General features: G+C 34.2%; 71 protein-coding genes, 1 tRNA gene and 38 pseudogenes (2 of these 110 running past the window's edge). 87 read left to right on the top strand and 23 right to left on the bottom strand.

Features of this window, described 5'->3' with window-relative positions; all coding sequences use genetic code 11:
* Window positions 1-1,389 (top strand): annotated as a pseudogene (gene ahpF / locus IGI96_RS17970) (alkyl hydroperoxide reductase subunit F); it begins 143 nt to the left of the window's first position.
* A gap of 268 nt (window positions 1,390-1,657) precedes the next feature.
* On the opposite strand, the pseudogene tnpA (IGI96_RS17965) reads toward ahpF, so the two are convergent.
* A pseudogene (gene tnpA, locus IGI96_RS17965) lies at window positions 1,658-2,098 on the bottom strand (IS200/IS605 family transposase); the annotation flags it as partial.
* 361 nt (window positions 2,099-2,459) lie between these two features.
* The gene (locus IGI96_RS17960) at window positions 2,460-3,368 is read right to left on the bottom strand and encodes a LysR substrate-binding domain-containing protein (RefSeq protein WP_438785447.1); all 909 of its coding nucleotides are present in this window, start codon (window positions 3,366-3,368) and stop codon (window positions 2,460-2,462) included.
* Window positions 3,369-3,568: 200 nt separating this feature from the next.
* On the opposite strand from IGI96_RS17960, the gene IGI96_RS17955 reads away from it, so the two are divergent.
* From IGI96_RS17955 to IGI96_RS17935, 5 genes are all read left to right on the top strand, one after another.
* Window positions 3,569-4,756: an acetyl-CoA C-acetyltransferase gene (locus tag IGI96_RS17955; RefSeq protein WP_438785446.1), complete on the top strand. Its 1,188-nt coding sequence runs from the start codon at window positions 3,569-3,571 to the stop codon at window positions 4,754-4,756.
* Between the two features lie 22 nt (window positions 4,757-4,778).
* Entirely contained in the window at window positions 4,779-5,438 is a 660-nt protein-coding gene (locus tag IGI96_RS17950) for a CoA transferase subunit A (RefSeq protein ID WP_438785445.1), read from the top strand.
* 2 nt (window positions 5,439-5,440) lie between these two features.
* Window positions 5,441-6,079 carry a 3-oxoacid CoA-transferase subunit B gene (locus IGI96_RS17945; protein ID WP_438785444.1) on the top strand — a complete coding sequence of 213 codons (639 nt, stop codon included), beginning with the start codon at window positions 5,441-5,443 and terminating at the stop codon, window positions 6,077-6,079.
* A 21-nt stretch (window positions 6,080-6,100) separates the two neighbouring features.
* The gene (locus IGI96_RS17940) at window positions 6,101-6,874 is read left to right on the top strand and encodes a 3-hydroxybutyrate dehydrogenase (RefSeq protein WP_438785443.1); all 774 of its coding nucleotides are present in this window, start codon (window positions 6,101-6,103) and stop codon (window positions 6,872-6,874) included.
* A 67-nt stretch (window positions 6,875-6,941) separates the two neighbouring features.
* Window positions 6,942-8,276: a GntP family permease gene (locus tag IGI96_RS17935; RefSeq protein ID WP_438785442.1), complete on the top strand. Its 1,335-nt coding sequence runs from the start codon at window positions 6,942-6,944 to the stop codon at window positions 8,274-8,276.
* 538 nt (window positions 8,277-8,814) lie between these two features.
* Here IGI96_RS17935 and IGI96_RS17930 read toward each other — a convergent pair.
* From IGI96_RS17930 to IGI96_RS17915, 4 genes and pseudogenes are all read right to left on the bottom strand, one after another.
* Window positions 8,815-9,362 (bottom strand): annotated as a pseudogene (locus IGI96_RS17930) (IS110 family transposase); the annotation flags it as partial.
* Between the two features lie 388 nt (window positions 9,363-9,750).
* A pseudogene (locus tag IGI96_RS17925) lies at window positions 9,751-10,538 on the bottom strand (transposase); the annotation flags it as partial.
* A gap of 622 nt (window positions 10,539-11,160) precedes the next feature.
* Entirely contained in the window at window positions 11,161-11,310 is a 150-nt protein-coding gene (locus IGI96_RS17920) for an AraC family transcriptional regulator (RefSeq protein ID WP_438785472.1), read from the bottom strand.
* A gap of 17 nt (window positions 11,311-11,327) precedes the next feature.
* A pseudogene (locus tag IGI96_RS17915) lies at window positions 11,328-12,191 on the bottom strand (YSIRK-targeted surface antigen transcriptional regulator); the annotation flags it as partial.
* A 617-nt stretch (window positions 12,192-12,808) separates the two neighbouring features.
* Here IGI96_RS17915 and lepB point away from each other — a divergent pair.
* The 4 genes from lepB to IGI96_RS17895 all read left to right on the top strand — a co-directional run bounded on the left by lepB (window position 12,809) and on the right by IGI96_RS17895 (window position 19,601).
* Window positions 12,809-13,411 (top strand): signal peptidase I, encoded by a 603-nt coding sequence (gene lepB, locus IGI96_RS17910; protein ID WP_438785441.1) that lies wholly within the window; start codon window positions 12,809-12,811, stop codon window positions 13,409-13,411.
* A gap of 22 nt (window positions 13,412-13,433) precedes the next feature.
* Window positions 13,434-16,916, top strand: a complete 3,483-nt coding sequence (locus IGI96_RS17905; protein ID WP_438785440.1) for an MSCRAMM family protein — start codon at window positions 13,434-13,436, stop codon at window positions 16,914-16,916.
* Between the two features lie 72 nt (window positions 16,917-16,988).
* Window positions 16,989-18,695 (top strand): SpaH/EbpB family LPXTG-anchored major pilin, encoded by a 1,707-nt coding sequence (locus tag IGI96_RS17900; protein WP_438785439.1) that lies wholly within the window; start codon window positions 16,989-16,991, stop codon window positions 18,693-18,695.
* 75 nt (window positions 18,696-18,770) lie between these two features.
* Window positions 18,771-19,601 carry a class C sortase gene (locus IGI96_RS17895; protein ID WP_438785438.1) on the top strand — a complete coding sequence of 277 codons (831 nt, stop codon included), beginning with the start codon at window positions 18,771-18,773 and terminating at the stop codon, window positions 19,599-19,601.
* A gap of 887 nt (window positions 19,602-20,488) precedes the next feature.
* On the opposite strand, the gene IGI96_RS17890 is transcribed toward IGI96_RS17895, so the two are convergent.
* Window positions 20,489-21,091: a helix-turn-helix domain-containing protein gene (locus IGI96_RS17890; RefSeq protein ID WP_438785437.1), complete on the bottom strand. Its 603-nt coding sequence runs from the start codon at window positions 21,089-21,091 to the stop codon at window positions 20,489-20,491.
* A gap of 184 nt (window positions 21,092-21,275) precedes the next feature.
* Window positions 21,276-21,479 (bottom strand): transposase, encoded by a 204-nt coding sequence (locus IGI96_RS17885; RefSeq protein ID WP_438785471.1) that lies wholly within the window; start codon window positions 21,477-21,479, stop codon window positions 21,276-21,278.
* 250 nt (window positions 21,480-21,729) lie between these two features.
* Here IGI96_RS17885 and IGI96_RS17880 point away from each other — a divergent pair, with 250 nt between their 5' ends.
* The 6 genes from IGI96_RS17880 (at window position 21,730) to IGI96_RS17855 (ending at window position 31,139) form a co-directional block, all read left to right on the top strand.
* Entirely contained in the window at window positions 21,730-22,014 is a 285-nt protein-coding gene (locus IGI96_RS17880) for a helix-turn-helix domain-containing protein (protein ID WP_438785436.1), read from the top strand.
* A 49-nt stretch (window positions 22,015-22,063) separates the two neighbouring features.
* A complete protein-coding gene (locus IGI96_RS17875) occupies window positions 22,064-26,662 on the top strand; it encodes a SpaA isopeptide-forming pilin-related protein (RefSeq protein ID WP_438785435.1) in 4,599 nt (1,532 codons plus the stop codon).
* 112 nt (window positions 26,663-26,774) lie between these two features.
* Window positions 26,775-28,361 (top strand): SpaH/EbpB family LPXTG-anchored major pilin, encoded by a 1,587-nt coding sequence (locus IGI96_RS17870; protein WP_438785434.1) that lies wholly within the window; start codon window positions 26,775-26,777, stop codon window positions 28,359-28,361.
* 88 nt (window positions 28,362-28,449) lie between these two features.
* Window positions 28,450-29,307 (top strand): class C sortase, encoded by an 858-nt coding sequence (locus IGI96_RS17865; RefSeq protein WP_438785433.1) that lies wholly within the window; start codon window positions 28,450-28,452, stop codon window positions 29,305-29,307.
* Window positions 29,308-29,443: 136 nt separating this feature from the next.
* Window positions 29,444-30,610 (top strand): YSIRK-targeted surface antigen transcriptional regulator, encoded by a 1,167-nt coding sequence (locus IGI96_RS17860; protein ID WP_438785432.1) that lies wholly within the window; start codon window positions 29,444-29,446, stop codon window positions 30,608-30,610.
* A gap of 157 nt (window positions 30,611-30,767) precedes the next feature.
* Window positions 30,768-31,139: a DUF7006 family protein gene (locus IGI96_RS17855; RefSeq protein WP_438785431.1), complete on the top strand. Its 372-nt coding sequence runs from the start codon at window positions 30,768-30,770 to the stop codon at window positions 31,137-31,139.
* Between the two features lie 1,774 nt (window positions 31,140-32,913).
* Here the strand turns inward: IGI96_RS17855 and istB (IGI96_RS17850) are convergent.
* The 4 pseudogenes from istB (IGI96_RS17850) to IGI96_RS17835 all read right to left on the bottom strand — a co-directional run.
* Window positions 32,914-33,644, bottom strand: a pseudogene (istB, locus tag IGI96_RS17850) (IS21-like element helper ATPase IstB).
* Window positions 33,641-35,049: pseudogene (gene istA, locus IGI96_RS17845) on the bottom strand (IS21 family transposase). The pseudogenes istB (IGI96_RS17850) and istA (IGI96_RS17845) overlap by 4 nt, the downstream one beginning before the upstream one ends.
* A gap of 607 nt (window positions 35,050-35,656) precedes the next feature.
* Window positions 35,657-36,781 (bottom strand): annotated as a pseudogene (locus IGI96_RS17840) (IS3 family transposase).
* Window positions 36,782-38,386: 1,605 nt separating this feature from the next.
* Window positions 38,387-38,927: pseudogene (locus tag IGI96_RS17835) on the bottom strand (transposase); the annotation flags it as partial.
* A gap of 635 nt (window positions 38,928-39,562) precedes the next feature.
* On the opposite strand from IGI96_RS17835, the gene IGI96_RS17830 reads away from it, so the two are divergent.
* From IGI96_RS17830 to tnpA (IGI96_RS17810), 5 genes and pseudogenes are all read left to right on the top strand, one after another.
* Window positions 39,563-39,811: an IS110 family transposase gene (locus tag IGI96_RS17830; RefSeq protein ID WP_438785430.1), complete on the top strand. Its 249-nt coding sequence runs from the start codon at window positions 39,563-39,565 to the stop codon at window positions 39,809-39,811.
* 77 nt (window positions 39,812-39,888) lie between these two features.
* Entirely contained in the window at window positions 39,889-40,020 is a 132-nt protein-coding gene (locus IGI96_RS17825; RefSeq protein WP_438785470.1) for a hypothetical protein, read from the top strand.
* On the top strand, window positions 40,017-40,502 hold the full coding sequence (locus IGI96_RS17820) for a hypothetical protein (RefSeq protein WP_438785429.1): 486 nt from the start codon (window positions 40,017-40,019) through the stop codon (window positions 40,500-40,502). The genes IGI96_RS17825 and IGI96_RS17820 overlap by 4 nt, the downstream gene beginning before the upstream one ends.
* Window positions 40,454-40,603, top strand: a complete 150-nt coding sequence (locus IGI96_RS17815; RefSeq protein ID WP_438785428.1) for a transposase — start codon at window positions 40,454-40,456, stop codon at window positions 40,601-40,603. The genes IGI96_RS17820 and IGI96_RS17815 overlap by 49 nt, the downstream gene beginning before the upstream one ends.
* A 284-nt stretch (window positions 40,604-40,887) precedes the next feature.
* Window positions 40,888-41,339, top strand: a pseudogene (tnpA, locus tag IGI96_RS17810) (IS200/IS605 family transposase).
* Window positions 41,340-41,360: 21 nt separating this feature from the next.
* Here tnpA (IGI96_RS17810) and IGI96_RS17805 read toward each other — a convergent pair.
* A pseudogene (locus tag IGI96_RS17805) lies at window positions 41,361-41,495 on the bottom strand (transposase); the annotation flags it as partial.
* Between the two features lie 394 nt (window positions 41,496-41,889).
* Window positions 41,890-43,082, bottom strand: a pseudogene (locus tag IGI96_RS17800) (IS110 family transposase).
* A 1,210-nt stretch (window positions 43,083-44,292) separates the two neighbouring features.
* On the opposite strand from IGI96_RS17800, the pseudogene IGI96_RS17795 reads away from it, so the two are divergent.
* From IGI96_RS17795 to IGI96_RS17750, 10 genes and pseudogenes are all read left to right on the top strand, one after another.
* Window positions 44,293-47,343: pseudogene (locus IGI96_RS17795) on the top strand (SrtB-anchored collagen-binding adhesin).
* A gap of 232 nt (window positions 47,344-47,575) precedes the next feature.
* Window positions 47,576-47,901: pseudogene (locus IGI96_RS17790) on the top strand (YdcP family protein).
* Window positions 47,902-47,917: 16 nt separating this feature from the next.
* Window positions 47,918-48,304: a YdcP family protein gene (locus IGI96_RS17785; RefSeq protein ID WP_438785427.1), complete on the top strand. Its 387-nt coding sequence runs from the start codon at window positions 47,918-47,920 to the stop codon at window positions 48,302-48,304.
* Between the two features lie 88 nt (window positions 48,305-48,392).
* A complete protein-coding gene (locus IGI96_RS17780) occupies window positions 48,393-48,704 on the top strand; it encodes a hypothetical protein (protein WP_438785426.1) in 312 nt (103 codons plus the stop codon).
* Window positions 48,705-48,737: 33 nt separating this feature from the next.
* Window positions 48,738-49,052 carry a GPP34 family phosphoprotein gene (locus tag IGI96_RS17775; RefSeq protein WP_438785469.1) on the top strand — a complete coding sequence of 105 codons (315 nt, stop codon included), beginning with the start codon at window positions 48,738-48,740 and terminating at the stop codon, window positions 49,050-49,052.
* A gap of 117 nt (window positions 49,053-49,169) precedes the next feature.
* Window positions 49,170-49,325 (top strand): MerR family transcriptional regulator, encoded by a 156-nt coding sequence (locus IGI96_RS17770; RefSeq protein ID WP_438785468.1) that lies wholly within the window; start codon window positions 49,170-49,172, stop codon window positions 49,323-49,325.
* 74 nt (window positions 49,326-49,399) lie between these two features.
* Window positions 49,400-50,771 (top strand): annotated as a pseudogene (locus IGI96_RS17765) (FtsK/SpoIIIE domain-containing protein).
* Window positions 50,698-51,186, top strand: coding sequence for a hypothetical protein (locus IGI96_RS17760; protein ID WP_438785479.1), 489 nt, complete (start codon window positions 50,698-50,700; stop codon window positions 51,184-51,186). Before IGI96_RS17765 ends, IGI96_RS17760 begins: the two are co-directional and overlap by 74 nt.
* 236 nt (window positions 51,187-51,422) lie before the next feature.
* A pseudogene (locus tag IGI96_RS17755) lies at window positions 51,423-51,801 on the top strand (helix-turn-helix domain-containing protein); the annotation flags it as partial.
* A pseudogene (locus IGI96_RS17750) lies at window positions 51,777-52,026 on the top strand (tyrosine-type recombinase/integrase); the annotation flags it as partial. The pseudogenes IGI96_RS17755 and IGI96_RS17750, both read left to right, overlap by 25 nt.
* 581 nt (window positions 52,027-52,607) lie before the next feature.
* Here IGI96_RS17750 and IGI96_RS17745 read toward each other — a convergent pair.
* Both IGI96_RS17745 and IGI96_RS17740 read right to left on the bottom strand, forming a co-directional pair.
* Complete coding sequence (locus IGI96_RS17745; protein ID WP_438785467.1) at window positions 52,608-52,883, bottom strand: helix-turn-helix domain-containing protein; 276 nt, start codon at window positions 52,881-52,883, stop codon at window positions 52,608-52,610.
* Between the two features lie 258 nt (window positions 52,884-53,141).
* Window positions 53,142-53,366, bottom strand: a complete 225-nt coding sequence (locus IGI96_RS17740; RefSeq protein WP_438785466.1) for an AraC family ligand binding domain-containing protein — start codon at window positions 53,364-53,366, stop codon at window positions 53,142-53,144.
* Between the two features lie 269 nt (window positions 53,367-53,635).
* Between IGI96_RS17740 and IGI96_RS17735 the strand changes: the two are divergent.
* The 7 genes and pseudogenes from IGI96_RS17735 to tnpA (IGI96_RS17705) all read left to right on the top strand — a co-directional run bounded on the left by IGI96_RS17735 (window position 53,636) and on the right by tnpA (IGI96_RS17705) (window position 59,400).
* A pseudogene (locus IGI96_RS17735) lies at window positions 53,636-54,958 on the top strand (PTS sugar transporter subunit IIC).
* 76 nt (window positions 54,959-55,034) lie between these two features.
* Window positions 55,035-56,813 (top strand): annotated as a pseudogene (locus IGI96_RS17730) (glycoside hydrolase family 35 protein).
* A 773-nt stretch (window positions 56,814-57,586) separates the two neighbouring features.
* Window positions 57,587-57,793 carry an IS110 family transposase gene (locus tag IGI96_RS17725; RefSeq protein WP_438785425.1) on the top strand — a complete coding sequence of 69 codons (207 nt, stop codon included), beginning with the start codon at window positions 57,587-57,589 and terminating at the stop codon, window positions 57,791-57,793.
* On the top strand, window positions 57,714-57,914 hold the full coding sequence (locus IGI96_RS17720) for an IS110 family transposase (protein WP_438785465.1): 201 nt from the start codon (window positions 57,714-57,716) through the stop codon (window positions 57,912-57,914). Before IGI96_RS17725 ends, IGI96_RS17720 begins: the two co-directional genes overlap by 80 nt.
* 63 nt (window positions 57,915-57,977) lie before the next feature.
* Complete coding sequence (locus tag IGI96_RS17715) at window positions 57,978-58,541, top strand: hypothetical protein (RefSeq protein WP_438785424.1); 564 nt, start codon at window positions 57,978-57,980, stop codon at window positions 58,539-58,541.
* The gene (locus IGI96_RS17710) at window positions 58,493-58,786 is read left to right on the top strand and encodes a transposase (RefSeq protein WP_438785423.1); all 294 of its coding nucleotides are present in this window, start codon (window positions 58,493-58,495) and stop codon (window positions 58,784-58,786) included. The genes IGI96_RS17715 and IGI96_RS17710 overlap by 49 nt, the downstream gene beginning before the upstream one ends.
* Before the next feature lie 161 nt (window positions 58,787-58,947).
* A complete protein-coding gene (tnpA, locus tag IGI96_RS17705; RefSeq protein ID WP_438785422.1) occupies window positions 58,948-59,400 on the top strand; it encodes an IS200/IS605 family transposase in 453 nt (150 codons plus the stop codon).
* 587 nt (window positions 59,401-59,987) lie between these two features.
* On the opposite strand, the pseudogene IGI96_RS17700 reads toward tnpA (IGI96_RS17705), so the two are convergent.
* A pseudogene (locus IGI96_RS17700) lies at window positions 59,988-60,817 on the bottom strand (ROK family protein).
* Window positions 60,818-61,403: 586 nt separating this feature from the next.
* On the opposite strand from IGI96_RS17700, the pseudogene IGI96_RS17695 reads away from it, so the two are divergent.
* From IGI96_RS17695 to IGI96_RS17640, 12 genes and pseudogenes are all read left to right on the top strand, one after another.
* Window positions 61,404-62,304 (top strand): annotated as a pseudogene (locus IGI96_RS17695) (DUF7916 family protein).
* 7 nt (window positions 62,305-62,311) lie between these two features.
* Window positions 62,312-62,629, top strand: coding sequence for a PTS sugar transporter subunit IIB (locus IGI96_RS17690; RefSeq protein WP_438785421.1), 318 nt, complete (start codon window positions 62,312-62,314; stop codon window positions 62,627-62,629).
* A gap of 9 nt (window positions 62,630-62,638) precedes the next feature.
* Window positions 62,639-62,958 (top strand): annotated as a pseudogene (locus IGI96_RS17685) (PTS lactose/cellobiose transporter subunit IIA).
* Window positions 62,959-63,023: 65 nt separating this feature from the next.
* Window positions 63,024-64,345, top strand: a pseudogene (locus IGI96_RS17680) (PTS sugar transporter subunit IIC).
* A gap of 219 nt (window positions 64,346-64,564) precedes the next feature.
* On the top strand, window positions 64,565-64,729 hold the full coding sequence (locus tag IGI96_RS17675) for a YSIRK-type signal peptide-containing protein (protein ID WP_438785420.1): 165 nt from the start codon (window positions 64,565-64,567) through the stop codon (window positions 64,727-64,729).
* 218 nt (window positions 64,730-64,947) lie between these two features.
* Window positions 64,948-65,160 (top strand): hypothetical protein, encoded by a 213-nt coding sequence (locus IGI96_RS17670; RefSeq protein WP_438785419.1) that lies wholly within the window; start codon window positions 64,948-64,950, stop codon window positions 65,158-65,160.
* Window positions 65,147-65,578: a hypothetical protein gene (locus IGI96_RS17665; protein ID WP_438785418.1), complete on the top strand. Its 432-nt coding sequence runs from the start codon at window positions 65,147-65,149 to the stop codon at window positions 65,576-65,578. Before IGI96_RS17670 ends, IGI96_RS17665 begins: the two co-directional genes overlap by 14 nt.
* Window positions 65,579-65,857: 279 nt before the next feature.
* The gene (locus tag IGI96_RS17660; protein WP_438785417.1) at window positions 65,858-66,286 is read left to right on the top strand and encodes a glycoside hydrolase family 16 protein; all 429 of its coding nucleotides are present in this window, start codon (window positions 65,858-65,860) and stop codon (window positions 66,284-66,286) included.
* A gap of 97 nt (window positions 66,287-66,383) precedes the next feature.
* Window positions 66,384-66,605, top strand: coding sequence for a hypothetical protein (locus IGI96_RS17655; RefSeq protein WP_438785416.1), 222 nt, complete (start codon window positions 66,384-66,386; stop codon window positions 66,603-66,605).
* Complete coding sequence (locus IGI96_RS17650; RefSeq protein ID WP_438785415.1) at window positions 66,550-67,029, top strand: hypothetical protein; 480 nt, start codon at window positions 66,550-66,552, stop codon at window positions 67,027-67,029. The genes IGI96_RS17655 and IGI96_RS17650 overlap by 56 nt, the downstream gene beginning before the upstream one ends.
* 22 nt (window positions 67,030-67,051) lie before the next feature.
* Complete coding sequence (locus IGI96_RS17645; RefSeq protein ID WP_438785414.1) at window positions 67,052-67,321, top strand: LPXTG cell wall anchor domain-containing protein; 270 nt, start codon at window positions 67,052-67,054, stop codon at window positions 67,319-67,321.
* A gap of 314 nt (window positions 67,322-67,635) precedes the next feature.
* Window positions 67,636-68,394 (top strand): sugar phosphate isomerase/epimerase family protein, encoded by a 759-nt coding sequence (locus IGI96_RS17640; protein WP_438785413.1) that lies wholly within the window; start codon window positions 67,636-67,638, stop codon window positions 68,392-68,394.
* Window positions 68,395-68,574: 180 nt separating this feature from the next.
* Here the strand turns inward: IGI96_RS17640 and IGI96_RS17635 are convergent, their stop codons facing one another.
* From IGI96_RS17635 to IGI96_RS17625, 3 genes are all read right to left on the bottom strand, one after another.
* Window positions 68,575-68,967: a transposase gene (locus IGI96_RS17635; RefSeq protein ID WP_438785412.1), complete on the bottom strand. Its 393-nt coding sequence runs from the start codon at window positions 68,965-68,967 to the stop codon at window positions 68,575-68,577.
* Between the two features lie 50 nt (window positions 68,968-69,017).
* Window positions 69,018-69,206 (bottom strand): transposase, encoded by a 189-nt coding sequence (locus IGI96_RS17630; RefSeq protein ID WP_438785411.1) that lies wholly within the window; start codon window positions 69,204-69,206, stop codon window positions 69,018-69,020.
* Between the two features lie 385 nt (window positions 69,207-69,591).
* The gene (locus IGI96_RS17625) at window positions 69,592-69,870 is read right to left on the bottom strand and encodes a hypothetical protein (RefSeq protein WP_438785410.1); all 279 of its coding nucleotides are present in this window, start codon (window positions 69,868-69,870) and stop codon (window positions 69,592-69,594) included.
* Between the two features lie 669 nt (window positions 69,871-70,539).
* On the opposite strand from IGI96_RS17625, the gene IGI96_RS17620 reads away from it, so the two are divergent.
* The 9 genes from IGI96_RS17620 to IGI96_RS17580 all read left to right on the top strand — a co-directional run bounded on the left by IGI96_RS17620 (window position 70,540) and on the right by IGI96_RS17580 (window position 82,367).
* The gene (locus IGI96_RS17620; RefSeq protein WP_438785409.1) at window positions 70,540-71,250 is read left to right on the top strand and encodes an N-acetylmannosamine-6-phosphate 2-epimerase; all 711 of its coding nucleotides are present in this window, start codon (window positions 70,540-70,542) and stop codon (window positions 71,248-71,250) included.
* Window positions 71,251-71,264: 14 nt separating this feature from the next.
* The gene (locus IGI96_RS17615) at window positions 71,265-72,122 is read left to right on the top strand and encodes a carbohydrate ABC transporter permease (RefSeq protein ID WP_438785408.1); all 858 of its coding nucleotides are present in this window, start codon (window positions 71,265-71,267) and stop codon (window positions 72,120-72,122) included.
* Window positions 72,123-72,132: 10 nt separating this feature from the next.
* The gene (locus IGI96_RS17610; RefSeq protein ID WP_438785407.1) at window positions 72,133-72,969 is read left to right on the top strand and encodes a carbohydrate ABC transporter permease; all 837 of its coding nucleotides are present in this window, start codon (window positions 72,133-72,135) and stop codon (window positions 72,967-72,969) included.
* A 41-nt stretch (window positions 72,970-73,010) separates the two neighbouring features.
* Entirely contained in the window at window positions 73,011-74,366 is a 1,356-nt protein-coding gene (locus IGI96_RS17605) for an ABC transporter substrate-binding protein (RefSeq protein ID WP_438785406.1), read from the top strand.
* A gap of 96 nt (window positions 74,367-74,462) precedes the next feature.
* Complete coding sequence (locus IGI96_RS17600; protein ID WP_438785405.1) at window positions 74,463-75,380, top strand: dihydrodipicolinate synthase family protein; 918 nt, start codon at window positions 74,463-74,465, stop codon at window positions 75,378-75,380.
* A 9-nt stretch (window positions 75,381-75,389) separates the two neighbouring features.
* Window positions 75,390-76,271: an ROK family protein gene (locus IGI96_RS17595; RefSeq protein ID WP_438785404.1), complete on the top strand. Its 882-nt coding sequence runs from the start codon at window positions 75,390-75,392 to the stop codon at window positions 76,269-76,271.
* Window positions 76,272-76,375: 104 nt separating this feature from the next.
* The gene (locus IGI96_RS17590; protein ID WP_438785403.1) at window positions 76,376-77,341 is read left to right on the top strand and encodes an acetylxylan esterase; all 966 of its coding nucleotides are present in this window, start codon (window positions 76,376-76,378) and stop codon (window positions 77,339-77,341) included.
* Window positions 77,342-78,181: 840 nt separating this feature from the next.
* Entirely contained in the window at window positions 78,182-79,024 is an 843-nt protein-coding gene (locus IGI96_RS17585) for a MurR/RpiR family transcriptional regulator (RefSeq protein WP_438785402.1), read from the top strand.
* Between the two features lie 2,731 nt (window positions 79,025-81,755).
* On the top strand, window positions 81,756-82,367 hold the full coding sequence (locus IGI96_RS17580; RefSeq protein ID WP_438785401.1) for a PepSY domain-containing protein: 612 nt from the start codon (window positions 81,756-81,758) through the stop codon (window positions 82,365-82,367).
* Window positions 82,368-83,109: 742 nt separating this feature from the next.
* Here the strand turns inward: IGI96_RS17580 and IGI96_RS17575 are convergent.
* Window positions 83,110-84,406 (bottom strand): annotated as a pseudogene (locus IGI96_RS17575) (ISL3 family transposase).
* A 187-nt stretch (window positions 84,407-84,593) separates the two neighbouring features.
* Here IGI96_RS17575 and IGI96_RS17570 point away from each other — a divergent pair.
* From IGI96_RS17570 to tnpA (IGI96_RS17510), 13 genes and pseudogenes are all read left to right on the top strand, one after another.
* Window positions 84,594-85,598: pseudogene (locus IGI96_RS17570) on the top strand (ISL3 family transposase); the annotation flags it as partial.
* A gap of 253 nt (window positions 85,599-85,851) precedes the next feature.
* A complete protein-coding gene (locus IGI96_RS17565; RefSeq protein ID WP_438785400.1) occupies window positions 85,852-87,048 on the top strand; it encodes an IS110 family transposase in 1,197 nt (398 codons plus the stop codon).
* Between the two features lie 105 nt (window positions 87,049-87,153).
* A pseudogene (locus tag IGI96_RS17560) lies at window positions 87,154-87,459 on the top strand (transposase); the annotation flags it as partial.
* Window positions 87,460-88,250: 791 nt separating this feature from the next.
* Window positions 88,251-88,452, top strand: a pseudogene (locus IGI96_RS17555) (transposase); the annotation flags it as partial.
* A 231-nt stretch (window positions 88,453-88,683) separates the two neighbouring features.
* Window positions 88,684-88,757: transfer RNA gene (locus tag IGI96_RS17550), tRNA-Ile, on the top strand.
* A gap of 762 nt (window positions 88,758-89,519) precedes the next feature.
* Window positions 89,520-90,715: pseudogene (locus IGI96_RS17545) on the top strand (IS110 family transposase).
* Window positions 90,716-91,019: 304 nt separating this feature from the next.
* Window positions 91,020-91,472 (top strand): annotated as a pseudogene (locus IGI96_RS17540) (ISL3 family transposase); the annotation flags it as partial.
* Window positions 91,473-91,590: 118 nt separating this feature from the next.
* Window positions 91,591-93,001: pseudogene (gene istA / locus IGI96_RS17535) on the top strand (IS21 family transposase).
* Window positions 92,998-93,725, top strand: a pseudogene (gene istB, locus IGI96_RS17530) (IS21-like element helper ATPase IstB). Before istA (IGI96_RS17535) ends, istB (IGI96_RS17530) begins: the two co-directional pseudogenes overlap by 4 nt.
* Window positions 93,726-93,793: 68 nt before the next feature.
* Window positions 93,794-94,666, top strand: a pseudogene (locus IGI96_RS17525) (ISL3 family transposase); the annotation flags it as partial.
* An 87-nt stretch (window positions 94,667-94,753) separates the two neighbouring features.
* A pseudogene (tnpA, locus tag IGI96_RS17520) lies at window positions 94,754-95,206 on the top strand (IS200/IS605 family transposase).
* Between the two features lie 1,191 nt (window positions 95,207-96,397).
* Window positions 96,398-96,586: pseudogene (locus IGI96_RS17515) on the top strand (CRISPR-associated endonuclease Cas1); the annotation flags it as partial.
* A 903-nt stretch (window positions 96,587-97,489) separates the two neighbouring features.
* Window positions 97,490-97,870, top strand: a pseudogene (tnpA, locus tag IGI96_RS17510) (IS200/IS605 family transposase).
* Between the two features lie 105 nt (window positions 97,871-97,975).
* Here the strand turns inward: tnpA (IGI96_RS17510) and IGI96_RS17505 are convergent.
* Window positions 97,976-98,496, bottom strand: a pseudogene (locus IGI96_RS17505) (transposase); the annotation flags it as partial.
* A gap of 881 nt (window positions 98,497-99,377) precedes the next feature.
* Here IGI96_RS17505 and IGI96_RS17500 point away from each other — a divergent pair.
* Both IGI96_RS17500 and IGI96_RS17495 read left to right on the top strand, forming a co-directional pair.
* Window positions 99,378-100,547, top strand: a complete 1,170-nt coding sequence (locus tag IGI96_RS17500; RefSeq protein WP_438785399.1) for a YSIRK-targeted surface antigen transcriptional regulator — start codon at window positions 99,378-99,380, stop codon at window positions 100,545-100,547.
* Between the two features lie 767 nt (window positions 100,548-101,314).
* A pseudogene (locus tag IGI96_RS17495) lies at window positions 101,315-101,452 on the top strand (transposase); the annotation flags it as partial.
* 329 nt (window positions 101,453-101,781) lie between these two features.
* Here the strand turns inward: IGI96_RS17495 and IGI96_RS17490 are convergent.
* A protein-coding gene (locus IGI96_RS17490) for an IS3 family transposase (RefSeq protein WP_438785398.1) occupies window positions 101,782-102,944 on the bottom strand; the annotation gives its coding sequence in 2 pieces (ribosomal slippage) (window positions 101,782-102,668 and window positions 102,668-102,944; 1,164 coding nt in all).
* Between the two features lie 193 nt (window positions 102,945-103,137).
* On the opposite strand from IGI96_RS17490, the pseudogene IGI96_RS17485 reads away from it, so the two are divergent.
* From IGI96_RS17485 to IGI96_RS17425, 13 genes and pseudogenes are all read left to right on the top strand, one after another.
* Window positions 103,138-103,230 (top strand): annotated as a pseudogene (locus IGI96_RS17485) (transposase); the annotation flags it as partial.
* An 88-nt stretch (window positions 103,231-103,318) separates the two neighbouring features.
* Window positions 103,319-103,732 carry an RNA polymerase sigma factor gene (locus IGI96_RS17480; protein WP_438785397.1) on the top strand — a complete coding sequence of 138 codons (414 nt, stop codon included), beginning with the start codon at window positions 103,319-103,321 and terminating at the stop codon, window positions 103,730-103,732.
* Window positions 103,729-103,962 (top strand): helix-turn-helix domain-containing protein, encoded by a 234-nt coding sequence (locus tag IGI96_RS17475; RefSeq protein WP_438785396.1) that lies wholly within the window; start codon window positions 103,729-103,731, stop codon window positions 103,960-103,962. Before IGI96_RS17480 ends, IGI96_RS17475 begins: the two co-directional genes overlap by 4 nt.
* A 304-nt stretch (window positions 103,963-104,266) precedes the next feature.
* On the top strand, window positions 104,267-104,413 hold the full coding sequence (locus IGI96_RS17470) for a hypothetical protein (RefSeq protein WP_438785395.1): 147 nt from the start codon (window positions 104,267-104,269) through the stop codon (window positions 104,411-104,413).
* A gap of 55 nt (window positions 104,414-104,468) precedes the next feature.
* Window positions 104,469-106,151: a recombinase family protein gene (locus IGI96_RS17465; protein WP_438785394.1), complete on the top strand. Its 1,683-nt coding sequence runs from the start codon at window positions 104,469-104,471 to the stop codon at window positions 106,149-106,151.
* 504 nt (window positions 106,152-106,655) lie between these two features.
* Window positions 106,656-108,317 carry a phosphoenolpyruvate carboxykinase (ATP) gene (locus IGI96_RS17460; RefSeq protein WP_270288030.1) on the top strand — a complete coding sequence of 554 codons (1,662 nt, stop codon included), beginning with the start codon at window positions 106,656-106,658 and terminating at the stop codon, window positions 108,315-108,317.
* A 74-nt stretch (window positions 108,318-108,391) separates the two neighbouring features.
* A complete protein-coding gene (locus tag IGI96_RS17455; RefSeq protein WP_008381416.1) occupies window positions 108,392-108,820 on the top strand; it encodes a VOC family protein in 429 nt (142 codons plus the stop codon).
* 331 nt (window positions 108,821-109,151) lie between these two features.
* Window positions 109,152-109,982, top strand: a complete 831-nt coding sequence (locus tag IGI96_RS17450; protein ID WP_270288029.1) for a prenyltransferase — start codon at window positions 109,152-109,154, stop codon at window positions 109,980-109,982.
* A gap of 109 nt (window positions 109,983-110,091) precedes the next feature.
* Window positions 110,092-110,784: a response regulator transcription factor gene (locus tag IGI96_RS17445; RefSeq protein ID WP_010749609.1), complete on the top strand. Its 693-nt coding sequence runs from the start codon at window positions 110,092-110,094 to the stop codon at window positions 110,782-110,784.
* On the top strand, window positions 110,777-111,760 hold the full coding sequence (locus tag IGI96_RS17440) for a sensor histidine kinase (RefSeq protein ID WP_142974086.1): 984 nt from the start codon (window positions 110,777-110,779) through the stop codon (window positions 111,758-111,760). Before IGI96_RS17445 ends, IGI96_RS17440 begins: the two co-directional genes overlap by 8 nt.
* Before the next feature lie 93 nt (window positions 111,761-111,853).
* Window positions 111,854-112,612, top strand: a complete 759-nt coding sequence (locus IGI96_RS17435) for an ABC transporter ATP-binding protein (RefSeq protein WP_010749611.1) — start codon at window positions 111,854-111,856, stop codon at window positions 112,610-112,612.
* Between the two features lie 3 nt (window positions 112,613-112,615).
* On the top strand, window positions 112,616-114,589 hold the full coding sequence (locus IGI96_RS17430) for an FtsX-like permease family protein (protein ID WP_438785393.1): 1,974 nt from the start codon (window positions 112,616-112,618) through the stop codon (window positions 114,587-114,589).
* Window positions 114,590-114,912: 323 nt separating this feature from the next.
* A protein-coding gene (locus IGI96_RS17425) for a M23 family metallopeptidase (RefSeq protein ID WP_034858573.1) crosses the window boundary here: on the top strand, window positions 114,913-115,343 show its 5' portion. 262 nt of this gene lie beyond the right edge of the window; 431 of the gene's 693 nt are visible here — the first part of the coding sequence; its start codon is at window positions 114,913-114,915; its stop codon lies off the right edge, out of view.

Below are 115,343 nucleotides of genomic sequence, written 5' to 3'. Positions count from 1 at the left end.
TCGCCAAAAATCACTATCCAAGCTGTAGCAAGTGAACGGACACCAAGCTTTTCGATCAATCGTCCCGGTGAAGAAAGCGGCATTGCTTTTGCTGGTTTACCGTTAGGACATGAGTTCACTTCATTTATTTTAGCGTTGCTTCAAGTAAGCGGTCGTCCGCCGAAAATTGATGAAGCACTACAAAAGCGCATCAAAGCGATCGATAAGCCATTACATTTTGAAACCTATGTCAGTTTGACCTGCCATAACTGTCCGGATGTTGTTCAAGCGTTAAACATTATGGCAGTGCTAAATCCTTCCATCAGTCACACCATGATCGAAGGTGGGATGTTCAAAGAAGAAATTGACAAGAAAAAAATTATGGCTGTGCCAACAGTCTTTCTAGATGGCGAAGAATTTGCAAGCGGCCGTCAAACGATCGAACAATTATTGGAAAAAGCAGCTGGTCCAACGAGTAAAGATGACTTTGCTGAAAAAGAGCTTTTCGATGTTTTGGTCGTCGGTGGCGGACCTGCAGGTGGAAGTGCAGCGATTTATGCGGCGCGTAAAGGTATCAATACCGGGATGGTCGTAGAAACGATGGGTGGCCAAGTGATGGAAACCCTTGGTATCGAAAACATGATCGGTACTCCTTATACCGAAGGACCAAAATTAATGCGTCAGGTAGAAGAGCACATCAACGAATACAAAGTCGATGTCATGAAAGGGCAGCGTGCCAAGGATATTCGTCGCAATGATGTCATCGAAGTTGAATTAGAAAATGGCGCAGTATTAAAAACCAAAACGGCTATTTTAGCAACCGGTGCTCGCTGGCGCAACATCAATGTTCCGGGAGAAAAAGAATTCAAAAATAAAGGTGTTGCCTATTGTCCACATTGTGACGGCCCGTTATTTGCTGGGAAAGAGGTTGCTGTCATTGGCGGCGGAAACTCTGGGATCGAAGCAGCGATCGATTTAGCTGGCATGGCAAAACACGTCTATGTTCTTGAATTTTTACCGGAACTAAAAGCGGACCTTGTGCTACAAAACCGCTTGAACACGTTAGAAAATGTGACTGTTATTACGAATGCGGCAACGAAGGAAATTGCTGGATCCGATCATGTCGAACAATTGACCTACGTTGATCGTGAAACGAATGGTGAATTCACATTAGCTGTTGAGGGTGTCTTCATCTTGATTGGCTTGATGCCGAATACCGAATGGTTAAAAGATCGCATCGTTTTAAACGAACGCAATGAGATCGTCGTAGACAAACACGGCGCAACCAATATTGAAGGGGTCTTTGCAGCAGGGGATTGTACCGATAGTGTATACAAACAGATCATCACTTCAATGGGTTCAGGTGCGACTGCGGCATTAGGTGCCTTTGATCACCTGATTCGCTCATAAGGAGTTAGTATTTAATTCTATATAGTTTAGGCTTGCCAATATTTAGTGTTGGTAGGGAAAGATACAACTGAAAATTTAGTCATAACCAGTTAGGCAGAGTGCTTAACTGGTTTTTGTAGCTCTTTGTTAATAAGGACTAAAGTCAGTAAATATCCACCCGTTTCACGGGTGGATATTTAACAGCCCTAGAAGGGCTCACCACTCGCTAGCCCCTTAAAAGGGGCTTTTTAAATGACCACCAACCGCTCACAGCCCTATCTCTCTTTAACTATTTAAATGGATCTACATACTCTTGTTTACTTATACTATCTCTTATTCGATCATCTGCTTTTTGTTCTCGAATATATTTTTCAATTGTTTTTTGATTTAACCCAACCGTACTCACGTAGTATCCTTTAGACCCAAAGCTTATATTCCCATACTTATATTTCAAATTCGCATGTTTTTCATGGATTAAAGTTGCACTTCGTCCTTTTAAGTAGCCCATAAAACTTGAAATACGAATCTTTGGTGGTATTCTTACTAACAGTTGAATATGGTCAGGCATTGCATAAGCTTCAATGATTTCAACATCTTTCATCTCACATAATTTCCTTAATATTTGACCAATACTTACTCTTAACTTTCCATAAATCACTTTTCGCCGATACTTCGGGGTGAAGACTATGTGAACCTTACAATTTCATCTTGTATGTGCTAAATTTTTATCGCTAAAGCTATTTCGTCCACGCGTAGAAACGTGAGGTTTTTTTGTTTCGTACGCTACGCGAACGAAACTGACTAAAGTCAATAATAAAAAAAGTGTTGGTGGAAAATCTACAGATTTTCTACCAACACTAAATATTGTAGAACCTTAATTTATCTGCCATACTGTTACAAAATTTTTAGCTTCAGAAAAATTCATATTCGCTTCTGATTGAATGTTGGTAAGATAATTTTTCGTAAATAATTTGTTTCATCATAAGAATCTTTTTAGTGTTTGTAGATTATTAATAAGCGCAATTTAGCAATGATATCAGATGACGGTATCTAGTAACAAAAGAGTCAAAATAAATGAATATGTAAAAAAGCTATTTAGATTCTGCACCGAACTCATTAAGTAATTGGTCAAATATGAATTCTTCAATAGTAGTGTAATTACTTTTTTTTATACGAGTCAACATAACTCGCCAGGGTATTGGTTGATGTATAGGTAAAGCAATCATATTTTTTAATGGGTATTGTTCAATAAGTGGGTAAGGAACAATTGTAATAAATTCATCATTGATTTTAGTAGAATTTAATAGAAAATCCCATGATTTAGATGTCAAAACTATGTTTTGGTAAATATTGTGTTTTTTAAATTTTTCTTTTATCAAATGATGTATCATAAAAGTTTCATCAAAAATTGCCATTTTTTCATTATGTAAATCTTCCCAATATAATTTTTTTCTCGAACTAAGCTTGTGTTGTGAAGACATAAATATAGCTAATTCAGATTCTTGAATCAGATATGAGTCTATTATATTTTTTTTAATTCCTTCAGGATCAAGTAGTATTGCTATATCAATATTATTTAATAGTAGCTCACTTTTAAGCTGATAAGCCCCTAGTTCTTTTATATAAAACTGAATATTGGGGTTATTTAGAATCAGGTTAGGCATAATTGTGGAAAAAACAATAGATAATACAAGCGGGGGAATACCTATGGTGATTTTTCCTTGGATATCCTTTTTACATGTATGGAGATTTTCATTTAGCTTATCAAAAGATCTTAATACTTCAATAGCATTTTGATAAAATATTTTTCCTGTTAAGGTAAGACTTGTTAATTTATTGGATTTTCTATTAAATAATTTTATTCCCTGCTTTTTTTCGTATTCAGTAATCATAATACTCAATGCAGGTTGAGACAAGTATAATTTTTCCGCAGTTTTTTTCAAATTAAAATCATTTTCTACTATACTAATAAAATATCTTAAATGTTTTATATTTTCCATCAAAATCTCCTTATGAAAAACTTATGTAAAGTCCATTATTTATTTCTTTTTGATTTAAATTTTATCAGAGTAAAACTTGGCGGTAAATAAAAAATATTTATATAAAGATAAATAATAAGTATTTTTCTTCTTTTTTTTTTATTGATAGAATAAAGTACAACAAAAAGAAAGCGCTTTAAGATGAGGAGGCATTATTAATTATGTGCAAAGAAATTGTAATTACTGCTGCTTTGAGAACTCCAGTGGGGGCTTTTGGTGGTGCTTTTAAAACAGTTTCCGCAGTTCATTTAGGAAAAGTAGTAGTCGAAGCATTGTTAAAAGAAAATAGGCTAAATCCCGAACAAATTGATGAGGTGATTTTTGGGAATGTATTGCATGCAGGATTAGGGCAAAACATAGCTAGACAAGTATCTATAAATGCAGGGATTCCAGATAGTAAGCCGTCTTTTACTGTTGATATGGTCTGTGGATCAGGGTTAAAAGCTATTGAATTAGCAGCGCAGAGTATCAATTCTGGAGAAGCAGAGATAGTTGTCGCTGGCGGTACAGAAAATATGAGTCAAGCAGCATATGTTTTACGTAATGGTAGATGGGGAGCTCGATTGGGAAATACAAACGTTGTTGATACTTTAGTCAATGACGGACTGACAGATGCTTTTCATAAATACCATATGGGAATTACAGCTGAAAATATAGCTTCTAAATATGGGATTTCTAGAGAAGAACAAGATTATTTTGCTTTAAATAGTCAACAAAAAGCTACTGAAGCGAAACAAAAAGGTCTTTTTAAAGAAGAAATTGTACCGATTTTAATTCCACAAAGAAAGGGAGACTCCATTTTAGTAGAAGAAGATGAATATATTAAAGAAACGACAACATTTGATAAGCTTCAATCTTTAAAACCTGCTTTTCTTGCTGATGGCAGTGGAACTGTTACAGCAGGGAACTCATCTGGGATAAACGATGGGGCTGCTGCAGTGATAGTAATGTCAAAAGAAAAAGCTTTAGAATTGAGTCTTCCCATTTTAGCAACAATAAAAAGTTACGCAAGTGCAGGAGTGTCACCTGATTTGATGGGGACTGGACCGATTCCAGCTACTAAAAAAGCATTAGCTAAAGCAGGATGGGAGGTTAAAGATTTAGAGTTGATAGAATCTAATGAGGCATTTGCTGCACAAGCGATAAGTGTTTGCCGAGAATTAGGATTTGATTCAAATATTGTGAATGTTAATGGAGGGGCTATTGCTCTAGGACATCCAATTGGAGCAAGTGGTGCACGTATCTTAGTTACCCTGTTACATGAAATGAAAAGAAGATCAGTACATAAAGGATTGGCAACTTTATGTATTGGTGGGGGGCAAGGTATGGCGTTGTTAGTGGAAAGATAATTTCTTTTTGAGGTGTGGAAAAATGTGTAAGAAAATTACTATTAATGAAGCTGTTGACTTTATAAGCGATGGAGACACAGTGATGATTGGAGGATTCATGACAAATGGAACTCCAGAAAAGCTAATTGATGCATTGGTAGAAAAAGGTGTAAAAGATTTGACGTTGATTTGTAATGATGCCGGTTTTCCAAACAAAGGTGTAGGAAAAATGGTTGCGAATCATCAGTTTTCTAAGATTATTGCTTCACATATAGGATTGAATAAGGAAGCAGGTCGTCAAATGACTGAAGGAGAAACTAGAATTGATTTAGTTCCCCAAGGAACACTAGCGGAACAAATTCGTTCAGGAGCTTTTGGATTAGGAGGTGTTCTAACTCCAACTGGTATTGGAACATTGGTAGAACAAGGAAAAGAAAAGATTACTGTTAAGGGGAAAACTTATTTAGTTGAAACAGCTTTGAAAGCTGACGTAGCTTTAGTTCTTGCTGATATTGCTGATGAGTCAGGAAATTTATGTTACAAAGGATCAGAAAATAATTTTAATCAACTGATGGCTGCAAATGCCAAAATAACAATCGTTGAAGCAAGGGAAATTGTACCAGTAGGTAGCATTGATCCAATCCATGTTCAAACTCCGGGCATATTTGTAAATTATCTTATTGACGGAAAGGCTGATGAGTAATAATGAAAGTTTTAAGTAAAGAGGAAGCTCAAGAGAGAATCGCTCGTAGAGTTGCTCTTGAATTGCCGAACAATTCCTTAGTAAATTTAGGTATTGGCCTTCCTACAAAGGTAGCTAATTTTTTGCCAAAGGATATAACTATTATGTTACACTCGGAAAATGGTTTTGTAGGTTTAGATAAGGCTCCGACTATTTCTGACCCATCAATTGTTAATGCAGGAGGGCAACAAGCTGGAATTACTCCAAATGGGGCTTTCTTTGATAGTGCTACTTCGTTTGGAATTGTTCGAGGTGGACATATAGATGTTACTGTACTTGGGGCTTTACAAGTTGATGAAAAAGGAAATATCGCAAATTACTTGATTCCCGGAAAGATGGTTCCCGGTATGGGGGGAGCTATGGATTTATTAGTTGGTGCTAAAAAAGTTATCGTAGCAATGGAACATACTAATAAAGGTAAATGGAAAATTTTAAAGGAATGTACTCTTCCACTAACAGCCGCTAAAGTAGTTGATAAAATAATAACAGAAATGGGAGTATTTAATTTGACCAGTGAAGGAATTTTGGTTGAAGAGATTTTTTCCGATTATACATTTGATGAAGTACAATCTGTTACTGAAGCTAAATTATTAAAAAAATAAACTAGAAAAGAGGAATTAAGAATGATAACACAAGTTGTATTTGTAACAGGAGCTGCCAGTGGGATAGGTAAAAAGATTGGAGAGACATTCTTAAAAGAAGGAAAAATTGTTGTCTTTTCTGATATTAATCAAGAGAAATTATCTGAAGTAGTTGAAGAATATAAATCTCAAGGCTTTGAAGCTGATGGTATTGTTTGTGATGTGACAAGTGAAAAAGCAATTAATTCGGCGATTGATACTGTTGTTGAAAGATACAATCGTCTAGATATTTTAGTTAATAATGCTGGACTTCAGCATGTATCTATGATTGAAGATTTTCCTACAGATAAATATCAATTTATGCTAGGTGTAATGCTAGTTGCACCATTTATTGCTACAAAGCGTGCATTTCCTATTATGAAAAAACAAGGATTTGGTCGAATTATTAACATGGCATCGATTAACGGAGTGATTGGTTTTGCTGGGAAATCAGCATATAATTCAGCAAAACATGGTGTTATTGGTTTAACAAAGGTCGCTGCTTTAGAAGCAGCCGACTCTGGGGTAACTGTAAATGCAATTTGTCCTGGTTATGTAGATACACCATTGGTGCGTGGGCAATTTGAAGACTTATCTAAAACACGCAATATACCTTTAGAAAGAGTTTTAGAAGATGTTTTATATCCATTGGTTCCACAAAAGCGTTTGATTGATGTACAAGAGATTGCTGATTATGTATCATTTTTAGCAAGTGAAAAAGCAAAAGGTGTTACTGGTCAAGCTGTTGTTTTAGATGGTGGATACACAGCACAATAATAAATTGTATATAAAGGGAATGCTAATTATTACATTCCCTTTATATATTATGAAAGGAAATACTTTTATGGAAATGTTAGCTTCATTAGGTGTTATTATAGGTATTGCTTCAATAATTTATTTTTCAATAAAGGGAATAAATATTATTATTGCCGCTCCAATGGCAGCATTTTTAGTAGTAGTTTTAAATAATATGTCAATCGTTGATTCACTTTTGGGTACAGAATCTAATAATTATATGGGAGCTTTAGCTAATTATATTGCGAGCTATTTTGCGATATTTTTATTAGGTTCAATTTTAGCAAAATTAATGGAAGTTAGTGGGGCGACGGTTTCAATTGCTGAGTTTATATTAGATAGAGCAGGATATGGCAATCCATATCGGGTGTTAGTAGCGATTTTTATTATAAGTTCTATATTGACATATGGTGGTATAAGCCTATTTGTTGTTATGTTTGCCGTTTTGCCGCTTGCCCGCTCACTATTTAAAAAAATGGATTTATCATGGAACTTAGTTCAAGTGCCTTTATGGTTAGGAATTGCTACATTTACAATGACAATTCTTCCAGGAACACCAGCAATCCAAAATGTCATACCAATTCAATATTTAAATACCTCCTTAACAGCAGCCTCATTGCCAAGTATTTTAGGAACAGTTGGTTGTATTGTTTTTGGTTTAATCTATATGAAGATTTGTTTAAAGAAAAGTTTAATTGCTGGAGAAAATTTCTCAACTTATGTAAAAGAAGATAATGATAAAACAGTATTTGATAAATATCCAAAGTTTTTAGCGAGTATTTTTCCATTAGTATCATTGATATTAGTGGCATTAATAGGAAGTTTTTTTGGAAATGAGTTTATTAAGAAGAACATTATATATGTTGCATTATTAATAGGGATTATTTCTGCTTTAATTTTGTTTTGGAATTATGTTTCTGATAAGATTGCAACAGTGAGTATTGGCGCTAGTGGTTCGGTAGGGCCAATTTTCGCAACTGCATCTGCAGTTGCTTTCGGAGCTGTGGTAATGGTGGCTCCTGGATTTGATGTTTTTTCAGATTTAATTCAAAATATTCCAGGAACTCCGTTAATTAGCTTGACTTTATTAACATCATTGATGTCAGCAATTACAGGCTCTTCCTCAGGAGCATTAGGAATTGTTATGCCTAATTTTGCACAATACTATCTGGATGCAGGCATACATCCAGAAATGATACATCGTGTAGCTGCAGTTGCTTCAAATATATTAACAATTGTACCACAAAGTGGTGTTCTTTTGACATTTTTGAGTTTAACAGGATTGAACCATAAGAATGGATTTAAGCATACTTTTATTACAGTATTTGGAGGTTCATTCATTGCTGAAATAATTATAATTATAGTCGGGGCATTTATCTATTAGTAAGAAAGGATTTGTTTTTTATAAGTTGGGGTGTAATTTATAATAAGAAGGGAAGTAAGTAGAGACTATTTTATTGAGTAATATATTTTGAATTGTATTTTACGAAATTTTTCTAAATCAATCTTTTTATCATTTTTAAGATTTATCATCTGCAACATATAGTTTGTTTGATTGAGATTCTCGGTAGTATTTAGAATTAGTAGTTATAGAATAGTGTATTAATTAGTCGTATATTTTGTGTGATTGAGTCGAGAAGCTGTTTGTATTGATAGTTTGAAATGACGATAACTAATTGTTTAATTAATTGGTGTATCTTTTTTGTGTTTTTTTCACGAACTCGAAGTTTGCCTAAAAAATAAGTTTGAGACAATGTGAATTTGTCTGCCAAACAGTTAAATAGAAGACGGATTTATTATGGTTTTGCAACATTTAGTGTTGGTAGAGAAAGATACAACTGAAAATTTAGTCATAACCAGTTAGGCAGATTGCTTAACTGGTTTTTGTTTTACTTGGAAGATCAAGCTTTGAATGAGATAAATTCGGCATTTAACGCTTTTGAAAGTGTGTTGCATTTATAGTAAGTGTTCTCGACAAAGTGTTGTTTCGCCCGAACCAACTGTTTGATTAGCTGGTAACGAGAGTGCGGGCTAAATGTTGGAGTGCAAGATATTTTTCTTCTTTAACGATAGGATTCACTTGTCTTTGTATACGAAAATAGTTCCCATTATAAAAAGCATCAATTCGATCGTTTTTGTGTCCTTCAAAAATATTACAATATTTTTGAAGCTTAGTTGGTTGTTCGACTGAAACCGTAAGGTTTAGCTGGTTTAACTGGTTTAACTCAAAATCTTCTTTGAAGAACATCGATAGATGAAAGCTGTATAAAGATGTGGCTTCCATACTAATCACTAATTTTTCTATTTCAAAATCTCGAGAAAATTCTAGAATCAATGCTTTGATTTGACTTGCGTCAACCTGACTGTTTTCAAAGGTCGCTTCTTTTAGGACAAGCAACTTTGAGTCGTCTGCCATAAAGCAGGCATCTAATTTTTCGGAACTAGCGTCTAAACCGACAACTAGTTTCATGTGGAAGGACCTCCTTTCATTATTTATTCGGAAATTGCTGGGGTACTGTGGGATATCCCAAAATCACGTTGTCTAACGACAGCCTCGCATAGTAGAGTTTTAATTCATTAAACTTCTAAGCTACCCAATCTCTACTAAGATTGGTAGAAGTTAATGGACTTAGCTAGTGTGTTGGAGGTTATACCAACGGTTCGGGTCACAGTCTTTCGTCGCAGTCTAGCTGAAAGGATCGATAGCGTCTTCTCGTAAGTCCTTTCCAAGGCTTATTATTCAGGAATATCCCTCAGTATCCAAGTAATAATCGTTATTTTATAAAAAAATTTAGGAATAGTCTATAAGGGGAATTGAAGGAATGAAAGTTTCTTCAAAATATATATTACGAGGATCAATCATTTTGATGATTGGAACTATTCAGATCATAGGCATTCTTCAGGAGTAATTTCCAGAATCGCTTCAATCGTCTATACTTTGTCGGTTCCGTTTTTTGAAAGCTGTTCATTGTTTTCATTCGCAACGGATTTAACGCACGAGTGATTTATTGGACAATGTGAAAGCAATCGGTCACGATTTTTACGTTTGGGAAGACCGCCTTTACAAGTTGAAAATAAGGGGCATTCATATCCATTACGATGTATTTCACGTTCGCTCGTGCTTTTCGTGTGAATTTAAGAAACTATGGTTTTAAGAAAGCGATGCGACGATTCTCCAATACACCGAGTAATTGCTGGGGCTGCTCCTTCATAAAAGCAAAACTCATTTTTCCACTGCAGGGTTTCATTGATTTGAACGCATCAAAACAAAGGACCGAAGGGAACGTATCAAAACGAGGATGATAAGTTTTAAACAGGTGTGCAGGACACGCAGGACGGTTACGTCAGAGACAAAATAGCAATCGGCAATTTCTTTTCTTGTTGTATTCTTGGCCAGCTCCAAGGCGATTTGAACCTTTAATTCTTTTGAAAGATAGCAGTTTTCATCCACCAAGTTTGTCTGAGCATTGAATGTCGACTGACATTCTTTACAGTAAAAGTGTGTACGTACCAAGCGTAATTCTGTTTTTGTTGCTCGATAAGGCAAAAGTTGGACTTTTGTTTTGTGTGAGCCATTCTTAATGATTTGGAATTCATTTTTGATGCCACATTTACGGTAATGGCTTGGTATATAGCTAAGTTTGGCACGGGTGAAAAAGATCATTATATTGAAGAAAATCTGAAAGTAGTGCTATAAAATAATAGTTTATTTTATCTATGCCATTACCGACAAATTATATTAGACATTATTTTTCGATGTTAAAAGACTTTACAAAATCGAAGATACGTCTATACAGGATGGAAGTGAATAACAAATACTTGGAAGAATAGATGATAAAAATAGTATTTTTTCATATTATTCTCCCTAGTACTAATTAAGTTTTATTATCTTTACATTTGGTAAATCTAAAAATTCATTATGCATGATTTAAACTTTTAAAATATGTAAAGGAATTAATAATATTTAAGCATAACAAGCTTTCAAGCTTAACCGATTAATATAATATATAATCAAAAAATGTTGGGAGTTATGAGCAATGATTAAGAATGTGTCTATAGTATGTTTATATAAGGAAAAAATCAATGATACGAAAAATCAGACTGTGTACTTGTTTGTTCAATCCGTAGTTAATGTTTTTTTATTTGTCATTTTACAGTGCGCAAAAATGTCTATGAACCTAATAAAAACTGTAAAAAATATCAAATGCTTTATTGATTGCATATGTTTTTTTGCTGTTTATATCAAAAAATATCAATTCGAGTTATAATTATTTTTCTGGGTCAATAATTCGATGTGATTCAAATTTTTGAAATTGAAGTGGTGTTTGACCGGTATGTTTTTTAAATACTTTTGAAAAATGGGATGAGTCATGATAGTTTAATTTGTTTGCAACTTCGTGAGGTGGTATTTGACTCAATAACAAATATTTAGCAACTATGATTTTTGTTTCTGAATATAATTACCAATACTAATTCCTACTTCCTTTTTGAACAGATGACGTAAGTGAGAATTAGAAATATAAAAGTATTTTTCAATATTTGAAACAATATTCGTATCATAAATATGGAGTCCTATATATTGAATAATCTGATTAATAAATGAAGAATACGATTTTTCATTCATTTTATGTATAGACTCCTTAAATTGCATAATAGCGGAATCTCTTATAATTAGAACATCTACTAGCCGTTCTTGTTTCTCAATTTCTTTTGTATAAAAATTTCGTAGAGATAAACTTTTTTTTATGTCTAGTCCTATTTGGATAGTAAACCATGATATTTTTTCCATCAGTAAGATACATTCATTCTTTTCGTCTCGTATAGAATGTGTTTCAGGAATAGGTAAAATTCCCAAAGGAGTCTCATGCTCAAGCTTGTGTAAGGCTGATGAATCGCCTGTGGCTATAAAATTGAGCAAACGATGCTCTGAATAAAAAGAAGTTAAATAAGAATCAAATTCGTTTTTACTCAAATTTTGTATTTGCTTTTTTTGATTTATGATTATTTGTTGTAACAAACTTACATAATATTTTTCTAGATTTAAAAAGAAATAGCTGTCAATAGTAATCAATAGATTCCTAAAATCATCTGATGAAAATGTGGGAATTTGTTTAAGATATTGTTTTTCATATAGTTTATGATATTTTTGAGTTTCTTGTGAATAGAGTGCAGGTCCAACAGCTATAAAATAGTTTTTTAGTGGGAAAACTAACCAAATTTCATTATAATTTCCATATTGAATATCGAGTCTTTTCTCTTTGTCAAAATTTAGTGTAGGTGAGTAAGGAATAGGTGTCTGTTTTTTAAATTTTTTAGTGGTACTTTTTCATGAGATTTATTATAAATCGTAATATCTAACTTAATAATGCTATCAAACTTTAAGATTTTATTTATGTATTCAAAAGATAGTTCCATCAAATTATCTTCCTTTCAGTTAATTATAAGTAAAAGTATAGATCAGACTAAATATGATAATATAAAGATTTTTTATGAAATGTCAACTATTATAATTAAAACATGGATCATGTGAAAAAAACACAAAGCTTTTATGTAAATTTTGATTAATCGCGGTTTTATAAGGCTTTTGTTTGTTTTATATTTAACAATATCTAGGCATTTAAGTATATCGATAGTATTATAATGTTAAATTATTTGTTCAGTTTTCATAATAAAGGAGGACCTGTCTTGTAAAATTTTTTAGTTTAATTCTATCTAAAATATAAATTTTAAGTTTGGATGGTACTTATATAAACATTATTGACAAAAGGAAAAATGAAAGATTAGCGCTAAAAAAATAATCCGTTGTATTCATTACATAAAAATAGTGAATTTTAGATTCTATATATAATATTTATTTGGAAGGCTATATGTGATAAAACCAATGTCCTATTAAGTGAGAATAGGGGATAAGATACTATGAATAAGATAATGAAGATAAGAACAAGGATTAATCTTAATTTTAAAGAAGAACGACAAGGAAAACTTGTAGAAATGAGAAACAAGAAGTTTAATAAGTCACTCTTTCGAAGCATAATTTATATTTTAATTACAGGAACTATACTTATGATAATTATTGCTATATCAGTTTTTCCGGTCTTTATAACTTTTGGTAATTCAATGATGCCGACATTGAATCAGGGAGATATTGTGCTATCAACCGATGACAATCACTATGACATTGGTGATGTTGTTGGGTTTTATATTGGTAATAAACTCTTAGTTAAGCGAATTATAGCTGATTCTGGTCAATGGGTCGAAATAAATAAAGACGGAGAATTGTTTATTGATGGTAAGAAAAAAAACGAATCATATATAATGGATAGTTCTTTGGGGAATTGTAACGTTAAGATGCCATTTAAAGTTCCAGATGGGTATTATTTTGTAATGGGCGATTACCGTACGCTTTCTATTGACAGTCGAAATACTATAGTTGGTTGTGTTTCAGATGAGCAGATTGTAGGACGGATTTTTTTTCAGGTATGGCCTTTAAGAAAATTTGGATTTGTGGACCGCTATTAAGTGATGGAAAGGACTAGTATTCATGAAAGAGAAAATACTTGAAAAATCAAATAAAATTAAAAGGGATTGCAAAGAAAACAAAAGATGGAATAGGATTTTAGTAGTTATCAGTACATTATTTCTTATTGGTATATCTTATTTTCTTATAAAACCTGCTACTTCTATAGCTGATATGGAATCTTCTGAAGATTGGAGGAGAACATTCGAAAATGTAAAGTTGACTGGTGTTTGGTCAGAGGATGTACTTGCAATTGCGGAAACACAGATTGGTTATAAAGAAGGACCTCAAAATGATTTGGTTGAAGAATCTGGTAATGCAGATAAAAGTTATTCTCGTTATGGGGAGTGGTATGGAATACCTTATGGTAATTGGTGTGCGATGTTTTGCTCATTCTGCCTGAATTATGCAGGTGTGGATACAAATTTAATACCTTTAGAATCTGGATGTCAGAAATGGATTTTAAAATTTAAGAGTAGCAATCTTTATCATGATGCGGATAGTTTCGATCCAAGACGTGGCGATCTGGTTTTCTTTGATAATAACGCTGATAACACGGCTGACCAAGTAGGGTTTGTTTATAAATTGATGAGAGATGAAGATAACAACGTTAGTAAGATAAAAACCATTGAAGGTAGTGGTGGAATAGTTGGCTATCATACTTATGACCTGAATGATACTAATATAATGGGTTATGGTGAGTTATTGGAGAATCCAACTCCAACTAAAAAAGTAGTTCCATCTGATAGTTACACTGAGTGTTTATGTGGTATGGACGAAAAAGGATTACATGCGGAATATTGTCCCCTGTTACCTCCATCTGAATCTGTTTGTTGTGAGAGAAAAATTTATGGAAGTGCTTCTGATGAAACAGTGGTCTCAGTAAGTGGTATATTACCCGTTGATGCTAAAGTTAAAGTAGATTTAGTACAAATAACAAATGATGAACTTATAGCGTATCTTGGCAAGTCTAAGGCCGATGCCGTAAAAGAATTTGTCACTTATGATATTAAAATTATGGTAGGTAATGAAGAGTGGCAACCGAATGAAATGGTATCTGTTTCAATAGAAGAAAATGTACTAGATATTGAAAAGGGGGAAATCCCTAATGTTGCACATATTGATAATATAGATGAAGTGATTTCTGATAGACAAGTAGAAGTGGAAGCGAATAGTGTTATCTTTGAGACTGAAGGCTTTTCTAAATTTTTGTTGTATACTTACACAGTCGATTTTCATCTTGGTGCTGATGTTTACACTATTCCAGGGAATAGCTCTGTGATGCTGTCTGAGATCTTTGAAGAGCTCTCTCTATCATATGATGTGACCGATGTTGTAAATGTAACATTCAGCAGTCCAGAATTGATATCAGTAGAACATGTAGAAACTGATTGGAAACTAACGTCTTTGCGAGCGTTTTCCACGGATGAGGTGCTCACTATAGAGTTATCGGATGGAACAATCATAGGGATTGACACTACAGACGAACCAATTATAGGTAGTTATTCGGGAGACAGATTGATTTGTAGTGGAGATATAGATAATTTTATGCAAAAGTTACCCTTTACGACGGTTTATATTGATCGTAATATGTGCGATCCCAATCAAAATTCAGATTTTGTTTTTAATAACTATGGTGATAAAAGGTATTCATTGGCTCTTTCACATAACGGGGGAGGTAACGTTCAAAATAATAGTGTTTGGTTTTCTCCGTCAACTCCTATAACTCCCGGGACAACTCGTGATGTACCAGGGCAGTTTTCAATGAGTTTTCCTAATGCAGCGAAGTTTTCAGATGGTAGTTTAGGAACTGTAATAATTAATTATTCTAATCTAAAAGTAACGGTTCCTTCATTTGTGCCAAAAGCTGTGACGAAAGTTAACTTTACCGGATGGATAGCAAATGGTGGGTATGCTCAAATGACATGCATCGGACATGATAGTGGAGATAATCTTCGAGTTGTGGGTTGTCAACAAACCATAAATATAACAATCACCAAATCAGACGGAAGTACTGTTAAAGATGAAGATAGTTTTATTATGGCTTTTTTGGATATAGACGGACCAAATTTCTGTTCAGATATTAACGGATCGGTATTTACGGGGGAATATGTGGAGCACTTTTCTATTATATCGGGAGCCAAATCTCAATTATACGTACCTGAGACGTGTAAAATTAAAATTTTAAGCAATGTAAGTAGTAATGATGCCAATGGTTTAATGGTTCAAGCCGTTTCAGGGGCTGATACTTCAGGTACGTATAATACAGGTGGTGCCTACGTGACAAGTGCAAATGGAACTACAATTAATTATGGTGGATCCAATTGCGGTGGAAGATTATTTGAACCTAGTACATGTGCTGGTATTCGACCAAATTTCAGAACCTATAGTGATGGGAAGTTGTCAGATTGGATAATCGGTGAATATGCTGGAAATATTGAAATGACAGACGACGCTACTAATGTAGCATATACTTGGAATTTTGAAGAATCTAATTCCAAGATATCAAATCATTTAACAAGATATATGGGATTTGGTAAAGATATACCTGTTTCAATTGATAATCCTAAAGAAGGATTTGTTTTATATGATTTAACAGATAATGGTAAAAGTGCGAAAGATTCAGAGGAGTTTAATTCAAAAGAAGGAAAATATACAGCGAAAAACATTCAGAACTCGATTGATAATCCTAGACTAATAGATGTTTTTTATTCTCCTATTTTAGGTGAGGTTACTATTACAAAAAAAGATAAAGAGACAGGAGCTCTTCTAACTGGTGCTGAATTTACAATGACTGGCAGAAGCTCAATTCATGGCTTATTTACATTAAAATCAATTGATAACAAAGACGGTACATATACTATCAAAAATGTGCCATATGGAAAAGATTCAGATATATATAAGATTAGTGAAACTCAAGCTCCTAAAGGTTATCTCTCTGCACCAGATCAAACAGTGAGAGGCAGTGAATTCACTGTCAACGGAGAAAATATTAAATTGGAATTTGAAGATTCCCCTGCTTTTAAGAACCTTAAGATTTCAAAAACAGTAATTGGAACCGGTACTGGTAGCTTTCCATTTAAAGTTATTATAAAGGATGGTAATGATAAAAATGTTGTGATTTCTAATGATGCAGCAAATCCTGCAGCTTATATTGTCAACAAAACAACAGGTGAGATTACTTTTTCTTTGAGTGACGGTGAAAGTACAGTTTTAAAAGGAATACCAGTTGGTTCTAAGGTAACTATAATAGAAACGAATCATGACGGTTATACTACAAAGGTAATGGAGGAAATTGATCAACTGAGTAATACAGATAAGGTTGAAAATCTTATTATAGATACTAATAGATCAATCACCTATTACAATAATTCTGGTACAACTCTCCCTGAAACAGGGGGAATGGGTACTGGTGCTTATACATGGATCAGCTTTTTTATACTAATGAGTGGATTTATGTATAGTATTTATTGGAGATATAGACGTGAAAGGAGGATAGACAATTAAATATCTTTTTAAGTTTTTTAGTGAGCGCCTTAAAAATTAATGTAAGGGCAAATTAAAGAAAGGGTGTTTAAAATGAAGAAAGCGAAGACCATTAAAAGTTTTTTTTCTATTTTTTTGACTGTCTTCCTAACAATGATAATGGCAACAACTGCATTTTCTGCTGGAAAGGGTTCTGTTACAGTAAGAGGTCTTGAGGAAGGTAAAACGTACGAGCTATATAAGATTTTAGATCTTACCCAGTCTGGAAATGCAGTGTCATATACTATCGCTTCTGACTGGATCGATTTCTTTTCTGAAAATGGTTCTGGTGCTGAATTTATTGTTGAAACAAATTCAGGTGATTTAAACCCAATCACGTTAGATGGTAAAACCAAATATATTAATATCACTGAAGAAAACGTTGCAGATTTTGCACAAAAGGCACTGATTTATGCTGTAGATAAAACACCAGTTAGCACTCATGTAGCAAATGAATCTGACGTTACAAGTTTTACTTTTAGTGGACTTGACCTTGGTTATTATCTAGTTTATCCAAAAGGAGCAACGGAAGTAGGTTCAGGCAATGCATCTATCTGTTCTTTGACTTCTACTACTCCAGATGGAACGGTTGATGTCAAGGCTACTCATCCGGATATAACTAAAGAAATGATTCAAGTTGAAAATCGTGATCCACTTCCTGAAGGAACAACTATTACTGATGCCAACGTTGGTGATACAGTTTCTTTTGAAATCAATGGCAATGTTCCTGATATGACAGGTTTTAAGACCTATAAGTACTGCGTTGAAGATACAATGAGTAAGGGTCTTACTTTTGATTCTAGTAGCGTTTCTGTGACTATCGGAGGTAGTATTCTTGATGCTGGAGACTATACAGTTACAACAACTGATATCTCTAATGGGACTAAATTCCAGCTCGTTATCAGTGATATGATTAGTTATCAAAACCAAAAAGGTGCAGAGATTGAAATTACTTATGATGCAGTTTTAAATGAGCAGGCTGATACTGTGATTTTTGATACTAATACGGCAAAGCTGATTTATTCCAATGATCCTAAGAATTTCCCTCAGAATCCGGACAATCCTCCAGAAGATAGTGATGTTAACGGGGAAACGCCGGAACAAACTACCTATGTATACTCTACAAAGCTTGAACTCACTAAAGTTGATGGTGCAGAACCTAGTAAAACTCTTCAAGGTGCCAAGTTTAGTATTGTAGGAAATAAACGAAAAACCATTATTGTCAATAGAGAAATTTACAAGGAATCTTTAAACGGAACATGGTATCGTTTAAAAGATGGTACTTATACTCAAACAGAAGCTGTTTCTGATACTGAAAACAAGTACGAAAACACGTCTGTCAAATATGAATTAGTATCAGAAATCACAACAAATAATAAAAACGAACCTTTTGTAGCTGAAGGTTGGGTCGACGCTGATGGGAAAATTACCTTTAATGGACTTGGAGAAGGAGAGTACACCATTACAGAGCTTGTTTCGCCAGAGGGTTATAACAAGTTGGCTTCTCCAATCGAAGTTGTTGTGACATTTAATGTTACTAACGAAGTTAAAGGGGAAGGAGAATTTACTGCAACTGTCAATGGAGATAATGCAAGTGTAGATAATGGCGTAATTAAATTCAATGTTAAAAATAACTCCGGAACGCTTCTTCCAAGTACTGGTGGTATCGGTGAAACTATCTTTTATATTCTAGGAAGCATCCTTGTTTTAGGAGCAACTCTAATTATTATTTATCGAAAGCGTATAAATAAAGAAGCATAAGACAATTAGATATTATCTGTAAGAACGGGAAGACAGAGATTTTCCCGTTCTTACAGCAGCAAGGAGAGTTTTACTATGAAAGGTAACAAAATCACAGCAATATCGCTGCTTCTTATACTAGGGCTAGGATTGTCCTTGCTGTTGTATCCTACTTTGAGTAATTATATCAACCAAATGCATCAGACCAGTGTTTCTAGTAACTATATCGAAGGAGTTTCAAAATTAAAAAGAGAAGATTTTAGTGCTTATTTTGAGGCAGCAGAAAAGTACAACAAAAGATTAAATGAACGAGAAAATGTTTATGAATTGTCCAGTGATCTTGAGAAAATGTATACTAATATGCTGAAAATACCGAATACTGATGTTATGGCAATTTTAGAGATACCCTCTTTAGGTATTTTACTTCCTGTTTATCACGGTACTTCTGATGCTGTTTTGCAGCGTTCAGTAGGTCATATTAATTGGAGCAATTTACCTATTGGAGGAAAAAATACACATAGTATTCTTTGCGGACACAGTGGCCTTCCGTCTAGTCAGCTTTTTACTGATTTAGACAAGATGGTTAGAGGAGACATTTTTACAATTACTGTTCTAGATCGTATATTGACTTATGAGGTAGATCAGATTCTTATCGTTGATCCGGGAGATGTAGAAAATCTTGTAGCTATAAAGGGAAAGGATTATTGTACCTTGCAAACCTGTACACCATATGGCGTTAATACTCATAGGCTTCTTGTACGTGGGCATAGGACTGAAAACAATAGTGTTGAAAGAAATGCACGATTAGCATCTGAAGGAATTGAAATAGAGCCAGTGATTGTGGTACCTATTTTAATAGCACCGTTACTTATTCTTTTGGTATTTGTTTTTATTATGGAGCCTAGCAGAAAAAGAAACAAGAACTAATTACAACGGAGAAAAATTATGATATAGATAAAAAGGAATCACAGAGGAATTTTGGGCTTTCTGGTTAAGTTAAGATTGTCTTTCCGTTTGTATCTTTTTCTCCAAATACAAGTGATATCTATAAAATGTATCTTAAACTATCTGGTATGAATACGAGTGAAAGTAATAGTGGATGTTTATAATAATTAAAACTGACCAATGATTTTATCTCTCATCTTTTATTTGTTGAAAGCATGGATCCAAACGAGAGGAATGCACTGAACTTTTGGATTTACTGAATATGCTTGAAGGGACAGAAATCAATCTGTTGAAAATGGAGTTTATGATGATATAACTTAAGAGTGCTTTTTTACTTAACGTTGATTTATTTGCTAATGTATCTGATCAAGAAGATACTTCTCAATACTAATTAGAAATATATAATTAATACTCAGAAAAACAGGTGGAAAAGTGAGCGCTTTCTCTGTTTTTCTGAGTAACTTTTAAATAGATTGAATACATAGTTTATATTTCTTAAATGACAACTTTTTACAAAACTATTCCGATCTAATAAATTATTAAGATCATATTGAAAAGCTATGACTACTATTATTGTTTAAATTGTAGTAGAAAGAACTGAAAGTTTTTAAAAATCATCGTTATCCACTTATTATAATTCAAAAGATCATCGATTTTTTTACGTTAGTCTACATGATTGCTGATCGCTTTCGAGTGACTTTGGACAATATTGTCTTAAGAAAGTAAAATGCCGATTTTCAAAATGATAATAACTAATGTATTTAAGATTTTTAATCTAATTTTTTGTTTACTGAATTATATGATTACTGTTTAAATTATATAAATATTTCTATTGATTATATTTATTACTTTAAAGGCTTTCAAAAATACTATTGTCTATTCATATATATGAGAAGATTTTTTACCTTTTTCATTTCATCACTATTTAGTTCATATTTATTTCCATCTGCGGTTACTATGAATTTATTTGTTTCATCCACTTTTACGATCGCAGGAATTTCTTCGTATTTGATATCTTCGGGAAATAATTCATCAAAAGTTAAATTTAAAGCTATTGCGAAGCGAAAAGTCATGTGAACAGAGAATGGTTTTATTCCATCTTCATAGGCTTTTAATTCATGTATACTAATGTTAAGTATTCGTGCAAATTGATCACGTGAAATATTTTTCTGTTCTCTGACTTGAAGTATTTTTAATCCAAGCTTTTTATCTAATGGAATCAATTCTGAACTGTCATTAGTTATATCATTTGGTTCTTCATTGTCACTAAAACCAAGTATTTGCTTTGAGGAAAGTCCTAAAGCATTAGCAAAATCTTCAATTCTATTTAGAGGGAATTCTCGAGTATAATTAAAATATCTCGATACTGCTGACTTTGCCATTCCAACATCTCTTGCTAATTCACTGATAGACATTTTCTTTTCGATTCTTTTAGCATCAATGATTTGAACTATTTCTTTATTACTTCTCATCACAAATATCTCCTCTTAATCATAGAATATCCCATTAAATCCAACACTTTCATAATAAAGCAATAGAAAAAAAAAAACAATGCCATGTAAACAATCTAATACGTCTAATTAAAAAAAAGGCTCTTCGATATTTAGTGTTGGTAGAGAAAGATGCAACGAAAAATAAGAATTTAGTCAAAACTAGTTAAGCGTAGTGCTTAACTAGTTTTTGTTTTACTTGGAAGATCAAGCCTTGAATAAGGTGAATTCTTGTTCGAAAATTTAGATAGCCGTAGGCTACTCGTTTTATCGCTTTTATCTTGTTGTTTGTTCCTTCTAATGAACCATTACTATTCACGGGTTTTAAAGCATATTGAATCTCACATTTGTATTTATTTAAAAGCGTCAGCTTTTTACAAAATAATTGTGGGTGGCATTGATCTAAGCTGTTAATCGTATAGAAAAGCTTTGGCTATCTCTGTTTAAAGTGATAGAGGAGGGGGGACAAGTCTCGTAGGTCCTTGTTAATATTGTAGAACTCAAAAATGCTGATTTAGTTCATATAACTTTCGAAAATAAAAATATCAAACATGTTGACAAAAGAGAACGAATTATTTATATTAATAAGCGTCTCAAAAATAATAAAAGGAGCCGATAAGATGTTTTTAGATTTAGAACTTTTAAAAGCTGTTCGTAAGGCTAAAGGCTTTACACAGGAACAGATGTCAGAATTATTAGGATGGAAGACCAGAAAGACATACGCTCAAAGAGAAAATGGTAAGATCTATATAGGTGCAGATGAATTAAAAAAAATAATGATTATATTAGGGTATTTACCAAATAATGCTTTTTTTTTTTTAGAACGTTCTCCAAAGAGAACGGAAAATAGTTGCTTTACAACAGTAAAAAAAGAAGATATTCTTGTGTATTTTAATTCGGATTAATAATAGAGAAATTTACTTTGATAAATTCAGAAAATTTTAGGAGGGTTAAATGGATAAAAAATTAATAAAGGTAGTTTTTAGTGTGTTTTTCTTATTAATCTTTTTCACACGTTTGATTTTGATTGGTTTAGCAAATGAATCTAGAATGGATATTTCTAAAAACAAAGTAATTTTAGATGAACAATATGTTCGAATTGAAGCTAATTGTATTAAAGAAAATAATGTTTTTCATTGGATTGTAGCTTTTGAAAAAAAAAATACTCAAAACGAAAGTCGTATAAGAATTGCGTTTGATAAAACAGATCCTTATTTTAATGAAATAAGAGAAATAACGGGAGAGGGATTATCTGTAAAAGAAGGAACGCAAAAAGTTTTACAAACTATTAAAGTTGATGATGATGATAAGGATTTAGACTGGTATTTTGTAGATAATTTTTCTGTAGAGGAAAAGAAGGGGCTAATTAAATTTAATTCAAATAAAGAATGTAATGCCGAGGATTTACCTATTATTGTTGCTTTAGATGAAAGTATCTTGAATGAAGAAACGGTTGAAAGCAGTTCTAAAGATAGAATGGATGAAAGTACTACTGCTAAAGAAAATAATGAAAGCATTCCTGAAAATATAGATGATGAAATTGTTTTAAATGAGTCTTCACTGACAGAGTTAAAAGAAATGCAGTCACAAAAAGTAAAACAAATGAAGGAACTTTCTGTGAGAGATAGTATTAATGTGACTGACTATAAAGATAGTGAACTAGGTCCATATGATAGTAAAGATAGTTTCGAATATAATTATTTGGATGACTCGGGACAAATCAGATATCCGGTACCAACAACTAATGATTTTACTAACCCATTAAGTGGAAATGACTTTTCTACTGGAAAATATATAAATGCTAAAGATAATCCACTGTTAGATGAAAACCAAAATGTTATTGATGGAGAGTACGGTACCGGAGGTGCTAATTGGAGAAATTATGATTACACTTCACAAGATAATAATGCGCAATTGGATCCAGATGGAGTTGGATTTGCACCCACAATTCAGTTATGGGAGACGGAAGAAGAAAACGGGAGAACCTTTTCTAATAGTTATCTTGATTACAAAGGGGCGTTTATAAAGAAATGGGTAGAACCTATTACATCACATGTAAAAAATGATCAAGAAAAAACAACTTTCTATAATGTTTATGTGGATATAATCGGAGGAACAAAAAAAACAATTCAGCCTGTAGATATAGTTTTTGTCCTCGATAAATCAGCAAGTATGAGAGATAATATTTCGGATTCTGAAAATACAAAAGATCAGGTACTTGAAGATTCAGTAATAAATATGGTAAGTGATTTATTTGATAATCCTGACTTGGATATTCGTATTGGAATGGTTGATTTCAAAGGTGGAAGTAAAACGGGAATTAACTCAGATATATTTGATATGAGTTCAAAAAAAGAAGACATTTTAGATCCTCAAAAAAATAAAGTGCTATTAACGGATGCTCAACCAAATAATGGAACCCCTATGAGTTACGGAATTAGAAAAGGCTATGAACTACTCTATAAAGATAACGGAGAAACCGAAGAAAACCCTAATCGAGATCCAGAAAAAATATTAATAGTTGTTGGTGATGGAACTCCTACATGGTCTTATGGTGGTTTTATGCATTCTTCTAGATTTTTAAATAGTACTGTTCCAGATTTAAGTAATAACAGTATCTGGGATAATACAGATTCACAAGTTAGCCCTTTTTGGACAACTGATGGAGAGAATTCTCAATTATTTAGAAACTATGAGCAAATTCAGGGTGGTACCTTTAATTTAAATGAAAAATATCCAAACGAATTTGATTTATCCAAAAGACCCAGTGATTTTCGTAGTCAACTAACATATCATTTTTACCGATTTGGTGAAATTGAAGATGTCGCCTCTGATGAATGGGTCGGCGATGGCTCCTCATCAAATGATAATTTGAATAAAATAAATGCGGTTAATACAGTAGCATATCATCATTGGTTAAAAAATCTATATGTTAATAATTACGGAGTAAAAAAACCTAGAGTTTATAGTATAGGATTAGGATTAGCTTCTACTTCAGCAGATGCAATGGGTAGGAATGTTCTAAAAAACATAGCAGATTTAAAAAATAATTCTAATAATGATGATTCTTATTATTATGGAGCCAACTCATCTACTGATTTAAGTTATGCTTTGAAAGAAATTGCAGGTGATTTCGTATACACTATTCAAGATGCTAGTTTATATGATGAAACAGGGAATAATGTTTCATTATATAAGGCTGGAAATGAGGCTAAAATTGAATATTACCATTTAGATAATAATAATAAAGAAGATGGGTTTAAGTATCAAAAGCCGATTAAATGGGATGAAAGCATTCATGGACCCAAACCTGAAATAACTTCTAAACCAATAATAAACGATGTAGGAGGGGGAAAAAACCATGCATACTTATTTTCGGGTATATCATTAGGAGAAGGAGATATGGTTCGTATTACCTATCAGGTTAAGCTTGATGCAGCAGCACAAAATGGAAATTTCTATACAGTGAACAATCAAGCATATTTAATTAATGAAACTTTATATGATGATATTCCGGATGATGATTCTGTTAATAATAAAATGTTTATACCCGCTCCATCTATTCGTTATAAACATAGTGAGAGGAATATACGTGTAAATAAAGTAGATTCTAGTAACAATCCTATTAGTGGAGTTGTAATATCATTGTATAGGAGTGCAACCTCAGATGATGATGATTCAATAGTTCAACAGATAGATGGCCAAAATCTTGTATTTGTAGAAAAACAGATCACGGATGATGATGGACAAGCTAATTTTATAACTACTATTGACTTATTAACAACTAATGAAAGTTTAAAATACTGGATTCAAGAAACTGCTGCTCCAAAATGGTATAAAACTTTAGATTATTTGATTCCTTTTCAAATAAAAAAAGAAATTGCTTCAATTGATGAGCATTTAGGACACTATGAATTGACTGATTTTACTGGAATACCAGATAATCTGAATGCAAAGAGAATAGCCAATAGAATATCTGATAATGATGGAAAAACCGAGTCAAGTTTATGGCCATACGTTTATAGAGGGGTTGATTACAATTATGATTTATATATTGTTCAAACTCTCACAGAAGGTGAATATCAAGATTTTGAAAAACTGTATCTTCAACTAGACTTAGTCAATCAAACTAAACCAATTGAAATTGAAATAAACAAAACTATTGAAGGCACAGATAATATGCCACTTGAAGGCGCAGAATTTGAATTGTACAAAGGAGAAAAACAAGAAAATGGATCTATCACTTATGATTTATTGGTAGGAAAAGGAATTTCAGACCAACAAGGATTAGTTATCTTTAAGAAAGATAATGAATCTGTATCATTAGAATTAGATGATACCAAAGAAAACAAACTATTTTATAGGGTTGTAGAAAGTAAGTCCCCAAAAGGATTTGTTGAATTAGATTCCTCTGTTGATTATTGGGATGTAGTCATAGACAAGTCAAATAATAGTGTGGGCTACAAATATAGTAAAGATGAGGAAATAAATTACTTTGATTTTGATGAGTTACTTACAGAAAATAAAGAAAAAATGAAGTTGTACTTTAATGTTGAAAATAAGATGATAAAAAAGAATTTGCAAGTAAAGAAGATAAATAACTTAGGGCAAAGCATAACAAATACAGAATTTGAACTCAGACTAGAAAATGATGAAAATGAGACGGTGTACAAAGCTTATTCTGGTATAACCGGCATTAATGATTCAAAAATTATCTATAATAATGATGGAGTAGGAACTTTCTTTAAAAAGAAAACAATTGAGATTGGTAATGTATATAACTATGAAGATTTAGATTTTAGTAAAAATTTGGAGTTAGTTCCAGGAAAGTACAGTATTAAAGAAACAAATACTGTAGCCGGATATTCAATAATAGATGAAGAATTCATGTTTGAAGTTGGAATAGATGGATCATTTATTTTTGATGAATTGATAGATGATTCTCCTTATTCGACAGAAATTTCTGAAGATGGATCGACATTGACTTTAACTGTTGAGAATAGTTTTAAGCCTATGTTATTAGAGTTGAATAAAATTGATAGTTTAAGTAAAGCAGCAATTGAAGGCGCAGAATTTAATATACAAAAGATTGAAGAAAATGGGAGTATAGAAAGCCCAGTATCTTTTGAAAAAAATACTGATAAAACGGTTTTTTATAAGGAACTATTTGAGTTTGGAGAATACAAAATAATAGAAACTAAAGCGCCTAATTCGTATCTTAAATTAAAGGGATATATTATACTAGATATTTCATTATGCGAGGAAAATGAATTTGAAAATGGAAAATTGATAAGGCCTAAAGGTAGTATTATAGCGGAATTAAAATACTACAACGATAATGATAATATTTTATATGAAGATAATATGATTGTGCTAGAAGAAACGTCAGAGGGGAAATTTAAGATTTCTTTCGATGTTGAAAATAAACGTATAGCGCCTTTACCGTTTACAGGTGGTATGGGAGTTTATAAATTTATTTTAGCAGCAATCTTGATGATCATTATGGTCGGGATAGTTGGTATGATTTCCAAAAAATCTAGTTATAATAATTAATTCTCAAAGTTGGTAATCTTCCCCATTAAAAAATATTAACAAATAGATAATTATTGTAACACCATGAACATGAATTGTGATTTAAAAGATATAAAAATATTTGGAGGAAAATATGAATAGATTAAGAAAAATAACATCATTTATTGTATTGATTACTACAGTTTTTATTTCAGGGATCTTATTAATTGCTAATACTGTTATTGGTGATGAGGTTGGGACTGTATCAATTACAGTTAATAAGAGAGTTTGGGAAGAAATGCCTGATAGTATTCTAAACTCTGGTGAAACTATGGAGAATTTAGGAGGAGAACCGTTAAATGGTTCGGGTTTTACTTTATACGATGTGACAGAAAAATATTATTCATTATTAACTGGATCAGATCCTTACACAGCAGAGTCTGCAATTGAAAAAATTCAACTAGATGCGAGCTCTAGTATTCCTAATTATGCTACTAAAATAGGTGAAGAACAATTTACAGGAGCTTTAGAAAATGATGCTAACGGTACTACTACTTTTACTAACATTCCTTTAAAAAGAAATGATAAAGATGCCGTATATTTGATTTTAGAAACTACAACACCACATGTGCCTAAAATTACAAAACGTGCAGCACCACTTGTATTGACAATGCCTATGTATAAAGTAGTGACTGATGAAAATGGAAATCCTGTTCTTGATGAGAATGATCAAGTTCAGTATTTAGAAGAATTAAATACAAATATTCAAGTATATCCCAAAAATGAAACAGCAGAAGACATTAAAGAGTTTAACAATAAAAATTCTTTTGATGAAGTTGTATATAACGGAGAATCTTATCATAATGTAACCACTGGAGATATTCTGGAATATTCATTAAAAATATATCTTCCTAGTAATATCAGTGAATTAGACAGTTTTGTCATAAAAGACAGTCCTAATGCTGGATTGACCTATGTAGCGCGTTCCTTAAACATAGATGATTTGATTGAATCTTCAGAAGCAAGTAAAGAGGATTTTAACGTGTTAGAAATTGATAATGGATTTGAAGTTCATTTAAATGTCGATAGCAGCAAAATTCAGAATTTAGCTGGGAAACAAATTAAAATAAACTATTCCATGAAATTAAATACTGAAGTTATACCAGATAAAGGAATAGAAAATAAGGCTTCAATTATCATTAATGATGATCCGACAACAAAGACAGAAATTACACCACCTCCAGGTGTTATAACAGGAGGAAAAGTATTTATGAAGATAGATGGGCATACAGGAAATTCTTTATCTGGAGCTGAATTTATTGTGGTTAATGATGCTGAAAAAATTTCCTATGCTCAATTTGAAAGAAATCAAAGTGGAGAGTATGTTTTTAAAGATTGGGTTACAAACGATAATGATGCAACAAGATTAGTTTCTGATAAAGATGGTTATGTAAAAATAAAAGGATTACTCTATTCTGAGAATAAACAAGAAACTATCAATTATAAACTGAGAGAAACAAAAGCACCAAGTAATACTTATATACAACTACAGAATGATATTGATTTCTCGGTTGATTTAGGAAGTTATAGTGATTCAAAAGATTTGGTAACTATAATAAAAAATGTACCTAAAGGGATATTACCGTCAACAGGTGGGAAAGGCTCGATTTTATATTCATTATTAGGTATTTTACTCATGATTATTTCGTACGTAGGATACAGAAAAACTAAAAAAATATAAGATAGATAAAGGTCTGAGAAGGATGAAACTTTATCAACAGTTTTCATCCTTCTTAGATATTTTAAGTAAGAAGTAGAGAGGGAAGTTGATGCAGAGAAAGAATAAACTAAATTATACATTAAAAATCATTCTGGTTTTCATGTTTTTTTTAGGGTTAGGCATATTTTCTTACCCATTAATTGTTACTCAAATTAACGAGATTGTTAGTCAAAAAATGATTGAGAACTATAAAAATGAAAATAGTAAGATATCTATAGCTCAGAAAGAAAAATTAAAAGAGATGAAAGAAAAAAATAAAGAGTTATATGAAAATAGAAATATGTTTACATATAATTCTATAGAAAGTAAGTCAAGTTCTAAGAGAAATAAAATATCTGAATATTTGAAAAAGCACATTGTTGGAGCTATTTATATACCGACTATAGAATTAGCTGTACCTTTATATGATAAGACAGATGATGTTTTATTGCAATATGGTGCAACTATATGGGAGGAGTTTTCTTATCCAATTGGTGAAAATAATACTCATTCTGTTATAAACGGACATTCTGGATTACCTGATAAAAAATTATTTACAGATTTGCATAAAATAAGAGTAGGAGAATGTTTTTTTCTAGATATATTGGGAAAAAAATTAGCATATAAAGTAGAATCTATAAGGATTATTCTTCCTAGTGAAACTGAAGAGTTGGATATACAGAAAGATAGAGAATTAGTAACCTTAGTAACATGTACACCATATATGATAAACACACATAGATTATTGGTTACAGGTTATCGTGTGGAATATAATGAGAAAAAAATAGAAAAATCATTCCATAAAATAAAGAAAAGTCATATGCGTTATATGAATATAATTATTTACTTATTAACTTTTCTATTTATTCTTTTAATACTTACACTTAAATGGATTAGAAGGGATTATATTTTGTCGAAAAATAATTGATGAATCGTTGTAAAAAACAATCGTTTTTTTTGTTTATTATACTCTTAGTTCAGATTAATTGTATTATAATTGTAAATTCAATAAATGATGAATTGTTTTAGGTAATATTTAGTGTAAAGAATGGACGATAGATTTAATGACTATATCAACAGAATATAAAAAGAAGATAAAAAGTTTACATGCGTTAAGTAAATTGCCTTTTGGCATTTATGATTTAGAGGGTAAGTGTTACAAAACTTATACTTCTACTACAGATCAATTACTTCCTCGGGAGTTGGAACTGGATATACTTTATGATGATTTTTCTGTATATTATGGAAATACTAATGAACTTTTTTTTCTGATGAATTTAAAAGATTTTATTATTCTTATTGGTCCTTTAGTATCTGAATCTATACAATTGGAAACTGATAAAATAAAAAAAGATACTAACTATCTCGATACATCGAATGTTTTTTCCATAAGTCAGTTTAGGGAGTTACTTGTTTTAATAGATTCATTGTTCGATGCTAATTTTGAAAATAAATACTCCAAGTATCTTCATGATATAGTGGAAGCAAATAAACAAAAATTATCATCTGATAAGTCTTTTAAAAAAGAAGAAAATTTTAAAAATATTTCATATTCATATATTTATGAACAAAGGTTACTTTCTATAGTAGCTACAGGAAAGGTACATTTGTTAAAAGAATTGATTTTTGATATTGGATTAAGTGTACCTTCTTTTTCAACGGATAATTCTTTGAGAAGTGAGAAAGATTACAGTATTATATTAATGGAAAAAATTTCTAATTTTGTGATTCAATTAGGAGTGGATATATGTGAAAGTATAAGAATACGTAATTTATATATAAATGAGATAGAAAAGTGTGATAATACACTGGAAGTATTATCAATTAGACACAGTGGCGTTATGCATTTTATAGAGCTTATAAATTGTGCTATTAATTGTTCGTATACATTATTTATTAAGCAAGTTATACAATATATTCATCTACATATTTATGAAAATATAAAAATTTCAGATATTGAAAAGTATTTTTATGTTTCAAGTACAAATTTACGTCGGCGCTTTAAGAGTGAAACAGGAAAGGGTATAAAATCTTATATATTAGATGAGAAAATAAAAGTAGCTAAGTATCTATTATTAGAAAATATACCTCCAGGTGAAGTTTCGAGGCAATTAAACTTTTATGATACTGCTCACTTTAGTAATTCTTTTAAAAAGATTGTAGGGATTACACCTTTACAATTCCAAAAGAAGAATTCGTTAATAGCAAATTTTAATGATACTGATGTTTAACAGAAAAATATAGTAAGCAGGTAATTTTTCATATTTAATTTTTATTGGGCACGTATACTATAATCACTATTTTTTAGTCGTGAAACAAATAATAAAAATATTATGCGTTAATTTGAAATAATAATTTTTAGTGAGTTTTGGAAAGGAAAAAAACGTTATGAGTGTACAAAATAATTATTTATCGGATAAAGAGTATTTTGAATACTTTGAAAATCTTATAAAAAGATATGAAATAAGAAATGAATATCCATTGATTGTTAAGGAGATATCAACCATATGTGATCAACTTAAAAGTTTTATAAGTATCATATCGCCAGAGAATTTTTTTGATATTCATGCTCAAATAATGGGGATAGATGCAAAACTACAATTATATAAGTTTTTCTTGGAAGAAAGTAACGATAATTCAATGACTGAAGATTTAATTATCAAAATTGTTAATGAGGATTATAGGAGTTATTTTAGTGAAATGGTTGGTTTTACCCAAATAGATCCAATACCTAATTCTTTATTTTTTTCTGTTCTATAACAAAATAAAATTTACACTAAAATTAGTTCATCTTTTGTCTGATACTGCTACGATCATTTAAATTATAAATAGTTTAATATGTTGGTTTTTAGGAAGTTCATGTTATTAGGTTAAAGATAGATGTTAATAAAAATAAGGATGAGATGGATGAATTTTAGTAATTCTATATGAAATTGTTTATATGATAAAACTAAACTCGATATTCTTGAATTTCTTATAAATTAGTGGTTTAGAAAAAGATTTAGTTGACAATGTATTTAGGGTCTTCGATATAGGTTCTTCGACATTCAGAGCTGGTAGAGAAAGATACAACTGAAAATTTAGTCATAACCAGTTAGGCAGAGTGCTTAACTGGCTTTTGTTATTGACTTTAGTCAGTTTCGTTCGCGTAGCGTACGAAATAAAAAAAACGCGCGTTTCTACGCGTGGACGAAATAGCTTTAGCGATAAAAAACTCCTTGTATATTTAAGATACTCAATTAATCAGCTATTTCGTTTAAACTAGCTGTTATTTTGTCTATAATTGAGCTAGACGCTGTGGACTAGTATAACCTCTACCAGATTCCTTTGGAATACTGTTGTCGAAAGGCTCTGGCCACAGCTCTTTGTCACATTGTTAATAAGTTTGCTAGTGCATGATCTCTATTCTTGATGCTTAATTCATCACAAGGTTACATAGGCAAATAGTAAGTGGAACATAGCGTAAATTTTATCTGTCATCTTCAGATTGAAAATAACCATGAAGGTTTTACCAATATAGTTATAAGCCATACTTAATTAAAAAATTTGCCGAAAATCAAAGCTTACAAAACCACAACCGATAAAAAAGATGGCATGACGATTGCTCGAAGACTACGAAAAGATCTTGATAAACAATTTTTTAATACCCAGACTTTGATGGTTGAGTTAAAGTATTTAACTCAACATACAACTTTTACCTTTTATCAGAACTAGTACATTTTTTTTGGTACTTCTTCTGTGAAATATCAAATCTATTGTGTTTAGGATTTTGAAAGAATCCTCTGCTGCTAGAAAGCTAGAAAATGCAAATATAACGAGGTTGGCTAATCTTATTCGCACCGACTTAAAAGGGCTCTTTTGAAAAAAACAGGCTGTCAAACTCACAACATTATCACAACACTCTATTGGTCAGGAGTTCCCCTCGTTAGAATAGGAAGAGCAGAAAATGATCGTTAACTGATTTTTTCAAAAATTCACTTTTCCTAAGGATTCTTTGTCATGCCTTCTAATCATATCCATACTATGCTATTCAAAACTTTCATTTTGTGTTTGACTGAATATAGTATGTCTTTCGATATAAATTTTGGAAAATGTTTTGGTACTGTAGGAATCTCTAGAAACTCACTGTGTGGCTACGAGCTCGCCAAATCGAATACTGTGATAGAAGTGCTAATCTTCCAACTACTATTTGAAATGCTAGCACTTTATCCAAACAGTTAATGAATTGGTAGTAAACACAGTGTTTGGGTTAACAGACTTATGAAGGTAGACAAAGCTACAGGCCTGATTAGCAAATTGCTGTTGGATCCTTTGCATATATCCATTGTACTCTGAGAAATCACACAATAACGAAACAAATTGTGATTAACAGAAATTTATTTGGCAAAATAAATTTTACGGGAACTGATGAGTTGTGCAAAATCAATTCTGATTCTTTAGGCTATAAAATATAAAGCCGATTGTGTTGTGCAATAGCTTTTTACAAAAAAATGCAGCCGAAAGTGCAGAGTTTTGCTGCAACTAGTTTTTTCCTTCAATATGATTTAGATAATGAATTTTTCAACCTGAAACTTTCGCCTTTAAAGCTGATAATGTGAGCGTGATGGATTAGCCGATCAACGAGAGCAGCTGTTAAGCGAGAATCCATAAACACTCGATTCCATTGACTGAATTCTAAATTAGAGGTAATAATAATGCTCTTTTGCTCATACCAATCTGAAATCAGTTGAAAGAGCAGTTCAGCTCCTTCTTTCGTCAATGGTAAGTACCCCATTTCATCAAGAATAATTAATTCTGTTGTTTCGAATCGCTTCTTGAAACTGGCTAGCTGTTGTTTTTTTAAGGCACTCTCTAATTGTTCAACGAGATTGTTTACTCGGAAAAATTTGGTTGAAACACCTTCACTACAGGCTTTTTCTCCCTAATGCGATCGCTAGATGCGTTTTTCCCTGTACCAGGAGAGCCAACACAAACAATGTTTTCTTGCCTTTTTAGAAAATCAAGAGAGACAAGGGTCGCCTTATCTAGATGGGCTGGTAGAAAAATATCTTCGTGCCATTCATAGTTCTTTAGCGATTTTGGTACAGGAAATTTGGCTAATTTTTCCATCCGTTCTAATTTGATCTGCTGTCTGGTCTCAAGCTCTAAACGGAATAAATCGGTAATAAATTGTTCTGGAGCTTCGAAAGAAGCTCTTGGTAAGTTCGTGATGATATGGCTTAATCGAAGCTTTTTGCAATAATCTTCTAGCGTCTGTCCAGTCATTTTTGCACGCCTCCTGATTTTGTTAATGCATCATAGTTTTGACCAATTCACATCAAAGTCAGAGGGGGCATCTTCTTGAACAACTAATTCGTAAAATTGTTCATTAATTTGTTGGATATCATAGGTCGCTAATAAACTTAGTAATTGTTTTATCCGTCTGTATTTAAGGTGATTATTATCAATTGCTAGATAATTTTGAAGGCGTGCAGGCAAGTACTTCCAATACCTTGAATAACTAACGACATTCAATTTATTACTCCATTGTTTCAAGATATCACTCCATGGGATCAATCGTTTTTTGTTCATATAGGGGCGATATTCGTTCATTAAGAGGTCTCCATGAGGCGTAAGAACTTTAAATTTATTCCAAGTCAAAACAACGGTCAATTGAGAATATCCATATGCTTTTTAGGAATATGAATAACCGTTTGATCCAATTTCATTTCGTGATAACGATTTAGTTTAGCTTCTACTTCTTTAAAATTGGGTAATCCTCTTGGGGAAGAGAATGTAACGCCTTGTTTTCTTTCTTCCACAAATCTTCGATTAATTGATGTTTCGAATAATGCGTCCTTTTTCGATCTGTTTTCAATTGTTCTTCAAAGTCACATTTAGGGACTCAAAAGAGTCCATGATTGGCGAAGTCGAGAAGAAATTGTATCGGACATAACCCACTTTATTTTCGACATGTCCTTTTTCATGCCCACTACGTGGGTTACAGACTTGAACATCACAACCATAATGAATGGTGAAACGTAAGAATTCATCGGTTAGTTGTGCTTCTTCAAATTTTGATTTTGTTTTTTTCACCGCTGGAGTTAAGTTATCTATTCTGATCTTTTTTGGAACACCGCCGCATTGATCAAATAGTTGCTTTAATGCTTCCAGGAAACACTCTTGGTTTTGAGCTGGCATGGCACTTGCGAACGTCGCATTACTATAGGGAAATGACATGATAAGAAGTTGTATGTCTTTCATGTGATCTTCGTGCATGACTTCCATTGTTCCAAAATCGACCTGTGCTTCTCCGATCGGATGATCAAGGCGATCGACAGCTTTGTAATTCGTTTCGTCGTACCGCTGTTTTTTCCATTGAGAAATATAGACGCAAACTGTTCGATAGGAGCCAGGGAAACCCAAAGGTTTCAATTGTTCATAGATAGCTTTGGCAGTTCTACGGAGTTTTCACGTAAGCGTAGGTCTTCTTCTAGCCAACTACCGATAATTTCTCCCCAGCCATCATCCATCATGGATTTATTTTTCGAGTAGGATCCGTAATGAATAGCTGATCACTGTCGGCGTATTTTTTCGCTGTTCGCCAATTGATATTCATTGCTTTTCTTATCTGATCAATTGACTGATCACGATTATTTCTCAAATGTTTTATCGTTTTAATATCATCCAAAGTTAACAACCTTTCTGTACCTCCATCACTAAGTCACTAAAACTTATGATGGAAGGAAACTAGTTCGCAGTCAAACGCCTATGATAGTTGTGTACTTTCAGTTTATTAGTGTGTAGTTAAATTCTGCCACAAACAGCCGATATAGATTGACTGAATTTACTATGTTTTTTTTAGAATTTATGGATTCATAGTATGAAAATATATAGTTATGGATGATTTATACAGTTAATATCTTGTTCTCTTATTGTCTTTTAAACATTTGCTCATATAATTAATTTCAGTTACATTGTTATATAGAAGATATTTAGGAGAGAATAAATTGATTTTTATCAGACTATATTGAAAAACATATTAATAGAAAGATAAGTATTTTAAAGTGGATATTTGAAAATAAAAATAGATCAGTAACTATTCCATTTTTGCAGGAAAATATGCAAGAATCTAAACCAACTATAATGAAGGATATAGATGATTTACAATATATACTGAATAAAAATAATATCAACTTTGTATTGGAAAAAAATCAGCTGAGTATTACAAATTTTGATCTTGGTATAAAAGACGTTGGATTTGAGTCAATATCTTGGACACATTTTAGTAGAGACGGTTACGCCATTTTTTCTTTTGCTAACTCTTCAAACTCCTGAGGGGTTAGATAGTGAATCGAGCTGTGAATTCGATTCCGGTTATAAAATCCTTCAATGTAACTAAATAGTGCTCGATTCGCTTCTTCGAAGTCTGAGTAAGTCGTCGTGTATACTTCTTCTTTTTTCAATGATGCATGGAAGGACTCAATTCCTGCATTATCATAGGGTGTTCCTTTGCGACTATAGGAATGTCTTATTTTATTGTTTTCAAGCCAACTTTCCACTTCGATTGCTGTATATTGACTACCTAAATCGGTGTGTAGAATCATTCCTTCTGGAATGTGGTACCGTTGTTTCGCTTGATTGAGTGTTTGTAACACACAATCGACAGTCATTCGCTTAAAAAATGTATAGCTAATAATCTTTTTCGTGTGTAAATCCATAATTGAAGATAAGTAACACCAACCATTTTTCTTAGTTGGAATGTAGGTGATATCAGCTACCCATTTTTCACAGATAGTTTTTTTAGTAGAAAAGTCCTGATTTAAGATGTTCTCTTTTAAAACAACCGGCTGAACAGACCGTTGAGGTCTGTATTTCTTAACCACAATTGACCTTAGATTTAATTGTTTCATCAATTTTTGAACATGCTTAAGAGATACTGAAATTCCTTCTTTTAGCAACACTTGATGGATTTTTGTTGCACCATATCTCTGTTTATGATCAAAAAGATCGTTGAAATCTTCTTTTTCAATTGGTTATTTCTGACTTCTGTAGCTGTTAACGATTTATTTTTATAAAAATAGTAGACGCTTCTAGGAATTTCTAATAACCGACACAACAAAAAGAAAACAGTGTAATCCTTACACCATTTTTCAATGAATCGGACAAGTGACTTCAGGTCTTTTCGAGAGAATATGGTCATAATATTTCAAGTTCCTCTTTCAAACGAGCATTTTCTTTTCTCAAATCAGCCGCTTCTTTTCCGGTTAGTCCTGTGGACGGATCAGGTAAGTATAAATTCTTCCACTTATAAATCGTCGCTTCAGCTAAGCCATATTCTTTTCGCCAACCCTCGAACAGAACGTCCAGTTTGATTTTAGTTCAACAATCATCTGTTTAAAATTTTCTTCATATCGGGTCATAAAATCCATCCTCTCGTAGATAAGTTTAATTTATTTCTGTCTCTACGAAAAGATGTCTAAGATTTGATACTAACACTACGTTCAGTTTCTGATTTATGAACAGTCTGATTTTTTAATTATTATGAAGACATTATTGATAAAAGAAAACTCTAAATTTTTATTTTGATCAATCAACTAAATATTGTTACTCAAGGGCAAAATTTTATGGAATTAAAAAGAAAGTTAATGAGTTTTTGAAATTACTGGTTTGAACAATAATTTAATAAAGAGGATCTTGTTTATTTCATGGCTAGAATGTGAAATGGGGATTCAATGTATTCCTAAATATATAAAAAATGTTTATGAAAATAAATTTAAAAATATTATTGATAAACTATGTTACTTAACTAATTCTGAAAAAAAAAATTTAATGTTATACTTCAAACTTTTTTATTTTTGATTTGAATCAAATTGAAGTCCCCTCAGACATGTTTTTTCTAGAATTTTGTCTTTATGATAGAGATCAGAAAATTTTAGATGAGATTAATGAATTTTGGAAAGTTGATGTTTCTATAAACTCTTCTAGCGTCATATTTTTTTATAAATTATTAAAAAGTAGCAATTTTTTAATGCCGGTTTTTTTATCGAAAGAATATGTTGATAAACTGTTAAACAATTTCTATATAAAACAAATAGTGTTAGATTTAGAAAAAAACTTTCAATAGAACTTTGTATTAACTATAAGTTTTTAGGAGTTTTTTAATTTTATAAAGTACAGCTGTTTGGATGTTCTTGATTTTTTTATACCTAACGAATCGATAACTACTTTATTAGGAGAGAGTATATACTTAAAAGTAAAACATATATTTGAGAATGTAGGAATGAATGTGAATAATAAATCTTTAAGATATTTGAGCAATCATATATTTTCTTTTATTATGGAAAAAAATGACAGAATCAAAATATATATATATAGTGATTCGTTATTAGAGTTTTACGAAATTTATTATTTTTTGAAACAAAAATTTGAAAATCGATGTAGAGCTAGTGGATGTATGGCTAAATAAACCTGACCAACTTATATCAATAGAAGGAGAAAAAAGAATTGTGGTATCGGATGGTGATTCTTTTAGATAACTTAGTATTATTAAAAGCAGAGACATTTGTTCTAAGAAAACCATTTACTGTTAAAAAAATTGAAAAATTAAGTAATTATATTTTAAAAATGAAATATTCTGATATAAGAACTACAAAATTCGAAGAATTAAGATACTAATGAATCCATGTTAAAATTGAGAGTTTTTGCTTTTTTGATAAATAAAGTTAGAAGGTAATTAGTTAAATTAAGAAAGTTTAAAATGTTTTATTGGATACCTTGCTTAGAGAATTTCTATAATTAGATCTAAATAAAATCTGTTTTTTCAATGTTTTACGTTATTTATATTTCTGGATAAATTATTATTTTGCTATCTTTTTGATCTTTATCAATAAGTCTAATGGTAATAAGTCAAGTTGAAGATTGAGAATATTTTTTATTATGTAACCTGGTTTGAAGCGCACTTAACTAGCCTCGGCCGAAATCAATTTTTTCGGGGTATTTCAAAGGTTTGCGCCAATAACAGAATGTTATTTATCTATCACGCTCTTTGGTGGCGTGTATAGTTGATGGTTACGTAGTAGTGTATCCACCAGGCGTAAATTTTCTTGCGGTTAAGACGATTGCTCGTTTGTGTTTATGATTTGGGACCTCTTTACATTTACTATGATAAAAACTTGATATTCAGGAAGATAGTTTTTACAGAGTTGTATTTTATGACTGATAAATACCAGATTGTTTAACTTTTCAACATAAGCTTGCATATTTTGCCAATTTTGTTTGGTCTTTAAATCGTTCAATTTGACCGATTTCAGCGATTAATCCAGCAGTGTACATCTTTCCAATACCTGGAACACTGGTCAAACATTGATATTTTGGAATAACGACAACTAATTGCTCGATTACTTTATCCAAGTCTTGGATGTTCTTTTCAAGTGCTCGAATTTCACGTACAAGAACACTTAGAACGACATTGATGGATTCTTGTGCAAGACTACCTAAACGATAACTTATGGTACTCGCACGTTGAATAGATCTTGCAATTTTTTCTGGATCTTTAAAGCGACTTTTTACTTGTGTTTTGGGTAACAGACTTATAAGGTAGACAAAGCTACAGGACTGATTAGCAAATTGCTGTTGGATCCTTTGCATATATCCATTGTACTCTGAGAAATCACACAATAACGAAACAAATTCCGAAAGGAATGTGTTATTCAAAAAAATTTGTGTTTTATAAAAACTTTAAAAGAAACTTACTTGGAAAAATATATTTTACGAGGACTGATGAGTTGTGCAAAATAAAATCTGGTTCAGAATGAATCTCATTCTGAACCAGATTTTTATTATTGACTTTAGTCAGTTTCGTTAAGCGTAGCGTACGAAACAAAAAGCGTAATCGCGTGGACGAAATAGCTTTAGCGATAAAAAACTCCTTGTATATTTAAGATACTCAATTAATCAGCTATTTCGTTTAAACTAGCTGTTATTTTGTCTATAATTGAGCTAGACGCTGTGGACTAGTATAACTTCTACCAGATTCCTTTGGAATACTGTTGTCGAAAGGCTCTGGCCACAGCTCTTTGTCACATTGTTAATAAGTTTGCTAGTGCATGATCTCTGTTCTTGATGCTTAATTCATCACAAGGTTACATAGGTAAAGAGTAAGTGGAGCACAGCGAAAATTTTATCTGTCAGGAGTGGTCCTTATGTTGTACGTTGGAATAGATATTGCCAAGCACAAACATGACTTAGCGATCATTGATACTGAAGGAACGATTTTTATCCGTCATCTTCAGATTGAAAATAATCGTGAAGGCTTTACGAAGCTTCAAATGACGCTTGCCAATTTGCAGAAAACAACCGACGAAGAGATTCAAATTGCCTTAGAAGATATCGGTCATTATTGCTTTAATATCTTACGCTTCCTTCGGACGCAAAGGGTACCCAACTTATAGCTATAATCCATACTTAATTAAAGAATTTGCAAAAAAATCAAAGCTTACGAAAAAACAAAACCGATAAAAAAGACGCCATGACGATCGCTCGTAAATTACGAGCAGATCTTGATAAACAATCATTTAGTGCGAACCCCTCAATGATTGAGCTGAAATATTTAACCAGACACACAGCTAGATTAAGAGAGGACTGTACTCGAAAAAAGTGAACTACACACGCATTTTAGATATTCTCTTTCCAGAATTAGCACCTTCTATGGGGTCTTCTTCTGCGAAGTACCAATCCTATGTGTACGCAGTCTTAAAAGAATACCCCTCTGCTAGAAAATTAGGAAATGCACACTTAAATAAGTTGACCAATCTCACAAAAAGTCACCTTGGAAAAGAACCGGCCGTCAAGCTCAAAGCACTCGCGCAATCCTCTATTGGTCAAGAGTCACCAGCGTTAGAATTTGAATTTCTTCAAACTATTGATGCCATTCAGTACCTTACAACTATGAGAGACAAAGCCGAGAAGGAAGTTGCTCGATTAATGAGTGAAATCGATTCACCTATTTTAACGATTCCTGGCATTGGTTTTAAATTAGGAGTATCATTCTCGCCGAAATTTGAGATGTTAATAATTTCCGATCGCCGAATCAATTGCTTGTCTATGCAGGCGCAGAACCTTCCATCTCTACGTCTGGAATGAATCAGACTGAAACTGGTCGAATGGTCAAACGAGGTTCCTCTCAACTTCGCTGGGCATTGCATGAAGCTTTGCGGACTCATGTCTATTTCCAGAAAAACTAGCAGAAGGAAAACACTACAATGTCGCAATCAGTCACGTTGTTCGAAAACTGGTACGAATCATTTATCAACTACTGAAAGATAATAAGCCTTATGAGGAGCAGAAAATGATTGTTAACTGATCTTTTCAAAAATCCCCTTTGCCTAAGGGTTCTTTGTCATGCCTTCAAATAATGTCAAAACTACGTTATTCAAACTTTTCATTTTGTGCTTGACTTAATATAGTTTGTCTTTCGATATACTAATAGTGGCTACCAACCACATATCAGATCGAAAGGAGTTTTTTTATGTCTAATGAGGATAAAAGTTTAGCACATACAAGATGGAATTGTAAGGTTCACATAATCTTCACCCCGAAGTATCGACTAAAAGTGATTTTATAGAAAGTTAAGAGTAAGTATTGGTCAGATATTAAGAAAATTGTGTGAGATGAAAGATGGTGAAATCATTGAAGCTCATGCCATGCCTGCCAATATTCAACTGTTAGTAAGAATATCGCCAAAGATTAGTATTTCATGTTTTATGGGCTACTTAAAAGAACGAAATGCAACCTTAATCCATGAAAAACATGCGAATTTGAAATATAAATATGGAATAAAAGCTTTTGGTCCAAAGGATATTACGTGAGTACGGTTGGGTTAAATCAAAAACAATTGAAAAATATATTCGAGAACAAGAAGCAGATGATCGAATAAGAGATAGTATAAGTAAACAAGAGTATGTAGATCCATTTAAATAGTTAAAGAGAGAGGGCTTTTTACTACCTCACATTGATTAATTGTTTAATCAAAAGGATTTCAATTCTCATGTTGTCAAATGATTTAAATCCATAGGATACTCGTTTCATTATCTTTATATGGGGATTCTTCGTTTCTATTTTTCCATTGGAGTAGGGTTAGAACATTGCATAGGGATAAGTCTCCTTTAGATAGCGGCCTCAAGTGATATCTGAAAATTACTCAATTGAATCTAATTTTAAAACGATAAAAAAGAGAAGGCTTATTATCGTTTGATCAAAGTATTCAATTGCTTTAAGTTTAGATTTTTAAATTTACTATTAAGAATAATAAACATAATTTTGGATTCACATAACAGAAATCTTTTTGTTTTTATTTTTTTCGACAAATAAAATAGACTCATAAGAGCTTAATTAGTTATATGATACAAACATAAAACGTAAGACAAACTATATTAAGTCAAGCACAAAATGAAAAGTTTGAATAACGTAGTTTTGACATTATTTGAAGGCATGACAAAGAACCCTTAGGCAAAGGGGATTTTTGAAAAGATCAGTTAACAATCATTTTCTGCTCCTCATAAGGCTTATTATCTTTCAGTAGTTGATAAATGATTCGTACCAGTTTTCGAACAACATGACTGATTGCGACATTGTAGTGTTTTCCTTCTGCTAGTTTTTCTGGAAATAGACACGCATAGACGGAGACCAAATAGACATGAGTCTGGCGGCTTCATGCAATGCCCAGCGAAGTTGAGAGGAACCTCGTTTGACCATTCGACCAGTTTCAGTCTGATTCATTCCAGACGTAGAGATGGAAGGTTCTGCGCCTGCATAGGCAAGCAATTGATTCGGCGATCGGAAATTATTAATATCTCGAATTTCGGCGAGAATGACACTCCTAATTTAAAACCAATGCCAGGAATCGTTAAAATAGGTGAATCGATTTCACTCATTAATCGAGCAACTTCCTTCTCGGCTTTGTCTCTCATAGTTGTAAGGTACTGAATGGCATCAATAGTTTGAAGGAGTTCAAATTCTAACGCTGGCGACTCTTGACCAATAGAGGTTTGCGCGAGTGCTTTGAGCTTGACGGCCTGTTCTTTCCAAAGTGACCTTTTGAGTGCGTTGAAATGAGATTGGTCAACTTCGTTAAGTGTGCATTTCCTAATTTTCTAGCAGAGGGGTATTCTTTTAAGATTGCGTACACATAGGATTGGTACTTAGCGGAAGAAGAACCCAAAGAAGGTGCTAATTCTGGAAAGAGAATATCTAAAATGCGTGTGTAGTTCACTTTTTTCGAGTACAGTCCTCTCTTAATCTAGCTGTGTGTCTGGTTAAATATTTCAGCTCAATCATTGAGGGGTTCGCACTAAATGATTGTTTATCAAGATCTGCTCGTAATTTACGAGCGATCGTCATGGCGTCTTTTTTATCGGTTTTGGTTTTTCGTAAGCTTTGATTTTTGGCAAATTCTTTAATTAAGTATGGATTATAGCTATAAGTTGGGTACCCTTGCGTCCGAAGGAAGCATAAGATATTAAAGCAATAATGACCGGTATCTTCTAAGGCGATTTGAATCTCTTCGCCGGTTGTTTTCTGCAAATTGGCAAGCGTCATTTGAAGCTTCGTAAAGCCTTCACGATTATTTTCAATCTGAAGATGACGGATAAAAACCGTTCCTTCAGTATCAATGATCGCTAAGTCATGTTTGTGCTTGGCAATATCTATTCCAACGTACAACATAAGGACCACTCCGCAAGATAAAATTTACGCTATGCTCCACTTACTCTTTGCCTATGTAACCTTGTGATCAATCAAGCGTCACGAACAGATGTCATGCGCTAACAAACTTATTAACAATGTGACAAAGAGCTGTGGCCAGAGCCTTTTTCGACAACAGTATTCCAAAGGAATCTGGTGGAGGTTATACTAGTCCATAGCGTCTAGCTCAATTATAGACAAAATAACAGCTAGTTAAAACGGAATAGCTGATTAATTGAGTATCTTAAATATACAAGGAGTTTTTTATCACTAAAGCTATTTCGTCCACGCATAGAAACGTGCGTTTTTTTTTGTTTCGTTAGCGTAGCGTACAGAAACTGACTAAAAGTCAATAACAAAAAATCTGAGCTAGAATGTGGTTCATTCTGACCCAGATTTGATTTTGCACAACTCATCAGTCCATATTGACAAACAGTCTAAATTTTCAGTTGTATCTCTCTATCAGCACTAAATGTCGAAGAGCTGAAATTTACTTGCTAATATTATTGATGGACATCAACAATGGAATTAAAAGGAACCTTCTACAGAAAAAATTTTGTAGAAGGTTCGATAGAAAGCTAACGTTTTATGATTGGATGAGTATTTTTTGTAATTATACGTAATATATAAAAGGGTTCTCAAAAGAAAGATACAAGTTAGCCTTTATTCTATAATATTATATCTATTGTAATTGTCAATTTTATTCATCTTTGTTGGTCGTTATTTACAAAGAAAACTATATTGTTTCATTTTATATGATGCAAAGTCTACATGGATGAATAGAGGACGAATCGACTAGTTTTTTTAGTTATATTCTCTATTAATTGTTAAGCAAATTATGTCTTTTAATAAAATTGGTTTTAGTATACGGATAATTACTTATTAATTGAAGAATTGTGTAAATATAATATATTTTCATAGATTATCTACCAAAACCCTTGATTTTACGCCATATTTAGGGACTTAGAGCATTGGAATTACTACTAATTTACTACTACGGATTGAGCTTTGATACGAGGGTAAGTCCCAGTTATGCGGAGATATGGTATAGCACATCAGTATTGATAAACTAAAAATTGAATATCGCAAGTAGATTATGGAACGCCGATATTGACGTTCCTTTTCTATTTCCAGCCGTTCAGAAATGAACGGCTTTTTTCTATATCCAAACGAAAGGAGAATTTTAAAAGCTATGAAAAAGATATTGAAGCGATTAGCCACAGGCTTCCTTGCCTTTGCGACTATCGTTACCGCTTTGCCGACAACGGCAGTCCACGCTTCCGAGAAGCAATATTGGACAGAAAGTGCGGAGCGTGTCGGTATCGTTGAAAAAGTAATGAATGACGGTTCTATTGGTTCGACATTCAACGAGGGACACATGACCGTTGAGGGTGAGGACGCTTTCTGCGTGGACATCAACACCAACTTCAAGAACGGCTACAAGACCAGAGCCGACGCAAGCACACGCATGAGCTACGACCAGATTTCAGATGTTGCACTCTCAATCGAGTATGTTAATCAGTATGTGCAGAGCCACAGCGGATTGAGCACTCAGCATATCTACCTTTTGAAACAGTGCGTCGTATGGCAGAGATTGAGCGTTCATCTGGGCTGGCAATGCGATAACGTCAGAGCTTCCTATGATGAAATCCCTAAAGCTATACAGGACGAGGTGTACGCTGGGGCAAAGCCTTTGCCAGCGAGAACAAGAGACGCTATGAATGTGGCGGTTATATCTACTCTGGTGAGGGACAGGACGTTGGACAGTTCTGGGCGAAACTTGCCGTAGGAAATGCCACCCTTAAAGACTTCCAGTAATGCCAGCATTTCCGACGGAAACGGGCTTTACTCTATCGCTGGTGCGACTTATGATGTCTATTCTGATAAGGACTGTACGAAACAGCTTGCCACCCTTACGACTGATAACAGCGGAAATACTGATACCGTGGAAGTAAAGGCTGGCACAGTCTACATCAAAGAGCTTTCTGCTCCTGCTGGCTATAAGGTGGACAGCACTGTGTATTCCTTAAACGTGGAAGCTGGCAAGACAGCGACACTCAATGTATCCGATACGCCAAAGGTCACAGACACCTTGATTGAGCTTTTCAAGATTGATATGGAAACACAGAAAGACGATCCACAGGGCAACGCTTCCCTAGAGGGTGCGGAGTTCACATGGAAATTCTATGCGGGACACTATACCGCCGACAATCTTCCTAGCGAGCCTACAAAGACATGGGTGACAAAGACAATCGCTGAAAAGGACAGCGACGGCACTATCCATTACGTTTCCCGCCTTTCTGATGAATACAAGGTATCTGGGGACAGCTTCTATACTCAGGACGGAAAGAACGTACTTCCTTTAGGAACGCTGACCGTTGAGGAAACGAAAGCACCCCTAACGGCTATCTTCTTGACGGTGCGTATATGCAGGCAAACGGTAGCGAGGAACAGATTAAGGGAATGTACCTTACACAGATTACCGAGGACGGCGACATTGCCGTACTTTCTGGAAGCAATCAGTACCATGTATCAGACAAGGTTATCCGTGGCGGTGTGAAAATCCAGAAAAGAGATTTAGAAACCAGCGATACCAAAGGTCAAGGAAGTGCGACCTTGAAAGACACTGAATTTGAAATCATTTCCCTTAATGACAATGCCGTACTTGTCGAGGGGAAACTTTTACAACAAGAATGAAGTGGTAAAGACAATCCTTACCGATATTGAGGGCGTGGCTTCTACTTCTGCTGACCTTTTACCTTATGGAAAATACCGTATCGAGGAAAGCAAAGCACCAGAGGGCTATTTGACGGACGGTGCAGAACCGATTGAATTTGAAATCACAGAGGACGGAAAAATCGTTGACCTTACAGGTACGGACACGTCAATCTACAATCAAGTGAAGCGTGGCGACCTTGAGGGTGTCAAGATTGGAGCTGGCACACACCAGCGTCTTGTGGGAGTTCCGTTTAGGATCACAAGCAAGACCACAGGTGAGAGCCATATTATCGTGACTGACGACAATGGGCAGTTCTCCACTTCTTCTGACTGGGCTTCCCACAAGCATAACACCAATGCAGGAAAGACCAGTGAGGACGGTATCTGGTTTGGAACGAGTGAGCCAGACGACAGCAAAGGTGCTTTGATTTACGATACCTATATCATTGAGGAATTACGTTGTGACAGCAACAAAGGCTTTGAGCTTATCCCGCCGTTTGAAATCGTGGTGTCCAGAAACAATGTGACCGTTGACTTAGGGACACTGACTGATGAATACGAGAAAGAAATCTCTATCCATACCACAGCCACAGGCAAGGACGGTGAAAAGTCTATCGTGGCTGGCAAAAGAGGTAACAATCATTGATACGGTTACGCTTGACGGTCTGGAAAAAGGTATAAAATATCAGCTCAAAGGCTGGCAGATGTTAAAAGAGGAAAATGCAGAGCTTCTTATCGACGGTCAGCGTGTAGAGAACAGCTATACCTTTACTGCTGATGATGAAGAAATGAAAGTGGAAATTCCCTATACATTCAATGCGTCTGATTTAGGTGGCAAGAACCTTGTTACCTTTGAGGAACTTTACGACCTTTCCAATGAGGACGAGCCTGTAAAGGTGGCTGAACACAAGGACATTGACGACGAGGGACAGACGGTGCTTATCACAGAGCGTATCATCTCTATCCATACCACAGCGACCAGCGAGGACGGAAAAGAAAAGAGATTGAAGCTGGAAAAGATGTGACAATCATTGATACTGTTACCCTTGACGGCTTGGAAATCGGCACTAAGTATCAGCTCAAAGGCTGGCAGATGATTAAGAACGAAAACGCAGAGCTTATCATCAACGGAGAGCGTGTCGAGAATGACTATACCTTTACCGCCGACAGTGAAAGCATGGAAGTACAGATTGCCTTTACATTCGACGCTTCCGAGCTTGGCGGGAAAGAGCTTGTGACCTTTGAGGAATTATACGATTTGAGCAATCCAGATGAACCGACAAAGGTTACAGAGCATAAGGATATTGAGGACGACGGGCAGACGGTGACAATCACAGAAGTACCAGAAACGCCGGAAGAACCAACAGGGCCGGAACAGCCGACCACACCAGATACACCGACAAAAACAAGCGACGCTCCAAAGACAGGCGATAATACAAACATTGCCTTATTCTTAGGGCTTCTTGTTCTCTCAGGTGCAGGCGTGGCAGGAACATACTTCATCAAGCGTCGTAAACGCTCATAGGATAATCTTTCTATGATGATGAAGAAATCACGCTCCCCCGCCGACACATGGAAACGGCGGAGCTTCCCTTTATTCTGGCTTGTCTGCCACCCACCTGTAAGCACACGGACAGTCAAAGGTGCTTTTAAGCATTTACCTGCCCTTGACGGTCTGGGGCTTACGGGTATCACACCACCAGCCAGAATAAAAGCATTGATAATCAACAGATTTTATAGAAATGAGGTATGAACACATGAAATTGAAATATATCGTGCCTAACATGGCACAGACTTTTGGTAACTTAGAATTTGCAGGAGAAAATGACGTGGAGCAACAGCGTGTCAATGGTCGCTTTGTCCCCGTGACGAGAAGCTATAACCTGTATTCCGACATTCAGAGAGCCGACGACATTATCGTGGTGCTTCCCGCAAAGGCTGGGAAAAGCGTTTCAAGTATGAGCAAAAAGTAAAGCTCGTCAATCCAAAGATTACCGCCGAGGGAAAGAACGTGCGAGGTCGTGGCTACACCAACTATATTTTAAACGCTGATGATATGCTTCCAGCCGAGGAAAGCAAGTAAAGGGGGATAACAGATTATGAGATTAGCGAATGGAATTGTATTAGATAAGGAAAAGACTTTCGGAGTATTGAAGTTCTCCGCATTAAGACATGAGGTGCGCGTGGAGAATGAGGACGGGACAACCAGTGAGGAAATCAAACGCAGAACCTATGATTTGAAATGCAGTCAGCAGGAACGCACGATACAGGTATCTATCCCAGCGGAAATCCTTGTAAAGGACTACCCGTACAATGCCGAGGTGGAGCTTATCAATCCTGTTGCCGATACCGTGGCAAACGCCAACTACCGAGGGGCAGACGTGGAATGGTACATCAAGGCAGACGACATTGTGCTGAAAAATAAAGGCGGTCAGCCCGCAGGCAATCCACAGAACCACGCTCCACAGGGACAGCAGAAAAAATAGCATTTTCATTGACAAGCCTCATATGAAAGTGTGATATTAAATCATGAGTAGTAAGTAATAACTGATAAGAAATAAGGAGGAATTAAAAATGAAAGATTTATCAATTACACAAGAATATATGGTTTGTACGGTAAATGGGAAAGGTATTTTACCAAGCTCTAATCAAAAAGCAGTTGCATGTTTGATTGCAAGTGGGTTACTGGATATGCAATTAGCAAAATGTATTTCTTTAAATGATAAGAAAGTCAGTGTCTGTGATGAATTACCAGAACATTTGGCGTATTTAAAATCGCTATATGATGTGGTAAATCAAGATAAACCTGTGAAAGTTGAAAAAGTCGTAGAAAATTATACGATTGCTTTTACAAACAAAAATTGTATGACTTTGAAAATGCTATAATAGATAGTTTAAAGGAAGCAGATGTTTTAGAACCTGCTAAAAAGTGGTTTTCTAGGGAATAAAGATACCTACGTTCCTAGAAAAGAAATTATTACAGGGATTATTGAAAAAATTCGTGCAGAATTATTGGAAAACGGAGAAATATCAGAAGATGTTATTGCATTAACTGCACTCATGGATAAAGCAGGGAACTTGAAAGATTACTTTTCAAAATTTGAACAGAAAGAATTAAGAAATAAAATAGAAACAATCAAAAAGAGCGACGCAGGAACTCTTGTGAAAGAAATGGTTCAACATATTGAGGATTTAGATATAGCCGCTATCATACCTGTAATGTTCTCTGTCTAAAGGAGTTGGTTGATATGTCAAGGCAAAGAAGTATGGAAGTAATAAAAAATTCAGAGTATGTAACTATCGGTGAATTAGTAAGGCTCACAGATGTAAGATACAGTGCATTAAAGTTCTATACGGAAGAAGGTATGCTCCTTTGAGCAAGCGGAAGAAAATCTGACAAGACGTTATAAACGTGTGGAAAGTATGGAACGAATTTCCTACATCAAAGAATTGCGTGAGCAAAAGAAAACTATTCCAGAAATTAAAGCCATATTAAAAATTGATTAAAGTAGTTACAAAAGCGGTTAGTCTATACGATTGACCGCTTATTCCATATCCAGAAAGGGGTGTTTATGAACATTTTGAAATATAAGGGAAAGCGTATCAGAGCCAGCGACAAGAACCTTGTGTACCGCTTCTGCGTAGGTACGCTCCTATTTCTGTTCGTGGCGGTTCTCCTGCTACTGAACATGGGACAGCTCATGCGTACCGATTGGGAGCATTTCAGTTTACTTGATAATGGCGTGACGCTTTCCACATACAACTTCATAACCATAGGGATAGCGACTGGTGTTTGTGCATTGGTCGCTTTTCTTTATTACCGCTTCTTCCATGACAATTTTAAGAAGCTATTACACCGTCAAAAGCTCTCCCGCATGATACTGGACAATAAGTGGTATGAAGCCCAGACCGTACAGGACAGCGGTTTTTTCACTGACCTGCAGAGCAGACCAAGGGAAAAATCGTCTGGTTTCCTAAAATCTATTATCAAATGGACACGGGACTGCTCCATATCCGCTGTGAAATCTCTTTGGGAAAGTATCAAGACCAGCTCCTTAGACTGGAAGATAAGCTGGAAAGCGGGCTTTACTGCGAGCTGACCGACAAGACGCTCCATGACGGCTATATCGAGTACATCCTGCTCTATGACATGATAGCGAACCGTATTACGATTGACGAGGTAAAGGCTGAAAACGGGGGCTTGCGTCTGATGAAGAACCTAACATGGGAATACGACGCACTCCCTCACGCCCTTATCTGTGGCGGGACTGGTGGTGGAAAGACCTATTTCCTGCTGACAATCATTGAAGCCCTCTTGCAGACCAACGCCCAGCTTTTCATCTTAGACCCTAAGAACGCTGACCTTGCGGACTTGGGTACGGTCATGGATAACATGTACCACACCAAAGAAGATATGATAGAGTGTGTCAATGCGTTCTATGAGGGCATGGTACAGCGAAGCGAGGAAATGAAGCACCACCCAGACTACAAGACGGGCGAGAACTATGCCTATCTGGGCTTACCGCCCTGCTTCCTTATCTTTGACGAGTATGTGGCGTTCTTGGAAATGCTGGGGACAAAGGAAAGCATGAGCCTTTTAAGCCAGCTAAAGAAAATCGTCATGCTTGGCAGACAGGCGGGCTATTTCCTCATTGTCGCCTGCCAGCGTCCCGACGCAAAGTATTTCAGCGACGGTATCAGAGATAACTTCAACTTCCGTGTAGGCTTGGGACGTATCAGCGAGCTTGGCTACGGTATGCTTTTTCGGAAGCGACGTAAAGAAACAGTTTTTCCAGAAGCGTATCAAAGGACGTGGCTATTGTGACGTGGGTACGAGCGTCATATCGGAGTTTTACACTCCCCCTTGGACCAAAGGGTCATGATTTTTTACAGACTATTGGCTCTCTTGCACTGGCAAGGCAAGCCGTATCAGATGAACGAAAGGAGAATTGAAAAATATATGGGACTTTTAGAAATGGGGTACAGCGACCCTACCGCAGATTTGCACGTTGAGGGTGTCTGCGTAGACTTTGACCGCTTCCTTGCGGATTTGGAAAGTGTCGCTGGCACGACTGACGATAAATGTGAGGAATTTCCGACAGAAGCCTATCATGCACATATGGAAGATATTCTGACAGAAGCGGGACTTGGGAGATTGAAACTTCCGTTGCTCTTTTCCGTGGTGCTGGACGAATGGCTTTCCATTCATGGCTTCAACTTTTACCGTTTTACGTTTCTTGTGGTGGATAAGGATTTTTTCAGACAGATATACCATGAATATGGGATTGACAAGGATATCGTCAGAAAATGCCTTTCTGCTGATACCGACGTTATCGTAGTTTATACGGGCGTAACAAGGGTTGACTGAACCACTGACGGCTTACACGGTCAGCGAAGCGACCCAGACCGTGTAAGCCGTCCTGTGGAGCAGGGCTTGCCCTGCTCTACGAAAGAAGCCCCTCGGTATCTAACAGAGGGGCACAATTCCGCTGGAAACTACGGTCAAAAAGTCTGGAAATCCCGCTAGGCATAAGGGTTTTCCCTCACTCATGGCTGACTGTGACAATCGGCGGAAAATATCACAGATTTTCTATAAATACACGATTGGGGGTATGCAGGCTGAATGAAAGCACCTTTATCACCGCCTTGAAAGAGAAAACGCCTATCTTACGGCGTGTCCCAGACAAGGCTTGCAATCATGGCTGGTATCAGCCGTGAACACCTGAACCGTATCGAAGCGGGAAAGGTCAAGCTCACGGACGATATGCAGGACAAGCTCATGGAAGCGGTCGAGAAATTCAATCCCGACGCTCCCATGTTCCTGCTGTTCGACTATGTGCGTATCCGTTTTCCCACGCTGGATATACAGCACGTTATCAGAGATATATTGAAGCTCAATGTTGACTATATGCTCCATGAGGACTACGGACATTACAAGTACACAGAACATTACTATCTGCAAGTAATTATGAAGCTATGTTCCGTAATCTTATCAAGAAATACAACAAGAAGAACAAAAGACCAGCTTCCAAAAGTCACGCCACACGTTATGCGTCATACATTCTGCACAAGGCTGGCTAATGCGGGAATGAACCCAAAAGCATTACAGTATGTAATGGGACATTCTAATATCACAATCACTTTGAACCTTTATGCTCACGCTTCACTGAAAACAGTAAAATCTGAAATACAGCGATTTGTAGCATAGTAGTAAAAGCATAAAGTTACTACACTTTTACTACTTTTCAAGCAGGTTTGAAGCGGAAATATGCGGAATTAAGGCGAATATCTACCGATTGAAAAGTAAAAAAGTCCGTAAATACGGGATATTCCAGCATTTGCGGACTTATGGATAGATAATCAAAAAAGATTAAAGGAAATATTCTATTAATTTGTATTTTTTCTAGAAGATTTTTTTTCTTTTGTTAAGTGGAACCACCTATTGATTTATTATAGTGATATCTTTACTATCTTAATTTTTACTTTGACAAATCATAATAACTTTGACATCGTTGAAAAAGTAAAAAATGTATTCTTATAGAAGTATTAAAGGGGGGATTTCTAACTTTGACTCAAAATAAGTTTTTATAAATCCTAGATTGGGTGGGTTTATGAGAGTTAAACCAACAATTTTTAAAAAGAAATTCTTACTTTTCAAAAAAGGATTAATAAAAATAAAAAACTATGAAAAAATGATAGTCGACGTTGTATTATTTTGTTCGTCACTGCTTGCAGTTTTCTACTATGGACTTATGTCACATTTCTGCTACTTTTGATAGGTAGATTAACCTATTTAAATCGTATGTTTTTAAGCTGATCTTTATCAAGCTTTCTAAATTTAGAGGGACAATATCCCATTGTTTTAGAAAATGTTCTAGAAAATAAAAATTCATCCTTGTATCCAACTTTTTGAGCTATTTCTTTAATTGTATTATCGGAATCAATTAATAAATCCACAGCGACTCTAATTCTATGATTAGTTATTATTTTCTTGGGGCTGGTATTAAATTTAGATATACATATTTTATATAACTGGCTGTAACTTATGTTAAAATATTGAGCTATTTTTCAGGAGAAATATCATTCATATAATGGTTATTAATATAGTCAATGATATTAACTTGAGTTGGAGTATTTGTTATTAAAGAAGGACTTAAAAAAAATTTTTTGATGTGATATAAAAACTTATAAATATTCGCGCTATTATTCCTTAATTCTTTTACAGTTTCCGGTTCATCAATTAGTTCTCTATTTTCCATACTATTTCAAATAGTATGTTTTTTTATCTTTTTATTCATATCTTCAGTTAAACGAGCTGTATGATTATTTTATTAAAGTTGTTTCTTTCAAAAATGCAGACGTCTTATCACCTTGGATTCCTAACCAAATCAGTGTCCAAGGTTCTTTTTTATCTGTATAATATTTTACTTTTTTCACCTTGAAAAAAAAGAAAATATCATGTTCTTTTAGTTCAAAATATTGACCGTCTACTTCTAAGAATCCTTTGCCACATAAAATATAATGAAATATCCATTTTTGTTGAACAATATAATTACGAATAGAAGAGTTAGGATGATAAGATTCGTATCCGCATTGGGAAAGGAGAAATGGGGGCAGAAAATAATCTATTATGATACCAAAAGTCCTCCATCATATATCTCCTTTATGTAATGAGTTATGAAGAAAAAAACATGTTATAAGTATAAATTATCATGTTCAAATAGTCAAAAAAATATATAATATAAATCAGATAGCGCTTTCTAAATATTGCTTTTCGAAGGAGTTTATATAATGAGTAGGAAAACAATGGATATAAAATTCAGGATAAAATTTTACCTATAGCTACTAAGATTGGTAATCAAAGATTTTTAGTCGCATTAAGAGATTCATTTTATAGGAACAATGCCTGTAGTAATGACAGGTTCAATTGCATTGTTAATTAATGCATTTCTGGTTGATATTCCTGATCAATTTAATTTTCAAGAGATTACGTCTTTTTCAATGGTGGGTAGATATTAATAACTTAGTTTTTAAAGGTAGTATTTCGATAGTAGCTTTGTTATTTATTTACTGTTTAGGAGTAAATATCGCCAAAATATACAAAACAGATACCTTGTCTTCAGGATTAGTCGCATTATCTTCATTTGTTATTTCTATAGGTAATTCTATGACTTCAACTTACAATCTGGAGAACAATAATATTGACTTATCAGCTTTGTTTACAGGTGTTGAAGGAATAAAAGTAACGGGAAGTAGTTTGAATGTGACTATAACAGGATTGCTACCTGGTACTCAAATTAATTCAAATGGTTATTTTACAGCTATAATCATAGGTTTTTTGTCTTCAATTATTTTTTGTAAATTAATGAATAAAAATTGGACAATAAAACTACCTGACACAGTCCCTCCAGCTATTGCTAAACCATTTTTATCAATAATTCCAGCTCTAGTTTCATTGTATATTGTAGCTGTTTTTACATTTTTTTCAATAAAAATTACTGATTCGTTAATTATAGATTGGATATACAAAGTTTTACAAACACCTATGTTAGATATCCGTGTTTATTTGAGTGGTATTAGTAGCAGTTTTAACACAATTTTTCTGGTTTTTCGGAATTCATGGTGGAAATGTAATGGCCCCTATTATGGAAGGTGTTTTTGGAGTAGCTTTATTAGCTAATTTAGAAGCTTATCAAAACCATGAAACTATTCCATATGTTTGGACAAGTGTATCATATGGTTCATTTGTTTGGTACGCAACTCTAGGTTTATTAATTGCAATTTTTTTGATATCAAAAAATAGTCATTACAAAGAAGTTGCAAAACTTGGCTTTATGCCTGTTTTGTTTAATATTGGTGAACCTGTAATGTATGGATTGCCTACTGTATTAAATCCTATTTTATTTATTCCGTTTTTATTATGTCCTGCTGTAATGTCTAGTGTGGCATATTTAGCAACGGATTTAGGTTGGGTTTCTCCAGTGACACAAAATGTAACTTGGGTAATGCCGCCTATCCTATATGGATTCTTTTCTACAGGATTTGATTGGAGATCAATTATTTTATCAATTATCAATTTAATTTTAGCCACGTTAATTTATTTGCCGTTTGTAAGAATGGCTAATAAGAAGTTTCTATAATTTTTAAATAAATTGTAGATTATATGGAATAGAAGCATGGTAAGAATTATTTTTGTATATTAAGGAAGTAGAATAGGTGCAAACATTTGAAAAAAAGAAGAATTTTTGTAGATGGAAAACCAACTAAATTGATCAGTGGTGCGATCCATTATTTTCGCATAACGTCGGCGCAATGGGGAAGATAGCTTATACAATTTAAAAGCACTGGGGGCGAATACCGTAGAGACTTATATTCCTTGGAATCTACATGAACCAGTGGAAGGGGTCTATGACTTTTGAGGGAATGAAAAACATCGTCGCTTTTGTGTCATTGGCACAAGAACTTGGTTTGATGGTCATTTTGCGGCCCTCTGTCTATATTTGTGCAGAATGGGAATTCGGCGGACTACCAGCTTGGCTACTGAAAGAGAACGTGCGATTGCGCTCAACTGATCCACGATTTATGTCAAAAGTCCGTACTTACTTCAGTGTGCTTTTACCAAAATTAGTTCCTTTGCAAGTGACACATGGTGGACCAGTCATCATGATGCAAGTCGAAAATGAATACGGTTCTTATGGCATGGAAAAAGAGTACTTACGGCAAACGAAACGGTTGATGGAAGAATTCGGCATCGATGTCCCGCTATTTACTTCAGATGGTGCCTGGGAAGAAGTACTGGATGCTGGTACACTGATTGAAGAGGATGTTTTCATAACAGGAAATTTCGGTAGCCATTCCAAAGAGAACGCAGTGATGAAGGCATTTATGGAAAAACACGGCAAAAAGTGGCCGGTTATGTGCATGGAATATTGGGATGGTTGGTTCAATCGTTGGGGAGAACCGATTATTAAGCGTGATGGTCAAGATTTAGCTAATGAAGCTAAGGATATGCTAGGTTTAGGTTCATTAAATCTTTATATGTTCCATGGAGGCACCAATTTTGGTTTTTATAATGGTTGTTCTGCTTCATGTGTGTTGGATTTGCCACAAGTGACTAGTTATGACTACGATGCGTTATTGAATGAAGCTGGCGAGCCGACTGAGAAATATTTCCTTGTGCAGAAAGCCATTAAAGAAGTATGTCCTGAAGTATGGCAAGCCGAGCCCCGTAGGAAAACGTTTGGTTCTATAGGAACAGTCCCTGTGCAAGACAGTGTCTCACTGTTTGCGATAAAAGACCAAATGATGACAGCACAAGAAACGACGTATCCATTAACGATGGAAGAAGCAGGACCTGGTTATGGGTATATGCTTTATTCAGTAAAACTAAAAATTATCATCACGAAAAACAAGCTCAAGGTGGTGGAAGCCAGTGATCGAGTACATCTTTATGCAGATGGCCTCCTGCAGACGATTCAATACCAGGAGACTCTTGGGGATGAGGTGATGATCAAGGGGCGCCAGAGAAAGGATTAATTGAAATAGATGTTTTAGTGGAGAACTTGGGAAGGGTAAACTATGGCTTTTAAATTGAATGGGCATACACAGGTGAAAGGTATTCGAGGGGGACATGCAAGACATCCATTTTCATCAAGGCTATCGGCAATATGCATTGACTTTGTCAGCAGAACAATTGCAAAGAATCGATTATACTGCTGGTAAAAATCCGGTTCAGCTTTATAAAGCTGAATTCACGTTAACTGATCTCGTAGATACATTTATTGATTGTCGGGCCTATGGCAAAGGGGTGGTTATCGTTAACGGTATCAATTTAGGCCGTTACTGGCAAAGAGGACCGATTCGTTCTTTGTATTGTCCGAAAGAGTTTTTGAAGAAAGGCACTAACGAGGTCGTAATCTTTTTGAAACTGAGGGGATAGAAATCAAAGACCTCGTCTTCTGTGAGCAATCTCTAGTTACGAAAATTTCAAATTAGTTATAAAAGTGCAAAAAACTGAGAGGATTTTTACATCGACCTCAAAGATTTGTGATGTAATTTTCATACCTATCTTCAACTCCAAAGAGAAATCTCAGAAATATCATTGTAAATACGTCTTTGGATTATCATAAAGAAAAAGAACATTTATCAATGACTTAAATTTAAAAAGTATGTGAGCGATGAAAGATCGACTTGGAAACATTTTTGAGATTTGTGAAGACTTGTTTGGGTTTCACCTGATATGTGGTTCGAGGCATACAGGAAGTTAGAAAATAGATAGGCTTGCTCATTACATCGATCAACATGATGAAAATGACTAGAATAAGTACTTGATTTCTCAAAAATGAATAGAAAAATAAGGAGCACTCAAAAATCACTTGATTTTTTCGAGTGCTTTTTATTATTGACTTTAGTCAGTTTCGTACGCTACGCGAACGAAACAAAAAAAACGCGCGTTTCTACGCGTGGACGAAATAGCTTTAGCGATAAAAAACTCCTTGTATATTTAAGATACTCAATTAATCAGCTATTCCGTTTTAACTAGCTGTTATTTTGTCTATAATTGAGCTAGACGCTATGGACTAGTATAACCTCCACCAGATTCCTTTGGAATACTGTTGTCGAAAGGCTCTGGCCACAGCTCTTTGTCACATTGTTAATAAGTTTGTTAGCGCATGACATCTGTTCGTGACGCTTGATTGATCACAAGGTTACATAGGCAAAGAGTAAGTGGAGCATAGCGTAAATTTTATCTGTCAGGAGTGGTCCTTATGTTGTACGTTGGAATAGATATTGCCAAGCACAAACATGACTTAGCGATCATTGATACTGAAGGAACGGTTTTTATCCGTCATCTTCAGATTGAAAATAATCGTGAAGGCTTTACGAAGCTTCAAAATGACGCTTGCCAATTTGCAGAAAACAACCGGCGAAGAGATTCAAATCGCCTTAGAAGATACCGGTCATTATTGCTTTAATATCTTACGCTTCCTTCGGACGCAAGGGTACCCAACTTATAGCTATAATCCATACTTAATTAAAGAATTTGCCAAAAATCAAAGCTTACGAAAAACCAAAACCGATAAAAAGACGCCATGACGATCGCTCGTAAATTACGAGCAGATCTTTTTTGATAAACAATCATTTAGTGCGAACCCCTCAATGATTGAGCTGAAATATTTAACCAGACACACAGCTAGATTAAGAGAGGACTGTACTCGAAAAAAAGTGAACTACACACGCATTTTAGATATTCTCTTTCCAGAATTAGCACCTTCTTTGGGTTCTTCTTCCGCGAAGTACCAATCCTATGTGTACGCAATCTTAAAAGAATACCCCTCTGCTAGAAAATTAGGAAATGCACACTTAACGAAGTTGACCAATCTCATTTCAACGCACTCAAAAGGTCACTTTGGAAAAGAACAGGCCGTTAAGCTCAAAGCACTCGCGCAAACCTCTATTGGTCAAGAGTCGCCAGCGTTAGAATTTGAACTCCTTCAAACTATTGATGCCATTCAGTACCTTACAACTATGAGAGACAAAGCCGAGAAGGAAGTTGCTCGATTAATGAGTGAAATCGATTCACCTATTTTAACAATTCCTGGCATTGGTTTTAAATTAGGAGTGTCATTCTCGCCGAAATTCGAGATATTAATAATTTCCGATCGCCGAATCAATTGCTTGCCTATGCAGGCGCAGAACCTTCCATCTCTACGTCTGGAATGAATCAGACTGAAACTGGTCGAATGGTCAAACGAGGTTCCTCTCAGCTTCGCTGGGCATTGCATGAAGCCGCCAGACTCATGTCTATTTGGTCTCCGTCTATGCGTGTCTATTTCCAGAAAAAACTAGCAGAAGGAAAACACTACAATGTCGCAATCAGTCATGTTGTTCGAAAACTGGTACGAATCATTTATCAACTACTGAAAGATAATAAGCCTTATGAGGAGCAGAAAATGATTGTTAACTGATTCTAAAATCCCCTTTGCCTAAGGGTTCTTTGTCATGCCTTCAAATAATGTCAAAACTACGTTATTCAAACTTTTCATTTTGTGCTTGACTTAATATAGTTTGTCTTTCGATATACTAATAGTGGCTACCAACCGCATATCAGATCGAAAGGAGTTTTTTTATGTCTAACGACGATAAAAGTTTAGCACATACCAGATGGAATTGTAAGGTTCACATAGTCTTCACCCCGAAGTATCGACGAAAAGTGATTTATGGAAAGTTAAGAGTAAGTATTGGTCAGATAGTAAGAAAATTGTGTGAGATGAAAGATGTTGAAATCATTGAAGCGCATGCCATGCCTGACCATATTCAACTGTTAGTAAGAATACCACCAAAGATTAGTATTTCTAGTTTTATGGGCTACTTAAAAGGACGAAGTGCAACCTTAATCCATGAAAAACATGCGAATTTGAAATATAAGTATGGGAATAAAAGCTTTTGGTCCAAAGGATACTACGTGAGTACGGTTGGATTAAATCAAAAAACAATTGAAAAATATATTCGAGAACAAGAAGCAGATGATCGAATAAGAGATAGTATAAGTAAACAAGAGTACGTAGATCCATTTAAATAGTTAAAGGGAGATAGGGCTGTGAGCGGTTTGTGGTCATTTAAAAAGCCCCTTTTAAGGGGCTAGCGAGTGGTGAGCCTTTTCTAGGGCTTTTTACTTTTCGAGAGTATAATTAGTTAATGTATGTCATATATCATTACTTTTTTACAATAAATCGAGTTAATTTAAATGAAATCGACACTTTTTACATTATACATTTTTTAATTATATGCCTTATGTTCATGAAAAATCTATTACCAACAACGATTTGAATCAATATTAGCAATCTGTGTAAGGGATATGTTTGATAGGTACTTGTGATAAAAAGCCATTTACAGATAGATATAAATTATTAATATTAAAACTTTTACCATTTATATAAAAATATTTTAGATGGAAAATTATGTTATAAAATTGTGTTCTTCTAATTTTTGTAGACACATAATGCAGTTGCTCCTACTGCACCATTAGTTTTTTTATAGTCTTTTTTAATCACTTCTTCTTGGTTTTGAAAGGTTAATAGTTTAGGTTTAATATTTAGTAGTTGTAATAAGGTATTAGTGATATTTTTATTATCAAAAATTTTTCCGTGCAGGAATAATTTAGTAGAATCAAGAATCATATTTAAAATTATTTAGCGTTAAAGCAATATAATTAAGAGCCGTATTTATTAACTTGGAAATAGCAGAATCACCTAATTCATATGCATATAAAATTGTTTCAATAGATATATCACGCTCGTTATCGACTAATTGATGTAAAAAAGTAGAAGAAGAATGTTTATAAATTAATTTTGAATGTTTTAATAACCAGGTTTCACTAGTATATGTTTGTAAGCAACCTCTTTTTCCGCATTCGCAAAAATGTCCATCAAGATTAACTACTGTGTGTCCTATTTCACCAATCAAAAAATTATCTTTGCTAAAAATATCTCCTTTGTAAAAATAAGAACAATGTATACCACGCCCAATATGAAAATAAAATTATCATTTGTCCGTTTATAGAAGAAATGTTCCGCAAGGGCCATACAATTTACATTATTTTCAAAATAAACTGGGATTTTTATCGTATCCACAATTTTTTTGAGATCGAAATTTTTCCATGTACAGTTATTAGTCAGGATTCTTGTCGAATTATTATAATGGCCGGGTAGAGCAATACCGACTGCAGACACAGATACATTTAATGAATTGTAAAAAGATAAAAGATTATTTATAAAACTATCATGTGTAATAGAAGGATCTGACGCATCTATTGTATACACTTTTTTATTATAAATTTCTCCTGTATTGTCAGTTGAGACGAAAGAGTAGAATGACTCAGATATTTCAGCCCCTATAAAGAAACTGTGCTTTGGGGAAATATCTAATAAAATTTTTCTTCTGCCAGCTTTATTATTATAGTATTCTCCTAATTCGTATAAGATATTTTTATCTATCATTATTCCTGTTAGTAAGCTAATCGTTGCAGGAGTAATACCGGTTTTTTTGAAATATCTATTCTAGATATTGGTCCTTCAGGATAAATAACATTTAATATTTGGGAACATAGCTCTTTCTGTTTTTTTGTAATTTCTATTTTGAACACCTCCTATATTTTATTTAGAATTATAGCATATTAGAATATAAGAATGTATCGGGTTAAGATTTACTATTACAATTTTTGGGGTAGGGAAATTAGAAAAAAATTAATTTTAACGGTATTGACAATATTTGCCTCAAGAAATTAAAATGATTTTAGTAATAATATATTATTATAAATATCGTGGAAAGGTTTTAATAGTTATAAAATGAAATATAAATGCAAATTGCGAGGAGGTTTTATTACATAAATAAAAGATTAAATGTGTTAGGAGTGATGTAAGATTTTGATATAATTGAGAATAAGGCTTCCTTTTTATAAGAAAATCTTTGTTTGGTTGATGTTATAAGGTAAGTTGATTAGAAAATTTTAGATTTGTATAATTTTGTCTCATAGATATTATATTTTTTGGCTGTAGAAATTTTAATTTGAATGGAGAGAGATGTTTGACAAAAAGATTAATAAGCGCAAATTCTTCAGAAATTTTAAAAATGGATGCTCAAGAATTAAAGCAAAGTATTAAGGCTAGTGAAGGAAGAGTTGTATTATCCGAAAATGTTGCACCGAGAGAAAGTTTTATAGGTGATATTACCAATGCTGAAATTGCGCGTGCATTTGGTGCAGATTTAATTTTATTAAATGGTTTAGACGTACTACATCCAAAAATTTTTGGATTAGATAGTAAAGAAAATAATATTATTGAAGAGTTGCATTCTTTAATCGGATGTCCGATAGGTGTAAATTTAGAACCTGTTGATCTAAAATGCTGAGATACAAGAAGAACGTTTGGAATTAGAAATTGGGAGACAAGCAAATATACAAACTTTTAAACGTGCAGAAGATTTAGGGTTTGATTTTATTTGTTTAACAGGTAATCCTGGAACTGGTGTATCAAACAAACAGATTCTTAAAGCTATTGAAGAAGCGAGGGAAACGTTCTCTGGGTTGATTATTGCGGGTAAGATGCATGGGGCTGGATTAGATGAAACAATTATAGATGTGGAGATTACACAAAAGTTATTAAATGCTGGTGCAGATATTATCTTAGTACCGGCTGTCGGAACAGTTCCAGGATTTAAAGAAAAAGATTTAGTTGAAATTGTAAAAGAAGTTCATAAGAATGGTGGCTTAGTCCTCTCAGCTATTGGTACAAGTCAAGAAAGCTCTGATGTGTCAACAATTAGAGATATTGCAATTCGTAATAAGATTTGTGGTGTTGATATTCAGCACATTGGTGATGCAGGATATGGTGGTTTAGCACCAGTAGAAAATATTTATGAACTAAGTAAAGCAATTAGAGGAACCAGACATACAGTGTCTGTTATCGCAAGATCAATTAATAGATAGGAGAATAATGATGTCGAAAAAGATTATGTTAGCATGTGCGGCTGGAATGAGTACTAGTTTGTTAGTAACAAAAATGCAAAAAGTCGCAGAGGCAAAGAATTTAGATGTAGAAATTTTTGCAGTTCCAGTGGCAGAAGCTGATCTATATGTAGAAGATAAAAATGTTGATGTTGTATTGTTAGGACCCCAAGTAAGATATATGCTTCAACAATTTGAACAAAATTTGAAACCTAAAGGTATTCCAGTTGCAGTCATTCCAATGACAGATTATGGAATGATGAATGGATCAAAAGTAATTGATTTAGCGGAAGGATTAATGAAATAGATGGAAAATATGGATGAGAAAACAATGCAAGCAGTAATGGGATTAATTATGTATGGAGGTGATGCAAAAAATAATGCAATGGAGGCAATTCAAGCAAAGAAAAACGATTTGATTTTGAAGAGGCAGAAAAAAAGCTAAAATCTGCTCAAGAATCTTTGGTTTGTGCACATAATTCCCAAACAGAAATGTTAACAGCGGAAGCACAAGGAAAAGAAAATACTATTACTTTGTTAATGGTGCATAGTCAAGATCATTTAATGACAAGCATTACATTTACTGATTTAGCTAAAGAAATTGTTGATTTATATAAATCCTTAGCATCTGAATAAAATGAACTAATTATCATTAGTTTATAAACTTTGAAGATATTTTTATTTATAGAGGGAGAAGGCGAATGAATAAATTTGAAGAAGTAGTTCAAACAAAATTGGTTCCTATTGCTGGTCGTTTTGGAAGTAATAAGTTTTTGATAGCTATTCGGGATGGTATTACTTATTCAATGCCGTTAATTCTAATTGGCTCATTTTTGATGGTGATTGCAAGTTTTCCAGTTCCAGGTTGGGAAACTTGGCTCGGGGAAGTGGGCATTTCAACGTATCTTTTGGAAAGGGGTCGATTCTAGTTTTAATTTGATCGCTTTAATTGTCGCTTTTGCCATTCCTTATAGTCTTGTCAAACAGTATAAAGAAGATGGAATTTCAGCTGGTGTCATTAATATATCAGCGTTTTTAATGGTTACTCCGTTTACAATTCCTTTTTTAGATGAATCGGGTAAAACGTTAGGTTCTGTTGGGGGAATCGCACCATCATATTTATCATCTGGCGGATTATTTGTAGCCATTGTTTTAGGATTGCTTAATGGTTATGCGTATCAGTGGTTTATGAAAAAAGATATTCGTATAAAAATGCCTGAAGGAGTTCCTCCAGCGGTGTCAAAAAAAGTTTTAGTGCTATTATTCCTGGAACAGTAATTCTAGTTTTTTGGCTTATTATTTATGGACTGTTAGATAGTCTGAAACTACCTAATGTACATGACATAGTAAAAACAGTTTTAGGTGTTCCATTTAGTATGTTGGGAAGTACGTTGTTTGGTAATTTTATTGTAGTTTTATTAAATGGTTTATTGTGGTTCTGTGGTGTTCACGGAGGAAATGTTTTAAATAATCCGATTATGAAGCCTATTTGGTTAGCTAATTTAACAGAAAATGCGACAGCTCATAAAGCTGGACAAGAACTTCCTCATGTTTTCACATCTGTATTTATGGATAATTTTGTTTTTATTGGTGGCTCGGGTGCGACAATTGGGTTAGTTATTGCGTTAGCGTGGTTAGCAAAACGTCGTAAAGCCAGTCAACAGGCCAAGGTTCTTTCTCCTTTTAACATTATTACCTGGTCTTTTTAATATTAACGAACCTACAATGTTCGGGGTTCCTGTCGTTTTGAATGTTTTAACAGTTATTCCGTTTGTTTTAGCTCCAGCAGTAAATCTCATTGTTGCTTATTTTGCGTTCAGCTCAGGCATAGTCCCTGGAACATATACAGATCCTGGTTGGACAATGCCACCAGTTATTTCAGGTTTTTTTAGCAACTGGTAGCTGGCAAGCTTCTGTTTTACAAGTCATTTTGATTGTATTAGATATTCTGCTCTATTTACCGTTTATCTTTAATGTTGAAAGAAGATGGAAAGCTAGTGAACAATATAAAGATAATATATAATTAACATTTTATAGCGTTGCTAATTCATACCAGAATAATCGCTATTATAATTATTCTGGTATGAATATAAGTGATTTCACAAATATTTTGGCGGTTTAAACTCTATAGTGCATTTTTATAAATGAGAGCGTTTTATTAATACATTGAGGTGGATTAAACTCTTCTAAAGTGTTGTAGAGTTTTATAATATCTAATTTTATTTAATATAGGAGTGAAATAATGGTGTCTAAAAGAAATGTATTATTGCGGAAACAAAAATACGCTTATAAAGTTCAAAAATACTCTATCAAAAAATTAAGTGTTGGAGTTGCATCAGTTTTAGTAGGAACAGCTCTGTATCTAGGTAATTCTGTATCCGTGCAGGAGTTACTGATACAGAGGTAAATAGTAATATCTTCGCATTAATAGAAGAGTCATCAACAGTTAGCGAAGGAGCACCAGTAGAGAATGGGTCAGCGGCATCAAGTGAAGTTGCCCCTACAGAAGTTGCAGAGCCATCAGCAGTAAGCGAAGGATCAACAGTAGAGAATGGTGTAGAAGAATCAAATGGAGTTGCATATACGGAAGTTACAGAGCCATCAACAGTAAGTGAAGAAGCAACAGTGGAGAATGGTTCAGAAGCATCAAGCGGGGTTGCACCTACAGAAGTTGAAGAGTCATCAACAGTAAGTGATGGTACAACAGTAGAGAATAGGGCAGAAACATCAAACGAAGTTGCATCTACAGAAGTCGAAGAGCCATCAACAGTAAGTGAAGAAATAACAGTAGAAAAGATGAATAGTGAATTGAATCGTGCGGCAGATGGTGATTTTTGAAGGAAGCATTGTTTCTAATAAATCAAAATGGACGATGAAGCCTTGGGGAGTTTCTACTATTGTAACTGAGGGAAATAATACGTTTGGGAAAATTAATGGTGAAACAAAAGATGAATATATTTTGCAGAAAATACCAACAACACCAGGGAAAAAATATTTAGTTACAGCTGATTTGAAAGTAGTTGCTCGAAATGCTACACCTACGGGAGTCTATTTTACTGCAAAGGAATTCACAGAAAATAGACAACAAGGAAAAGTATATAACCAACTATATTTAGATGAAACGTTAAAAGATTGGACGAAGCAAACATTTGAATTTACTGCAGAAGGAGCAGAAACACTTGTTGGTATTGTTAAGTGGAATCCCGATGATTCGACTATTAATACCGAAAAAACGAAATCAGTATTGACAATTTAGTTGTTGTAGAGAAATCAGAAAGTAATTATGAAATTATTTGGCAAGAAGATTTTGATAAGTCAGAGTTAGATAAAGATACTTGGAGTTACATGGTTGGGACTTTAGCGAGAAGTGAGCAACAAAATTATACTACCAGTAAGAAGAATGTATATACAGAAAATGGTAGTTTGTTTTTAAAGTTACTGATCGTGGAAGTGAAGAAATTAATCCTAGAAGGGAAAATGGGCGTCCTATTAAATATGATTCTGGTTATGTTAATACATCTGGAAAAAGGATTTCTTGTATGGTCGTATTGAAATGAGAGCTAAGCTACCTAAAGGTAAAGGTGCATTTCCTGCATTTTGGTTAATGGGGACATCATATGGTTGGCCTGGTGGTGGTGAAATAGATATTATGGAATTAATTGGTGCTCCAACTACAGAAAGAGCGGTTAATGGAGAAACTGATCCAACAGATAATGGAAGACAAAGTAATCAAATTGTTTACGGAACTCCTCATTTTTACTATATAAATGGTGATGTAGATAAAGATGGTAGTTATGATCCATACGAGTTGGGTGGTAATGCTAAGATAGAGGAAGATTTTTGGAATGAATGGCATATTTTTGGTGTGGATTGGTCTCCAGAAAGAATTGATTGGTATCTTGATGGAGTCATTTATAATTCTATGAATCTTGTCGGTGATGAAAGGTTAGAAAGCGGTTGCTAGAAGTATCAATCGACCACAAATTCTAAAATTAAATTTAGCAACAGGTGGGGATTGGGCTGGAGATGCAGGTGATTATTTAGCTGAGGACAATACTACTATGATTGTTGATTGGATTCGTTGGTCCCAAAATGAAGAGCAAAAAGAAGGTGCAGAAGAGTGGTATGCTGATGCTCCAAAACTAATCGGTGTATCAGATATAGTAATTAAAGAAGGAACAAATTATGATGTGTTGTCTAATATATCAGTAGATAGAGTTGACTATATTGTTAATGCTAGTATTGATGATGAATACATGTACACGGACACTGGGGGAACTTAAATTAGTTAACACAATTAATATAAATGATATTTCTAAATTGAAACCAGGCATTTACAATGTTCACTATAGCGTTGTTCCTAAAGATAAATCATTAAATAATGATGGATTAGCTACAGGAGATATTTATAAAACGCTTTTGAAGACGGTATCATTAATTGTTCTTCCCGAATCGGGTCTTTCAGGTTCGACAGGAGCTAAGTTAGCTACAATTAAGCTTCCTGAAGGTTGGACTTGGGAGGATGATCAGCAACTGATAGGATCGCAAGAATATTATAAGGTGAAATTCAGGACAAATGAAGGTTCTCGTGCAGTCATAGTTGATATTCCTGATACAATGATTGACAAAAAGAACCCTATTGATGGACATTTAAATAGAGAATTGAAAAATAAATCTGAAAATAGTGTTGGGAAGAGATTCGAATAGCATTACATCAGAGAAGGTTAGTATGGAAAAATTTGATTCTGTAATTGAGCAAGTTTCTCTTAAATCTAATGAAGGCACAAATATTTTAATTGACCATTCTAATAATAGAAAAGCAATTGAGGATACTAAAAAATTTACAAATAAGGACTTTTCAAACAATAAAGAGCTTCCTCAAACAGGAGAGAAAAATATCTATTTTTCAAGTTTAATAGGATTCTTTTTCGTGACTCTTAGTGGCATTGGATTAAAAAAAGAAAAAATTCTTGACAGAGATAAAAATTATAAGTTCTAAATATTTTAATGGAAAATCTAATAATGGTATTTGGTAATTGTCGTTTTAAATATTCTTTAATGAATGTACATTGAGAAAAATACTCTCAAATCTATAATAGAAATTGGTTAGAAATAAAGAATATATCCCAACATAGGTGATTGTTTACTTATTATGTTGGAATTTGCAGAGTATTATTTAGTGTGATAAAATTGCGCTGATAATATATTAATAATGGAAAGGATTGATTTTTTTAATATCGTTTATTTAGAAGAGGGGAATGAAGATTGAATGGTGATTATTAAAATTTTGAGAGTCTATAAGGGGAATAAATGTTGAAAAAAAATAAAATTATTATTAATAGTATTGTTTTTAAAGATCGTCTAAGCAAAGGTGTAACTCAAACTGAGTTATTGGATCATGTTTATGATTTGGGCTTTGAGCGATTTGAAGTACGACGAGAATTTTTAAGGGATAGCAATGTAGAATTGGTTTCTTTAAAAAACAGAGCAGAACAGTTAGGAATGGAACTTTTTTACAGTGCTAATGTAGATTTACTGGTAGAATCTAAGCTTAATCCTCTCTTAGAAACCTTATTAATAGAAACAAGACTAATTGGAGCATCATTTTTAAAATTAAATATCGGAGATGCTACGAGGATTACTCAGGAAACTTTATTACCATTAGATAAAATTTTGCCAGAAGATATTTGTTTATTCGTAGAAAATAATCAAGATCCGTTTCATGCTTCGATAACTAACTGTTATCAATTTATGAGTATTGTTAGTCAGACAGATTTTCCCATTAATTTTGTTTTTGATACTGCCAATTGGGCGTTTATTGGAGAATCGTTGATACAAGCACTAAACAAAATGAGTTCGTTTACTAAATATGTTCACTGTAAAAATTATCATAATGTTAATGGAATTTTGAAAAATAGTGTTAGTTTATTTGATGGTGAAATTAATATCGAGAAGCTTTTAAAGTCTTTTTCTAAGAATAGTTATGTTGCATTAGAATATGCTACTAGTAAAGAGCAGCTGATTTTAGATTCAGAGAAATTACAAAGAATATTTGATGAAAAAGTGTACTGAGAATTGATTAAAAATATTAGTTGTAATATTTTGATAAGTGCTTAATATGACAGCAATTAATATTTTTGCCAAAACTGAATAACAGGCTGTATAAAATTGGCTCTTTGTCAATAAGGACTGATGAGTTGTGCAAAATCAAATCTGGGTCAGAATGAACCACATTCTGGCTCAGATTTTTTGTTATCTTACTTTAATTAATTGATTGATCAAAAAGATTCTAATTCTCATGTTCTCGAATGATTTAAATCCGTAGAATACTCGTTTCATTGTCTTTATGTGGGTATTCTTCGCTTCTATTTTTCCATTGGAATAAGGATCGATCATTGCGTTGGTGATGCCTTCTTCATGGGTCAGAAGGTTTTGAAGCTTCTCCCGAAAGCTGTCATCTAACGTTTCGGGAAGTTCTGCCAATAAGGAGAAAAATAAGTCAGGGTCTTTGTCTCGAAAGGCTTCAACTAATTCATGAAAAAAGGGATACGCCTTCTTTAGGGGCGGAGAAAACTCAAGCAATCGATCAATCATCATTGCTTCAGTAAGAAAATGGGTATTTTGGTGCTCGGAAACTTTTTCCATGTTTTGTATTCATAATGGTTGATGTTTGCACGATTTTTTAGCAAAAAGCGCTAGTTCTTTTTCAGTTTTTCTGCCTGGCTTTTCTGTCCGGCTTTACGAAGTTCATTCATTTCACGGATACGTAACTCATTGAACGCTTGATTCATGTGTTTGACAATATGAAACCGATCAATCACTACTTTCGCATTTGGCAGAACACGTTTGGTGAGCTGGAAGTAGGCGGCGTTCATGTCTGTCACCAAGAATTCTACTTCTTCCGGATTGGTACAACCTAAGAAATAGCTTGTTAATCGGAATTCGCGTGAGGCAAAACATCTATTAATTTTCCTGTTTCGCCATCTGCGCAAATAAAGCTCATTTTATCTTCTATGGAAGCATGCGAACGAAATTCATCAACCATCACTACTCTTGGGAGAATCTTCTTAGATTGTTTTGGTAAATAGCTTTTAAACTCTTTCAATGTACGAATAACCGGTGGTCAAAGATACCTGACAGCTTTTCGCAATAAAAGATAAAGATACTTTTTCAGTCAGTAAAGAAGCAATTTTATATCTCACATGATCTGCAATTGAATGTCTGGGTTGGACAAAATAACTTTGAGTCGTCCAATGGGTTCGGCAGTTTTTACAGGTATAGTATTTGCTTTTTTAGGCGCATAACCAAAGGCATATGATTGTATTGTTCAAAACGGACAATCGTTTCCTTCTTCCCATTTTTCACTATAATTGCTTTCCCGTTTCTATCTACCACAGTAGAACCACAACTTCTACAAGCACGCGGAGCAGGCGAGAGAACAGCATCGACGACCAACGTCTTTTTCTTCTGAAGGGTCTCGTAAGAGACCTCTGTAATCATCAAATCTTTCTCTATTATTCTCAGCATTTTTTTGACAGAATCATTCATGTAGTATATCGTCCTCTCAGTTGTTTATTTTGTGGTGATTTAATCATACTAGGGAACGATATGTTTTTTTATATCTAAAATGAAAATGCGATTGAAGAAACAATTCTGATCCATCAATCCCATAAATTATAGAGCCGAAAATGCGTGTCTTTTTCTTCCTTAGAACATCTCGCTATATATTAGCTCTTGAAAACAAATTACTAGGCAGCATAATATATAAAAAGAAATTTTTTTTATTATATATAAAAAATGGGTATTTCTTTTTTTGCGAATAGGTGTATACTATTAATGTAAGCGGAACCAATTCTGTCATACAGGAATAACGACTAATCTGATTAGGTTAGGAAAATGTTAAGTATGACAAAATAGATAGGGCTTAATTTAATTGTAGAGGAGTGGGGGAATAAACATTTTTTCTATCTTGAATGATTCTATTTAAAGTGTGCAAAGAATGAAAGTTTATTTTTCTAAGTATAATATACCAACACGGTTTTTTTAATTATTGTTATTTGACAGTTGCACTAGATTAATTAGAATCATACAAAGATGAGGTGGTTTTGGTAGTAAATAGGTAGTATCGTTTAGAATAATTTTAAGTATTTTGTATTTGATGATTTATGTTGCAATTAAGTAAAAAAATGTAAAGAAAAAAGTAGAAGGAGAGAAGTTATGCCCGAAGTAAGTAAAGAAGTTTTTATGTCAAAAATTAAAGATGGCATAATCATTTCATGTCAGGCCCTACCAGGAGAACCGCTTTATTCAGAAAAAGGTGGTGTTATGCCACTTTTGGCAATGGCAGCAGATCAAGCCGGAGCTGTTGGTATTCGTGCTAATTCTATACGCGATATCAAGGAAATCCAAGACGTAACACATCTCCCAATTATTGGTATTATTAAACAAGACTATCCACCAGAGGAACCTTTTATCACTCCGACAATGAAAGAAGTAGATGAATTGGCAGAATTGGGTATTGATGTGATTGCGATGGATTGCACTAAACGAAAACGTCATGATGGCTTGACGGCCCCTGAGTTTATAAAACAAGTTAAAAAAAAATATCCGAACCAGCTTTTAATGGCGGATATCAGTACTTTTGAAGAGGGGATTATTGCTTTTGAAGCAGGTGCTGATTTTGTCGGTACAACATTGTCTGGATATACTTCATATAGTTGTAAGAAGGAAGATCCAGATATAGATTTAATCATAAAGCTTTGTGAATCCGGTGTTGATGTTATCGCAGAAGGTAGAATTCATACGCCAGAACAAGCTAAACATATAATGAATCTTGGTGTAGCAGGAATGGTTATTGGGGGAGCAATTACTCGTCCAAAGGAAATTGCTAAAAGGTTCATCTCTAAAATTAAAGAAAATGATATTTAAGGTGGTGAGATAAGATGAATGCAAAAAAAATATCAGGGTATTTATTTATTGCTCCTCAAATGATTCTAATGTTAGTGTTTATTATCTATCCAGTTATTAAGGGTTTTAAAATGAGTTTTTATGAAGTTTATGGTATGGATTCCGTCTATGTGGGATTTGAAAACTTTAAAACTTTGTTTGGTGATCCAACGTTTCTGAGATCTATCTTAAATACAATTATTTTTGTAATAGCGATTGTTGTTTTAACTATTATATTTGCTTTGTTTGTTGCTACAACGATTTATGATAAAAATTCTAAATATGTTTCGCTGATAAGGGGAAGCTATTACTTACCGGTTATGGTATCAATGGTGGTAATGAGTATTATTTGGAATTTTTTGCTTAATCCTTCTAATGGATTAATAAGTTATTTATTTGAAAAAGGAGGTATTCAAAATATTAATTTATTAGGCGACGCAAAAACAGTAATGCCTGTGATTATCTTTGTAACTTTTGTTGGTAACGTAGGACAAGCGATTATTCTGTATTTGGCAACAATGATAGGGATTCCTCAGGATTATTTTGAAGCAGCTCAGATAGATGGTGCTACCAGATGGCAAGGTATTCGTAAGATTATTATTCCTTTAACAAAACCAACAACAACATATTTAACTGTCATTAATATTATTGCAACATTGAAAATTTTTGTGGTAATTCAGTTATTAACAGGCGGCGGACCGAACAATGCTTCTGTGACAATGATGTATTATTTATATCAAAATGCTTTTGTATATAATAAAACAGGTATTGCATCTGCTATAGGAGTACTTATGTTTGTCATTGCATTACTATTAAGTGTTCCACAAATAAAATCATTTTTAAAAACTAATTAGGGAGATTGTTATGCTCAAAAAATTAAAACGAATGGAGAAATATGACTTAATTACAAATATCATTGTAATAATAATTGCATTGCTGTTTATACTACCACTTATATGGTTAATAATAAACACCTTTAAAACATCTAGTCAAATTTATCAGATGCCGCCAAGTATTTTTCCTGAGAAATGGTATACAGGAAATCTTGAAGAGCTATTTAATGGGCAACCTACATTTAAATGGATTTTAAATAGTTTGATTGTATCAGTATTAACAGCGTTCTTCAGTCTAGTAGTTTCCTCATTGGCAGCCTATGGTTTTGCAAAACTACAATTTAAAGGTCAGACTGTGTTACTGTTATTGGTTATTTCTTCAATCATGATTCCTAAAGAAACTTTTGTAGTACCGCTGTTTAGTGTAATTGAAGGGTTGGGATGGATTGACACGTATCAATCTATGATTGTTCCTAACTTAGCAACAGGATTTGGAACTTTTATGTTATATTCTTATTTTAAAGATATACCAGAGTCTATCAGAGAATCTGCAAAAATTGATGGAGCCAATGAATGGACAGTATTTTATAAACTTATGCTGCCGATTGTTAAACCAGGTCTGTGCGCTTTGTTCATTTTAAATCTTGTAAGCACTTGGAACGATTATCTCTGGCAATTATTGATGGCTAGAAGTAAAGAAATGAAGACTTTACCAATTGGTATTGCTAGTTTACAGCAAGATCTTAATCCAAATATTGGTTTACGTGTAGCAGGAGCAGCAATTGCAGCACTTCCAATGGTTATAATCTTTTTTATGTTCCAACGTTACTTTATAAAAGGCTCAACTAATGGTGCTGTAAAAGAATAGACTTATATTTTTCAAATAAAATTACTAAAGGAGAATATCAAATGAAGAGAATCTTATTATTATGTGCTACTGTCATTGCAGCTACAACGTTGGCAGCTTGTGGCGGAGGAAATTCTGCTAAGTCAGATGATAAAAATAAACAGGAGGCTACTGAACTTGATGTTTGGTTGAGTCCTCAATGGAAAGGTGTTATTTCGCCAGAAGAAGAAGGAGCAGATTATGACAGTTTCTTTAAAAAAGCTGCTGAAATGTATAATGAAAAACATCCAGATGTAAAAATTAATGTTGAGGTTATTCCAGGTGAAGAACGGGACAGTAAGCTGAGTGTAGCGACTCAAACGAACTCATTACCGGATATTTTCTTTGACTCTTCTTTTACGATGATGAACTATGCGCATCAAGGATTGGTATCTTCACTTGATGATATTATCGATAACAAAACTAAATCTGATGTTCTAGAAAATGTTTGGGATAATATAAAAGTTAACGATAAAACTTATTTTTATCCATTTGCTCAATATCCAGGTATGTTAGTTTATAATACTAAAATGTTTGAAGATGCAGGTTTAGAAGACTTCATTGGTGGCGAAAATGAGATTGCTACGTGGAGTGTTGATGATTTTCAAACAATTTTAACTACCCTTAAAGAGAAAAATTCTAAAGTTACTCCACTTGGTTTCTATGCTAAAAGTAATCAAGGGGATACTTGGACAATGATGTATCTTCGGATGATGGGGAGCCCATTTTTTGACGAAAAAGGAATGATTTCTGTTAACGATAAAAATGGTGTTGAAGCACTAAGTATGATTGAAGATTGGAACAAAAAGGGTTTGATTACTAGCGGTGCTGAGTCTGTTACAAGTAATGATGTAAGTGCAATGTTTCAAAATCAACAAACTGCTATTAGTTTTATTAATCCAGTACTTTATAATGGGATGATAAGTGAGATGGATAAAGGAACTCTCGATAAATTTGATATCCGCTTGGCAAATATTCCTGGAATCAATGGGCCTCAATCATTTACTTATGTATTAGGATCTGCAGTTTTTAATACCAATGGAGAAAAACGAGAAGAGTTGGCTAAAGATTTTGTGAAATTTTATTCTGAAAATGAAGAATTGTTGAAAGCGAGTATGAACTATTTGCCAGTTCGTAAATCTGTGATCGAACAAGCAGATAATCCATTATTAAATAGTTATGTAGAAAATGATAAGTATGTTGTTAATTTTTCCAACAATACTCCAAGTTATGGTGAAGTACGTAATGTTTTCTTCCCTGAAATCCAATCAGTTTTGATTGGCGATAAAACTCCACAAGAGGCTTTAGATTCTTTTGCGAAAAATGCTAATAATATTATTGAAAAAGCTAAAAAACAGTCGAAAATTCTTGAAGATTAGAAAAGCTACTTTCTAATTGTTTTGATAGACTAGATTGTCTAGTCTATCAAAACATATTTGTTTCTTTATTTAGTGATACAGAAAGAGGGGAACTTAATGAAAAACAAAGAAAAATATAAAGGTGTAATTCCAGCATTTTACGCGTGCTATGATGGATTTGGTGAGATTAATCCAGAAGGTATTCGTCAATTGACTCAATATTTTGTAGATAAAGGCGTTAAAGGTTTATATGTTAATGGTTCTTCAGGGGAGTGTATCTATCAAAGTGTTGCAGATAGAAAACTTGTTTTGGAAGAAGTGATGGCTGTGGCTCGGGGAAAACTAACTGTTATTTCTCATGTTGCTTGCAACAATACTAAGGACAGTATTGAATTAGCTATTCATGCTGAAAATCTCGAAGTTGATGCCATTGCTGCAATTCCACCAATTTATTTTCGTTTATCGGAATCTGCTATAGAAAAATATTGGAATGATATTTCAAATGCCGCACCAAATACTGACTTTATAATTTACAACATACCTCAATTGGCGGGGGTTTCTCTAACACCTCAACTCTATCGAGCAATGTTAAAAAATAAGCGTGTTATTGGTGTGAAAAATTCCTCAATGCCTGTTCAGGATATAGAGATTTTTTCTTCAATTGCAGGTAATCATCATATTGTTTTTAATGGTCCAGATGAACAGTTTTTAGCTGGACGTATAATGGGAGCCGAAGGAGGGATTGGAGGAACTTATGGTGTTATGCCAGAACTTTTTTTGAAATTAGATGAACTGATTGCGGATAAAAATTTTGAGAAGGCGAAAGAACTTCAATATGTTATTAATTCTATTATTGCAAAACTTTGCTCTGGTAGAGGGCACATGTATGCAATTATAAAGGGTGTTTTAGCTGTTAATGAAGGACTTAATTTAGGTTCAGTGCGCTTACCTCTTAGTCCTTTGGTAGAACAGGATAAAGAACTGGTCGAAGAGATTGCAAAACTTATTCGTGTTACTAAGAAGTGTTTTTGCTAGGAGGTCATCATGGAATACTATTTAGCTGTTGATATTGGTGGTACTGCTATAAAATATGGACTGATTGATAATGAAGGCATTTTTTTTGAGCGTCATGAGATAGATACGGAGGCTCATTTGGGTGGGGAAGCTATTCTAGATAAGATATATCAATTGGTAAAGAAATATATAAATGTGATAGAAATCAAAGGTATCGCAATTTCTTCTGCAGGTATGATTGATCCAGTCAAAGGGGAAATCCTTTATTCAGGTCCTCAAATTCCTAATTATGCTGGTATTCAGTTCAAGTCATTACTAGAAGAAAAATTTCATATTCCATGTGAAATTGAAAATGATGTAAACTGTGCTGGTCTTGCTGAGAGTATTTCTGGCGCCAGTAAAGGAAGTAAACTTTCATTTTGTTTGACTATAGGAACAGGGATTGGTGGTTGTCTAATACAAAATAATAAAATTTTTCACGGATCATCTTATTCAGCTTGTGAAGTAGGTTATATCCCGTTACCAGGTGGTGCCTTCCAAGATATTGCTTCAACAACAGCTTTAGTTAAGCTAGTTACTGAATTAACTGGAGATAAAAGTTCTGAATGGAACGGTCATAGAATTTTTTTAGAAGCAAAAGAAGGAAATGCTTTGTGTCGTTCGGCAATTTCTAAAATAGTTGAAAATTTAACAGTAGGTATTGCAAGTATTTGTTATATAGTTAATCCAGAAATAGTAGTTTTAGGTGGAGGCATCATGGCGCAAGAAGATTATTTAAGACCAGAGATAGAAATATCTCTTAAAAATTTACTAGTTTCAAATATTGCTGAAAAGACGAAAATTGCTTTTGCTCATCATAAAAATGATGCCGGAATGTTAGGTGCATATTACCATTTTAGAAGTAAGCATTAAAAGGAATATATTAATATGATTTTTATGAATTACTTGATAAGATTTACAGAAAGGATTTGGAAATGTTTTTACTAATTGTATAAGCATTTTTGTGGTGAGTAAACATGAGAGATACTATGAGTTTAATTGATATGCAGACATATAATGGACGTAATGAGGTTCCCTTAGATTTTGATGTGTTTTGGGATGAGCTTCTTTTGGATACAGTTTTACCGGAATATACATTACTTGAAAAGAATTTCGGATTACAATCAGTGAATTGCTATGAACTCAGATTTCTATCTCCAAAAGGATCAACTGTCTTTGCAAAATCTATTTTTCCTAAACAAACCAAGCCTTGTCCTGTAGTATTTTATTTTCATGGTTATCAAGGTAACAGCCCAGACTGGACAGAAGGATTAAAATATACAGCTGAAGGTGTAGGAGTAGTTTTTATGGATGTGCCTGGACAAGCAGGTCAATCACAAGAGGTTGGTAATTATTCAGGTATTATGGTTAAAGGACAAGTTATCCGTGGCATGTTGGAGGGACCAAAGCATCTTTTTTTTACAGATGTTTACCGTTCGATTGTTCAGTTAATTAATATTGTTTCAAAATTTGATTGGGTTAATAGTAAGGAGCTCTATACTTATGGAGCTTCTCAAGGTGGAGCATTATCACTAGTAGCTTCAGCTTTATCAAACCAGATTAGTAAAACAGTAGCATTTTATCCATTTCTATCAGATTTTAAGCGAATTTTAGAATTAGGACTGACAACAGAGCCTTACAATGAACTTTTTCGATATTTTAGGAATTCCGATCCATTTCATGAGACTGAAAAATCAGTGCTAGAAACACTTGATTATATTGATGTGAAAAATTTTGCTCATAGAATTACTAGTCCTGTTCTTTTTGTAACAGGATTAGAGGATGATATATGTCCTCCTTCAACTCAATTTGCTATTTATAATCGATTGAAAACTGAAAAATTTCATTATATCTTACCAGATTATGGGCATGAATTTTTACATGTTCAAGCTGATGATTTAGTTTATGACTTCCTAATAGGCAGTAAAGTATTAGAAGGGTAAATGATAATTTAATAAGTAAAAGTAAGAAAGTGAGGCAGACTGAAGTTCTGTCTCACTTGTTGTTCTTCTACTTTATAATTTAGACTGGATTAACAATATATAAAGCAACTTATCAATAACTACATAGATAATTTTAAAACATCTAAATTATCTTCTAAAATAACGCTTGTGATTGTTAGGGAGGAATATATTGTTGAATTGTAGATAGTTTCGGCTGAAGATATTTTTGGTTTTCTTGATTCAATTCTGAATTACAAACGAAAATTTATAAACAAACTTGTTAAGTGAATAAAAACTGAAGTATTATCAGATAAGAATCACTGAATGCGGCCAAAACATTAATCGCGAACTTTATGTTTTTAGAGTCTTAATTTTTGTTAATATGTAGTATACTAGTTTCATAAACTTAAAGAAGAAGGGTTCGTTTTTTTTATTCCACTGCTTTAAAACTAATTCTAGTTTATTTTTAGCATGTATTGAGACAGTTTGATATCTTATGAGGATGATATAGACATGTTATATGGACAGACGATAAATAATAGAAGTTAAAATTTTTTTCATTTCGTAAAAATAGTTTTTTGGGATTGCAAAACAGATTGTTAAATATATGTTATAAATATATGTTTGAGATAAAAATGAAATGTTAATTATATAGTAAAATAGTAAATGAAATTATAGATTATAAATTAGAAAACTAATATGTATAGGTAATATGCCTTATCATTAATATGGTTTAAGAACGATACTCTTTAATTCCAAATATTTATTTATACTATACAAGAAAAGATAGTAAAAGCTACAATATATACTAAATATTGAAATAAAGAAATGGTGAAAATAATGCAAAGACCAGTCAATTTAATTTTAAAAATTCAAACACAGTATAACCAATTTACAAAGGCCGAAAAAAAAATCGCTGATTATGTTTTAAGCTATAAAGAAAATATAATTTATATGTCTATTACCGAACTAGCAAATGTTTGTGCTGTTGGGGAAACTAGTGTATATCGTTTTTGCCGTACTATGGAATTTGGAGGCTACCAAGAATTTAAAATGGAGCTTTCGCTTTATTTGGCCTCGAATAGGACAGAAAATATAGAGAAAGAAAATCAAGAGTTTAGGATTGAAAAGGAAAGAATGAAGCGTCAAATTGATGCTGTTGAAGAAACTTATCAATTATTAGATATGAGATCTATTATTCGAGTAGTTGAAATGATGGAAGAAGCAAATTCGATTTTCTTTTTTGGAGTGGGAGGGAGTGCTCAAACAGCTCAAGATTTTTGGAGTAAATTTTTAAGAATCACTTCAAAAGTAAGGATCATTCAAGACGCTCATTTACAAGCTATGGCAACATCACTGTTAACAGAAAAAGATTTAGTTTTTTTAGTTTCTTATTCTGGAGCAACAAAAGATATAGTTAATATCGCTGATATTGCAAAAGGAGTTAATGCTCATGTAGTAGGAATTACAAGATATCAGAAGTCGCCTTTAACAAAATATACAGATGAAATTTTACTATGCGGTAGTAAAGAATCTCCTCTGGAGGGAGGTTCTCTAACTGTTAAAACTAGTCAAATTTATTTGTTAGACTTACTTTATACAATTTATTATAAAAGAAATAAAGAGTCTAGTATAAAAAATCAGCATAAAAGTTCTCAAGCCGTTGTAGACAAGTTATTTTAACATGATTAAGCATAGCCGTTATTTTATTGAACGGAGAAAAATTATATTTAGTAAATTTGTACTGTCGGTATAATAAAATTTGATATATAAAGCAAATTTATTCTAGTATGTTATCATTTGAGTGATTGTTTTTTTGTAATGACTTCGTAAATTGGAGGATTTTGCAGATTATCACTAAAATTTTCATTTGTTATTTTTGGAATTATATTAAATAAGTAATTCTATCTTGAAAGTCTTAGCATAATAGATGAAAAAAGATATGTGTCTTTTTGAGATGAACAAGCAACTTCAATCGTTGTAGTTTATTAAAAAAGGGTGGGTTTTATCGGGCTTATAAAGGGTTTTTGATAATTAGATTTATACAAATTCTTGAAGCTAGATAAAAATTATAATTTTCGAAAGACGGCTTTTTTTGGTAAAATACAGGTTTAAATTTAAACTGAAAATCGTTCAAGATTATCTTTAAGGAAAGAAGGATTAGGATATTTAGAAAAAAACATGGAGTGAGATCCAAAAAATGAAACACAAATGGAGCAATTCTTATCGGATATATGGAGAAGAAGGGTCCTTGTACAATCGAAAAAGTAAAGACATTTTGTATTAAATTCACGATAGATGCGATAGAGAGATACTAAGAGTGTAATCTATCCTATTCCATACTATCCTATCGTGAAGTGTCTAAGCATCTAGGGACAGCCCATCCCGTATTAGTATGAAATTCGATGGAATTTTTTGCTCTTCGACACTTAGTATTGGTAGAGAGATCCCGCTGAAAATTGTCTCTTTGTCAATAAGGATTGATGAGTTGTGTAAAATCAAATCTGGGTCAGAATGAACCTCATTCTGGCTCAGATTTTTTTGTCTAGAATACTTAGTGTTCAGAAGGATTGGATGGGCTCTCAAAAACGAAATAATCTTCTTCCATTTTTTCTAAGAAATAAGATAAACTGACTCCTAAAGGACATAAGTGCATCAAGGAATTGAAAAACATGTGCGTTCACTTCAGATTGATGAAGCTGCCAAAACAGAAAAAACACCAAAGATAAACGAATAAGAAAATCTCTGAGAATTCTTAGATAAGACAGAACTGGAATGCACAAAATATGTTGCCATTTGTGAAAAGAAGCTATATCTTGATTCATTTTTAGAATTGGAACTCAGCGTAAATTTTGTCTGTCAGAATTGGACCTTAAGATATATATATATTGGAATAGATGTTGCCAAATATAAACATGATTTAGCGATCATTGAAACAGAAAAATGATTTTTGTTCTTCATCTTCACATTAAAAGCATCCGTGAAGGATTTACAAAACTTCTAATGATGCCTGCTCGGAAACTATGAACAGAGCTTGATATATAATGTCTAAGCACCTAGCCACTGATGATTGAGTTGAAGTGATTAAACCGACATACAGCTAGATTAAAAGAAATTTATAGTCGAAAAAGATAAACTTCACAAGCATTTTATATATTCTCATTCCAGAACTGTCACCTTTTTTGGGGGATTCTACTACGAGACAACAATCCTATTTGTACGAAACTTTGAAAGAATATACTTATGCTAAAATCTCAAGAAATACATACTTAACAAAGGTGAACAATCTCATTTTCATACATTTTAAAGGGCACTTGGAAAGGAATAGGAAATCAAATTCGAAACGTTAACACAAGCATCTATTGGTCCAGAGTCTCCCACGTTAGAATTTGAACTCCTTCATAATCCATTGATGCCATTCAGTACCTTGCAGTGATATGAGACGAAGCAGGTTAGGAAGTGTTATTGTTTGATAGGCTTATAACAGAAATTCAGAAAGTTTGTATGTTTTCTTGCACTAATACACTGGATAAGAATTGATCTTAAACAAAATATCGAAAAAAGAAATACTTGCTGTATTTTTTTTAATTTATTTATAATTTTCTTATCCGATTTATAAGGAGTATATTATTTTCATTATATATGCTAATGGATATTTTGGGGCATATATGCAAATATTTTAACTTCTATTTTTTATAAGAAAAACCATAGAGTCACCTTTTGAAAATTAAAAATATAGATTCCTTCTCACTATTTTATAAAGTATTAATATTTAATTTATTAATATGATAACTATATTTAGGTTAAAGTCTTTTTATATAAAAAAAAAAAAAAAAAAAAAAAGGAGGATTCTATTTAGCTTTTTTTGCTTGTTATTAATATCATCTTTTTTTAGTTACTTTAATATATTATGAGATAAATTAACTTCTTGTTTTAAATATAATAATTTTAAAGGTAAATATCTTACTAATTGAATAACTTTTAAGTAGTCAGATTAAATCAAAACTTTTTAAGTTTGACTAATGTATTTAATTATTAAACAGTTATTCAATTAACTTTTTTTTGGATGATTTATACAATTTAATACACGAAATTAGAGGTTGTAGGTATTGAAAATACATAATGTAAACATTTATAATATTAGCGTTCAAATTATATTACTTAGGTTTGAATTTTTAGTGATGAAGAGAAATGCTTTTTATTGTTTTCTGGGTAATTAGGTATTTATAAAGGAGTGTAAAAAGATATTCTTGACATATTAGCAAATGTTTTAGTATAAAATAAATTTATTGTTAGGTAATTCTAATTGCAATCGCTAGGTCTTCTGAAGTAGATTATATTAAATACAAATAATATAATTTGCAAAAAAATCAAAAAAACGTTTTTTTTAATATGATAAGAAAGGTTGAATGATATGAAAAAAATATTTTTAATAGGAGTATTAATTATTGCAGCTTTATCCAGATGTCAAGTGGAAATAAATAGAAATGATTCTCCAGGAGCTAGTATTGGAATAACGACTAGTAGTGACTCCTATTCAAAGTACGATCCAAATACAAAAAAACATCCTATGGATACTAGTGAGAATCAAAAAGTAGGCACGAGTGTAATGATTCCTGAAAATCCATTATTTTTAGAAATGCTAAAAAAATTCCAAACGAGTTATCCTAATGCGGTGCTTACAAAATTTGAATGGACTTCTACTAGCAATAGGATTGAAATTGAAGGGGAAGATCAGAAAAAAGAATATTATCTTTTATTGGATCAAAATGCTAAGGTTATAAGTGATTCAAGTGAGATTAATGATGATCCATTTTGGGAAGAAGATAAAATAGAATTTTCAGAGATCATTTCATTATCAGATGCAATTAAAATTGCACAGACAGAAGTAAACAGTACCGTACTCTCAGCGGAACTAAGTAAGGATGACGGACAAACACATTGGGAAGTAAAATTTCATCAAGGAAATGAAGTTGTTCTTCATGCGTCAACAGGAGAGATACTTGTTTCAGAATTTGATGATTAATAAAAAGTCAAGTTGAGAATGATATATAATACGTTTTTCGGGAAATTTTATTGTAATATAATTGATACAGAAATTTTTTGTTCAAATTCTAGTGAGAAATTCAGATCTGTTTTATTATTTTTTTACTTAATGTCGTTAAAATATTCGAATTTTTTCGTAGTCTAAATTTGTTTTTTATTGGATTAGAAAATTGTAAGTTTGTTATTTAATGTAAAAAATGGAATATAAAATATATTAGGATGATTTTGAATGAATGAAAAAAAAATTTTTTTGGGAAATTAATAATATAACTTTATTCATTGAGACTGAGAGGATAAATAATAACAATAATTCTAAAATAAATAAAATATGATTATCTCATTATAAAAGAGATAAACAAATTGTGTAGTAAAGCTAAAAAGATGATTATGGAAGTTAATAATAAAAACTTTAAATATGTTATTCGAACTCTTATTGAAATAGATGCTAAAATTACAAATTGTTTGTTTTTTTTTTAATTCATAATGAATACTTAGACTATGAAACAATTGATAGTATTATAGAGGAAGATTGTATGGAGGATTATTATGTAGATTTATCGTGTAAGGAAAAATTAAATGAGTTTAAACTAGTGTATTTTACTAATTCTGTTTAACAATAATAATTTTAGGGTATTTAGTGTTGGCTTTGTCAATAAGGACTGATGAGTTGTGCAAAATCAAATCTGGGTCAGAATGAACCACATTCTGGCTCAGATTTTTTGTTATCTTACTTTAATTAATTGATTGATCAAAAAGATTCTAATTCTCATGTTCTCGAATGATTTAAATCCGTAGAATACTCGTTTCATTGTCTTTATGTGGGTATTCTTCGCTTCTATTTTTCCATTGGAATAAGGATCGATCATTGCGTTGGTGATGCCTTCTTCATGGGTCAGAAGGTTTTGAAGCTTCTCCCGAAAGCTGTCATCTAACGTTTCGGGAAGTTCTGCCAATAAGGAGAAAAATAAGTCAGGGTCTTTGTCTCGAAAGGCTTCAACTAATTCATGAAAAAAGGGATACGCCTTCTTTAGGGGCGGAGAAAACTCAAGCAATCGATCAATCATCATTGCTTCAGTAAGAAATGGGTATTTTGGTGCTCGGAAACTTTTCCATGTTTTGTATTCATAATGGTTGATGTTTGCACGATTTTTTAGCAAAAAGCGCTAGTTCTTTTTCAGTTTTTCTGCCTGGCTTTTCTGTCCGGCTTTACGAAGTTCATTCATTTCACGGATACGTAACTCATTGAACGCTTGATTCATGTGTTTGACAATATGAAACCGATCAATCACTACTTTCGCATTTGGCAGAACACGTTTGGTGAGCTGGAAGTAGGCGGCGTTCATGTCTGTCACCAAGAATTCTACTTCTTCCGGATTGGTACAACCTAAGAAATAGCTTGTTAATCGGGGGAATTTACGCGTAGGCAAAACATCTATTGATTTTCCTGTTTCGCCATCTGCGCAAATAAAGCTCATTTTATCTTCTATGGAAGCATGCGAACGAAATTCATCAACCATCACTACTCTTGGGAGAATCTTCTTAGATTGTTTTGGTAAATAGCTTTTAAACTCTTTCAATGTACGAATAACCGGTGGTCAAAGATACCTGACAGCTTTTCGCAATAAAAGATAAAGATACTTTTTCAGTCAGTAAAGAAGCAATTTTATATCTCACATGATCTGCAATTGAATGTCTGGGTTGGACAAAATAACTTTGAGTCGTCCAATGGGTTCGGCAGTTTTTACAGGTATAGCGCTGCTTTTTTAGGCGCATAACCAAAGGCATATGATTGTATTGTTCAAAACGGACAATCGTTTCCTTCTTCCCATTTTTCACTATAATTGCTTTCCCGTTTCTATCTACCACAGTAGAACCACAACTTCTACAAGCACGCGGAGCAGGCGAGAGAACAGCATCGACGACCAACGTCTTTTTCTTCTGAAGGGTCTCGTAAGAGACCTCTGTAATCATCAAATCTTTCTCTATTATTCTCAGCATTTTTTTGGTAGAATCATTCATATAGCATATCGTCCTCTCAGTTTGTTTATTTTTTCGTGATTTAATGGTTCTACAATATTTAGTGTTGGTGGAAAATCTACGGATTTTCTACTGACACTTTTTTTGTAAAAAAAGATAGAAAAAGAGATAGCCTAACTGGTAGAATTTAGTCGTCTAAAATAAAACCAAACCAAGAAAGGATATCTCCATGGATCATTGTACTAGAAAATTGTTAGGTTTAACAGATGAAAATTTATTCTTCGAAGAAGAATGGTTAGAGACTATAGAAGAAGAGGGGGTTCGCACCAATATTATCCATGCCAAACTTAGCTATATACCAAGCCATTGCCGTAAATGTGGTATCAACAATGAAGGACAAATCATCAAGAATGGCTCACATAAAACAAAAGTCCAACTTTTGCCTTATCGAGGAACAAAAACAGAATTACGCTTGTTGCGTAAACGCTTTTACTTTAAAGAATGTCAGTCGACATTCAATGCTCAGACAAACTGGGTGGATGAAAACTGCTATCTTTCAAAGAATTTAAAGGTTCAAATTGCCTTGGAACTGGCGAAGAATACAATAAGAAAAGAAATTGCCGATCGCTGCTTTGTCTCTGATGTAACCGTTCTGCGTGTCCTACACACCTGCTTAAAAACGTATCATCCTCGTTTTGATACGTTCCCTTCGGTCCTTTGTGTTGATGCGTTCAAATCAATGAAGTCCTGCAGCGAAAAAATGAGTTTTGTTTTTATGAATGGGCAGCCCCAGCAATTACTCGGTGTATTGGAGAATCGACGCCTGGCATTCTTAAAACCATATTTCCTTAAATTCACTAGAAAAGCACGAGCGAACGTGAAATACGTCGTGATGGATATGAATGCCCCTTATTTTGAACTTGTAAAAGCGGTCTTCCCAAACGCCAAAATCGTGACTGATCGCTTTCACATTGTCCAACAAATCACTCGTGCGTTAAATCAGTTGCGAATCAAAACAATGAACAACTTTCAAAAAACGGAACCGACAAAGTATCGACGATTGAAGCGATTCTGGAAATTACTCCTTAAGCATGCTTATGATCTGGATAGTTCCAATTATCAATAGGATCGATCCTTTCGTAGACCAATGACGCAAAAAGCGATCGTCGATGAACTTTTGAGTTATGACGAGCAATTAACAAGGGCTTACGAGACTTGTCAGCTCCTTGTATATTTAAATCAGTCAGTTAAATATACTTTCCTTTCATTAGTATTGGTATACTGACTATAAGCGCTGTGGATTAGTATTAGCTCCAACAGCTCCATTTGGATGACTGGTTCGAGGAGGCTCTAACCACAACTCTTTGTCAGATTGTTAATAAGTTTGTTAGCGTATGACAGGACTGTAACGCTTAATTTTGCAAGGTTACATCGGCATTGAGAACGTGGATCATAGCGCACAATTATTACACAAGGAGTGGTTTGTCATGCTTTATGTTGGAATTGACGTTGCCAAGTACAAACACGATTTAGCAGTCATTGATAGTGAGGGAGAAATTTTTATCCGTCACCTGCAAATTGCGAATAATCGTGAAGGCTTTACCCAGCTTCAAATGGCGCTGGAAAACTTGAGCGTTTCCACTGGCCAGAGTATCCAAATTGCTTTAGAAGACACTGGGCATTACTCGTTTAACATCCTTCGATTCCTACGTACCAATGGCTATCCGACTTTCAGCTATAATCCTTTTTTGATCAAAGAGTTTGCGAAATCACACTCTCTAAGAAAGACCAAGACTGATAAAAAAGATGCCATGACGATCGCCCGAAAATTACGCGACGATATCGATAAAAAACTGTTTGATGCGGATACGACTATGATCGAGTTGAAGTATGCCACTCGCAACGTGAACCGGTTGAAACAGGATTGTACCAAACAAAAAATTCATTATGTCCGCTTATTAGACATTCTGTTTCCTGAGCTTTCACCTACTTTAAAAGGTACGAACGCACTTCATAATCGCTACATATACGAGATGCTCAGATCCTTTCCCTCGCCAGAAAAGCTGGCTAACGCTCACTTGACGAAGTTAACAAATATCCTTCACCGCTCTTCTCGAGGAAAAATCGGCAGAAAGGAAGCGTTAGATCTTAAGCAACTCGCAGCTTCTTCAATTGGACAATCTTCACCAGCACTAGAGTTTGAGTTACTTCAGACGATCGACTTGATCAAACACCTTACGGATCTTCGTGAAGCCGCTGATAAAGAGGTCGCAGCGCTTATGAAAGAGATTGATTCTCCACTGTTAACCATTCCTGGTATTGGCGTTAAGCTAGGCGCTGTGATTCTTGCGGAAATTCGCTCCATTCACAACTTCAAGACACCCGCTCAACTGTTAGCTTTCGCAGGATCAGAGCCTTCAATCAGTACCTCTGGGGAAAATCAAACAGAGAACGGTCACATAGTTAAACGGGGCTCTTCCCAATTGCGGTGGGCGTTGCACGAAGCTGCCCGTTTATGCGCCATTTGGTCTCCATCCATGAAGACATACTTCCAGAAGAAGCGAGATGAAGGAAAACACTACAACGTTGCGATTTCCCACGTTGTCAAAAAGTTAGTGCGAATCATCTTTCGCACCTTAAAGACGGGAGAATTTTACGAAGAAGACAAGATGGTTGTCAACTGAGGTTTCAAAAATTTTAGAAGCTTCAGGTCTATTTGTTGTACCCAGGAATGGCTCATAAAACCAGCTCAAAAATTTTTAGTTTGTCATTGACTTAATATAGTTTGTCTCCTCTATCACTTTAAACACAAGAACAGCCAAAGCTTTTTCGATACGATCAACAGCTTAGATCAACGCCTCCCACAATGGTTTTGTAAGAAGCTGACGTTTTTAAATAAATACAAATTAGGGATTCAATATGCTTTAAAAACCAGGTATAGTAATGGGGCATTAGAAGGAACAAACAACAAGATAAAAGTGATAAAACGAATAGCCTACGGCTATCGAAATTTCCACAACTTTCGAGCAAGAATTTATCTCATTCAAGGCTTAATCTTCCAAGTAAAACAAAAACCAGTTAAGCAATCTGCCTAACTGGTTATGACTAAATTTTCAGTTGTATCTTTCTCTACCAACACTAAATGTCGAAGAGCCGATTTAATCATACTAGGGAACGATATGTTTTTTTATATCTAAAATGAAAATGCGATTGAAGAAACAATTCTGATCCATCAATCCCATAAATTATAGAGCCTTTTTATTATTGACTATTGTAGAACCATAATAAATGAGCTATTTCCGTATATTTATTTACGGAAATAGCTCGAAAAAGGCTAAACTTACGTTATTATCTGGAGTAATAAAAGTGACCTTTGTGAAAAAATGTTGTTTAGCCTGTATATTTACTATACTATAAGTTAGTGAATAATCAATAATGTTGACAATTATTGACATTTAATTACAAGTAAAAAATCCATTTTTTTTAATTATGATTAATAGTTGTTAATTTTTGAATATGCCATAATTTTAATTATAATCAAACACATATTTGATTGTAATTAAAATATAAGTCGATAAAAGAAATATTCTTAATTAAATTTCAGTATGAATGGTATATGTATAAGCAGATTTATATTAAGTATACCACTAGTTAGAATTTGTGTTGATTTATTAATTATTAAGTTTACAAAATTGTGTAATGTTTTAAAATTAAGAAAAAAGTGAAATTATCTCCAGATACCTTAAACCAAGATATGGGTAAACTAGTACAAATCTGCTTCTTTTTTTAGTCAAATTTTCAATAATTCAGTTACTAGTCAGTGTTAAAAATATGAGACAAACGATTAAGTAAATCGAAGCAAAAACTTATCGATGGTTTTTTTTGTTGTTCTTTCTTATCTAAGTGTACAAATTCAAAAAAATTATATTAAAGTAATAACTTGACATATTTGGGCATAGACTTTAAAGATCGATGATTAGATATGCCATTAATGGTATTTAAAGAACTTTATAAAAAAGGAAAGAAACAATTGAACGAATTTTTGGAACAGTAAAAGAGTTTTATGCGGATATTACACTAATCAAATAAGAAGGATGAGTGAATGAAACAAGCATTTTCTTTAGGTAAACAGCCTAAAAAATGTTCATGAATAAAAAAGAGCAAATTGTATATTTAATGTAAAATTCGTTTTATATATATAGAAATAAAAATAAAAGTTTAATTAGGATTGAAAAAGTTTGTGTTATGATATAGAATAACATTGATTTTCATTTAGTTATTTTTTGAGGAGCCTATCCTTCATATGGATAGGCGTCTTGGTACCCTTAGCTCAGTTGGTCAGAGCAGACGGCTCATAACCGTCCGGTCGTAGGTTCAAGTCCTACAGGGTACATCATTTGTTTGCAAATTTTTTACATTAATTTTATAACATCAGTATAGGGAGGGTTTTTTGATGTTTTTACAATTTTGTGATTAGATGTCTTCTTTTCTGTACATGATTTAGCTTACTTATCTTATAAATGAATAGGATATTTCTATTTTACTTTTATATACCCGTAGTCACGATATCCAAAAATATATTAATGAAAGTAGATCTCCGATGTGAATTCAGACAGTAAAATGTAAGAAAAGGTAGACAAGAAAAATGGTGTTTTTCTGGCACTTTGACATTAAGATTGGTAGAGAGATACAACTATAAGTTTAGGGCTCGTCAATAGGGACTGATGAGTTGTGCAAAATCAAATTTGAGTCAGAATGAACCTCATTCTGGCTCAGATTTTTTGTTTATTGATTTTAGTCAGTTTCGTTCGCGTAGCGTACGAAACAAAAAAACCGCGCGTTTCTACGCGTGGACGAAATAGCTTTAGCGATAAAAAACTCCTTGTATATTTAAGATACTCAATTAATCAGCTATTCCGTTTTAACTAGCTGTTATTTTGTCTATAATTGAGCTAGACGCTATGGACTAGTATAACCTCCACCAGATTCCTTTGGAATACTGTTGTCGAAAGGCTCTGGCCACAGCTCTTTGTCACATTGTTAATAAGTTTGTTAGCGCATGACATCTGTTCGTGACGCTTGATTGATCACAAGGTTACATAGGCAAAGAGTAAGTGGAGCATAGCGTAAATTTTATCTGTCAGGAGTGGTCCTTATGTTGTACGTTGGAATAGATATTGCCAAGCACAAACATGACTTAGCGATCATTGATACTGAAGGAACGGTTTTTATCCGTCATCTTCAGATTGAAAATAATCGTGAAGGCTTTACGAAGCTTCAAATGACGCTTGCCAATTTGCAGAAAACAACCGGCGAAGAGATTCAAATCGCCTTAGAAGATACCGGTCATTATTGCTTTAATATCTTATGCTTCCTTCGGACGCAAGGGTACCCAACTTATAGCTATAATCCATACTTAATTAAAGAATTTGCCAAAAATCAAAGCTTACGAAAAACCAAAACCGATAAAAAAGACGCCATGACGATCGCTCGTAAATTACGAGCAGATCTTGATAAACAATCATTTAGTGCGAACCCCTCAATGATTGAGCTGAAATATTTAACCAGACACACAGCTAGATTAAGAGAGGACTGTACTCGAAAAAGTGAACTACACACGCATTTTAGATATTCTCTTTCAGAATTAGCACCTTCTTTGGGTTCTTCTTCTGCGAAGTACCAATCCTATGTGTACGCAATCTTAAAAGAATACCCCTCTGCTAGAAAATTAGGAAATGCACACTTAACGAAGTTGACCAATCTCATTTCAACGCACTCAAAAGGTCACTTTGGAAAAGAACAGGCCGTCAAGCTCAAAGCACTCGCGCAAACCTCTATTGGTCAAGAGTCGCCAGCGTTAGAATTTTGAACTCCTTCAAACTATTGATGCCATTCAGTACCTTACAACTATGAGAGACAAAAGCCGAGAAGGAAGTTGCTCGATTAATGAGTGAAATCGATTCACCTATTTTAACGATTCCTGGCATTGGTTTTAAATTAGGGAGTGTCATTCTCGCCGAAATTCGAGATATTAATAATTTCCGATCGCCGAATCAATTGCTTGCCTATGCAGGCGCAGAACCTTCCATCTCTACGTCTGGAATGAATCAGACTGAAACTGGTCGAATGGTCAAACGAGGTTCCTCTCAACTTCGCTGGGCATTGCATGAAGCCGCCAGACTCATGTCTATTTGGTCTCCGTCTATGCGTGTCTATTTCCAGAAAAAACTAGCAGAAGGAAAACACTACAATGTCGCAATCAGTCATGTTGTTCGAAAACTGGTACGAATCATTTATCAACTACTGAAAGATAATAAGCCTTATGAGGAGCAGAAAATGATTGTTAACTGATCTTTTCAAAAATCCCCTTTGCCTAAGGGTTCTTTGTCATGCCTTCAAATAATGTCAAAACTACGTTATTCAAACTTTTCATTTTGTGCTTGACTTAATATAGTTTGTCTTTCGATATACTAATAGTGGCTACCAACCGCATATCAGATCGAAAGGAGTTTTTTTATGGGCTCTATAATTTATGGGACTGATGAATCAGAATTGATTCTTCAGCCCCATTTTCATTTTAGGTATTAAAAAACATATCGTTCTCTAGTATGATTAAATCACCACAAAATAAACAACTGAGAGGACGATATGCTATATGAATGATTCTACCAAAAAAATGCTGAGAATAATAGAGAAAGATTTGATGATTACAGAGGTCTCTTACGAGACCCTTCAGAAGAAAAAGACGTTGGTCGTCGATGCTGTTCTCTCGCCTGCTCCGCGTGCTTGTAGAAGTTGTGGTTCTACTGTGGTAGATAGAAACGGGAAAGCAATTATAGTGAAAAATGGGAAGAAGGAAACGATTGTCCGTTTTGAACAATACAATCATATGCCTTTGGTTATGCGCCTAAAAAAGCAGCGCTATACCTGTAAAAACTGCCGAACCCATTGGACGACTCAAAGTTATTTTGTCCAACCCAGACATTCAATCGCAGATCATGTGAGATATAAAATTGCTTCTTTACTGACTGAAAAAGTATCTTTATCTTTTATTGCGAAAAGCTGTCAGGTATCTTTGACCACCGGTTATTTGTTTGTGGCAGAATTTAACTACACACTAATGCAGCCGAAAGTACACAACTATGCAGCAGTTTGACTGCGAACTAGTTTCCTTCCATCATAAGTTTTAGTGACTTAGTGATGGAGGTACAGAAAGGTTGTTAACTTTGGATGATATTAAAACGATAAAACATTTGAGAAATAATCGTGATCAGTCAATTGATCAGATAAGAAAAGCAATGAATATCAATTGGCGAACAGCGAAAAAATACGCCGACAGTGATCAGCTATTCATTACGGATCCTACTCGAAAAAATAAATCCATGATGGATGATGGCTGGGGAGAAATTATCGGTAGTTGGCTAGAAGAAGACCTACGCTTACGTAGAAAACTCCGTAGAACTGCCAAAGCTATCTATGAACAATTGAAACCTTTGGGTTTCCCTGGCTCCTATCGAACAGTTTGCGTCTATATTTCTCAATGGAAAAAACAGCGGTACGACGAAACGAATTACAAAGCTGTCGATCGCCTTGATCATCCGATCGGAGAAGCACAGGTCGATTTTTGGAACAATGGAAGTCATGCACGAAGATCACATGAAAGACATACAACTTCTTATCATGTCATTTCCCTATAGTAATGCGACGTTCGCAAGTGCCATGCCAGCTCAAAACCAAGAGTGTTTCCTGGAAGCATTAAAGCAACTATTTGATCAATGCGGCGGTGTTCCAAAAAAGATCAGAATAGATAACTTAACTCCAGCGGTGAAAAAAACAAAATCAAAATTTGAAGAAGCACAACTAACCGATGAATTCTTACGTTTCACCATTCATTATGGTTGTGATGTTCAAGTCTGTAACCCACGTAGTGGGCATGAAAAAGGACATGTCGAAAATAAAGTGGGTTATGTCCGATACAATTTCTTCTCGACTTCGCCAATCATGGACTCTTTTGAGTCCCTAAATACTTGACTTGAAGAACAATTGAAAACAGATCGAAAAAGGACGCATTATTCGAAACATCAATTAATCGAAGATTTGTGGAAGAAAGAAAACAAGGCGTTACATTCTCTTCCCCAAGAGGATTACCCAATTTTTAAAGAAGTAGAAGCTAAACTAAATCGTTATCACGAAATGAAATTGGATCAAACGGTTATTCATATTCCTAAAGCATATGGATATTCTCAATTGACCGTTGTTTTGACTTGGAATAAATTTAAAGTTCTTACGCCTCATGGAGACCTCTTAATGAACGAATATCGCCCCTATATGAACAAAAAACGATTGATCCCATGGAGTGATATCTTGAAACAATGGAGTAATAAATTGAATGTCGTTAGTTATTCGAGGTATTGGAAGTACTTGCCTGCACGCCTTCAAAATTATCTAGCAATTGATAATAATCACCTTAAATACAGACGGATAAAACAATTACTAAGTTTATTAGCGACCTATGATATCCAACAAATTAATGAACAATTTTACGAATTAGTTGTTCAAGAAGATGCCCCCTCTGACTTTGATGTGAATTGGTCAAACTATGATGCATTAACAAAATCAGGAGGCGTGCAAAAATGACTGGACAGACGCTAGAAGATTATTGCAAAAAGCTTCGATTAAGCCATATCATCACGAACTTACCAAGAGCTTCTTTCGAAGCTCCAGAACAATTATTACCGATTTATTCCGTTTAGAGCTTGAGACCAGACAGCAGATCAAATTAGAACGGATGGAAAAATTAGCCAAATTTCCTGTACCAAAATCGCTAAAGAACTATGAATGGCACGAAGATATTTTTCTACCAGCCCATCTAGATAAGGCGACCCTTGTCTCTCTTGATTTTCTAAAAAGGCAAGAAAACATTGTTTGTGTTGGCTCTCCTGGTACAGGGAAAACGCATCTAGCGATCGCATTAGGGAGAAAAGCCTGTAGTGAAGGTGTTTCAACCAAATTTTTCCGAGTAAACAATCTCGTTGAACAATTAGAGAGTGCCTTAAAAAAACAACAGCTAGCCAGTTTCAAGAAGCGATTCGAAACAACAGAATTAATTATTCTTGATGAAATGGGGTACTTACCATTGACGAAAGAAGGAGCTGAACTGCTCTTTCAACTGATTTCAGATTGGTATGAGCAAAAGAGCATTATTATTACCTCTAATTTAGAATTCAGTCAATGGAATCGAGTGTTTATGGATTCTCGCTTAACAGCTGCTCTCGTTGATCGGCTAATCCATCACGCTCACATTATCAGCTTTAAAGGCGAAAGTTTCAGGTTGAAAAATTCATTATCTAAATCATATTGAAGGAAAAAACTAGTTGCAGCAAAACTCTGCACTTTCGGCTGCATTTTTTTGTAAAAAGCTATTGCACAACACAGGTTATTCGTACATTGAAAGAGTTTAAAAGCTATTTACCAAAACAATCTAAGAAGATTCTCCCCAGAGTAGTGATGGTTGATGAATTTCGTTCGCATGCTTCCATAGAAGATAAAATGAGCCTTATTTGCGCAGGTGGCGAAACAGGAAAATCAATAGATGTTTTGCCTACGCGTAAATTCCCCCGATTAACAAGCTATTTCTTAGGTTGTACCAATCCGGAAGAAGTAGAATTCTTGGTGACAGACATGAACGCCGCCTACTTCCAGCTCACCAAACGTGTTCTGCCAAATGCGAAAGTAGTGATTGATCGGTTTCATATTGTCAAACACATGAATCAAGCGTTCAATGAGTTACGTATCCGTGAAATGAATGAACTTCGTAAAGCCGGACAGAAAAGCCAGGCAGAAAAACTGAAAAAGAACTGGCGCTTTTTGCTAAAAAATCGTGCAAACATCAACCATTATGAATACAAAACATGGAAAAGTTTCCGAGCACCAAAATACCCATTTCTTACTGAAGCAATGATGATTGATCGATTGCTTGAGTTTTCTCCGCCCCTAAAGGAGGCGTATCCCTTTTTTCATGAATTAGTTGAAGCCTTTCGAGACAAAGACCCTGACTTATTTTTCTCCTTATTGGCAGAACTTCCCGAAACGTTAGATGACAGCTTTCGGGAGAAGCTTCAAAACCTTCTGACCCATGAAGAAGGCATCACCAACGCAATGATCGATCCTTATTCCAATGGAAAAATAGAAGCGAAGAATACCCACATAAAGACAATGAAACGAGTATTCTACGGATTTAAATCATTCGAGAACATGAGAATTAGAATCTTTTTGATCAATCAATTAATTAAAGTAAGATAACAAAAAATCTGAGCCAGAATGTGGTTCATTCTGACCCAGATTTGATTTTGCACAACTCATCAGTCCTTATTGACAAAGAGCCTTTTTATGTCTAATGACGATAAAAGTTTAGCACATACAAGATGGAATTGTAGGGTTCACATAGTCTTCACCCCGAAGTATCGACGAAAAGTGATTTATGGAAAGTTATGAGTAAGTATTGGTCAGGTAGTAAGAAAATTGTGTGAGATGAAAGCTGTTGAAATCATTGAAGCGCATGCAATGCCTGACCATATTCAACTGTTAGTAAGAATACCGCCAAAGATTCGTATTTCTAGTTTTATGGGCTACTTAAAAGGACGAAGTGCAACCTTAATCCATGAAAAACATGCGAATTTGAAATATAACTATGGGAATAAAAGCTTTTGGTCCAAAGGATACTACGTGAGTATGGTTGGGTTAAATCAAAAAACAATTGAAAAATATATTCGAGAACAAGAAGCAGATGATCGAATAAGAGATAGTATAAGTAAACAAGAGTATGTAGATTCATTTAAATAGTTAAAGAGAGATAGGGCAGTGAGCGGTTGGTGGTCGTTAAAAAAAACTTTTACAGGGCAAGTGAGTGGCCAACCCTAGAAGGGCTGTTAAATATCCACCCGTTTCACGGGTGGATATTTACTGTGCGCAACTCATCAGTACTTATTGACAAAGAGCCGCTAAATCTTGAAATTGAAATTCAGTTTTATTTTTCTCTACCAACACTAAATGTCTAAGAGTTATTCTAAATAAAAACGATTGTTAATCAATTTTTAGTCCTGAGAGATCTAAGTGAATTTCTGATTTTATACCATAGAACTTTAGCAACAAACAGTAATGATCTTATAAGAATATCGAGGAGTTTGTTTCATGTGCCTATATAATAAAAAAGTAAGAATTATTAAGTGTTATAATTGGAGCTTAATCAGATAGGTTTATTTTTGGGGAAATAGTATAAAAAGGAACCTTCTACAAAGAGAGCTCCCGATTGAGTGTAGAAGGTCCTAAAAGGCTAAACGTTCAAGACTTGATGAATGATTATGTTTATATATTGTAAGTATCCAAAAGTTAATAAAGGGTTTTTTGAATAGTTTAAGCCTTTAAACTTTATAATAAAATAAATAACGCTGGTTGTCAATTTTATTTATCTGATTTGGTGGGAATTTACAAAGAAAAGTCGCTTTAATTAATATATTTCCTTTTTCAAAAAAGGGTTTTCTTTGATTCGATTATTTCATATGTAGATTTTAAAACAAAGAGAAAGAAGAAAAGATATCCTAAAAAGTATTTAATAAAAAATCTGGACGTGTAATCTGTACTTTGATAAATACAAAGCCGAGAATGGGTGAAATGAATATGCAAAGATAGATCGAGATCTAATTATGTAGGTTTTATGAAGTGATCAAATATGATTATGAATAAAAAAATCTAGTTAGCTGGGTATCAGAATGGTGAAATTGGAAATATCGTTATGGCTCATTGTTGTGTTTTTTTGTGAATCAATACTCAAAAATAGGTAATAATAGTTGAAAAGTGGGAATTTTGCTTAGAATTACTATGAAATATGCTGTTTTTGACAGATATTACTTGAATATTGGTGAATTTTTTTGGAAATTGATATATTTTCAACAAAAAAGGATGATCTTTGATATCTCAAAAAGAATTATAACACGTCGGAAAAAAGAGATATGTGAAGAATAATTAGATACTCTATGTGCTATTGAAGGTCAGGTTGCAAAACGTTATTTTTTTTATTTGGGCTTATCTGGCAGAAACTTTCGATCGCCGCTGGATAATGTGAATGCTCTATTAACATTAGCTTATACATTATTAACAAAGGATTGTGTAGCTGCTTTAGAGACAGGAGGATTAAATTCCTATTGTCGTTTTTATGCGGATTAATTTTTTTAAATTTAATTATTAATTAATGTACAATGTTAAGATAAAGATATATATAAGCAATAATTAATAATCGTTTGAATCAAAAAAGAAGTGTTATAGGCATTTTATCTTATGATATATTAAGACTTTTAAAGGTGCAAGAAATAGATCTTAAGTCAAAGGAGAAATAAAAATATGCATTTGTATGTATTGAGTTGCTAAATGATGAAACCCATATATGGTTAATTGTTGTAAAATATGTTTAAATGTTGGAAGTCATCTTGAAATATATAGATGATAGGAAGTAGGATAGTTTTATATAAAGTGTATCACTCTTTATTATGTATGGGGACAACTTTGGGGAAGGTTGTCCTTTTGAGGTAATACTTGTTACATTCTTATTTCATTGCAATTAATTAAATGGTCTAATTTGCTCTTATTTCCGGATATAGTTTTCAATTGGTTTTTTTATCCATCATTACTCACATAATTTTTGAGCCAAAGATTTTATTTCTATACTTATAGTTTAAATTTGTATTTTTTATGAATTAAGGCTGTGTTTCGTCTTCTTAAATAGCACATATAAATGGATATGCTGATTTTCGGTTGTATTTTAAACAACATGGAATATAATCAGTCATCTTGCGAGACTAGATGATTTCAACATCTCTCATCTTGTATAAGCAAAATTATTATCGCTAAAGTTATCGGTTCTTAGATATTTAGTGTTGGTAGAGAGATAGGACTGAAAATTTAGGCTCTTTGTCAATAAGAACTGATGAGTTGTGCAAAATCAAATCTGAGCCAGAATGAACCACATTCTGGCTCAGATTTTTTGTTATTGACTTTAGTCAGTTTCGTTCGCGTAGCGTACGAAACAAAAAAACGCGCGTTTCTACGCGTGGACGAAATTGTAAGGTTCACATAGTTTCACTCCGAAGTATCGAAGAAAAGTGATTTATGATTGGTCAGATAGTAAGAAAATTGTGTGAGATGGAAGCTGTTGAAATCATTGAAGCGCATGCAATGCCTGACCATATTCAACTGCTAGTAAGAATACCGCCAAAGATTCGTATTTCTAGTTTTATGGGCTACTTAAAAGGACGAAGTGCAACCTTAATCCATGAAAAACATGCGAATTTGAAATATAACTATGGGAATAAAAGCTTTTGGTCCAAAGGATACTACGTGAGTATGGTTGGGTTAAATCAAAAAACAATTGAAAAATATATTCGAGAACAAGAAGCAGATGATCGAATAAGAGATAGTATAAGTAAACAAGAGTATGTAGATTCATTTAAATAGTTAAAGAGAGATAGGGCAGTGAGCGGTTGGTGGTCATTTAAAAAGCCCCTTTTAAGGGGCTAGCGAGTGGTGAGGCCTTCTAGGGCTGTTAAAAAGCCACCCGTTTCAAGGGCGGATATTTACTTTAATTAATTGATTGATCAAAAAGATTCTAATTCTCATGTTCTCGAATGATTTAAATCCGTAGAATACTCGTTTCATTGTCTTTATGTGGGTATTCTTCGCTTCTATTTTTCCATTGGAATAAGGATCGATCATTGCGTTGGTGATGCCTTCTTCATGGGTCAGAAGGTTTTGAAGCTTCTCCCGAAAGCTGTCATCTAACGTTTCGGGAAGTTCTGCCAATAAGGAGAAAAATAAGTCAGGGTCTTTGTCTCGAAAGGCTTCAACTAATTCATGAAAAAAGGGATACGCCTCCTTTAGGGGCGGAGAAAACTCAAGCAATCGATCAATCATCATTGCTTCAGTAAGAAATGGGTATTTTGGTGCTCAGAAACTTTTCCATGTTTTGTATTCATAATGGTTGATGTTTGCACGATTTTTTAGCAAAAAGCGCCAGTTCTTTTTCAGTTTTTCTTTCCTGCTTTACGAAGTACATTCATTTCACGGATACGCATCTCATAGAATGTCACCTGATATTTTTTATAATGGTACCTTTCTTAGTAAATATATATTTTTTGAAAAGTATAAAAGAGTGAATTAATAATAATGCTGTCAGGATTTTTTTGAATTTAAAAACTAGCAAAGAAAAAAGGAAAATAGCATATTTGCATGAAAAAGGAATAAATTAACATACTGATTTTCTGAACAATTTGAGTACAGAAAGTATCAGAAAAAACGATTTTGTCTATGTTGAATTTTTAAATGCAAAAAATATTATTTTTCATAGAAATTATAAAAAAAATTTCTAATGTACCTTAGTCTAATTTTATGAGTTAAAACTAAAATAGATAGTAGATATATATTAAAGTGAACTTATTAAGATAAGCAAATAAATATCATCAAGTAAAATTCGTTCAAAATTAAAATGCAAAGACAGAAAAATAGTTCTCGTGATTTGATAATGTACGTATTTTGTGTAGAATAATCCTTATGAATGAAATATCAAGGCTAGCATCAATTCCCTGACGGAAATGATAAATCATTTGCTTTGATAAAATCAAGAGCTGTAGGAATTATGGAAAGAGTTTGAAAAATAAGAGATTTTACTGTGTGTGAAGACATCTGTAATCAATAATCTTTTTTGATGAAAAGTTATTGGTACAATCCCTTAAAATATTCAGGTTAAGTAAAGTAATAGGTAGTATACGAGTATTATTAATTAATAATAACAGTGACGGAAAAATTTGTTACATAAAATTTTACTGCTTTGGAATTCCATTAATAATTAGTTATGTTATTTTACATATTAAAATTGTGTTTATTTCTTTAATAGATTTCAATTGTGAATCGTGATAAAATAACGATACATAAATATCTTATTTATATTTAATAGAGGGTGATTCACATGACTATAACTTCAAACTTGAAAAAAAAATTAAAAAGTCTACATGTAAGTACTAAAATACCCATTAGTGTATATGAAAAAAATGATATATTGCTTATTAAATACGATTTTCATTCGCTACAAAACATAACTAACAACTTTTTAAAAAAAGTTAAAAATATTGACACTATAGATTTTCAGTATGGATCTTGCAATGAATTATTTATTACTTTGAAGTTAAATGATAATCATCTTATTTTAGGTCCTATTAAAATTCAACCTTTTCAAGCTGGGGATCTTTCTTCTGAAGCAGAATTCCACGAATATATTAATGAAATTCCTAATTATTATTCTGATGAAATTCCTGAGTTGCTTATATTGATCGGTTTTTTATTTGATATTGATTTGCAAGAAGAATACTTAAAGATTGTAAAAGATAATGTTAAGTCTAATAGTGTGATTTTAAAAAGTAGAATATTAAACAACAATTTAGATGTTTATAATAATATAAGAGAAGTGTATTTTTATGAGCATAAAATCTTAGCTTTGATAGCTCAAGGTAATTTAGAAGTATTAAAAAGAGGGATATCTGAAATGAATTCAAATATTATTCCTGTACCAACTGAATATTCTGTGAGGTACGAAAAAAATTATACAATAATAATAATTGAGAAATTATCCAATTTTACAATTCAATTAGGCTTAGATATTATGAAAAGTCTTTATATCAGAAACCTCTATTTGACTCAAATAGAAAGTGCAGAAAATATCATAGATGTTCTTAAATGTCGTGATAGTGCGGTGGTTCATTTTACAGAAGAATTACACGAGGTTGTAAGTTCTCATTACTCTCAGCTAATTAAACAAGTACTTCAATACATTCATATCCATATTTATGATGATTTGGTAATATCTGATATAGCTAAGTATTTTTATTTTTCTGAAAGCAGTTTAAGAAGGAAGTTTAAAGATGAAGTTGGTACAAATATTTCTTCTTATGTAAAAAAGCAAAAAATAATTGAAGCTAAAATGTTACTGCTATCAGGTATGCCACCATATCAAATAGCCACAAATCTTCATTTTTTTGACTTACCTCATTTCGTTAGAGTATTTAAAAAAGAAGTGGGAATTACCCCAAAACAATTTACTAAACAGATGCATTTTGGAACTTCAGAGTTAGGACTTCTTTGAAATACTTTCTAGATTAAAGTTTTATATTATTTTATATCACATTAAGATTAGAATGTATAAAATGTACTTTGAAAGTTATAAAATAATAAGGTGTCAGTTTCGTTCGCGTAGCGTACGAAACAAAAAAAAACGTGCCCTTCTACGCGTGGACGAAATAGTTTTAGCGATAAAAAACGGCTCTTTGTCAATAAGGAATGATGAGTTGTGCAAAATCAAGTCTGGGTCAGAATGAACCACATTCTGGCTCAGATTTTTTTGTTATTTTACATTGATTAATTGATTGATCAAAAGATTCTAATCCTCATGCACCTTATCCTTGCAAGATTAGCTGTATATCAAGTTATTGCCGTAAAAATGGTGTCAAAAATAAAGGTCAATTATCAATAATGCCTCACATAAAACAAAAGTCCAACTTTTACCTTATCGAACGATAAAAAAGGGTTACGCTTGGTACGAACACGCTTTTTCAGAAAAATTTGTCGGATGAAAACTGCTATCTTTCAAAGAAATTAAAAGCTCAAATTATCTTGGAACTGGCGAAGAATACAACAAGAAAAGAAATTGCGATCGCTATTTTTTCTTTGATGTAACCATCCTGCACACTTGTTTAAAAACGTATCATCCTCATTTTGGTAGGTTCTCTTCAGTTCTGCAGCGGAAAAATGAGTTTTGCCTTTATGAATGGGCAGACCGAGCAATTAATCGGTGTATTGGAGAATCCTCGTCTTGCTTTCTTAAAACTATAGTTCCTTAATTTCACTCGAAAAGCACGAGCGAACGTGAAATACGTCGTAATGGATATGAATATCCTTTATTCTGAACTTGTAAAGGCGGTCTTCCCAAAAGTCAAAAGAATGACCGATCGCTTTCACATTGTCCAACAGATTACTCTTGCGTTACATTAGTTATGAATGAAGTGATTCTGGAAATTACTTCTTAAGCATACCTATAATCTAGATCGTTACCATGATCAATATGATCAATCCGTTCGCAAATCAATGCCACAAATAGCAATCGTCGATGAGTTTTCGAGTTGCTACGAGCAATTAATCAGGGCTTACGAGACCTGGCAGCCCCTTCTTTATCACTTTGAACAAAAGACAGCCTGGAATGGCAACAGTTTTTTTGACAAATTTTATAAGGTGCAGAACTTCCTTCCGTATGCTATTCCGATTGTCCTTGACAATGAGCCTCCTCGGATGTGACGATCTTCGGCAGGAGCTAACAGTTAAAGTTAGACTGCCTCGCTAGCGTTAGCACATCCGAGCTCATTATCAAGGATTCGCTGCGCCAATCTCTGGTTACGGTAACCAACCGGTGTCTCGTAGCCAAGTGTACCGTGCAACCGAAGGTGGTTCCACCAATTGACATAGTCAAATAACTCCAAATCCAATTGTTGTAAGGTTTCAAATGTGTATTGATAGACAAATTCTACTTTCAACGACTTATAAGTTGATTCAGCTACGGCATTATCAAAAGGACAGCCTTTATGACTCAATGATCGATTGATGTCAAAAGTTGTTAATAATTCATCAATAGCTTGGTTATCAAACTCTTTTCCACGATCAGTATGAAAAATCTCAACCTCTGTCAGAGGTTGTTTGATACGGCTAAATGCTTTTTTTACTAGAATGGCATCTTTATGTTCTCCACAAGAATAGCCGAGAATTTCTCGATTGAACAGATCCAAAATGAAACAGATATAATTCCATTTTTTCCCGACTCGTACATAAGTCAAGTCTGTTACGATCGCTTCTAATGGGTTGTCTCTTAAGAATTTACGATTCAATACGTTTGTCGTTTTGGCTTCATTGCAAGTAGAATGATGTACTTTAAAATAAGCAACAGTATAGCTCGATTTTAATCCTCTATTTTTCATGATTCTACTAATTTTTCGTCGGCTGATCCGAATGCCTCGTTTTGATAAGGCTTTTTTTATTTTTCTTGAGCCGTAGGCCTTTCGGCTGCGGATAAATTCTTCAGCGACTACTTCTTCAAGTTCTGATTCGTCTTTCTTTGGTTTTGATTGATAATAATAGGACTGACGTGATAGACCTAATATTCTGCACATCGCTGATATAGGGTAAAGATGCTTATTCGCATCGATTACTTGTCTCTTCGTCCGAATATCAGCGCTGCTTGCTTTAAAATATCATTTTCCATTTCTAATTGCTGGTTTCTTTTACGTAGTTCTAACAATTCTTTTTGTTCAGGCGTAAGATTATCTTTTCCTTTGAATGAACCACTCGTTTTAGATTGCTTTACCCATTTGTCAAATGCTGAAGCCGTTAGTTCATATTCTCGAATGATTTCTACACGTGGCTTTCCAGCTAAGTAAAGATTGACGATTTGTTGCTTGAATTCTTGTGAAAAAGTTCTTCGTGTTCTCTTAGACATAAAAATTCCTCCTGGTATGTTTTCTTCTAGTCTACACACCTTAATTTTTCTGTCTAGTTAATTGTAGCCTATCCAGCCAAACCTTTTTCGATATGATCTACAACTTAGAACAACGCCTCCCACAATGATTTTTAAGAAGTTGACCTTTTTAAATAAATACAAATGTGGAATTCAATATGCTATATAAACCAGGTATAGTAATGGTGCATTAGAAGGAACAAACAACATAACAAAAGTGATAAAACGAGTAGCCTACAGCTATGGAAATTTCCACAACTTTCGAGCAAATAGAACTACATAATTTTTTATTTTTTCGAAAAAAAAGTTGTTTGGAGTTGTTATATTAATGGGAGGGGAAAATAGGAGATATTGTCATGGATAAAAAAAATTTTGAAATAGCTATCCAACAAAAGTTTGATTATTTTTGTAAAAAAGTTATATGTAATGAAGTAAAAACAATTAGAAAAAGATCGAAAAGAATGCTGGAGAATAAAAAAAGATATGATTTAGAACAAACTCAAATTTTTTTAAATTCACAAAACTTTTCAACTCAATCAGAAGCTTATACGTGCGAAGCATTGGGAATAAAGATTAATGTGTTGGATATAAAATTATCTATAGCGATAGACAATTTAGAGGAGAAAAAAAAGGAAATAATTCTTTTGTTTTATTTTATTGGATTTAATGACGAAGAGATTGGAAAAATTTTCCACATGAGTACTAGTGGGATTTGGTATCAAAGAATGCAAGCAGTTAAAGAACTAAGAAAGGAATATAGTAAATTATGAAAATAAAATCTGTTTATAAATTGATACCGTACCATATTATACTTAATGCTATTAATCAAGATCCATATTCTATAAAAATTGTAGTCAGACATTACAGGAGTTATATTATAAAGCTTTGTTTTACAAATTTTGAAAGAGATATTCAGTTGATAACTCCTGTCGATGACTTTCTTATACGTCATATAGAAACTAAATTGATGGAAGCAATTCTGAAATTTAAAATTAACTAATTTAAAAAAATCCCTCCCTTTTAAAACGTTCTTTGAAAATTTCATAGCTTCTATCAGTACGTTACATCTTCAACGAGCTAACTCTAGATGCGCAATGATCCGAGAAACAAGCGAGTAACATCAAAGGGATATTTTATTGTCAGTAAAATGCCATGACTTGAAGATGAGATAATGATACTTCTGTAAAGCTCGCCGTAAACTTGGGGAGAGGTGAAATTCCTATGTGCTACTGACACTAGCAACTGATAGAATATTTAGTAAAAAATAATTATTTAGGGTAATTGAAGTATAAAGGAGACAAAGTATGAAAGAAAAGATAATTATTTATAGTATTCAAATTGCAATGTTAAAGAAGCTTTTTATAGCAAAGCAAATTACGACGAAAGAATATGAATTAGCTAAGAAAAAAATAGCAGAAAAATACAATTATTGTGCAGATATATTTTCTTAAAAAATGGTATAATTCTCTTGATTAAAAAATAGGAATACAAAAGGGAGAGGAGATTATGAAAGAGGTAAAGATAATAAAAGCCGACCGTGATAAGTCAAGAATAAAACGAGGAAAAGTAGATGAGTTATTACGAGTAGCTGCTTACTGTAGGGTTAGTACTGATAGTGAAGATCAATTAAGTAGTTATATTTCACAAAAAACTTATTATACAGACCTAATCAAGAAAAATAAAGACTGGATTTTTGCAGGAATTTATGCAGATGAGGCGATTACTGGTACGCAGATTGCTAAGCGTGAGGAATTTCAAAAAATGATACGTGATTGCATGAATGGGGAGATAGATATGATTATTACTAAATCTATTTCACGATTTGCACGCAACACATTAGATACTTTAAAGTATGTTAGAAAATTAAAAGATAAAGATATTGCTGTTTACTTTGAAGATGAAAAAATTAATACATTAACTATGGACGGAGAACTATTATTAGTTGTTCTTAGCTCTGTCGCACAGCAGGAAGTTGAAAATATATCATTAAATGTAAAAAAGGGATTGAAAATGAAAATGAGAAGAGGGGAGCTTGTAGGATTTCAAGGGTGTCTTGGATATGATTATCATCCTGAGAATAAGACTTTAACTGTAAATGAAGAAGAAGCCAAAGTTGTGCGATATATTTTTAAAAGATATGTTGAAGGTGCTGGGGGAAGTGTTATAGGAAGAGAACTTGAAGAAAAGGGGTTCAAAACCCGACTTGGAAATTCAACATGGATGCCTACAACTATTCTAGGTATTATTAAAAATGAAAAGTATAAAGGAGATTTGTTATTAGGAAAAACTTTTACAGTTGATCCTATTTCGAAAAGACGATTAGAAAATTTAGGTGAGGAGGATAAGTTTTATATACGTAATCATCACGAGCCAATTATTAGCGAGGAATTATTTGATAAAGCACAAGAAATTTTGAATAGAAGAAATAATAAACATGGAAACAAAAAAAGGCACAAGTATAGCAGGAAATACGCTTTTAGTTGTTTATTGGAATGTGGTTTTTGTAAAGGAACATTGTGTAGAAGAACATGGCATAGTGGATCTCAGTACAATAAAATTATTTGGCAATGTGTGACTGCAACTAAGAAAGGTAAAAAATATTGTCCTCAATGTAAAGGAATTCCGGAAACAGCGATTGAAAAAGCTTTTTTAGAGAGCTATAGATTTTTATGCGATAGTAATAAAAATGTACTTGCTGAATTTTTAGTAACAATGGAGGACACTTTGAAAGTTAGTTCAGTTAATAAGGAATTAATTGAGGTGGAAAAAGAAATAGCAGATGTTGAAAAGAAGAAATACAAATTAGTTGATATGAGAATCGAAGATTTTCTTGATTCAACTACCTATGAAGCTAAGTTTTTAAGTTTAACTAACAAAGAAGAAATTCTACTCGACAAACATAGAAATTTGCAAGAGAAATCAAGAAACGAGAAAAGTATTAAACATCGATTAAAAGAGTTTAAAAAAACACTTGAAAAAAATGAAGTTTTAAATAGCTTTGATAGAGAAGTTTTTGAAAGTATTGTAGGAAAGGTTATTGTTGGAGGTTATGATGAAAACGGGATTCCAGATCCTATGAATTTGATCTTTGTTTATAAAACAGGGTTAAATAATAGTGCTGACGGCAATAAATTTAAACCAGATAGAAAAAATAGTCGAAAAAAAATATTAATTCCAATAAAGATTTAGATAATGATAAAAGAAATTGTTTGTGTTTACATAATAGTGACGATACATGTGGAGTGTGTCGTGTTGTTAGAACGTCGTTAAGAAACAACAAGTTTTTTTTAGCAATTTTGATCTTGAATTCTTTTTATGGTAATTGTCATAAAATCTTACGATAACAAAGTTATTAGAGAAAGCAAGTCAATTGAGAAATAAGCAACTAAAACCCATCTGTCTATCTAATTACGTCGATTGTGACGTTTAGAATGGATGAAATATAAAACCAGAAACTGGAACTGAAAGATACTCTTTCTGTGCCAGTTTTTTTGTTCTTTCTCACTATTGATGAGCGGGGAAAAAATCAATGCAAAAAGCAGTGAAGCTTCAAATATGCAGACATCCCAATCCTTTAACAAAATGGTTTATCGGCAATTTATAGTTAATGTGTATAAAAATATGGCGTGTGGTGATTAGAAAGTATTATAATAAACGTAGTGAATAGAAAATTTTTGTTAGGAGGGATTACACATGGCAACGATTCGTGCATTTTCACACAAAGAGATTACACCGCAGAATACGCATTTGTCGAGTTTTAAAGTGTTGATAGAGTCAGCTTTTTATGGGAACAATGTCACTTGGATTCATGATCTAGCCACGGCCTATCGCTTAGCAAAAGAATCTTCTGGCGCTATTCTTACGGATATGCCGGTAATACACACCAAGGAGTTAGGACTACCAGAGGATGCAAAAGTCATCGTGTTTAATGACGGAAAAGTGGTTGGACGGACAGCGGCAGCTCGACGCATCATCGGGCATCCTGGAATCCAGCGAGAATTATATGAAGACTTTTTGCGAGATGCCTTATACCAAGGAACCCGCAAGCAATTTTATGGTGGTGAAGTTGTTGTAGGATTAGATGAAGCGTTTATGGTCAAAGCTCACCTGTTGATACCAGAGCACTATGAAACCAACTTTTACTCTTATTTGTTGAATTTTCAATTGATGACGAAATCATGGGAAGAAAGGTACCAACGTTCCAAAGAATATCCAGAGACGGACATTTTTTTGTACGCTGATCCAGATTGGTCTCATCCTGATTTTCCTTATGGACTGTCTCTTTTTGATCCTGAACACAATGTTGCGGCAGTCTTAGGTTTAAACTATTTTGGTGAATTGAAAAAAGCGACATTAACTTTGGCTTGGGCTACCGCGCATCGCCATGGCTTTGTGGCGTGTCATGGGGGAATGAAGCAATATCAGTTACCGAATCGAACATTTACGATGGCTGCTTTTGGTCTTTCAGGATCAGGAAAATCGACCATCACATTGGCGGAACATGATGGCAAATATGATATCAAGGTTCTTCATGACGATGCATTTGTGATTAATCAAACAAATGGTGCGTCCACTGCTCTGGAGCCTTCTTATTTTGATAAAACGCAAGACTATCCATTAACCAACCCAAATGTCCGCTACTTTATCACCTGTCAAAATGTTGGGGTTACTTTAGACGAGGAAGGAAAAAAGGTCATCGTCACCCAAGATATTCGTAACGGGAATGGTCGAACCGTCAAATCACGGTATGTCACACCTAACCGGGTGGATCATTTAGATTCGCCGATCGATGCAGTATTTTGGATCATGAAAGATGACACGCTACCTCCTGTAGTAAAAATTGACGATCCGATTTTAGCCGCTGTTTTTGGTTTGACCTTAGCTACGAAGCGCACGACAGCTGAACATGTTGTCGAGACCACGGATATAGATAAACTGGTCATCGAGCCTTATGCCAATCCATTTAGAGTCTATCCTTTAAAAGAAGATTTTGCCCATTTCATGAACTTATTCAAAGAAAACCAAACGGCTTGTTATATTCTAAATACAGGCTTTTACAAAGACAAGAAGGTCACACCTGAAGTCACGCTGACATCGATTGAAAAAATTGTGAAAGGCGAGGCCAATTTTAAGAGGTTTGGTGAAATCACAGAAATGAGTTACCTGCCAGTAACAGGGTTCGAAGTCGATTTTCAAGATGCCTCCTATGTTGCTCATTTAAGAGAGCGGATGCAAGGACGGCTGGACTTTATTTTGGCTCAAGAAACAGAAAATGATGGCTATAATAAGTTGCCTAAAGAGGTAGCAAAGGCAATGGGAAATGTGATTTCTACATTAAATGAGCTTCCTGGCTAATCCCATTGAATCAAACTTCCGCAAGCGGCTTTTCTTCCTGAAACACTTATTTTGTTAGCCAGAAAGGAGCGATTATGAACATTCAGTTTCACCATATCCAAATCACAGTCAATGATGTAAAAAAAGCAGAAGGTTTTTATGATCAATTATTTGCACTATTAGGTTTCGACCTTCAGAAGAAATATTCTGGGTATTTAGAACATGCCGATATGGAAGTAGTAGAATATATAGGGGATTCATTTGATTTCGGTATTTGTTCCCCACGAAAAGAATGGAAGAAGGAGAAAATCGATTCAAGAAAACCTGGCTCGGTTCAGCACATGGCGTTTAAGGCGGAAAGCCGCGAAGTAGTAGATGCGATCTTTCCCAAAATAAAAGCCTTAGGGGTAAAGATCCTTCACGATCGACCAATGGAGTACAAAGAGCGCATCGCTCCTAACTACTATGCCTTATTCTTTGAAAGCCCAGAAGGCATTCGTTTTGAACTATTTCATTATGCCTGATTCCTTTAACTAGAAGAGTGTGGCATTAAATTATTGCGTGAGCGCGTTCTTATTAAGGTGATCTTTCATTAAGGGGCTAGCATAATCAGGCGAGTTTAGAGAGAAACTTTTTTAGAACCTGTCATCAGGAAAATCTGAACACTCTTGTTTTAAGTACGTCCATCCTGAAAAACTCGTTGGTTCCTAAAATTTATTTGGACAATTCGAATACAAAAATCTAACTCATGTGTTGAAAAACGTCGATTTTATCATTCTAGAAGCTGTTGCATTGTGGGTCAATAAGGATTGTTGCGTTGATTGCAGGGCACTTAAGAAATGGAGGAGGAACAATATGGATCAGACGGTTCAGCAAGATATCGAAGCGATCATTTCCCGTCAATATGATCTTGGCGCCGATTTATGGTCGACGCCAGACCATAAATTACTAAAAGGAGCACCCTTTACGACCTTAGAAAGTCCTCTTTATTTACTTGAACTTGGCATGTCACGTGAGGAGAACTTATTAAAAGAGACAGCCGCATTAATCTTTCAAGGATGGAGAGAAGACGGCAGATTTAAAATTTCTCCGTCAGGAGGGATCTATCCATGTCATACGGCGTTGGCTTTGCGAACGCTGTGTGCTCTTGGTTACACAAGGGACCAGCGGCTGCAACAGACCTTTCACTATTTTCTTGCTACTCAGGAAGCAGATGGCGGCTGGAAGTGCAATAAGTATAGTTTTGGTCGCGGACCTGAGACCCACTTTTCCACGCCAATGACGACGTTAACGGTCCTTGATGCTTTTCGATATACTCATGATCGCAAACAGATGGAAACGCTTAAGCAATCAAGCGAATTTTTGCTTGCTCATTGGGAGATCCGTCAGCCAATCAGTCCCTGTCATTATGGGATGGGTACATTATTTATGCAGACAGAATATCCCTTTAGAGGATACAATCTTTTTTATTATCTGTATGTCTTGTCTTTTTATCCTTCTGCCAGAAAAGACGCACGATTTTTGGAGGCTTTGCAGCAGTTTGAATCGAAAGTTCAAAATGGCAATGTCATCGTAGAACGGGTCGTACCCAAACTGGGGAAACTGAATTTTTGCCAAAAAGGGCATATCAGTCCCTTTGCCACACAGCGTTACCAAGAAATTCTTGCTCGATTGGCAGAGGATTGAGGAAAAAAACAGCCCTTTGAAAGGTTCCCCCCATCTAGACGATTCTTTTTCTTTTCTGGTACACTGTCTGTAAAGAAGCAAGTGATTAATCAACAGAGAGGAGAAAGACATGCAAAAAATATATCTTGTTGAAGATGATGCAACAATCGTCTCTGTTCTAGCAGAATATTTGCAGCAATGGGGGTACGAATGTGTTTCCGCGAAGAATTTTGCTAGCATCTTGCAAGAGTTTCATGAGATCAAACCGGATCTCGTTCTTTTAGATATTTCGCTGCCTTATTACAACGGGTATCATTGGTGTCAAGAAATTCGCAAGAAGTCAGAAGTGCCGATCATTTTCCTTTCGTCGATGGATCAACAGATGAATCAGATCATGGCGATGAACATGGGAGCAGATGATTATTTAACAAAACCCTTTGATTTAGCCTTCGTTTTGGCAAAAATCCAAGCATTGCTGCGGCGCAGCTATCAGTATAGCCACCAACAAGCGCTGACCTTTGAGATAGGGCAAGTAACCTTTTATCCCACAGAAAATGTATTAAAAAAACAGGGGGAACAGTTGCCACTGTCTCCAAATGAAGCTCGGATTCTTTCCTTGCTTTTGCAGCATCGAGGGAAGATCGTAGCCAAAGAGACCATCATTGAAATGCTCTGGAATAGTGAAGAATTCATCGATAATAACACATTAGCGGTCAATATGACCCGCTTGCGAAAAAAATTAAGCCAGATCGAACTATCCGATTTGATCCAGACGGTAAAGAATAAAGGGTATTTGATAGAAAAGGAACACGCCTATGACTAACGTGAAAGAATATTTCGTTCTTTATGGAAAGTTTTATCTCGTTTACCTGCTGTTTAGTGCGGGCCTATTTGGGCTATTCTTTCTCCACAGCCTTTCGTTGGAGCCCTTCATTGACTATGTGGTCTTTTCAGGGGTGATCTTAGGGGGACTTTCCCTTTTTCATTATTTTCGTTACGCACAAAAAAGAAAGCAGCTGCAGCATTTATTAAGAAAAGAACGTATGACGGAAGCGGCGTTGGCGTTCTTGCCTGCCACTCGAAATCGTTTAGAAGACGAATACCAAGCCCTTCTTAAACAATTGGCAAGAGAAAAAACCACTTCTGATTACAAGGCAGCGTTAAAAAATGAAGAAATTTATGAAGATTTCGGCCTATGGCTTCATCAAATCAAAACGCCTCTAGCTGCGCTAGATCTTTTGGTCCAAAGCGATTCGTTGTCACCGACGGAGGTCAAAGCGGAATTATTTAAGGTGAATGATTACTTGCAAATGATGTTGAATTATTTACGACAAAATTTAGCGAATGAAGATTTTGTCTTTGAGTCGATTGCTTTAGCGCCCCTCGTTCGTCAAACGATCAAAAAGTATGCCTTGTTTTTCTCGAAAAAGAATCTGCAACTGGACATGGCGGTGGATTTGACGGTGACATCCGATCGAAAGTGGCTCGTTTTTATTTTTGAACAGGTTCTTTTCAACAGCTTGAAGTATACCGAAACTGGTGGCATCAACGTTTTCACTAAAGACAATGCCTTAGTGATTCAAGATAGCGGCATTGGTATTCGTAAGGAAGACTTGCCAAGGGTGTTTGAGAAAGGATATACGGGACAAAATGGTCGCTTTCAGCAACGAGCGAGCGGCCTAGGCTTATATATGAGTCAACAAGCGGCTGAAAAAATCGGCTGCCGTTTAGCGATTGATTCTGAAGTAGGACAGGGAACCATCGTCACACTTCATTTTCCCACCACAAATAACGGATAGCCGCAAACTTTCAACACTGTAAGTTTGCGGTTTTTATTGTAAGTCGCTTTTTTCTGCCAGTCAGCTTATTCTAAAAAGGAAGGAGGGAACAAGATGACACTTTTAAACATTCAACAAGTAAAAAAAATCTATCAAAGCCAGCTGAACGGACAACCCGTTGAAGCGTTGAAAAATATTACCTTTATGGTAGAAGAAGGGGAATATGTCGCTATCATGGGGGAATCAGGTTCGGGAAAGAGTACGTTGCTGAACTTGATGGCGACGTTAGACCAACCAACAGCGGGTGAAATGCAGCTGAATGGCATCGATCTGACCACGATCAAAGAAAAAGACGCAGCGAGTTTTCGACGGGATCACTTAGGCTTTGTTTTTCAAGACTTTAATTTATTGGACACCTTTTCGGTAAAAGACAATATTTTATTGCCATTAGTTTTATCAAAAGTTTCCGTCAAACAAATGGAAAAGCAGCTTCAACCTATCGTACAAACTTTAGGGATCGCCGATTTATTGCAGCACTATCCGTATGAATTGTCTGGCGGACAAAAACAACGAGTTGCTGTCGCACGAGCAATCATCACAAAACCGGAACTGCTATTAGCAGATGAGCCAACCGGAGCGCTGGATTCGAAAACCTCTGATCAATTACTGACATTATTTCAACAGATCAATCAAAATGGACAGACGATCGTGATGGTCACTCACAGTTCGATCGCAGCCAGTCGCGCACAACGCGTCTTGTTTATCAAAGACGGGTATGTGTTTCACCAGCTGTATCGAGGGGATCGCAGCAATACCGCTTTTCTAGAAGCAATAGCCGAAACAATGACTGCTGTCTTTGCAAAGGAGGAGTAACCAATGTTCTTTCAAAAAATCGCCTTCTCCAATTTGCGTAAAAATGCCAAAGCTTACACACCCTTTTTATTATCTATGAGTTTCTTGGTGGCTGTTTTGATGATGACGCAAATCATCGTGAACAATCCAGGAATGAAGGAACTTCCTAGTAGTCAAAGCGCCATCTTCATGTTTCGTTTAGGAAATATCATCCTCATGATTTTTGCGGCGATCTTTTCCTTTTACACCAATAACTTTTTGATCAAGCAGCGAAAAAAAGAATTTGGTCTCTACAATGTTTTAGGACTAGGAAAACGTGAGATCGCCTTCGTGGTCTTTTGGGAACTCTTTTACAGTTTTCTCATTAGCCTTGCCGCCGGACTGATCAGTGGCTTATTGTTTGCACGATTAGGATTTTTGATACTGAAGAAAATCTTAGCCGTAGGCGAGTTCTTTGTCTTCAAACTGTCATTTGAGAGCATTGGCTTGGTGATCCTGTATTTTATGTTCGTCTTTGGTTGTTTATTTTTATTTGACATACTGCAAGTCCGCAAAACCAATCCACTTCAATTACTGCAGGGAAGCAAGCGAAATGAAAAAGAACCACGAGCAAAAGGTATTTTGGCACTATTAGGTGTCCTATGCTTAGTGGCAGGCTATACGATCTCTGTGACGATCAAGTCGCCCATTAGTGCATTAGGCCTGTTCTTTGTCGCCGTCGTCCTCGTAATCTTGGCTACCTATTTGTTGTTTATTGCGGGCAGTATCAAAGCTTTGCAGTTTTTAAGAAAACGAACGACCTATTATTATCAAACGACCCATTTTATCAATGTCTCTACCATGTTGTATCGGATGAAGCAAAATGCGGCTGGTTTAGCAAGTATTTGTATTTTATCAACGATGGTGTTAGTGACCGTTGCTACGACCGCCAGTCTTTATTTTGGACAAAAGAATGTGATCGAAACCTGTTTTCCTTACGATGTTCAAATTGAGTCAGCGGCTGATTCCCTGCAAATCAACACAGCAATTGATGGACTTGAAGAGAAGCTAACGATCAAAGAGCGCCAACAAGTCACTACAACAAGACCGTTGCTTTTTACCTTTGAGGAACCAAATTTTGTTCCCTCAACCACTTTTGAAGAAAATAGCGGTAGTTTAGATAAAGCCGTGTATCTTATTTTTCTTACCAGTTCTGAATACCATGAAATCACCGGGAAAACAGGACCCGCTGACGACGAACTATTCGTTTTTCCTGCCACCTGGACGCATCAAGCGTTACCAGAAAAGACGACGATCGATGATCGTCAATTTCGCTTGCGGGAATTGAAAGAACTGCCAACATTCACGAAAACAGAAAACCCCGTTCAGCATCTTGTTCTCGTGGCGGATGATCAGTGGCTTGCCGAAAAGCTAAGCTCTTGGTATCAGAACGAAGAGTTTCAACTTTACCAGCAAGCAGTGACAACAACAGTCTTTAATTTTCAAGCAGCAGAAGCAAGCGATCGCGAAGCCATCGCAAAAGAGATTCGCAGCGAACTTCTGGCAGCAGATGCTCAGGCTAGCGTTCAGTCAAAAGATCTTTTTGAAGTTCAAACAAAAACCTTTACAGGCGGCTTCTTCTTCTTAGGCTTGATTTTTGGTGTGATCTTTATTTTAGCTGCTGCATTGATCATTTATTATAAACAAGTTTCCGAAGGGATGGAGGACAAAGAACGTTTCGAGATCTTGCAAAAAGTTGGGTTAAGCCATAAGGAAGTCAAGCAAGTGATCCAGCAGCAAGTTTTGATGATCTTCTCATTTCCTTTGGTGGCAGCGATCATCCATTTGGCGTTTGCTTTACCAATGATTCGAAAATTACTGATTCTTTTTGGTCTGACGGATCGTAACTTATTGATCACGGTAACGATTATTTCTGTCCTGTTGTTTACAATGATTTATCTGCTGGTGTATTTCATCACCGCAAGAGTCTACTATCGATTGGTGGAGCGCAAACAGTAGCGGGGGGACAAATGTTATTTTGTCAGACGATAGCTAGATGGATTAGTCGTCACCGCCAAGAGCTACAAAAAAATAAAATGTAAGAACACCTCATCCATGAAGCGACGCTCAAAAGTTAGAATTTTTGGTCTAACAGTTTGGAATCACTACATGATTGAGGTGTTTTTTTGATAGGCACGCCCGCTAGCCCACTTTTTTAGAGTTGAAAAAAAGCCTTAGGTGACCTATAGTGAAAAGGAGTAAAGCACGGGTATAGAGTGCCGCGCGATTGATAGTCATTTCAAAATAAAAGAGATCATGTGATCCAAAAAGGAGAAAGCCTTATGAAAGAGCAGCCGATAACCATTGGATTCCCCTTAAGAGGTGAGTGGCTTGCGCCGACTACACCAGCCGAGAAGATTCCTAGCCATGGTACCGATCGAATGGGGTTGCGTTATGCCTTTGATTTTTTACAAGTTAATTTTGAGGGGAAAACCAAAGCTTTTCATAGTCGAAGCTTTCTGAGCTATTTCTTCTTAGGGGTTCCGCTGGAGAGCTGTTATTGTTGGGGCGAAAAAATCTATGCGCCTTGTGATGGCGAAGTAATTGTTGCAAGAGATGGCTATCGGGAACGGAAAATCGTTCACTGGATCAGAGATTTTTCGATCGCTGTAAAAAATGGTTTGTTTTTTAATGAACACAAAGATGATTATCAACAAATAGCTGGCAACTACATTGTGATAAAAGCTTCTGAGGGCGTTTATATGGCATTTGT

Origin of the sequence: Enterococcus sp. DIV0421, from assembly GCF_051713745.1 — a bacterium.
Lineage (GTDB): Bacteria > Bacillota > Bacilli > Lactobacillales > Enterococcaceae > Enterococcus_D > Enterococcus_D casseliflavus.
Note: the sequence above shows the minus strand (reverse complement) of the source record. Positions and strands in the feature narration are given on the sequence as shown.

Coding starts and splice junctions, on each gene's coding strand:
- IGI96_RS17725 (WP_438785425.1), top strand. CDS start 57,587: ATGTTGTACGTTGGAATAGATATTGCCAAGCACAAACATGACTTAGCG.
- tnpA (WP_438785422.1), top strand. CDS start 58,948: ATGTCTAACGACGATAAAAGTTTAGCACATACCAGATGGAATTGTAAG.
- IGI96_RS17825 (WP_438785470.1), top strand. CDS start 39,889: ATGACGATCGCTCGTAAATTACGAGCAGATCTTGATAAACAATCATTT.
- IGI96_RS17875 (WP_438785435.1), top strand. CDS start 22,064: ATGGATAAAAAATTAATAAAGGTAGTTTTTAGTGTGTTTTTCTTATTA.
- IGI96_RS17585 (WP_438785402.1), top strand. CDS start 78,182: ATGCAAAGACCAGTCAATTTAATTTTAAAAATTCAAACACAGTATAAC.
- IGI96_RS17455 (WP_008381416.1), top strand. CDS start 108,392: ATGAACATTCAGTTTCACCATATCCAAATCACAGTCAATGATGTAAAA.
- IGI96_RS17450 (WP_270288029.1), top strand. CDS start 109,152: ATGGATCAGACGGTTCAGCAAGATATCGAAGCGATCATTTCCCGTCAA.
- IGI96_RS17610 (WP_438785407.1), top strand. CDS start 72,133: ATGCTCAAAAAATTAAAACGAATGGAGAAATATGACTTAATTACAAAT.
- IGI96_RS17830 (WP_438785430.1), top strand. CDS start 39,563: ATGTTGTACGTTGGAATAGATATTGCCAAGCACAAACATGACTTAGCG.
- IGI96_RS17460 (WP_270288030.1), top strand. CDS start 106,656: ATGGCAACGATTCGTGCATTTTCACACAAAGAGATTACACCGCAGAAT.
- lepB (WP_438785441.1), top strand. CDS start 12,809: ATGAATAAGATAATGAAGATAAGAACAAGGATTAATCTTAATTTTAAA.
- IGI96_RS17780 (WP_438785426.1), top strand. CDS start 48,393: ATGAAAGATTTATCAATTACACAAGAATATATGGTTTGTACGGTAAAT.
- IGI96_RS17715 (WP_438785424.1), top strand. CDS start 57,978: ATGATTGAGCTGAAATATTTAACCAGACACACAGCTAGATTAAGAGAG.
- IGI96_RS17880 (WP_438785436.1), top strand. CDS start 21,730: ATGTTTTTAGATTTAGAACTTTTAAAAGCTGTTCGTAAGGCTAAAGGC.
- IGI96_RS17865 (WP_438785433.1), top strand. CDS start 28,450: ATGCAGAGAAAGAATAAACTAAATTATACATTAAAAATCATTCTGGTT.
- IGI96_RS17590 (WP_438785403.1), top strand. CDS start 76,376: ATGAGAGATACTATGAGTTTAATTGATATGCAGACATATAATGGACGT.
- IGI96_RS17480 (WP_438785397.1), top strand. CDS start 103,319: ATGGATAAAAAAAATTTTGAAATAGCTATCCAACAAAAGTTTGATTAT.
- IGI96_RS17855 (WP_438785431.1), top strand. CDS start 30,768: ATGAGTGTACAAAATAATTATTTATCGGATAAAGAGTATTTTGAATAC.
- IGI96_RS17945 (WP_438785444.1), top strand. CDS start 5,441: ATGAAAGTTTTAAGTAAAGAGGAAGCTCAAGAGAGAATCGCTCGTAGA.
- IGI96_RS17620 (WP_438785409.1), top strand. CDS start 70,540: ATGCCCGAAGTAAGTAAAGAAGTTTTTATGTCAAAAATTAAAGATGGC.
- IGI96_RS17955 (WP_438785446.1), top strand. CDS start 3,569: ATGTGCAAAGAAATTGTAATTACTGCTGCTTTGAGAACTCCAGTGGGG.
- IGI96_RS17870 (WP_438785434.1), top strand. CDS start 26,775: ATGAATAGATTAAGAAAAATAACATCATTTATTGTATTGATTACTACA.
- IGI96_RS17465 (WP_438785394.1), top strand. CDS start 104,469: ATGAAAGAGGTAAAGATAATAAAAGCCGACCGTGATAAGTCAAGAATA.
- IGI96_RS17960 (WP_438785447.1), bottom strand. CDS start 3,368: ATGGAAAATATAAAACATTTAAGATATTTTATTAGTATAGTAGAAAAT.
- IGI96_RS17565 (WP_438785400.1), top strand. CDS start 85,852: ATGCTTTATGTTGGAATTGACGTTGCCAAGTACAAACACGATTTAGCA.
- IGI96_RS17625 (WP_438785410.1), bottom strand. CDS start 69,870: ATGAATGATTCTGTCAAAAAAATGCTGAGAATAATAGAGAAAGATTTG.
- IGI96_RS17935 (WP_438785442.1), top strand. CDS start 6,942: ATGGAAATGTTAGCTTCATTAGGTGTTATTATAGGTATTGCTTCAATA.
- IGI96_RS17595 (WP_438785404.1), top strand. CDS start 75,390: ATGGAATACTATTTAGCTGTTGATATTGGTGGTACTGCTATAAAATAT.
- IGI96_RS17635 (WP_438785412.1), bottom strand. CDS start 68,967: ATGGAAAAAGTTTCCGAGCACCAAAATACCCATTTTCTTACTGAAGCA.
- IGI96_RS17675 (WP_438785420.1), top strand. CDS start 64,565: ATGGTGTCTAAAAGAAATGTATTATTGCGGAAACAAAAATACGCTTAT.
- IGI96_RS17435 (WP_010749611.1), top strand. CDS start 111,854: ATGACACTTTTAAACATTCAACAAGTAAAAAAAATCTATCAAAGCCAG.
- IGI96_RS17645 (WP_438785414.1), top strand. CDS start 67,052: ATGGAAAAATTTGATTCTGTAATTGAGCAAGTTTCTCTTAAATCTAAT.
- IGI96_RS17900 (WP_438785439.1), top strand. CDS start 16,989: ATGAAGAAAGCGAAGACCATTAAAAGTTTTTTTTCTATTTTTTTGACT.
- IGI96_RS17720 (WP_438785465.1), top strand. CDS start 57,714: ATGACGCTTGCCAATTTGCAGAAAACAACCGGCGAAGAGATTCAAATC.
- IGI96_RS17760 (WP_438785479.1), top strand. CDS start 50,698: ATGATTTTTTACAGACTATTGGCTCTCTTGCACTGGCAAGGCAAGCCG.
- IGI96_RS17500 (WP_438785399.1), top strand. CDS start 99,378: ATGACTATAACTTCAAACTTGAAAAAAAAATTAAAAAGTCTACATGTA.
- IGI96_RS17690 (WP_438785421.1), top strand. CDS start 62,312: ATGATGTCGAAAAAGATTATGTTAGCATGTGCGGCTGGAATGAGTACT.
- IGI96_RS17475 (WP_438785396.1), top strand. CDS start 103,729: ATGAAAATAAAATCTGTTTATAAATTGATACCGTACCATATTATACTT.
- IGI96_RS17890 (WP_438785437.1), bottom strand. CDS start 21,091: ATGAGAAGTAATAAAGAAATAGTTCAAATCATTGATGCTAAAAGAATC.
- IGI96_RS17615 (WP_438785408.1), top strand. CDS start 71,265: ATGAATGCAAAAAAAATATCAGGGTATTTATTTATTGCTCCTCAAATG.
- IGI96_RS17605 (WP_438785406.1), top strand. CDS start 73,011: ATGAAGAGAATCTTATTATTATGTGCTACTGTCATTGCAGCTACAACG.
- IGI96_RS17950 (WP_438785445.1), top strand. CDS start 4,779: ATGTGTAAGAAAATTACTATTAATGAAGCTGTTGACTTTATAAGCGAT.
- IGI96_RS17905 (WP_438785440.1), top strand. CDS start 13,434: ATGAAAGAGAAAATACTTGAAAAATCAAATAAAATTAAAAGGGATTGC.
- IGI96_RS17470 (WP_438785395.1), top strand. CDS start 104,267: ATGAAAGAAAAGATAATTATTTATAGTATTCAAATTGCAATGTTAAAG.
- IGI96_RS17600 (WP_438785405.1), top strand. CDS start 74,463: ATGAAAAACAAAGAAAAATATAAAGGTGTAATTCCAGCATTTTACGCG.
- IGI96_RS17430 (WP_438785393.1), top strand. CDS start 112,616: ATGTTCTTTCAAAAAATCGCCTTCTCCAATTTGCGTAAAAATGCCAAA.
- IGI96_RS17860 (WP_438785432.1), top strand. CDS start 29,444: ATGACTATATCAACAGAATATAAAAAGAAGATAAAAAGTTTACATGCG.
- IGI96_RS17440 (WP_142974086.1), top strand. CDS start 110,777: ATGACTAACGTGAAAGAATATTTCGTTCTTTATGGAAAGTTTTATCTC.
- IGI96_RS17655 (WP_438785416.1), top strand. CDS start 66,384: ATGATTGTTGATTGGATTCGTTGGTCCCAAAATGAAGAGCAAAAAGAA.
- IGI96_RS17940 (WP_438785443.1), top strand. CDS start 6,101: ATGATAACACAAGTTGTATTTGTAACAGGAGCTGCCAGTGGGATAGGT.
- IGI96_RS17785 (WP_438785427.1), top strand. CDS start 47,918: ATGAGATTAGCGAATGGAATTGTATTAGATAAGGAAAAGACTTTCGGA.
- IGI96_RS17445 (WP_010749609.1), top strand. CDS start 110,092: ATGCAAAAAATATATCTTGTTGAAGATGATGCAACAATCGTCTCTGTT.
- IGI96_RS17665 (WP_438785418.1), top strand. CDS start 65,147: ATGGTGATTTTTGAAGGAAGCATTGTTTCTAATAAATCAAAATGGACG.
- IGI96_RS17895 (WP_438785438.1), top strand. CDS start 18,771: ATGAAAGGTAACAAAATCACAGCAATATCGCTGCTTCTTATACTAGGG.
- IGI96_RS17580 (WP_438785401.1), top strand. CDS start 81,756: ATGAAAAAAATATTTTTAATAGGAGTATTAATTATTGCAGCTTTATCC.